Annotated in this window: 100 protein-coding genes (1 of these 100 running past the window's edge); 45 read left to right on the top strand and 55 right to left on the bottom strand. The window is 64.8% G+C overall.

Translation table 11 applies throughout. From position 1 onward, the window contains the following. Positions 1–348 precede the first annotated feature (348 nt). The 4 genes from GGD67_RS29820 (at position 349) to GGD67_RS29805 (ending at position 2,190) form a co-directional block, all read left to right on the top strand. Positions 349–846, top strand: a complete 498-nt coding sequence (locus GGD67_RS29820) for a YkgB family protein (protein ID WP_179737868.1) — start codon at positions 349–351, stop codon at positions 844–846. A gap of 492 nt (positions 847–1,338) precedes the next feature. Beyond that, entirely contained in the window at positions 1,339–1,521 is a 183-nt protein-coding gene (locus GGD67_RS29815) for a hypothetical protein (protein ID WP_179737866.1), read from the top strand. A 28-nt stretch (positions 1,522–1,549) separates the two neighbouring features. Further along, positions 1,550–1,810: a PepSY domain-containing protein gene (locus tag GGD67_RS29810; protein WP_092262643.1), complete on the top strand. Its 261-nt coding sequence runs from the start codon at positions 1,550–1,552 to the stop codon at positions 1,808–1,810. 218 nt (positions 1,811–2,028) lie between these two features. Continuing rightward, positions 2,029–2,190: a hypothetical protein gene (locus GGD67_RS29805; RefSeq protein ID WP_179737864.1), complete on the top strand. Its 162-nt coding sequence runs from the start codon at positions 2,029–2,031 to the stop codon at positions 2,188–2,190. A gap of 283 nt (positions 2,191–2,473) precedes the next feature. On the opposite strand, the gene GGD67_RS29800 is transcribed toward GGD67_RS29805, so the two are convergent. Next, positions 2,474–2,659 carry a hypothetical protein gene (locus tag GGD67_RS29800; protein WP_179737862.1) on the bottom strand — a complete coding sequence of 62 codons (186 nt, stop codon included), beginning with the start codon at positions 2,657–2,659 and terminating at the stop codon, positions 2,474–2,476. 393 nt (positions 2,660–3,052) lie between these two features. Then, entirely contained in the window at positions 3,053–3,253 is a 201-nt protein-coding gene (locus tag GGD67_RS29795; protein WP_179737860.1) for a hypothetical protein, read from the bottom strand. Positions 3,254–3,461: 208 nt separating this feature from the next. Here GGD67_RS29795 and GGD67_RS29790 point away from each other — a divergent pair, with 208 nt between their 5' ends. Beyond that, on the top strand, positions 3,462–3,626 hold the full coding sequence (locus GGD67_RS29790; RefSeq protein WP_246784331.1) for a helix-turn-helix domain-containing protein: 165 nt from the start codon (positions 3,462–3,464) through the stop codon (positions 3,624–3,626). A 20-nt stretch (positions 3,627–3,646) separates the two neighbouring features. Here GGD67_RS29790 and GGD67_RS29785 read toward each other — a convergent pair whose 3' ends face one another. Next, positions 3,647–5,029: a tyrosine-type recombinase/integrase gene (locus GGD67_RS29785; RefSeq protein WP_179737856.1), complete on the bottom strand. Its 1,383-nt coding sequence runs from the start codon at positions 5,027–5,029 to the stop codon at positions 3,647–3,649. Positions 5,030–5,322: 293 nt separating this feature from the next. On the opposite strand from GGD67_RS29785, the gene GGD67_RS29780 reads away from it, so the two are divergent. Next, on the top strand, positions 5,323–5,553 hold the full coding sequence (locus tag GGD67_RS29780) for a hypothetical protein (protein ID WP_177237518.1): 231 nt from the start codon (positions 5,323–5,325) through the stop codon (positions 5,551–5,553). Positions 5,554–5,591: 38 nt separating this feature from the next. Then, the gene (locus GGD67_RS29775; RefSeq protein ID WP_179737854.1) at positions 5,592–5,990 is read left to right on the top strand and encodes a hypothetical protein; all 399 of its coding nucleotides are present in this window, start codon (positions 5,592–5,594) and stop codon (positions 5,988–5,990) included. A 44-nt stretch (positions 5,991–6,034) separates the two neighbouring features. Here GGD67_RS29775 and GGD67_RS29770 read toward each other — a convergent pair whose 3' ends face one another. Next, positions 6,035–6,601, bottom strand: coding sequence for an SET domain-containing protein (locus GGD67_RS29770; protein ID WP_179737852.1), 567 nt, complete (start codon positions 6,599–6,601; stop codon positions 6,035–6,037). Between the two features lie 163 nt (positions 6,602–6,764). Here GGD67_RS29770 and GGD67_RS29765 point away from each other — a divergent pair, with 163 nt between their 5' ends. Continuing rightward, positions 6,765–7,370, top strand: coding sequence for a hypothetical protein (locus tag GGD67_RS29765; protein WP_179737887.1), 606 nt, complete (start codon positions 6,765–6,767; stop codon positions 7,368–7,370). A 23-nt stretch (positions 7,371–7,393) separates the two neighbouring features. Here GGD67_RS29765 and GGD67_RS29760 read toward each other — a convergent pair whose 3' ends face one another. Then, on the bottom strand, positions 7,394–8,122 hold the full coding sequence (locus GGD67_RS29760) for a TetR/AcrR family transcriptional regulator (protein WP_179737851.1): 729 nt from the start codon (positions 8,120–8,122) through the stop codon (positions 7,394–7,396). Positions 8,123–8,228: 106 nt separating this feature from the next. Here GGD67_RS29760 and GGD67_RS29755 point away from each other — a divergent pair, with 106 nt between their 5' ends. The 6 genes from GGD67_RS29755 to GGD67_RS29730 all read left to right on the top strand — a co-directional run bounded on the left by GGD67_RS29755 (position 8,229) and on the right by GGD67_RS29730 (position 12,537). Next, positions 8,229–9,626: a carotenoid oxygenase family protein gene (locus GGD67_RS29755; protein ID WP_179737849.1), complete on the top strand. Its 1,398-nt coding sequence runs from the start codon at positions 8,229–8,231 to the stop codon at positions 9,624–9,626. An 81-nt stretch (positions 9,627–9,707) separates the two neighbouring features. Further along, positions 9,708–9,980, top strand: coding sequence for a hypothetical protein (locus tag GGD67_RS29750; protein WP_018321880.1), 273 nt, complete (start codon positions 9,708–9,710; stop codon positions 9,978–9,980). Between the two features lie 76 nt (positions 9,981–10,056). Then, a complete protein-coding gene (locus GGD67_RS29745) occupies positions 10,057–10,632 on the top strand; it encodes a hypothetical protein (RefSeq protein ID WP_179737847.1) in 576 nt (191 codons plus the stop codon). A gap of 12 nt (positions 10,633–10,644) precedes the next feature. Then, positions 10,645–11,199 (top strand): inner membrane-spanning protein YciB, encoded by a 555-nt coding sequence (locus GGD67_RS29740; protein ID WP_179737845.1) that lies wholly within the window; start codon positions 10,645–10,647, stop codon positions 11,197–11,199. Between the two features lie 106 nt (positions 11,200–11,305). Next, on the top strand, positions 11,306–11,602 hold the full coding sequence (locus GGD67_RS29735) for a hypothetical protein (protein ID WP_018321877.1): 297 nt from the start codon (positions 11,306–11,308) through the stop codon (positions 11,600–11,602). Between the two features lie 14 nt (positions 11,603–11,616). Next, positions 11,617–12,537 carry an SH3 domain-containing protein gene (locus GGD67_RS29730; RefSeq protein ID WP_179737843.1) on the top strand — a complete coding sequence of 307 codons (921 nt, stop codon included), beginning with the start codon at positions 11,617–11,619 and terminating at the stop codon, positions 12,535–12,537. A 180-nt stretch (positions 12,538–12,717) separates the two neighbouring features. Here the strand turns inward: GGD67_RS29730 and GGD67_RS29725 are convergent, their stop codons facing one another. Continuing rightward, positions 12,718–14,373, bottom strand: coding sequence for a fumarate hydratase (locus GGD67_RS29725; RefSeq protein WP_179737842.1), 1,656 nt, complete (start codon positions 14,371–14,373; stop codon positions 12,718–12,720). A 210-nt stretch (positions 14,374–14,583) separates the two neighbouring features. Here GGD67_RS29725 and GGD67_RS29720 point away from each other — a divergent pair, with 210 nt between their 5' ends. From GGD67_RS29720 to GGD67_RS29710, 3 genes are all read left to right on the top strand, one after another. Then, a complete protein-coding gene (locus GGD67_RS29720; RefSeq protein WP_028142782.1) occupies positions 14,584–15,057 on the top strand; it encodes a hypothetical protein in 474 nt (157 codons plus the stop codon). Positions 15,058–15,362: 305 nt separating this feature from the next. Next, positions 15,363–15,536, top strand: a complete 174-nt coding sequence (locus GGD67_RS29715) for a hypothetical protein (protein ID WP_018321873.1) — start codon at positions 15,363–15,365, stop codon at positions 15,534–15,536. Positions 15,537–15,652: 116 nt separating this feature from the next. After that, positions 15,653–16,327, top strand: a complete 675-nt coding sequence (locus GGD67_RS29710; RefSeq protein ID WP_179737840.1) for an isoprenylcysteine carboxylmethyltransferase family protein — start codon at positions 15,653–15,655, stop codon at positions 16,325–16,327. Positions 16,328–16,668: 341 nt separating this feature from the next. On the opposite strand, the gene GGD67_RS29705 is transcribed toward GGD67_RS29710, so the two are convergent. The 10 genes from GGD67_RS29705 to flgB all read right to left on the bottom strand — a co-directional run bounded on the left by GGD67_RS29705 (position 16,669) and on the right by flgB (position 25,917). Beyond that, positions 16,669–17,376, bottom strand: coding sequence for a glutathione S-transferase (locus tag GGD67_RS29705; protein ID WP_179737838.1), 708 nt, complete (start codon positions 17,374–17,376; stop codon positions 16,669–16,671). 203 nt (positions 17,377–17,579) lie between these two features. Beyond that, positions 17,580–18,263, bottom strand: coding sequence for a hypothetical protein (locus GGD67_RS29700; protein WP_018321870.1), 684 nt, complete (start codon positions 18,261–18,263; stop codon positions 17,580–17,582). Between the two features lie 144 nt (positions 18,264–18,407). Next, the gene (locus GGD67_RS29695; protein ID WP_018321869.1) at positions 18,408–19,415 is read right to left on the bottom strand and encodes a Tim44 domain-containing protein; all 1,008 of its coding nucleotides are present in this window, start codon (positions 19,413–19,415) and stop codon (positions 18,408–18,410) included. Positions 19,416–19,745: 330 nt separating this feature from the next. After that, the gene (gene cckA / locus GGD67_RS29690) at positions 19,746–22,325 is read right to left on the bottom strand and encodes a cell cycle histidine kinase CckA (protein ID WP_018321868.1); all 2,580 of its coding nucleotides are present in this window, start codon (positions 22,323–22,325) and stop codon (positions 19,746–19,748) included. A gap of 155 nt (positions 22,326–22,480) precedes the next feature. Beyond that, positions 22,481–23,560, bottom strand: a complete 1,080-nt coding sequence (flhB, locus tag GGD67_RS29685; protein ID WP_018321867.1) for a flagellar biosynthesis protein FlhB — start codon at positions 23,558–23,560, stop codon at positions 22,481–22,483. 4 nt (positions 23,561–23,564) lie between these two features. Beyond that, positions 23,565–24,341, bottom strand: a complete 777-nt coding sequence (gene fliR, locus GGD67_RS29680; protein WP_018321866.1) for a flagellar biosynthetic protein FliR — start codon at positions 24,339–24,341, stop codon at positions 23,565–23,567. A 17-nt stretch (positions 24,342–24,358) separates the two neighbouring features. Next, positions 24,359–24,622, bottom strand: coding sequence for a flagellar biosynthesis protein FliQ (fliQ, locus tag GGD67_RS29675; protein ID WP_018321865.1), 264 nt, complete (start codon positions 24,620–24,622; stop codon positions 24,359–24,361). A 99-nt stretch (positions 24,623–24,721) separates the two neighbouring features. Then, complete coding sequence (fliE, locus tag GGD67_RS29670; protein WP_018321864.1) at positions 24,722–25,030, bottom strand: flagellar hook-basal body complex protein FliE; 309 nt, start codon at positions 25,028–25,030, stop codon at positions 24,722–24,724. Between the two features lie 16 nt (positions 25,031–25,046). Further along, a complete protein-coding gene (gene flgC, locus GGD67_RS29665; protein WP_018321863.1) occupies positions 25,047–25,472 on the bottom strand; it encodes a flagellar basal body rod protein FlgC in 426 nt (141 codons plus the stop codon). A gap of 40 nt (positions 25,473–25,512) precedes the next feature. Then, on the bottom strand, positions 25,513–25,917 hold the full coding sequence (gene flgB / locus GGD67_RS29660) for a flagellar basal body rod protein FlgB (protein ID WP_018321862.1): 405 nt from the start codon (positions 25,915–25,917) through the stop codon (positions 25,513–25,515). Positions 25,918–26,269: 352 nt separating this feature from the next. On the opposite strand from flgB, the gene GGD67_RS29655 reads away from it, so the two are divergent. Together GGD67_RS29655 and fliP are read left to right on the top strand one after the other, a co-directional pair. Further along, positions 26,270–27,241, top strand: a complete 972-nt coding sequence (locus GGD67_RS29655; RefSeq protein ID WP_092262715.1) for a flagellar biosynthetic protein FliO — start codon at positions 26,270–26,272, stop codon at positions 27,239–27,241. Further along, the gene (fliP, locus tag GGD67_RS29650; RefSeq protein WP_028142765.1) at positions 27,238–27,996 is read left to right on the top strand and encodes a flagellar type III secretion system pore protein FliP; all 759 of its coding nucleotides are present in this window, start codon (positions 27,238–27,240) and stop codon (positions 27,994–27,996) included. Before GGD67_RS29655 ends, fliP begins: the two co-directional genes overlap by 4 nt. Before the next feature lie 38 nt (positions 27,997–28,034). Here the strand turns inward: fliP and GGD67_RS29645 are convergent, their stop codons facing one another. The 3 genes from GGD67_RS29645 to GGD67_RS29635 form a co-directional block, all read right to left on the bottom strand. Beyond that, positions 28,035–31,757 (bottom strand): tetratricopeptide repeat protein, encoded by a 3,723-nt coding sequence (locus GGD67_RS29645; RefSeq protein WP_179737836.1) that lies wholly within the window; start codon positions 31,755–31,757, stop codon positions 28,035–28,037. Positions 31,758–31,938: 181 nt separating this feature from the next. After that, a complete protein-coding gene (locus GGD67_RS29640; RefSeq protein ID WP_210286689.1) occupies positions 31,939–32,829 on the bottom strand; it encodes a tetratricopeptide repeat protein in 891 nt (296 codons plus the stop codon). 104 nt (positions 32,830–32,933) lie between these two features. Then, complete coding sequence (locus GGD67_RS29635) at positions 32,934–33,560, bottom strand: FecR family protein (protein WP_312009933.1); 627 nt, start codon at positions 33,558–33,560, stop codon at positions 32,934–32,936. Positions 33,561–33,959: 399 nt separating this feature from the next. On the opposite strand from GGD67_RS29635, the gene GGD67_RS29630 reads away from it, so the two are divergent. Continuing rightward, the gene (locus GGD67_RS29630; RefSeq protein ID WP_246790878.1) at positions 33,960–38,102 is read left to right on the top strand and encodes a VCBS domain-containing protein; all 4,143 of its coding nucleotides are present in this window, start codon (positions 33,960–33,962) and stop codon (positions 38,100–38,102) included. Between the two features lie 22 nt (positions 38,103–38,124). Here GGD67_RS29630 and GGD67_RS29625 read toward each other — a convergent pair whose 3' ends face one another. From GGD67_RS29625 to fliL, 5 genes are all read right to left on the bottom strand, one after another. Further along, positions 38,125–38,322 carry a hypothetical protein gene (locus tag GGD67_RS29625; RefSeq protein WP_179737832.1) on the bottom strand — a complete coding sequence of 66 codons (198 nt, stop codon included), beginning with the start codon at positions 38,320–38,322 and terminating at the stop codon, positions 38,125–38,127. Positions 38,323–38,917: 595 nt separating this feature from the next. Further along, positions 38,918–39,682: a MotE family protein gene (locus tag GGD67_RS29620; RefSeq protein WP_018321854.1), complete on the bottom strand. Its 765-nt coding sequence runs from the start codon at positions 39,680–39,682 to the stop codon at positions 38,918–38,920. Positions 39,683–39,691: 9 nt separating this feature from the next. Next, positions 39,692–40,129, bottom strand: coding sequence for a DUF6468 domain-containing protein (locus tag GGD67_RS29615; RefSeq protein WP_018321853.1), 438 nt, complete (start codon positions 40,127–40,129; stop codon positions 39,692–39,694). Further along, on the bottom strand, positions 40,126–41,328 hold the full coding sequence (gene fliM / locus GGD67_RS29610) for a flagellar motor switch protein FliM (RefSeq protein ID WP_018321852.1): 1,203 nt from the start codon (positions 41,326–41,328) through the stop codon (positions 40,126–40,128). Before fliM ends, GGD67_RS29615 begins: the two co-directional genes overlap by 4 nt. Positions 41,329–41,358: 30 nt before the next feature. Continuing rightward, positions 41,359–41,859, bottom strand: coding sequence for a flagellar basal body-associated protein FliL (fliL, locus tag GGD67_RS29605; RefSeq protein ID WP_018321851.1), 501 nt, complete (start codon positions 41,857–41,859; stop codon positions 41,359–41,361). 377 nt (positions 41,860–42,236) lie between these two features. Here fliL and flgF point away from each other — a divergent pair, with 377 nt between their 5' ends. The 4 genes from flgF to flgH are packed head-to-tail and all read left to right on the top strand — an operon-like array spanning position 42,237 to position 45,733. After that, positions 42,237–43,001, top strand: a complete 765-nt coding sequence (gene flgF / locus GGD67_RS29600) for a flagellar basal-body rod protein FlgF (RefSeq protein ID WP_179737830.1) — start codon at positions 42,237–42,239, stop codon at positions 42,999–43,001. Between the two features lie 16 nt (positions 43,002–43,017). Further along, a complete protein-coding gene (flgG, locus tag GGD67_RS29595; protein WP_018321849.1) occupies positions 43,018–43,806 on the top strand; it encodes a flagellar basal-body rod protein FlgG in 789 nt (262 codons plus the stop codon). A gap of 22 nt (positions 43,807–43,828) precedes the next feature. Beyond that, the gene (flgA, locus tag GGD67_RS29590) at positions 43,829–44,962 is read left to right on the top strand and encodes a flagellar basal body P-ring formation chaperone FlgA (protein ID WP_179737883.1); all 1,134 of its coding nucleotides are present in this window, start codon (positions 43,829–43,831) and stop codon (positions 44,960–44,962) included. Between the two features lie 9 nt (positions 44,963–44,971). After that, positions 44,972–45,733 (top strand): flagellar basal body L-ring protein FlgH, encoded by a 762-nt coding sequence (flgH, locus tag GGD67_RS29585; RefSeq protein WP_179737828.1) that lies wholly within the window; start codon positions 44,972–44,974, stop codon positions 45,731–45,733. Positions 45,734–45,866: 133 nt separating this feature from the next. On the opposite strand, the gene GGD67_RS29580 is transcribed toward flgH, so the two are convergent. The 5 genes from GGD67_RS29580 to GGD67_RS29560 all read right to left on the bottom strand — a co-directional run bounded on the left by GGD67_RS29580 (position 45,867) and on the right by GGD67_RS29560 (position 51,015). Further along, on the bottom strand, positions 45,867–47,033 hold the full coding sequence (locus GGD67_RS29580) for a PcfJ domain-containing protein (protein ID WP_179737826.1): 1,167 nt from the start codon (positions 47,031–47,033) through the stop codon (positions 45,867–45,869). 506 nt (positions 47,034–47,539) lie between these two features. Next, on the bottom strand, positions 47,540–48,319 hold the full coding sequence (locus GGD67_RS29575; RefSeq protein ID WP_179737824.1) for a 2-keto-4-pentenoate hydratase: 780 nt from the start codon (positions 48,317–48,319) through the stop codon (positions 47,540–47,542). 441 nt (positions 48,320–48,760) lie between these two features. After that, complete coding sequence (locus GGD67_RS29570; RefSeq protein WP_179737813.1) at positions 48,761–49,561, bottom strand: phytanoyl-CoA dioxygenase family protein; 801 nt, start codon at positions 49,559–49,561, stop codon at positions 48,761–48,763. A 261-nt stretch (positions 49,562–49,822) separates the two neighbouring features. Further along, positions 49,823–50,188 carry an RNA polymerase-binding protein DksA gene (dksA, locus tag GGD67_RS29565; protein WP_008554760.1) on the bottom strand — a complete coding sequence of 122 codons (366 nt, stop codon included), beginning with the start codon at positions 50,186–50,188 and terminating at the stop codon, positions 49,823–49,825. A 215-nt stretch (positions 50,189–50,403) separates the two neighbouring features. Then, positions 50,404–51,015, bottom strand: coding sequence for an NAD(P)-dependent oxidoreductase (locus GGD67_RS29560; RefSeq protein ID WP_179737811.1), 612 nt, complete (start codon positions 51,013–51,015; stop codon positions 50,404–50,406). 149 nt (positions 51,016–51,164) lie between these two features. Here GGD67_RS29560 and GGD67_RS29555 point away from each other — a divergent pair, with 149 nt between their 5' ends. Further along, positions 51,165–51,536 carry a helix-turn-helix domain-containing protein gene (locus GGD67_RS29555; RefSeq protein WP_018321842.1) on the top strand — a complete coding sequence of 124 codons (372 nt, stop codon included), beginning with the start codon at positions 51,165–51,167 and terminating at the stop codon, positions 51,534–51,536. 181 nt (positions 51,537–51,717) lie between these two features. Here GGD67_RS29555 and GGD67_RS29550 read toward each other — a convergent pair whose 3' ends face one another. Further along, positions 51,718–52,131 (bottom strand): flagellar assembly protein FliX, encoded by a 414-nt coding sequence (locus GGD67_RS29550; protein WP_018321841.1) that lies wholly within the window; start codon positions 52,129–52,131, stop codon positions 51,718–51,720. A 284-nt stretch (positions 52,132–52,415) separates the two neighbouring features. On the opposite strand from GGD67_RS29550, the gene GGD67_RS29545 reads away from it, so the two are divergent. The 4 genes from GGD67_RS29545 (at position 52,416) to GGD67_RS29530 (ending at position 54,937) form a co-directional block, all read left to right on the top strand. Then, positions 52,416–53,540, top strand: a complete 1,125-nt coding sequence (locus tag GGD67_RS29545) for a flagellar basal body P-ring protein FlgI (protein WP_026202627.1) — start codon at positions 52,416–52,418, stop codon at positions 53,538–53,540. Further along, positions 53,540–53,908 carry a flagellar assembly peptidoglycan hydrolase FlgJ gene (flgJ, locus tag GGD67_RS29540; protein ID WP_179737809.1) on the top strand — a complete coding sequence of 123 codons (369 nt, stop codon included), beginning with the start codon at positions 53,540–53,542 and terminating at the stop codon, positions 53,906–53,908. Before GGD67_RS29545 ends, flgJ begins: the two co-directional genes overlap by 1 nt. Before the next feature lie 11 nt (positions 53,909–53,919). Beyond that, positions 53,920–54,414, top strand: a complete 495-nt coding sequence (locus tag GGD67_RS29535) for a hypothetical protein (RefSeq protein ID WP_179737807.1) — start codon at positions 53,920–53,922, stop codon at positions 54,412–54,414. A gap of 163 nt (positions 54,415–54,577) precedes the next feature. After that, positions 54,578–54,937, top strand: coding sequence for a hypothetical protein (locus GGD67_RS29530; RefSeq protein WP_018321837.1), 360 nt, complete (start codon positions 54,578–54,580; stop codon positions 54,935–54,937). A gap of 70 nt (positions 54,938–55,007) precedes the next feature. Here the strand turns inward: GGD67_RS29530 and flaF are convergent, their stop codons facing one another. The 5 genes from flaF to GGD67_RS29505 form a co-directional block, all read right to left on the bottom strand. After that, positions 55,008–55,376, bottom strand: coding sequence for a flagellar biosynthesis regulator FlaF (gene flaF, locus GGD67_RS29525; RefSeq protein ID WP_008554779.1), 369 nt, complete (start codon positions 55,374–55,376; stop codon positions 55,008–55,010). Between the two features lie 294 nt (positions 55,377–55,670). After that, positions 55,671–57,959, bottom strand: coding sequence for a DUF1522 domain-containing protein (locus GGD67_RS29520; protein WP_092262745.1), 2,289 nt, complete (start codon positions 57,957–57,959; stop codon positions 55,671–55,673). A gap of 219 nt (positions 57,960–58,178) precedes the next feature. After that, a complete protein-coding gene (locus GGD67_RS29515) occupies positions 58,179–60,467 on the bottom strand; it encodes a DUF1522 domain-containing protein (protein WP_179737805.1) in 2,289 nt (762 codons plus the stop codon). A gap of 328 nt (positions 60,468–60,795) precedes the next feature. Next, the gene (locus tag GGD67_RS29510) at positions 60,796–63,084 is read right to left on the bottom strand and encodes a DUF1522 domain-containing protein (protein WP_179737803.1); all 2,289 of its coding nucleotides are present in this window, start codon (positions 63,082–63,084) and stop codon (positions 60,796–60,798) included. 362 nt (positions 63,085–63,446) lie between these two features. Further along, on the bottom strand, positions 63,447–65,735 hold the full coding sequence (locus GGD67_RS29505) for a DUF1522 domain-containing protein (RefSeq protein WP_179737801.1): 2,289 nt from the start codon (positions 65,733–65,735) through the stop codon (positions 63,447–63,449). Between the two features lie 322 nt (positions 65,736–66,057). On the opposite strand from GGD67_RS29505, the gene flbT reads away from it, so the two are divergent. Further along, a complete protein-coding gene (flbT, locus tag GGD67_RS29500; RefSeq protein ID WP_028144338.1) occupies positions 66,058–66,495 on the top strand; it encodes a flagellar biosynthesis repressor FlbT in 438 nt (145 codons plus the stop codon). Between the two features lie 69 nt (positions 66,496–66,564). On the opposite strand, the gene GGD67_RS29495 is transcribed toward flbT, so the two are convergent. The 9 genes from GGD67_RS29495 to GGD67_RS29455 form a co-directional block, all read right to left on the bottom strand. After that, complete coding sequence (locus GGD67_RS29495; protein WP_179737799.1) at positions 66,565–68,064, bottom strand: aspartate aminotransferase family protein; 1,500 nt, start codon at positions 68,062–68,064, stop codon at positions 66,565–66,567. Further along, positions 68,061–69,314, bottom strand: coding sequence for a hypothetical protein (locus GGD67_RS29490; RefSeq protein WP_179737797.1), 1,254 nt, complete (start codon positions 69,312–69,314; stop codon positions 68,061–68,063). The genes GGD67_RS29495 and GGD67_RS29490 overlap by 4 nt, the downstream gene beginning before the upstream one ends. Position 69,315: 1 nt before the next feature. After that, positions 69,316–70,965 carry a hypothetical protein gene (locus GGD67_RS29485; protein WP_179737796.1) on the bottom strand — a complete coding sequence of 550 codons (1,650 nt, stop codon included), beginning with the start codon at positions 70,963–70,965 and terminating at the stop codon, positions 69,316–69,318. After that, positions 70,955–71,731, bottom strand: a complete 777-nt coding sequence (locus GGD67_RS29480; RefSeq protein ID WP_018317297.1) for a hypothetical protein — start codon at positions 71,729–71,731, stop codon at positions 70,955–70,957. Before GGD67_RS29480 ends, GGD67_RS29485 begins: the two co-directional genes overlap by 11 nt. A gap of 71 nt (positions 71,732–71,802) precedes the next feature. Further along, the gene (locus GGD67_RS29475) at positions 71,803–73,686 is read right to left on the bottom strand and encodes a flagellar protein (protein ID WP_179737795.1); all 1,884 of its coding nucleotides are present in this window, start codon (positions 73,684–73,686) and stop codon (positions 71,803–71,805) included. A gap of 21 nt (positions 73,687–73,707) precedes the next feature. After that, positions 73,708–75,591 carry a flagellar hook-associated protein FlgK gene (flgK, locus tag GGD67_RS29470; protein ID WP_018317299.1) on the bottom strand — a complete coding sequence of 628 codons (1,884 nt, stop codon included), beginning with the start codon at positions 75,589–75,591 and terminating at the stop codon, positions 73,708–73,710. 34 nt (positions 75,592–75,625) lie between these two features. After that, the gene (locus GGD67_RS29465; protein WP_179737793.1) at positions 75,626–77,881 is read right to left on the bottom strand and encodes a flagellar hook-basal body complex protein; all 2,256 of its coding nucleotides are present in this window, start codon (positions 77,879–77,881) and stop codon (positions 75,626–75,628) included. A gap of 289 nt (positions 77,882–78,170) precedes the next feature. After that, positions 78,171–78,683 (bottom strand): peptide-methionine (R)-S-oxide reductase MsrB, encoded by a 513-nt coding sequence (msrB, locus tag GGD67_RS29460; RefSeq protein ID WP_179737791.1) that lies wholly within the window; start codon positions 78,681–78,683, stop codon positions 78,171–78,173. 87 nt (positions 78,684–78,770) lie between these two features. Continuing rightward, on the bottom strand, positions 78,771–80,240 hold the full coding sequence (locus tag GGD67_RS29455; RefSeq protein WP_179737789.1) for an FAD-binding oxidoreductase: 1,470 nt from the start codon (positions 80,238–80,240) through the stop codon (positions 78,771–78,773). 190 nt (positions 80,241–80,430) lie between these two features. On the opposite strand from GGD67_RS29455, the gene GGD67_RS29450 reads away from it, so the two are divergent. Together GGD67_RS29450 and GGD67_RS29445 are read left to right on the top strand one after the other, a co-directional pair. Further along, positions 80,431–80,967: a histidine phosphatase family protein gene (locus tag GGD67_RS29450; RefSeq protein ID WP_179737787.1), complete on the top strand. Its 537-nt coding sequence runs from the start codon at positions 80,431–80,433 to the stop codon at positions 80,965–80,967. Positions 80,968–81,014: 47 nt separating this feature from the next. After that, positions 81,015–81,440, top strand: a complete 426-nt coding sequence (locus GGD67_RS29445) for a universal stress protein (RefSeq protein WP_026201824.1) — start codon at positions 81,015–81,017, stop codon at positions 81,438–81,440. A 1,096-nt stretch (positions 81,441–82,536) separates the two neighbouring features. On the opposite strand, the gene GGD67_RS29440 is transcribed toward GGD67_RS29445, so the two are convergent. After that, positions 82,537–82,773 (bottom strand): DUF1127 domain-containing protein, encoded by a 237-nt coding sequence (locus GGD67_RS29440; RefSeq protein ID WP_179737785.1) that lies wholly within the window; start codon positions 82,771–82,773, stop codon positions 82,537–82,539. A gap of 186 nt (positions 82,774–82,959) precedes the next feature. On the opposite strand from GGD67_RS29440, the gene GGD67_RS29435 reads away from it, so the two are divergent. Next, on the top strand, positions 82,960–84,303 hold the full coding sequence (locus GGD67_RS29435) for a PLP-dependent aminotransferase family protein (RefSeq protein ID WP_092261194.1): 1,344 nt from the start codon (positions 82,960–82,962) through the stop codon (positions 84,301–84,303). A gap of 21 nt (positions 84,304–84,324) precedes the next feature. Here the strand turns inward: GGD67_RS29435 and GGD67_RS29430 are convergent, their stop codons facing one another. Then, positions 84,325–84,912 (bottom strand): hypothetical protein, encoded by a 588-nt coding sequence (locus tag GGD67_RS29430; protein WP_179737784.1) that lies wholly within the window; start codon positions 84,910–84,912, stop codon positions 84,325–84,327. 79 nt (positions 84,913–84,991) lie between these two features. Here GGD67_RS29430 and GGD67_RS29425 point away from each other — a divergent pair, with 79 nt between their 5' ends. Next, positions 84,992–85,426: a hypothetical protein gene (locus GGD67_RS29425; protein ID WP_018317328.1), complete on the top strand. Its 435-nt coding sequence runs from the start codon at positions 84,992–84,994 to the stop codon at positions 85,424–85,426. Positions 85,427–85,488: 62 nt separating this feature from the next. On the opposite strand, the gene GGD67_RS29420 is transcribed toward GGD67_RS29425, so the two are convergent. From GGD67_RS29420 to GGD67_RS29410, 3 genes are all read right to left on the bottom strand, one after another. Beyond that, complete coding sequence (locus GGD67_RS29420; protein WP_179737782.1) at positions 85,489–87,888, bottom strand: EAL domain-containing protein; 2,400 nt, start codon at positions 87,886–87,888, stop codon at positions 85,489–85,491. Between the two features lie 112 nt (positions 87,889–88,000). Next, positions 88,001–89,410: an MFS transporter gene (locus GGD67_RS29415; protein WP_179737780.1), complete on the bottom strand. Its 1,410-nt coding sequence runs from the start codon at positions 89,408–89,410 to the stop codon at positions 88,001–88,003. A gap of 289 nt (positions 89,411–89,699) precedes the next feature. Further along, a complete protein-coding gene (locus tag GGD67_RS29410) occupies positions 89,700–90,206 on the bottom strand; it encodes a ferritin-like domain-containing protein (protein WP_026201827.1) in 507 nt (168 codons plus the stop codon). A gap of 427 nt (positions 90,207–90,633) precedes the next feature. On the opposite strand from GGD67_RS29410, the gene GGD67_RS29405 reads away from it, so the two are divergent. The 8 genes from GGD67_RS29405 to garD all read left to right on the top strand — a co-directional run bounded on the left by GGD67_RS29405 (position 90,634) and on the right by garD (position 102,110). Then, the gene (locus GGD67_RS29405) at positions 90,634–91,716 is read left to right on the top strand and encodes a YbhN family protein (RefSeq protein WP_018317331.1); all 1,083 of its coding nucleotides are present in this window, start codon (positions 90,634–90,636) and stop codon (positions 91,714–91,716) included. An 86-nt stretch (positions 91,717–91,802) separates the two neighbouring features. Continuing rightward, entirely contained in the window at positions 91,803–93,755 is a 1,953-nt protein-coding gene (locus GGD67_RS29400; RefSeq protein WP_018317332.1) for a hypothetical protein, read from the top strand. A 406-nt stretch (positions 93,756–94,161) separates the two neighbouring features. Next, positions 94,162–95,514 (top strand): MFS transporter, encoded by a 1,353-nt coding sequence (locus tag GGD67_RS29395; protein WP_018317333.1) that lies wholly within the window; start codon positions 94,162–94,164, stop codon positions 95,512–95,514. 124 nt (positions 95,515–95,638) lie between these two features. After that, positions 95,639–96,544 carry a LysR substrate-binding domain-containing protein gene (locus GGD67_RS29390; RefSeq protein WP_018317334.1) on the top strand — a complete coding sequence of 302 codons (906 nt, stop codon included), beginning with the start codon at positions 95,639–95,641 and terminating at the stop codon, positions 96,542–96,544. 129 nt (positions 96,545–96,673) lie between these two features. Next, a complete protein-coding gene (kdgD, locus tag GGD67_RS29385) occupies positions 96,674–97,618 on the top strand; it encodes a 5-dehydro-4-deoxyglucarate dehydratase (protein ID WP_179737778.1) in 945 nt (314 codons plus the stop codon). A 24-nt stretch (positions 97,619–97,642) separates the two neighbouring features. Then, positions 97,643–98,986 (top strand): glucarate dehydratase, encoded by a 1,344-nt coding sequence (gene gudD / locus GGD67_RS29380; RefSeq protein WP_179737776.1) that lies wholly within the window; start codon positions 97,643–97,645, stop codon positions 98,984–98,986. 21 nt (positions 98,987–99,007) lie between these two features. Further along, the gene (locus tag GGD67_RS29375) at positions 99,008–100,456 is read left to right on the top strand and encodes an aldehyde dehydrogenase family protein (protein WP_179737774.1); all 1,449 of its coding nucleotides are present in this window, start codon (positions 99,008–99,010) and stop codon (positions 100,454–100,456) included. 112 nt (positions 100,457–100,568) lie between these two features. Further along, on the top strand, positions 100,569–102,110 hold the full coding sequence (garD, locus tag GGD67_RS29370) for a galactarate dehydratase (RefSeq protein ID WP_179737772.1): 1,542 nt from the start codon (positions 100,569–100,571) through the stop codon (positions 102,108–102,110). Positions 102,111–102,125: 15 nt separating this feature from the next. On the opposite strand, the gene GGD67_RS29365 is transcribed toward garD, so the two are convergent. Both GGD67_RS29365 and GGD67_RS29360 read right to left on the bottom strand, forming a co-directional pair. Further along, entirely contained in the window at positions 102,126–102,866 is a 741-nt protein-coding gene (locus tag GGD67_RS29365) for a hypothetical protein (RefSeq protein ID WP_179737770.1), read from the bottom strand. A gap of 6 nt (positions 102,867–102,872) precedes the next feature. After that, positions 102,873–103,760: a MipA/OmpV family protein gene (locus tag GGD67_RS29360; RefSeq protein WP_179737768.1), complete on the bottom strand. Its 888-nt coding sequence runs from the start codon at positions 103,758–103,760 to the stop codon at positions 102,873–102,875. A gap of 349 nt (positions 103,761–104,109) precedes the next feature. Between GGD67_RS29360 and GGD67_RS29355 the strand changes: the two genes are divergently transcribed. Then, positions 104,110–104,790: a response regulator transcription factor gene (locus tag GGD67_RS29355; protein ID WP_018317340.1), complete on the top strand. Its 681-nt coding sequence runs from the start codon at positions 104,110–104,112 to the stop codon at positions 104,788–104,790. Continuing rightward, a complete protein-coding gene (locus GGD67_RS29350) occupies positions 104,787–106,151 on the top strand; it encodes a cell wall metabolism sensor histidine kinase WalK (RefSeq protein ID WP_179737766.1) in 1,365 nt (454 codons plus the stop codon). Before GGD67_RS29355 ends, GGD67_RS29350 begins: the two co-directional genes overlap by 4 nt. A gap of 16 nt (positions 106,152–106,167) precedes the next feature. On the opposite strand, the gene GGD67_RS29345 is transcribed toward GGD67_RS29350, so the two are convergent. Next, positions 106,168–106,332: a hypothetical protein gene (locus tag GGD67_RS29345; RefSeq protein ID WP_179737764.1), complete on the bottom strand. Its 165-nt coding sequence runs from the start codon at positions 106,330–106,332 to the stop codon at positions 106,168–106,170. Between the two features lie 13 nt (positions 106,333–106,345). Here GGD67_RS29345 and GGD67_RS29340 point away from each other — a divergent pair, with 13 nt between their 5' ends. After that, entirely contained in the window at positions 106,346–106,615 is a 270-nt protein-coding gene (locus tag GGD67_RS29340) for a hypothetical protein (RefSeq protein WP_179737762.1), read from the top strand. Between the two features lie 52 nt (positions 106,616–106,667). Here the strand turns inward: GGD67_RS29340 and GGD67_RS29335 are convergent, their stop codons facing one another. The 3 genes from GGD67_RS29335 to GGD67_RS29325 form a co-directional block, all read right to left on the bottom strand. Beyond that, complete coding sequence (locus tag GGD67_RS29335; protein WP_179737760.1) at positions 106,668–107,024, bottom strand: hypothetical protein; 357 nt, start codon at positions 107,022–107,024, stop codon at positions 106,668–106,670. A 271-nt stretch (positions 107,025–107,295) separates the two neighbouring features. Then, the gene (locus GGD67_RS29330) at positions 107,296–107,889 is read right to left on the bottom strand and encodes a DUF2147 domain-containing protein (RefSeq protein WP_179737758.1); all 594 of its coding nucleotides are present in this window, start codon (positions 107,887–107,889) and stop codon (positions 107,296–107,298) included. Positions 107,890–107,995: 106 nt separating this feature from the next. After that, positions 107,996–108,606 carry the 3' portion of an NAD(P)/FAD-dependent oxidoreductase gene (locus tag GGD67_RS29325; protein WP_179737757.1) on the bottom strand. 418 nt of this gene lie beyond the right edge of the window, so the window shows 611 of its 1,029 coding nt (coding positions 419–1,029); its start codon lies off the right edge, out of view — the gene reads right to left on this strand; the stop codon is at positions 107,996–107,998.

Genomic DNA, 108,606 nt, shown 5'->3' with positions numbered 1-108,606 from the left:
AGCGCTTCATTCCAGCCCCCCGCAAATCGTGCGGGAATCATATCGCGCGAATCACATCAAGCGCAGCGTTTTCACACAGCCAGGGTCACAAGCGGTCGTCGGGCGAGCGCGGCCCCACGTCTGCTCTACCGACGATAACGGACATCACGACGTGATTACCATGGTTCGGCTAAGGGCCAGAAGCGGTCCGCTCTACGGGTCGTGGCGTACTTCTATTCCCACCTGATCCGCACAAAATCGTGACCCTTCGTCGAACGACCCGCGCGTAACGAGCCAATCGAGCCTGCGTATTAGCCAGTAGCCTGTGACGAGGAAGATCACAGCGCGCTGATCGAATGCGAGGGATAGATGAAGGAAGCGTTCAATGTTGCCGAGACCGGTTCGGGACCATACAAGGTGCTGGCCCTCTTGCGATGGGTCATGGTGATCATCTTCGTTTCGTTTGGAATGCAGAAGTTTACACCTCAGTCAGCACAAGGTATCGCCGAATTCATCATCAACAGTCCTTTCATCTCCTGGCTATCCGTGCTCGGCTTGAGAGGTGAGGCTTATTTCCTTGGCGTAACGGAGTTTGTGATTGCGGCACTGCTCGTGGCAGGTGCGTTCAATCCAATGCTCTCGGCTGTTGGCTCGTTTTTTGGCATTGTTACGTTTGCCATCACGTGGTCATTCTTCTTCACGACACCCGGCGTGGTAACGTGGAGCCTGTCGTCCGATCCGATGGCTTGGAATTTGGCGGGCGAGTTCCTGTTCAAGGATATCGTCCTGTTGTGTGTCTGCATCGTGCTGTTTCTTGCATCGCTGCCCAGAGCGAGGATGTGGTTGAGCAGCAATCCGTCGCCGTAGGCGTCAGATGCGAGCTTGCGTCACAACGCGCCTATCGGTGAGCACAACAGGCTCGGCGAACACAGGAAACGCGAGTTCCGCTACGGGTCAAAGGCTGACCCTGGGCAACTCCACGATGCTATTCCACTCACCGCCCGGAAGCGGACAATGCATGGCCAGGGGGCTAATAGCTGACATCCAGACCGCGCCGGAACGGCTCAAGGGTCCTAGTCGCAGGTGGGCGTAATGCGAAACTCAACAACCTCCGGCAGGCCACGCAAATGACTAGCGAGTCGTTCGGCATTGCTGCTGTTGCGGCTTTTGATCGTCATCCGATACTCGGATTGCTGCCCGCCCTCGTCTTGCCAAAGCTGACAAAATGGCAGGCTACACCTCCGGAAAATAATCCCATTCCCATTCGGCCCGTCCTGGTGTTATGATTTCTGCGGTATCGTGCCATTGATCCCGGCCTCAACAAGCTTTCTCGAACTCCTGCGAGGGGCGGAGCGCGCGATGGTGAAGCAAGCCAAGTTTTTCCGGAAACAGGCAAAAACGGCTGAGCGTATGGCGCTGGCCTACTCTGATGCCGAACTCTCGCAGAACTTCCTAAATATGGCCAAGGCTTATCGCAGCCAAGCGGACGTGCTCAAGGCTAAGGAAAAGTCGAAAGCCAAGAAAAAATCGAACAAGAAGTGAGGCTCGGTAAGATAACAGGAGTTTTGTCATGAATAGAGCGGCTGCTATTTTCGCCATCACCCTTTCATTCGGTGCGGTGGATTTCGCGAGAGCCGATCAGCCGGGACCGGACTGGATGCCAGCTCAGGAAGTGATCGAGAAGGCTCTCAAGTCAGGCTATACGCAGGTGACCAAATTAGAAGCCGACGACGGCCGATGGGAAGGTGAAGGCGTCAAGAATGGCCAGAGAATGGAATTTCACGCCGATGCCAAGACCGGCGCGATCACGTCCGAAAAACTGGATGACTAGGCCGTGTACTCGGCCGCCGCCTGATGTAAGCAGCAATCTTCCAATGTCGCTGAAGGCCACAAGCCGCCCTCGGCAGCTCGCATCGCCAATATCGGCTCAACTCTCGAAAGCGGACAGTGCGAGACCAAGAGCGAAAGTCAGCTAAGGGCTAGAAGCGGACCAATCAGGCCTTCACCGAAAGGGGAGCAAAAACGACATGTTCACTCCCTCTGTGCCGCATGTTCAGTTTCGTCAAGCCAGCGGACAACGGCCGCAGCATCGTCCTTGCTCGGTACCAGCCAATCGACCGCAAGCAGGCAACCTTCGAGGACAATGAAGGCAGCCAGGCCGCCGAGCCAACCGAAGAAGACGATGGAAAAGGTTGCATTGTGCTCTCCTGAAAGGTTCCGAAGCCTAGCCTCAAAGGGCGCTAACCGTCCACTCCCCTCCGGGGATCGATCGTGCTACACACCGCCGATGTCAGAAGCTGAAAATAATCACCCAGAATCTGAAAAGAATGTCCCAGAACCAAAGTGCGCTAAGTGCCGGACCATCCCTACGCTAGTCCAAACGGTCCTCGATCCTAGTAAGGGCCGGTCCGTTCGCCTGTTTAGCTGCAGTTGTGGAGAGCGCGTGTGGGACGATTAGAGTGTCACTCTCCACCCGGCCCGACTTCTCGGACTGTCAGTTCGGGGCGCTAGTGACGCCGCGCTTGTGAAGTTCAATCATTCTCCTGGCGACAAGTTCACAAACGGGATCGTTACGATCTATCAGGCCGAGCTTCCTCAAGGCATGATTGAAGGCCAGTTGAAGAATGGGTTGTTGCTTGGGAGTGAAATTGGTGTTCGCGATCAGACGCAAGATCGGCATAACCGTGCTCCACTGGCTGTCGGAGGTCCGATTAGCCGTCGTTCAGTTGGTCCACTTGGGATCGTCCTCGTGCTCGAGGGCTTCCGCCAGTCTGGTCCAGTCGTCAGCGAGGTCCAGCCACGCAGCTTCATCAAAGTCGCTTCGGGCGTACCTAGCGTTTGAGCGGCAATCTTTCGCTCTCTTGCGGCATCTTTCGATCAGCTCTTTCCGCACAGCGGCAGCGCTTAAGTCGGCGGCTTGAGGCCGGGCGAATTGAGCCGCTCGGTCACGTGCGCGGCGGTTACGTCCTGGCGGGCCTTCCGCAGCACGCTATCGCGCTCGGGACCAGGGGCAAGCGTTGCCGCCACCTTGCGCAGCTCGGTTGCTTCTTCAGCAAGGCACTCTTCGAGGGGGTCACACCAATAGATGACGCAAAAAGCCAGTCACCGGAAAATGATCCATCTCTTCTTCTCCTATTCTCACTGGCTCACAATGAGGCTCGGCTCCTTCAGTTACCTCATAATGCTCGAAGCTTTCTTTACTTTCACTAGAATGACGAGCCAACGCTGTGATTGCATGAATTGACGCAGAGCCTTCTTCCGTTGGATTCGTCATCTCTTGCGATCGCGAACCTGGCTGTCGAAACCAAGTTCACAGAGGCGGATGACAGGCGCGCTGCTCCAAAGCACGATGACGGCTTGCTTTTGCGCGAACCGCGATGTCGGTCCCGACTTGGGCGGCGGACAAGGATGAACAGTCGAACACGAGGAAGGTTTCAATGACAACGACAGACGGGCCCCCTCAGAAAAGGACTCTAATTCCGTTGAAGAAGGCGTTGGAGCGCGGCGGTTTCGGTCGGACCAAGGCCTACGAGCTAATCAAGAAGGGAAAAATCATCGCCTACAAAATGGAGGGCCAGACCATGGTTGATGCCGCTTCGATCGACGCCTATCATATGAGCCTCCCTCGCATCGAGCCGAGCGGATGAAGAGATGCGCTCTAACCTAGCTAGTTCGCCAACCTTTCATGGGTTACCTCGATCGGTACAATCTTTTTTGGATCAGCAAAGCTGTCGATCCGGTCCGCCCAATGCTGCATCAGCTTGGTGCGTGAACCGATCAATGCCAGCGGTCCATGCCGTTTGTAAGTCGCCTTTACAGAGTCGCTTTCGAGATGCGCCAACTGTAGTTCGATGACATCGCTGTCCCACGCCTTGGCTTCATTGACCTCCTCATGATGGCAAAGGGTCGAGAACGTGGTGCGGAAGCCATGGGCGCAATGTTCGGTCTTGGTGTCGATGCCGAGCGTTCGCAGCCGATGACAGAGCGTTCTGCTGGACAGCGGTGTGTCTTTGGCACAAGCGAAAACGTAGCGCCGACTGCCGGTGATCTGCTGCACGCGCTGTAGGATCGTGAAGGCTTGCCGCGACAGCGGCACGACATGGTCCCATCCGGTTTTCATCTTTGCCGCCGGGATGGTCCAGCGCTTGGCATCCCAATCGATTTCGGTCCATTCCATGTCGTTGATCATGCCGGGTCGAGGGACCGTCAACGCATTGACCCGGAGGGCATCACCGACCACATCGCCAAATCTGGTCTTCTCCCAAGGCGGCATGATTAGCCTGAAGAGACGAACCACATCCTGCGGCTCAGTGACGCCAGGGCGTGGTGTCGAGACGTGGACACTGAGTTGCTTCTTGCAGGCACGGAACGGATTGTAGCCGTCGCCTTCGAGGTCGGCGTAGTCGCAGACTTGCTCACCGATACTGTGGACCCGGTCACGGGTCTCTAACCTACCCTCAGCCTGCATCGCCCGAAAGAAGGCAAGCACGTCAGGACGCTTGATGTCCGGCCGGTAGAGCTTGCCGAAACGATCCTTCAGGTAGCCGGCCCATCTTTCGAGTAGCGCGATGGTTTCGGGACTGCGCACGGTGACAAGCCTGCCACGTTTGATCTTCTCGGTTTTCTTCTCGGCAAGCCATTCGTCGATCCACGCGCCGAATGGGCGTTCAGCTGCCTGGCGATGCCGTTCGAATTGCTTTTCGATTGAGGGATCGACCGGCCTGTCTTGTGCGAGCAGGGCCTTTGCGGTGTCACGTTTCTGGCGGGCTGTGGCGAGCGAGACGGTGCCATCGTTGCCGTTTCCGTAAGACCCGATGGAGTAGGTCTTCTGCCTGCCGTGAAAGCGATAGGCCATCCGCCAGAGCTTGGAGCCGGCCTTGCCCGGCCTGTTCGGGTCTGGCGTGATCAAGAGATAGAGACCGCCGCCAGTCACGTCCGAAATCTTGGTGGCTCTCCACGCGCCGTTCTCAAACTTCGGTCGGGCGACGCGGCAGTCGACATCGGTCCTGATCTGTTCGGGAGCGGCGTGCTCCTCCTTGTTGCGTGCCATCTGCTTTGGATTTCCTTTTATTCGGAATATCGAAAGTTGCCAAGAACGTTTGTTCTTCCGGTACCAACAGATACCAACAAAAGTGCCAACAAATCGGATGACTAGGAGCGTATGAGAACAAACAGTGACGAACACCGATGTACGTAGAAGCATTTGTTTTTCAAGGGATTTTGTGCACCTCGCGAATAGCGTCGAACAATTTAGAACCGTCTTGAATAGGCGCCTTTCTTACCCACGAGGTAATCGAATTGGCCCGCGGGCCGGCGCATCTTCAGTGGCGACAGGAGATGACCATGATCGCGCTGCTGCTCTACCGGACCGTCGCAGACCACCTTGTTCCCTGGGCCACGGCCTTCGCAACGCGGATGCTGGCGCGCAGCCTCAACATGCCGGAGCCGCTGGTGCATTCGACCGGCGACTACGTGCTCGCGCAGGTTACAGCCTTCGAGCACGGCGTCGGCAGGAGCCTTTGTCCGTTCCGCATCGCCCGCCTGCTCCGCGCCTGGTGGCGCGCATGGCACTGAGTTTCACCCCGAGCCCACCCCAACCATGGAGACCTCTGATGATCGACGCTTCCACCTTCCTGCGCCGCGCCCTGTTGGCCGACGCCATCTTCAGCGGCGTTGCCGCCCTCGGCTTCACTTTCGGCGCGAGCGCGTTCGCTGCTCTGTTCAACCTGCCCGAAGTGCTGCTGCGCGAGACCGGCCTGTTCCTGATCGCCTACGCCGCGCTGGTCGGCTGGCTGACATCACGGGCCTCGGTGGCGAAGGCGCTCGTGCTGCTGGTCGTGATCGGCAATGCGGCCTGGACCGTCGGCAGCATTGCGCTGCTGCTCTCCGGCGCGGTGTCGCCGAATCTTGCCGGCGCGCTCATGGTCGTCGCGCAGGCGATCGCCACCGGCGTGTTCGCCGAGCTGCAATATGTGGGATTGCGGAGAAGTGCGAGCGTTGTGGCGGCTTGAGGCCCGGGCTTGGCCGCGCATCAGTCGCGGCCATCGCGCCTCGGCTACGCCTTGGCGCGGCCGACCTTGCCGGCAAAGTGCTTGCCGTTCAGCTTCTTCTTTTTCACGGACGCGGTTTTGGCGCCCCCCTTCTGCGCCTTGCGCTCCGTGCGCGCCTTCACCTTGGCGCGCTCGGCCCGCGCCTCGGCGCGCAGCTTCTTGCGTTTCTTCTCGCAAGACTCGCACTTGCAACCGATCGGCTTCAGATAGGCTTTGAAATAGTCGGTGCCGTAATCGTAATTGATCTCGTCGCCCGGCTCGATGTTCTTGATGGCGCGGATGAAGACCTTGCGCTCGCGCGGCCGGACGTCGGACTCGGCGTTGGGCCGGCAGGAGTGGTTGATGTAGCGGGCGAGGTTCTTGCGCACCGAACCGTCGATGGTCCAGCGGCCATTGAGCTCGAACAGGTACTTATTCTCGATGTCGTCCTGCTCGGGGATCCGCGAATCTAGGATCGGTCCGAAATAGCGGATGATCCGGGTGCCCTTCTTGATCGGCTTGGTGGCGAAGAGGCCGAGCCCGGTCTTGGAGCGGCCGACGCGATAGGGTTTTTGCGAGGAGATGGCTGGCATGATCAAGTAAAGGAGGACGCGAACGAGGCTGGAAGAGCCCAAGCGAAGCCGCTCTTCTAGAACGATTCCGCGCCGCTGTCAGGTCTATCGCACACCTGTTTGAACCTTGCCCACAATGAAGACGTCTGATGCTACGGAGTTCCCTGCGCTCGAGGCCCTCATGATGAACCGCATCACCTGCATCGGCCTGGCCGTCGTGATGATCTGCATCGGCCTGAACAGCGCCGCCGCCCAATCCGTGGGCAGCACATACACCTCGACCGCGCCCAAGGATTGCCGCAAGATCGGCAAGCCCAGCGAGCTCGACGGCAGCACGACGCGCATCTGTCCGGGCAAGGACGGCCTCCTGGTGCTGATTGCCGAGGACGATCTTCGCGAAATCGTCTCGGTCGGCCGCAATCGCAGGGCTGCGGCCGAGGAACCGGCGGCCAAGGTCTGGTTCGCCCCGTTCAATTCGTCGGAGACCACGATCGAATGGCGTACCATGGGCGCAAAGCCGTTTGCGATCATCCAGCGCTGGCACATCGCCGATAACGCCGATCCCGACAAGCAGGGCCGGCCCAACACCAAGGCCATGCTGGTCGTGACCCGGCTGCCGCCGAGCCCGGTCTGTCACGTCGCCTATGTCGATGCGATCGCCAATCCCGCCGCCAACGAGCTTGCGCGCAAGGCTGCGGACGATTTCGCCCGCGGCTTTGCCTGCGGCAAGGACGAGGTGAAGATCATCGGCACGCGCGGCCGCGCCGTCGAGCTGGCGACGATGCGCTAGAGCGTTTTCGGGCTCAACAGTCTTTACACGGGAAGTTTCGTGCTGATGGGCGCCGTCAGCATCGCCTCCAGCAGGCGTTCGGCCGTCGTCCCCTCGGGCAGCCGCCCGAGGATGTCCTCGAGCCGTCCATCGAGCAGCAACATGGTGAAACCGTGCACCATCGACCAGGCGCGCGCGATCGCGGCGCCCTGGTTCAGCGTCAGCGCGTCTTCGCTGATCTGCTCCTGCCGCATCATGCCGATGGCGTTGGCAAGGCCCGCGAAGGAGGCTTCGGCGGCCTCGTGCAGCGAGGGTCTCGAATAATCCAGCCGCTCGGTGCGGAACATGATGCCGTACATGCCGGGATGCGCCTGCGCATAGGCGACATAGGCCTTCGGCCGCGCCAGCGCGCGCGCGAGCGGCGTGGTGGCGGCGTCGGACGACGAGGCCATCGCGGCGTTGAACTGGCGGAAGCCCACGGCCGCGAGTTCGCTGAGCAGGCCGGTGAGATCGCCGAAATGATGGGTCGGCGCGGCATGCGAGACGCCCGCCTCGCGCGCCACCGCGCGCAATGTGAGACCGGCGAGCCCGTCGCGTTCCAGCACCCGTTCGGCGGCCTTGAGCAGCGCCTCGCGCAGGGCGCCGTGATGGTACGGCGACTCGGTCTTCGCGCTCGCCGCGCCGCGCCTTGGGCGCGATGCCGCAGTCGACGTTGTCTTGCTGGGGGCACGCGCGCTTCGCGCCGTTTCGCTCTTGGTATCGGTCTTGGCCATTTGCAAGCTATATGACGCAATATTGACAGTGTAAAGATTTCGCTTGACCGATGCGGCAATCGGCGCTATCTGATCTTTACGATGTAAAGATAGGGAGGGATACGCCGTGCAGCACGACGCCGTCGCCGAGCGCCGCAACAATATCGCGCCGATCCCGTTTGAAGCGGACGCGCCATTCCTGAAGATCATCGGCGAATTGCCGCGCGAGCTGAACGGCGTGCTCTACCGCAACGGTCCCAATCCGCAGTTCGATTCCCCCGGCGCGCATTGGTTCGTCGGCGACGGCATGCTGCACGCCTTCCATCTCCAGAACGGCCGCGCCAGCTATCGCAACCGCTGGGTCCGCACGCCGAAATGGCTCGCCGAGCACGATGCCGGCCGCGCTTTGTTCGGCGGCTTCGGCCGCAAGCTGCCGGACGCGCCGGCTGATCTCACCGATGGCGGCGTCGCCAACACCAACATCATCTTCCATGCCGGCAAGCTGCTGGCGCTGGAAGAAGCGCATCTGCCGACCGAGATCGAGCCGGGCACGCTGGCGACGCGCGGCTATCACAACTACCAGGGCCGCGTCGCCGGCAGCTTCACGGCGCACCCGAAGATCGATCCGGTGACCGGCGAGCTCGTGTTCTTCGGCTACAACGCGGCGGGGCCACTGACGCCTGCCCTCTCCTACGGCTCGATCGATGCCGCCGGCAAGGCGACGCGCTTCGAGCGGTTCGAGGCGCCCTATGCCAGCATGGTGCACGACTTCATCGTCACCGCGAACCATGTGCTGTTTCCGATCCTGCCGATCACAGGCAGCATGGAGCGCGCGATGCGCGGGCAGCCGCCCTATGCCTGGGAGCCGGACAAGGGCGCCTATGTCGGCGTGATGAAGCGGAGCGGCGCGGCAAAGGACATCGTCTGGTTTCGCGGTGAAGCCTGCTACGTCTTCCACATCATGAACGCGTGGGAGGATGATAACCGCATCATCGCCGACGTCATGCAGTTCGAGGAAGCGCCGTTGTTTCCGCATCCCGACGGCCGGCCGACCGATCCGGAGAAGTCGCGCGCCCGGCACTGCCGCTGGACCTTCGATCTCTCGGGGAATACCGATCGCTTCCAGCAGACCTATCTCGACGATCTCACCGGCGAATTCCCGCGCATCGACGACCGCCACGCCGGGTTGAAAAATCGCCACGGCTGGTACGCCTGCGCCAATCCGCGCCAGCCGATGTTCGGCGCGCTCTCCGGCGTCGTCCATGTCGACGGCAACGGAAGGCGTCTCGGCCATTATCTGCTGCCCGCCGGCGACACCATCTCCGAGCCGGTGTTCGTCGAGCGATCGAAGGATGCGGCTGAGGGCGATGGCTGGCTGCTGGCGGTGGTCTGGCGGGCGCGGGAAAACCGCAGCGACCTCGCCGTGTTCAATGCCACCGATGTCGAAGCGGGTCCCGTCGCGCTGGTGCAGCTCGGCCACCGCGTGCCCGACGGCTTTCACGGCAATTGGGTGGGAGCGCAGTAACTCCCCGCCCTTCTGGGGCGCGCCACTTTGCGCGCGCCCGGAGCCACAGCCGGACGTGTCACCAAAGAGGCCCGTATCCAGATGCCCTCAATCACCGCAGACTTCCTCGCCATCCTCGCCCTGGTCTGCGTCGCGCTCACATTCGAAGTGATCCATCTGCGGCGGAGCGGCCAAGTCATCTTCAACGGCGTCATCTTCAACGGCGGCATCCTGCTCGCCCTCGGCCTCGCGATCGCCTGCGCGCTCCCCATTCTGTCGCGCCTGCCCTGGGCGGAATTGGCCGACGAGGCGTCCGACCAGGCCGTTGCAGCCCTTCATCTTTTGGAGGTTGCCTACGTCATTTTGACACTGTAAAGATTCCCCTTGACCCGACCTCGCCTCTGAACTATTGATCTTTACACCGTAAAGATCGGCCTGACCGAGATAGGCAATGGCGATTTTCCTGATCCTTGCGCCCTACGGCGCTTACAGCCTCCTGATGCTGGTGACGTCGGCCGCGATGAGCGTGTTCGTTGCCTCCGCGATCTGCCTCGGCACCGTCGCAATCGATGTGGCGCGCGGGCGCTCGGTGAAGACCCTGGCCGCAGGCTCGGCGATCGTGTTCGCCGCAATCGGCCTCTACCTCGTGCTGCTCGACCCGCAGCTCGGAACGCTCGGCGTCAAGCTGTGGGTCGATATCGGCATCTTCGTCATCTCGCTCGGCTCGCTGCTGGTCCGCCGTCCCTTCACGTTGCAATATGCGCTTGAAGCAGTGCCGGCCGAGACCGCGGCGATGCCCGGCTTTCTCTATGCCAATTACGTCATCACCGGCGCCTGGACCGTGGCCGCGCTGTTGATGGCGGCTGGCAATCTCGTGCTGCTCTACGTCCCCGGCCTGCCGCTCTGGTCGAGCCTTGCAGTCGCCTTCGCCGCCCGCAACAGCGCCATTTACTTCACAAAATGGTATCCCGAGTATCGCCAGATCAAGTACGGTACGCCTGCCCGCGCATTGCCCAACGCCCACTGAACAGGATTGACGATGAAGGACGTATTCGCCCGCCTCGGCTCCGATCTCTTCTCCGCCATCCTCTTCCTCGTCATTTATCTCATCACCGACAACGTCATCCTGGCGACGTCGGTGGCGATCGCCGGCGCGATCGCGCAGGTGATCCACGCCCGCATCAAGGGCCAGCAACTCAACTACATGACGTATGCGAGTCTCGCGCTCGTCGTCGGACTGGGCGGGATCACTCTGCTGACCAATGATCCCCGCTTCATGATGGCAAAGCCTTCGATTGCGCATTTCGCCATCGGCGCGATCATGCTCAAGCGCGGCTGGATGCTGCGCTACATGCCGCCGATCGTCGTCGAGACCGTTCCGGAATATGTGACGGCTGCGGGCTATGCCTGGGCGCTGCTGATGTTCGTGATCGGCGTCGGCATGATCGTGGTCGCTTCCACGGGCGATCTGAAGCTGTGGGCCTTCTATCTCACGGTGGTGGCCGGCGGCGCCAAGATCCTCGCCTTTGCCGTGCAGTATGTCGTTCTAAGGCTCATCGTCACCAGCCGCCGGCGCGCTGCAGCCCGCGCTTAAATGCCCTATCGCAGGGTTAGGCAGGAGCTGCGAGTTGGGTTATAGGCTCGCTTAAGGACTGGCCGCGGATCGTCGCGGTCCGCCGGGATTTGTTCGGGAGACGGGAATGGCCGTAGACGGCAACTGGAATCTGACCATGACGACGCCGATGGGCGAGCGCCAGACCACGCTGAGCCTGAAGGCCGCCGGCGGCACGCTCACCGGCACGCAGCAGGCGGAAGGTAATACCACCGAAATTTTCGACGGCACCGTCTCCGGCGACAACGTCTCCTGGAAGGTCTCGATCGACAAACCGATGCCGCTCACGCTCGAATTCACCGGGACCGTCTCCGGCGACAGCATCAACGGCGAGATGGGCATCGGCCCGATGGGCAGCTTCCCGTTCACCGGCGCCCGCGCCTAAGGCCGCGCAACATCATGCGCGTGCTTCGTCTCATCGCGGCGACGATGCTGTGCGTCGCGACACAAGCGGCGCGCGCGGATGACACCGAACCGGCGTGGCGCGCAAGCGCGCTCGCCCTGCTCCCGGCAGGCTATGTCGCCGGCGCCGCTTATCGAACCGATGGCTCGATGGGATATCTCGCGGTCTATCCGGCGACGTCGAACGATCCGAAAACACCGGCAAGTGTGTTCGCTGCGCGCCAGGCCCTCGTGGTCACGCTGACGCCGGATGCAACACGCGCCGTGTCAGCCGAGTTGAAGCCGCGCGCGGAGCCCGATCCCGACAATGACGAGACCGATTTCGCAAAGCTGCACGCCGATCTCGCCGCCGGACGTGCAAAGCTGCCCGAGGGCACCGAGCCCTGCAGTCTCGGCGCCTGGTCCGTCGACAAGGACCCTGCTGGCCTCAACGTGCGCGCCGAGCCGTCAGCGACGGCTCGCGTGCTCGGCACGTTGCCGCCGCCCTACCGCTTGAAGTTAGGCGGCGCCGAGAACACGCCCGACGGCGGCTGGCTCACCGAATTCCGTATCATCGGCTTCAAGAACGGCTGGTTTCTGATCGAAGGCGCCAAGCCGCCGGGCAAGGACTACGAGGACGACAAGAAATATCCGCGGAGCGCGCCCAAACCCTATACCGGGCGCGGCTGGGTCGCCTCCAACAAGGTCGGCGCGAGCTACGCCAACGGCTATACGCGCGCGGGCGGGCTGTTCCAGGCTCCCTTCGTCGATGCGAAATGGATGCCGGCCCAGCGCGAGCTCGGCGGCCCGATCGATGGTGACGGCGGCCCGAAGCGCCTGTTCGCCTGCAGCGGCTTCTGGGGTCTGATCGAGAGCCATGACGGCGTCCGCGGCTGGTGGCGCGCGCTGTGCTCCAATCAGGTAACGAACTGCAGTTAGTGAAATAGAGCGACCAAGCACCGCTCTCGTGTCCCGGACGCGGTGCAGCGCATAGCGCTGCTCCGCAGAGCCGGGACCCATCTTTCGCCGATGGACGCCGGATCAGCAGCGCATCACGTTAGCGCGTCGAACACGCGCTAACGCGCTTATGGTGCTGCGCAGCGTCCGGGGAACGCGGCCTCAGCCCAAATTCAATTCCTTGAAGAAGTCGTTGCCCTTGTCGTCGATGATGATGAACGCCGGGAAGTCGACGACTTCGATGCGCCAGATCGCTTCCATGCCGAGCTCGGGATATTCGAGCACCTCGACCTTCTTGATGCAGTGCTCGGCAAGGTTCGCCGCGGCGCCGCCGATCGAGCCGAGATAGAACCCGCCGTATTTCTTACAGGCCTCACGCACGGCCGGCGCGCGGTTGCCCTTGGCCACCATCACCATCGAGCCGCCGGCGGCCTGGAACTGGTCGACGAAGGAATCCATGCGGCCGGCGGTGGTCGGACCGAACGCGCCGGAGGCGTAGCCCTCGGGCGTCTTGGCCGGGCCGGCGTAGTAGACCGGATGGTTCTTGAAATAATCCGGCAGCGGCTCGCCCTTCTCCAGCCGCTCGCGCAGCTTGGCGTGGGCGCTATCGCGCGCCACGATCATGGTACCGGTCATCGAGACCCGGGTCTTGATCGGATACTTCGAGAACGTCGCCAGAATGTCCTTCATCGGCTGGTTGAGGTCGATCTTGACGACCTCGCCGCCGAGCGCCTGCTCGACCTGCGGCAAATATTGCGCCGGGTTGTGCTCGAGCTCCTCGAGATAGACGCCGTCCCTGGTGATCTTGCCGAGCACCTGTCGATCGGCCGAGCAGGACACGCCGAGCCCGATCGGGAGCGATGCGCCGTGACGCGGCATGCGGATCACACGGACGTCGTGGCAGAAGTACTTGCCGCCGAACTGCGCGCCGACGCCGAGGCTCTGCGTCATCTTGTGGATTTCCTTCTCCATCTCGACGTCGCGGAAGGCGTTGCCGTCGGGCGAGCCGTGGGTCGGCAGCGCATCGAGATAGCGCGCGGAGGCGAGCTTCACCGTCTTCATGCAGAGCTCGGCCGAGGTGCCGCCGATCACGATCGCAAGATGATAGGGCGGGCACGCCGCGGTGCCGAGGGTGAGGATCTTTTCCTTCAGGAAAGCCAGCAGCCGGTCCTTGGTCAGCACCGAGGGCGTCGCCTGGAACAGGAAGCTCTTGTTGGCGCTGCCGCCGCCCTTCGCCATGAACATGAACTTGTAGGCGTCATCGCCTTCGGCGTAGATCTCGCACTGCGCCGGCATGTTGTTGGCGGTATTCTTCTCCTCGTACATCGAGAGCGGCGCGACCTGCGAGTAGCGCAGATTGCGGCGCAGGTACGCATCGCGCGCGCCTTCCGACAGCGCCGCCTCGTCGTCGCCGTCAGTGATGACGTTGCAACCCTTTTTGCCCATGATGATCGCGGTGCCGGTGTCCTGGCACATCGGCAGCACGCCGCCCGCGGCGATGTTGGCGTTTTTCAAAAAGTCCAGCGCGACGAACTTGTCGTTCGGGCTGGCCTCGCCGTCCTCCAGGATCGCGCGGAGCTGCTTCAGATGGCCGGGGCGCAAATAATGGTTGATGTCGCCGAAAGCCGCCTCCGACAGCGCCCGCAGCGCCTCGCGCGACACCACCAGCATGTCCTTGCCCAGAACCTTCTCGACCCTGACGCCCTCGGCCGTGATCTTCTTGTAGGGCGTCTCGTCCTTGCCCAGCGGGAACAGCGGGGTGTGCTTGTAGGGCGGAACGGGCTTTGACGGGTCGGGAAAGGCGGTCGGAGCGTTCATGGGCGAATCTCGGGGTTTGGGGCCACGCGCGGGCCCTCGCGTAGAAGCGTTCTAAGCCCATTTTGGACGGAAAAGGAAGGGACCGATACGCATGAGAGCGCGCGGCCAGGGCTCGGGAAGGCATTGGCGCAGCACGTGGAAATGCCCGTTCCCACCCTTGCACTTCGCGCCCGACGACGCTTGAATGCGCGCCCTAAGGGGCTTTTCATCATGACATTGAACTTGAACGTCCGCGGCGCGATCCTGGTCGCCGCCGCCATCACCGGCCTTGTGACCCTCATTTCGCCCGCACGCGCCGACCGCTGCGACGACAGCGCCAAGGAGCTGGCGAACCAGGTCGACCGCCTCAAGGTGAACTTTCGTGCTGCGAACACCGTCTACCTGACGCACCCGGCGGCCAAGGAGCTGTCCGTGGGTTGCCGCGGCGACAAATATTCCATTGAGCTCTATGCCAAGGGTGATCGCAAGCCGACGCCGGAATTCTATGCGCTGGTGGGATCGATGGCGGCGATCGTCTTCACCGTGACCAAGGACGACACCACGACGGGCGCGACACGCTGCCTGAAGCGGATGGGCCTGCTGCGCGGCGACAAGATCAGCATGCGCTATCGGCGACTCAACATGGAATGCACCCGCACCAAGAAGGACGCGTCCATCGCGATCACGCGCGGCAAGGACGAATAGAAGGGCTTCGCTCTTTCCGCGAAGTGATGACGCAACGCGTCGCAACGCTGCCGCTACAAGCTCCGTCGTTGCGAGCGCAGCGAGGCAATCCAGACTGTCTCCGCGGAAGGGCTCTGGATTGCTTCGTCGCAAGGGCTCCTCGCAATGACGGGAGAGGTTCGTCGCCTCCTTTGGCAGCGCGCGGATGAGACGCAAACACGGCCCTCCCGCCACACCAATCCTTCGCATTTTAACGATTGCCTTGAAGGAATTTTCGCTCCTCGCAGCGCAGGGTCAGTTGCTTCCATGTGTGTGAGGATTTGCGGATGAAGGTTTCCACCGTTGCGCCGCCGCCGATCGCGATCGTGGTTCCGAGCTACGACACGACCAAGCAGCAGGACGACCAGACCAAGACCAAGGACGCCGACCCCACCTACAAGCCGCAGCCGCCCGCGCCGCTGCCGCCGGGTCAGGGCACGCGCATCGATCAACTCGCCTGATCAGGTTTGCCTAGGCTGAAGCGCCCGATCCGGTCGATCGGGCCTTTCGTACGTCTGGCCCTATCTTTGCCGGATAGCAAAGCCAACATCGTGCGAGATTGCCGGGGGAGCCGCGCATGATCGCCAGACTGCTGCTGCAGAACACGATCACCACCGCCGCGATGGGCGCGCTGCTGTTCGCCTCCGCAGGGACGCTGCGCTGGCCCTCGGCCTGGGTGTTCCTCGCGACCTGCACCCTGCTCGGCCCGCTCTGCGGCTGGTGGCTCTACCGGATCGATCCGGCGCTGCTCGCCGAGCGGCTGCGGCCGGTGCTGCAGAAGGATCAGCCCGCCGCCGACAAATTGTTCATGAGCGTCTTCGTCGTCGCGATGCTGGCCTGGCTGGTGCTGATAGGCGTCGACCGGCGCCTTCAATCGTCTGACATGCCGGTCGCGCTTCAGGCGTTCGGCCTCGCGCTGTTTCTGGCCTCGACATTGTTCACGATGTGGGTGTTCCGCGAAAACTCGTTCGCTGCTCCCGTGGTCAAGCTGCAAGCCGAGCGCGCGCAACGCGTGATCTCGACCGGCCCCTACGCCCATGTGCGTCATCCCATGTATAGCGGCATGGTCCTGTTCTTCGCCGGCGTGCCGTTGCTGCTGGGCTCGTGGTGGGGACTGGTGATGGTCCCGATTCTGGTCCTCCTGTTCGCGATCCGCATCGGCATAGAGGAACGCACCTTGCGCGAGGGCCTGCCGGGCTATGACGATTACGCGGCGCGGGTGCGCTATCGCCTGATGCCGGGCGTTTGGTGAGCGCGCATCGCGCTGCCTCCTCCGAACGGCTGACGCCTGGGAATGCGGACTTCGCTAGACAGCGGCGGTACGCAACGCAACGAAAGACGCGACGATGTTCTGCAAGCCGCCCTGCCCCGACGAGCATGACCTCTCGCCTCTGCCCGATGATTCAGACGACCGCTCTGGGCCGCAGCGTCTACAGACGCCCACCGGCCACGACGCGTTCGGGCGATTGATCGCGCCCGAAGCGGCCGGTCCGGAACGGGGGCTGCCGCCAGCCTCCCTCCGGACCGGCTAAAGTTCTTCTTTTGACGCGTTTTCTTGACGCGAACCGGTCTTCCACTTCGCTCGAAAACGCTTTAGCCATCCAGTTCGCGATAGCGGCGGAAGATGCCCTGCTCGTTGAAGGGAATGCGGCGCTCGCTTGCCAGATAGGCCTTGATGTTCGGCCGCGCCGCGATGCGGTCGTGCAGGGCAACGAGGCCCGAAATGTCTGTCTCGAACGCCTTCATGCGCTTGGGAAAGGCATAGCGCAGCCCCGCGACGATCTGGAATAGCGAGAGATCGACATAGGTCAGCCGCCGGCCGGTGACATAGGCGCCGCCATTCTCGGTGAGAAGCTGCTCGAAATAGCCGAGATATTTCGGCACCCGCTCCTCCCAGAAATTGGCCGTGCGTTTCTTCGCCGGCGGCTTCTGGTCCTCGTAATAGAGCGAGGGTCCGAGCGGATGATGGGTGTCGTGGATCTCGACCACGAGGTCGGTGATGGTGAGCTGAAGCTGGTGCACCCAGAGCCTGCCGGCTTCCGTCTTCGGCGCGAGCGCATGGCGGGCGCCGAGATAGAGCAGGATATTGGCGGTCTGGCCGATGACGAGCTTGCCGGCTTTCAGGAACGGCGGCGCAAAGGGTGGCGTATCCTTGTGTGCGTCCATCATCTTCATCATCGCAGCCGTGCCGCGCGGCCCGCGCGCGACATCGACGTAAGCGGCCCCCGCCTCCTCCAGCGCCAACCGCACATATTCGCCGCGGCCCTGGATCTCGGGCCAGTAGTAGAGCTCGTATTTCATGAGAGAGGTCCGTGAGCGTGAACACGTACGGACCAATGTAGCATGTGGCTCGGAGTTCCGGCAGGGTGAGACGGAACGGCGCCACCAAACACTCCGTCATTGCGAGGAGCGAAGCGACGAAGCAATCCAGACCGCCTTCGCGGAAAGATTCTGGATTGCTTCGCTGCGCTCGCAATGACGGGTGGAGAGAGTTGCGTCCAAACTCAATTCGCAGCGAAGCAATACAGCAGGCCGTCGCCGCCGGTGCTCTTCAGATCGGCCTGCGAGCAGCCACCATCGGGACCGCGCGAGGGGTGCGAGCTGTTCCAGGACTTTGACGGTTCGTCGTCGCGCAGGCCGCGGCGATCGAAATGGCCGACCATCGCGGTGCCTTGCGTGCTCGACGTCCAGTTCTTGCAGGTGCGATCGTCCGGACCGGCAAACGCGGTGCCGTCTGGTTGCGATCCCGTGAGGACGTCGTGCCGGTTCGGCTGGTCACCCATACCGTTGATCCCCTCGCCCTTCTCGCTGAGCGCGGTCTGCTTGGTGAGGTTGTTGGCGGGGCCGTGCAGTTCGGCAACATCCTTGGCAATGACCGCGCCCTTGGCGTTCTGCCACGGTCCCTTGCCGATGCGATCGCGCGCGTTGACGGCCGGCTTGCCGTCGGCGGCCTGCGTCGAGAGATAGGCGCGCCAGGTCTTCGCACCGGCGCCGGCGGTCTGAGCGAGCCTCGCGCACTGCGCATCGGCTCCCTCCAGGCCGCCGAGATCGGCACCCTTGCCCGGGCCATTGGAGGTCACGAAGAACGTCATGTCGGCCGACTGTGCCTGCACGGCTGGCGCCGCAAGGCATGCAAGCGAGGCCGCAGCGAGCGCTGAAATCGTCACGGATCTCTTGATACGGATCATCTTGTCCTCCCGTTGTGTTTGTCGTTGGCCGCCTGATTTCAACCCGATGCGCCCCCACTTATTCCGATGCCGCGATGAAAGGGGTACAAAAGAAAAGGGCGCCGTGCGGGAAGCACGACGCCCTTGTCTTCAATCGCTTTGCAATCAGTTGGTCTGCTGGATCGCCGACAATTCCCAGCCGCTGCCGGGCCGTCGGGCAAAGGTCCAGACTTCGGTGACTTCGCCCGGCTGCTCGCTGCCGGCGACGACCGTGCCGCTGTTACGGTCGAGCGTCTTGTCGGTGAGCGCGAAGCGCAGCGCCACCGTGGCGTAGTCGGTCTCGCCTTCGCGCCAGGCTTCCGCGAGGTCGCCCTGCAGCAGCTTGACGCCAGTCACCTTGTTGACGACGTTGCGCGCGCGGTTCTGGGCGAGGTCCTGCTCGAAATAGGAGACCATCTCCGGCGTCGCGAGCGTGTGCAGCTTGGCCACGTCCTCGTTCGACCATGCGGTCTGGACATCGCCGAGCAGGCGCTCGAACGCCTCGTAATCGTCCGGCTTGATCTCAAGCGGCGCGTTATTGGCGTTCGCGCCGAAGCCGAAGCCGCCAAGACCACCACCGAGGCCGCCGCGCTGGTTCGGCTGCGGTCCGGAACCTGCGCCCGCATCGGCATTGGCATAGGCCGCCTGCGGCGTGTGACGGCGCTGCCACCAGGACATCGCCAGCCGCACCACCAGCACCACGAGGGCGATCTGGATGATCAGGCCCAGGATCGAGGACAGGCCGCCGAGGCCGCCGAACAGGCCGCCGCCGAACAGCATGCCGAGCAGGCCGGCGCCGAGGAAGCCAGCCGCGAGGCCGCCCATAAAGCCGCCGGCGCGGCCGAACAGGCCGCCGCGCGCGGGCGCGGAAGCAGCCGAGTTCATGCCTGCACCCGGCTGGGTGTAGGTGCGGTTGAACTGCGAGGTCGAGCCGGGCGCCGTCGTGGTCGGGGGCGGGGCCGAATAGGTGCGCGAGCCGCGCGAACCGGACGAGCCACCGCCGCCGACACGCGCGTCGGCAGACGAGATCGCCAGCGCAGTCGGCAGCGCAAGCGCCAGCACGACAGCGATCGTCTTGAAGAGACTGCGGGAGCGTAGCGAGAAATTCATGTGCGTTTCCCAAATCCCCGGCATGGGGACGTGCGCCTAAGATGGGCAGACTTCCCGAAAAGTGAAGCCGGTTTCGGAACCTATGGCTGCGGCCCTCAGTCGCGGGGATGTGGCAAAGCCCATATTTGGCGGGGGCTTGGCCGGGTGCTTCGGGGAACCGTGGTCGCGGGATACCGGCGGTTTTGGGCCGAGATTTCCGCTCTTTCCCCGTCATTGCGAGCGTAGCGAAGCAATCCAGACTGCCTCAGCGGAAAGAGTCTGGATTGCTTCGTCGCACCAGCGCAAAATTGCTCCGCAATTTTGTCGCGGGCACCTCGCAATGACGGAGGGGCGAACGGCGTGCGCCGCCTACCCTCACCCCTGCTTCGCCATCGTCTCCTTGACCGCCGCCACGAGCTGGCTGAGCGTGAACGGCTTCGGCAGGAAGTCGAACTGCTGGCCTTCGGGCAGGCTCTTCTCGAACGCATCCTCGGCATAGCCGGAGACGAAGATGAACTTGATGTCGGGGTTCTTCTCGCGCATCGCCTTGAGCAAGGTCGGGCCGTCCATTTCGGGCATGACGACGTCGGAGACGACGAGATCGATCGCGCCGCTCTGCTCCTCCAGCACTTCCATGGCCTCGACGCCGTTCTCGGCCTCGACCACGGTGTAGCCGCGCGAGCGCAATCCGCGTGCGTTCAGCGCGCGCAGGCCCTCTTCGTCCTCGACCAGCAGGATGGTGCCCTGCCCCGTGAGATCGGTGCGCGGCTTGGCCTCGGCCGCCGCGGCGTCCTTGCCGGCGCCGCTGGTCGCGCTGACTACAGCCGCCGGCTGCTCGACCTGCGCTTCAGGCTCGGCATGGTGACGCGGCAGAAAGATATGGAACGAGGTGCCCTGGCCCGGCTCCGAATCGACGTAGATGAAACCGCCGGTCTGCTTGACGATGCCGTAGACCGTGGAAAGGCCGAGACCGGTGCCTTTGCCGACTTCCTTGGTCGAGAAGAACGGCTCGAAAATCTTGTCGCGGATGTCGGCGGGAATGCCGGTGCCGGTATCGGCGACCTCGATCCGGACATAATCCGCGGCCGGCATGCCCTTGTAGGCGAGCTTGGCCGCTTGTTCCGCGGTGACGTTGGCGGTGCGGATGATCAGCTTGCCGCCGTCGGGCATGGCATCGCGCGCGTTCACAGCGAGGTTGACGATCACCTGCTCGAACTGGGAAACGTCGACCTTGACCGGCCAGAGGTCGCGGCCGTGGATGGTCTCGTGCTTGACCTTCTCGCCGATCAGGCGGCGCAGCAGCATGGCGAGATCGGACAGCGCATCGCCGAGATCGAGCACCTGCGGCCGCAGCGTCTGCCGCCGCGAGAACGCCAGCAACTGCCGCACCAGGGTCGCGGCCCGCGTGGCGTTCTGCTTGATCTGCATGATGTCCTGGAACGACGGGTCGGTCGGCTTGTGGGCGTTCAGCAGGAAGTCGTTCGCCATCATGATGGCGGAGAGCACGTTGTTGAAGTCGTGGGCGATGCCGCCGGCGAGTTGGCCGACCGTCTCCATCTTCTGCGACTGGTTGATCTGGTTCTCCAGCGCGCGCCGCTCGGTGGTCTCGAGCATGTGCACGATGGCGGCTTCCGCCTCGTTCTCGGCCGCATCGACCGGCGTGACGAAGAACTGGCCCCAGCGCTCCTTGGTCCCTTCCAGCGCCACCTCGACCGGGGCGATGTCGGCCTGGCCGTCGGCGGCCTGGTTGATGGCCGCGATCAGGAGGTGCCGGTCGCGCGAATTGACCGCGCGGAAGATCGACTTGGAGGCGCTGTCGAGCCCGAGCGCCTGGCCGAGCTTGGCGTAGCGCGCATTGGCGCGCACGACATTGCCGGCACGGTCGACGGTCGCGATCGCCATCGGCGTATGGTCGAAGAAGCGCATGAAGCGCACTTCGGCGGCGCGATCGGGATCGCTGCGCTCGTCGCGGGCGCGGCTGATGACGAGCGTGCGCGACGGCCCCGGCGCACCGTCGGCGCCGAAGGCGAGCTTGTGATAGAGCCGCACCGGCATGGTCTTGCCGGTGCGCATCCGCAGGTCGATGTCGAAGACCTCGGTCTTCACCTCGCCCGGCACCGCCACGATCGCGGTGAGGAGCGAGGCGCCATCGCCGGAGACGATGTCGGTCAGCTTCAGGCCGCCCGAGCCGATCTCGGCGAGGTCGTAGTCGAGCCAGTTCGCCAGCGTCGCGTTGACGTAAGCGAGCTCGCCGGCCGGATTGACCGAGAAGAAGCCGCACGGCGCGTGATCGAGATATTCGATGGCGTGCTGGAGCTCCTGGAACACGTCCTCCTGGCGCTCGCGGTCGCGGGTGATGTCGGCAATCGACCACACCGCGTATTTCGCCTCGCGCTTGCCGGTGCCGAGCGGGCGCACCCGCATGCGCAGCCAGCGGCCCTGGCTGCCGTCCTGGCCGGAGATGCGGACCTCTTCCTGCTGCCGTTTGCCTTCGCGCGCGGCCTTGAGCAGGCGGAACACGGCTTCGGAGACGTCGGGGTTGCCGATGAAGACACGCTCGACCGGGCGCACGTCTTGCGGACCGGTCGCGCCGGTTAGCGTCAGATAGGCGGCGTTGGAATAGACCACGTGGCCGCGCGCATCGGTCACGGCGAGGCCGTCGAACCCGTGATCGGCGATGCGGCCCACGACCGGGTCATCAAGACTGCGGTCGGCGAAACGGATGATCCCGGCGGCGAAGGCGAAAAGGTTGAACAAGCCGACCATCGCCAGCACGGCGAGGATGCCGAGGATATAGGGCTGCGCCTGCGCGCGCCCGAGCGTCATCAGCCCGACGGCGACGGCGACGAGGCCGGCGGCCACCAGCAGCACCAGCGCAATGCTGCCCGAGCGCGGCGACGGCTCGTGCGTCGCAACGGGCTCGCGGGTGAGGTCGTGGTCGGTCTCGGCGGTCATTCTCGAGCTGGCGCAGCCTGTCGGCAGAGAATCAACGCGCTACGGGGCGCGTGGGGTCCTCCCTGCCTGAATCGGACCCGCAGGCGCAAGGGCAGCGGGGGCGAAAGGTACGCTGATTCCCAGATTACGGCCATTTCAGGTACTTTTCGGGTGTCTTATCCTCGCCCGGCGCTGAATCCGCGCTTCAGCCGCATGACGTAGCCGATGACTTCGGCGACCGCATGGTAGTGCTCGGTCGGGATTTCCTGGTCGATCTCGACGGTGGCGTAGAGCGCGCGTGCCAGCGGCACGTTCTCCACGATCGGGATGTCGTGCTCGCGCGCGATCTCCCGGATCTTGAAGGCGAGATTGTCGACGCCCTTGGCGACGCAGATCGGAGCCGTCATGCCGCGCTCGTAGGACAGCGCCACCGAATAGTGGGTCGGGTTGGTGATGATCACCGCGGCCTTGGGAACCGCCGCCATCATGCGCTTCTTGGCGCGCTGCTGCCGCAACTGCCTGATCTTGCCCTTGATATGCGGATCGCCTTCGGACTGCTTGAACTCTTCCTTGATCTCCTGGAGCGACATCTTCTGCCGCTGGAACCAGCTTCTGTACTGGAAAAAATAGTCGGCGATGGCGACGATCGCGAGCGCGGCGACCACCGCACCGAGCAGATGGATCGTCATGCTGGTGCTGGCGCCGAGCATGGCGGCCGGATCGAGCCTGACCATCGCCTCCATGCGATGCCGCTCCGGCCACAGGATCATGGTCATGACCACGCCGAGCAGCACCAGCTTGCCGATGCCCTTGAGAAAATTGGCCGCCGCCTGCTTGCCGAAGATGCGCTGGAAGCCGGCGCCGGGCGAGATCTTGCTGAACTTCGGCGTCAGGGATTCGGTCGACCAGACCAGGCGGTGCTGCAGCATGTTGCCGGCAATCGCCGCCAGCATCAGCAAGAAGAGAGGCACGCCGATCGCCGCGAGCAGGGCGAACTCGATCTGCTGCATCAGCGCGAGCAGGGCCTTGCCGTCGGTCTTGATCATCCAGGAATTGGCGAGCAGGTTGCGCATCGGCGTCAGCAGCCCGCTGCCCACCGAGCCCGAAAAGGTCGAGACCACGAGCGTGCCGCCCGCCATCATGAACCAGGTGTTGATCTCCTGGCTCTTGGCGACGTCGCCGCGTTCGAGCGCGTCGTCCAGACGCTTTTGCGTCGGGTCTTCTGTTTGACTCTCCGGGTCCTTGTCTTCTGCCATCGATCTACCGTGACCTCAGCGGCATCAACTGGTGCATGACACCGATGAAGTAATCCAGATACGTCCCCATCATCGCCGTGAGCACCACGGCGAGCACCAGGAAGCCCGCGAAGATCGAGAGCGGCACACCGACGAAATAGACCTGCATCTGCGGCATCAGCCGCGCCAGCACGCCAAGGCCGATGTTGAAGACCAGGCCGAACACCAGAAACGGCCCCGAGAGCTGCAGGCCCAGGCGGAACGCGGCGGCGAAGGCGCGCGTCGCGAGCGAGGCCACATCGCCGCTTGATATGGTCTCACCCGGCGAGAAGATCGTGTAGCTGTCGTTCAGCGCCGCGATCACCAGATGATGGCTGTCGGTGGCGAACAGCAGCGTTACCCCGAGGATGGTCAGGAAGTTGCCGACCAGCACGCCCTGCTGGCCCTGCGTCGGGTCGACCGAGGTGACGAAACCGAGCCCCATCTGCTGCGCGATCACCGATCCCGCAACCTGGAGCGCCGAGAGCGTCACGCGCGCGGTCGCGCCCAGCACGATTCCGATCGCGATCTCATGCAGCATCAGGACCAGGAGCGGCGCGAGCGAACCCATGTCGACCTGGTAGGCGTTGCGATGCAGCGGCAGGATGATCAGCGTGAGCAGCAGTGCGATCGACAGCTTGATCCGCGTCGGAATATTGGTCTCGCCCAGCCCCGGCAACAGCATCACCATCGCACCGACCCGGGCGAAGGCGAGCATGAAGGAAGCGGCGAGCGCCGGCAGCAGCGAGACGTCGATGCGCATAATCGACGCATCTTGCCTCAGCCGCCGATGATTCGCGACGAGATCCGCAGCATGTGGGCGTGGAGCGCGTCGGCCATGAACGGCAGCGCCAGCAGCATCGTGGCAAAGATGGCGAGGATCTTCGGCACGTAGATCAGCGTCTGCTCCTGGATCTGCGTCAGCGCCTGGAACAGCGACACGATGACGCCGACCACCAGACCGACCACCATCAGGGGAGAGGACACGATCACGATCGTCCAGATCGCATCGCGCGCAACGTCGAGGGTCTCGGGTCCGGTCATTGCTTGTTACTCGCTATTGGTTGTCTGACGTGCCGGGAAATGCGAATGGCGAATCGGAGACGTCCCCATTCGCCATTCGCTACTCACCATTCGCCAAAATCAGATCGGCATCTTCATGATGTCTTCATAGGCCGCGATCACGCGGTCGCGGACCGAGACCAGGGTGGACACCGCGACGTCGGTGTCCGCCACCGCCGTCACCACGTCCATCACGTTGGCCTTGCCGGAGGCCATCGCCACGGTCTGCGCATCCGACTTGCGGCCGGACTCCATGACGCTGCCGACGGCGTCCTTCAGCATCGAGGCAAAGGATTGCCCGCCGGCCTCGGTGGCTTTGCCGGCACCGCTGTTCTCCAGCACCCGGGCGAGGTTGGCATAAGCGTTGGCCGCGATTGTCGGTGATGCCATGGCTCAATTGTCCTGTTCAGCTCTTGAGGATGTCGAGCGTGCGCTGGATCATCCGGCGCGTCGCACTGATGATGTTGAGATTGGCCTCGTAGGACCGCTGCGCGTCGCGCATGTCGGTCATCTCGACCACCGAGTTCACGTTGGGATATTTGACGTTGCCGCTGGCGTCCGCGACCGGATTGTTCGGCTCGTATTTGACGCGGAAGTTCGACTGGTCGGGCTTGATCCTGCCGAGGGTGACGACTTGCGCGTCGAGCGTGCGGTCGAGCGCGGAGGAGAAGGTCGGAACCTTGCGCCGGTAGGGATCGCCGCCGGCGGTCTGCGAGGTCGAATCCGCGTTCGCGATGTTTTCCGAGATCACCCGCATGCGGCCGGCTTGCGCCCGCAGACCGGAGGTCGCGATCGCCATCGAGCGGGCAAAGTCGCTGCTGTCATTGGCCATGATGCGCCTCCTCTAGCTGTTCTGTTCCCGGATCATGCGGCTAGCCCTTGCCGATCGCGGTCTTGAGCAGATGCAGGCTCTTCGAATAGAGCGAGGTCGCCGCCGCGTAGTCCATCTGGTTGCTGGCCGCCTTCATCATCTCCTCTTCGAGATTGACGGCGTTACCCGCGGGGCGGGTCTCGAACCCCGCGTTCCTGTTCTGGTCGAATCCGGAAGCAGCCCCCGACGGCGTCATGTGAGAACCGCTGGTGCGGGCGAGCGCGAGGGGGCCCATCGAGCCGGTGACCGCCCCGGACTTGTCGAGCTTCGGCTCGACCAGGTCGCGCGGCCGGAATTTGGGCGTGTCGGAATTGGAGACGTTCTCGGACAGGACGCGCTGGCGCTCCTGGTGCCACTGCATCTTGGTGCGAAGCGCCGACAGTACCGGGAGGTCGTTGATGGACATCGTCGCGGCTCCTTCCGCCTCTTGCGAACCTTGAGGTCCGCAACTAGGCAGAATTTGCCGCGTGTATGGTTAACAGCTGGTTAAGGACGCCCTCGCGGCGTGTCCCTGGGCGGGACACTATTTTGCGCCCCGTGATTCTACGCGTCCAAAAATGGCATTAACCCAACCATTTGGCGGCGCATGCACGGACCAAGAAGTCGTTTTGGATCGGACGATTCATAGGTTATTAAGAGTTGGGGACGGCAAAACTTGCCGTGGGACGTTAAGAGATCGCAGTTTGGGGCATCGTTAAGCCGGTGGTTGGCGCGTCTGACCATGGGCACGAGAACAGCGCCATTTGTCGGGGACAAGTATGCAAGGCAGCCCTATCACCTTCATCGTCGCGTTCATCGTCGTTCTGGCGTTGATCGGCGTCGCTGCCTGGCTGGTTCGCCGATTCGCCGGCAGCCGGGTCGGCGCCAACACCCAGCGCGGCAGGATGCCCAGGCTCGCGGTGATCGACGCTGCCGCGGTCGACGGTCGGCGCCGCCTGGTGCTGGTCCGGCGTGACAATGTCGAGCATCTCCTGATGATCGGTGGGCCCACCGATATCGTCGTCGAACCCAATATCGTTCGCGCCGCGCCCGGCCGCGACCAGCTTCCGCAGCGTCCGAACGCCGCGGAACCGCCGCGGCTCGCGCCCATGCCGGATACCAGCAGCTGGGCCGACGAAGCACCGCGGCCCGAACTGCTCGACCATCCCGAGCCGCAAATGCCCGAGCCGCCGCCGCGGCCCGCGCGCCCGTCCTTCGCCGACGAGGTGCGCCGGCCCGCTCCCGCGCTTGCCGAACGCCGCAGCGATCCCCTCGCCGGCTTCACGGCCGAGCCGATCGCGCCGCGCCCCGAGCGCGAACCGCGGCCCGAGCCGCTGCCGCCGCGCGTTCCGCGCAGCGAGCCGCCACTGATGCCGCGGCCGCCGCGCCAGAGTGAGCCGCCGAAGATGCCGCCGGTGCGCGCCGAGCGCGCACCTGCCCCGCCGCCTCCTCCGCCGGTGCCGCAGGCTCCGCCTGTTCCGCCGCCGGCTCCCGCCGCGTCCCCCTCCAGCGCCGAGCAGAATCTCGCCGAGATGGCGCAGCGGCTGGAGGCAGCCTTGCGTCGCCCGGCCGGCGAGACGGTCGCGCCTCCGGTTGCGCCCGAACCTCCTGCGCCGCCGCCCCGCGCCGCACGCAGCGAGCCGCCGGCACCACCGGCCCCGCCCGCAAAGCCGGCCACGGAAAAGACCAGCTTTGAAAATCTCGAAGACGAGATGGCCTCCCTGCTTGGCCGTCCGAAGCCGTCTTCGTGAGGCTGCCGTCCCTCCCGCGTAGAGTTGTTTTCCTTTCTGTCCTGATCGGCGCGGCATCGGCAGCGATGCCGGCGCATGCGCAGGACATCAGCATCAATCTCGGCGGCGGCGCTGGCGGCGGCGGCGTCACGGAGCGCGCGATCCAGCTGATCGCGCTGCTCACCGTGCTGTCGATCGCGCCGTCGATCCTGATCATGATGACGTCGTTCACGCGCATCGTGGTCGTGCTGTCGCTGCTGCGCACGGCGTTGGGCACGGCGACCGCGCCGCCGAACTCGGTGATCATCGCGCTGGCGATGTTCCTCACCTTCTTCGTGATGGGGCCGGTCCTGCAAAAATCCTACGATGACGGCATCCGCCCGCTCGTCGCCAACCAGATCGGCGTCGAGGACGCGCTGCAGCGCGCCTCCGTTCCCTTGCGCGGCTTCATGCAGAAGAACGTGCGCGAAAAGGACCTCAAGCTGTTCCTGGATCTCTCGGGCGAGGCACCGCCGGCCACCCCAGACGACCTCGCACTGCGCATCCTCGTCCCCGCCTTCATGATCTCCGAGCTGAAGCGCGCCTTCGAGATCGGCTTCCTGCTGTTCCTGCCCTTCCTGATCATCGACCTCGTCGTCGCCTCGGTGCTGATGTCGATGGGCATGATGATGCTGCCCCCGGCAACGATCTCGCTGCCGTTCAAGCTGATCTTCTTCGTGCTGGTCGACGGCTGGTCGCTGGTGGCCGGAAGCCTGGTGCAGAGTTACGGGGGGTGAGACGGAGTTGCGGGCCGCGCTTCGCGCGGGCAGCAGTCCTACCGCGTCATCTTGATCTGCCGCACGACGGGGATCGTCGGCAGCGAGCCGGTGTGGTCGGCTTGTTCCTTGGCCTGCGGTGAGCCAGGGGCGCGGGCGGTGGCGTCGGGGAAGCGCTGCTTCATCTCGCGCAGGAAGCCGTCGAGCGTGTCGACGCTGGCAGCCAACTTGGCGATCTCGGCGAATTCGGCGCTGGAGGCCGCGGCCGGCTTGCTGGCGATGTCGAAGGCGAGACGGTCGGCGCTCTCGCTCATCAGCGGCGCGTATTTCTCGCGGAAGCGCGACAGGCCGATCGAATCGTCGGCGAGCGCATAGCCGACGGCGGCGCGGATGATGTCGCTCTTCTCCACCGCGTTGAGCGGCTTGAAGTCGCGGAAGCGCTCGCCGTAATAAAGCTCGATCTGCTCGGCGGACTCGCGCCAGCGCCGCCCCGCCCAGAAGATGTCGGAACGCAGGCGCAGCACCTCGCGCCCGGAGACGTTGGAGACGATGTCGAGCGCGAGATCGTGGCGGCCGACGTCGCTCTGCGCGCGCGCTTCCAGCAGCAGGCGCTGCTGCCTGAGCTCGCCGGAGAGATCGCTGATGCGGCTCGCGCGCAGCGCGGTGATCGCCATGTCGGGCTTGCGGTTGGCGAGATAGATCATGGACAGGCGCGCGGCGACCTGGGCGCGCGCAGCACCTTCGAGGCGGTGATCGACCTGATATTGCAGCAGCTCGGCGGCCTGATCGAGCAGGTCGATCGAGGCGAGACGGTCGGCGAGACGGCGGATCAGCTCGTCGCCGCGCCGGCCGATCGGCGTCAGCTCACGGAATTCGTAGAACATCCCGAGCGCCTCGACCGGCGGCAGCTCGTCGCCCTTCGGTCCCAGGAAGATCTTGGTGAACAGGTCCGAGGCGAGATCCTGCGCCTGGCGCGAGGCTTCGGCGTTCGGCTGCAGCCTGGTCGCGGTGCGCGCCGCGGTGAGCGCGTCGCGATAGCGCCCGTTCTCGGCAAACATCTGCGACAGCATCTGCAGCGTCTTGACCTCGATCGCGTCGCCGCGCCAGGTCATGGACAGGGTCTCGAGCTCGCGCAGCGCGTCTTCCTTGCTGATCTCGTCGCGCTTCTGCCGCAGCGCGACCTCGAGCTGCTTGGCCTCGGCCGCAGCCGGCCGATCGGCCGAGGCGGCCGCGAACTTGTAGTCGTCGAGCGCGTCCTTGTCGTGGCCGAGCGCCTCGGCGAGCCGGCCGCGCAGCACGGCGAAGCCGGGTGCGGCCTCGGGCGAGACGCCGACCACCTCGAGCTCGCTGCGGCGCTTGGAGGCGCCGGCATAGTCCTTGACCTCGAGCGAGGCGCGCATCGCGTCCATCGTCACGATGCGCTGGATGTCGAGCGGCAGCGAGGCGATGGCGAATTCGACGTTCTTGAATTTTTCGCGCGCATCGGCCCATTTGCCCTGGCGCGCATAGGCGAGCGCCTTCCAGAGCTGGGAATCGTGGCTGTTGCCGATCACGGGATTGGCGAGATCCTTCAGGCCCTGCGCCGGCCGGCCGATCAGGATGCTCGCGATCGCATGCATGATCAGCGCACCGCTCTCCTCCTTGTTCAGCGGATCGCTCAGCATCAGCTCGGTCACGGCCTTGGCCTCGTGATACATCGCGCGCGACATGTAGAACTGCGCGAGATCGAGCCGCGGCAGGGAACGCAGCGCCGGTTCGACGTTGGAGATCGCCGTGATCAGGTCGCTCTGACGCGTCATGAAGTTGTCCGACTGACCCTTGCGCCAGCCTTCGGGGCTGAAGATCGGGCGCACTGCGGTCGGCGCCCGCTCGGCGGAGATGTCGACCGGCGACAGCGTCAGCCCGCCCTTCTTGCCGAGGATCACCTTGTCGGCGCCGACCTCGACGCCGACCTCGTCGGAGTTCGGCCGGATCGCGATGCCGTGCGCGGATTCCAGCAGCGAGAGATCGACGAGGTCCTGCCGCTTGATGAAGCCGCGCACCGGCCGCTGCGCGGTGACGACATAGAGCGCGTCGCCGGCGTCGGGGTCGGTGAATCTGTGCAGCAGGCCCGGATTGGCGAAGGGGATTGCGATGTTGGCGAGCGCGGGGTCGGTGATGTTGCGCGACATCATCAGCGGAAGCGGCGTCGACTGGATCTTGTCGGCGAGCGTCAGGAGCCAGTTGGTCTCCTTGCCGACCTCCTCGCTCGCCAGCGAGTAGACCAGCGGGCGGGTGAGACGGATACGCACCGCCTGCCCCTTGTCGAGCGGGATGCGGCCGACTTCGCCGATCATCGCCCCGCCCCTGGCGCGGATCGCCTCGACGTCGATCGGCTTCGGCGTATCGAACACCAGCCATACCGTGTCGCCGCGGCGGAACGCCGCCGCAGGTGTTGCGACCTGAATCGGGAACGTCACGCGCAAGCCGTCGCTGTCGCGGCGCGCATCGACGCTGGCGACAGTGGGCTGCGGCGCGGCCGGCGCCTCGGCGGGCGCAGCCTTGGCGGCTTCCTTCGCGGCCTCTTTCGGCGCTTCGGCAGGCACCGGCCTGGCCGGCGCGGCCGCAGCCTCGGAAACCGCCGGCGCGGGCTTCGCAGCTTCCTTCGCCATTTCCTTGGGCGCTTCCGGAGCGTGCACAGCCTCAGTGGCGGCAGCCGGCGCCGGTTTCGGCGCTTCAGCGGGCGGCATCGCGGCGGGCGCTTCCGGCCTCACCTCGGGCTTGACGTCGATTTTGGCGTCGCGCGCGATCGTCTCGGAGGTCGGCGGCGCGATCTCGCGATGGGCTTCCTTCGGCTTCTCGGCCGCGGGCTTGTCGGGCGCGGGCGACGGTCCGTGACCGGCAGGCTTCATCTGCGCGATCGCCGCCTCGGGCGTCGCGGCGGTCTTGCCCTTGTCGGGCTGGAAAGAGACGTCGACGACGTAGTTCTTCTCGTCGCGGAACGAATGCACGTCGGAATCGCCGATCAGCGCGATCTCGACATTGGTCTGATCGATGTCGGCCTTCTGCTTGATCGAGGCGACGTTCGGCGGCGCCGCGACGACCGCGTCCGCCAGATCGAAATTGAGGTTGGCGTTGAAGGCAAGCGTGAGCTTCTGCTCGTTGAGCACGGAGGACACGCCGACGCCGTCGGGCATCTCGAACACGAAGCGCACGAAGGTCGGCTGCACCGAGGCCCGCACGCGGATCTGCGGACGCTTCTTGGTCTCGGCCGCGGCGCGCTGGGCACGCAGCGCGCGCTCGGCGACGCGGGCGCGCTCGGCGAGCTCCTTGACCACGTCCATCGGCAGGCTCGGCGGCGGTCCCTTCCAGCCCTCCGGCAACAGGTCGACGAAGGTGCGCTCGCCGGCATTCATGGTGTTGACGGTGACGCGCCGCGCCAGCGACAGGCGGATGGCGCCGCCATCAGGATCGCGGCGCGCGGAGTTGACGTAATCGGGCGCGCCTTCGGGAACGCGGTCGACGGGAACGTCAACCGCGCGGTCGAAGCGGATGATGAGGATGGAGCCTGCCGTCGTCACCTCGGAGGGGACGTCCTCGCCGAGCTTGATGACGAGACGGGCAAAGCCGCCGCCGGCCGAAAAGCTCGCCTCGCCCCTGATCGGATCGGCCGCCCGGGCAGGCGCACCGAGACCGATCAGCAGGCAGGCCGCCAGCGCGCCCGCCCTTCGGACATGACGCGACAGCCCCGGCGCCAAGGCGCGGGCTCGCGACACAAATCCAGCGGCAGCCTTTCGCGCCATTGGCGGCATTTCTTCCGGTTCGGCGGTCCATGCCGGCATCAAGGCCGGCCCATGCCGTCGACTGTAGGTCCCGCCAATTAAGGACTTGTTAATGCTATATCTTGATTTGCTTTGGAGGCAGCACGCCGTGCCGCATCGAGCGTGGGCGGATCCGCCGGGTCTGAATTTGAGACGCCGATGGTTAAGGCTTTGTTAACACCTGCAAGACGGTGCTGTCGCGGTCGGCCGGCACCCCATAGCGGACAAAGGCTTCGTCGATTCCAGCGTCGATTTTTCTGGCCGCCGAGATATCGCTTTGGCCACCAACTGCGTCGCCGAGCTTGAATCTGGCAATCCCTCGGCCGTAGAGCGCGCTCGCAAGCTTGGGCGCCAACCGCAGCGCTGAGTTGTAGTCGTCCACCGCCGCGGAGAATTGCCCCATTTTCAGATTAATGAGAGCGCGCGAGTCGTATGTTGCCGCGCTGTTTGCTCCCGATCGAAGCGCGATATCGCAATCCTCCAGCGCAGCCTGCAGAGCGCCAAGGACGGCTCGGGTCCAACAGCGTCCGCTCCGCGCCGCCTCCAGCTTCGGATCAAGGCGAATTGCCTCGTCATAGTCCCGCGCTGCGCGGTCGTACGCGTTCCCCTGCAGGAAGGCCGTCGCACGGTTGGCAAAAGCCGCGCCATAGTTCGGGTTGAGCTTGAGCGCCTCCTCAAAGGCGCCGATCGCCAGATCGCGCGCCCCCGTTCTCAGATAGGCCACGCCGAGGTTGTTGAACGCTTTCGCATAAGTCGGGTCAAGCCTGGTCGCTTCGACGAAATCCTTGATCGCGCGTTCGTAGTCGGCTTTGGCGCTATAGGCATTTCCCCTGTTGTTGTAGGCGATAACGAAGCCGTTCACGGCTCCCTCGCCCGCATCGATAAACGCCGTGCAGCCATCGATCCGAGCTTCGGGTGATACGCGGTCTGAGCCGTTACACAGTTCAACATTCTTGAGGGAGCTGGCCTTCTTCTGTGCCCAGCCCGACGAACTGAACAGCCCAAGGACAAGAATGAGCATCACGGCCTTGATGAAACTGGCTCTTGCGGTCATTTCCACACCAAGTGTCCGACACCGACGGCGAACGAAGCGCCAATCCTGATCTCAGTGCCGGCCGGCACTGCGGCGTCACGGCGGCTTCGGGCCAAGCAAGTTTCTCAGCACCCCCGACAGATGTTGAGCCTCCGATTGAGGCTTCGATCGGGCTCCGGCGCCGCGGATGTCGACGGCTTCTTCAAGAGCTTGCTCTTGCCCTCTTCGATCAGGGTCGAAATTTTGACTGACCCATCGTCCGAAATCTCGACATGCGGGGTCGTGCCTCGAATCCCCAGCGTGGCGACGGGAGTATCGACCTTCATGTCGCCGGTCTTTGCGACCCCGCCCGCAACAAAAGTGAACGTTCCCTTGGCGAGATTGAACAGAGTCGCATTGGACTTGCCGGCCGGCTCATACACATAATGATCCAGCACCATACGGGCGTTGCTCGATAGATTGAACGAGCTGCCGTCGGTAAAGTTGATGCCGACGCGGCCGTCGGCGCCGGTGTACACCACGTCACCAAGATATACGGGATCACCCGTGTTGGTGCGGCCAGGGTCACTCGACACATTCGCCTGAACAATCACTGCGCCCGCATGTTCGATCGTGACCGAGCCTGAGACCACCACCACCTTCCCAATCGGTTTCGGCGATGAGGCCGCGACGGCGGGCTTGGCGGAATCGCTCTGCGCTTGAGCCGCGCTCGGCGAGAAATTGGCAAGCGCCAAAACAAGACCAATCGCCAAAGCAGCTATCGTAGGTCTGCACATGATCCCCCCTTTCTGAGAAGATCTTGTCGCTATCGGTGGCCCATTTCTTGAACCGCGTAGCGCAGCCACAGCAAATATAATTGTTGTTTAATTCTATTAACCAGCCTAATTTATCTCCGGCGCTACGCAAGCGCCACAAATTAAATGCGTTCCGGTTTGTCAATTTAATCACATTGGCGGGAGGGGGCACGGCGGGAATGGCGGTACGCGTCGCCGTCCCCCCGCGCAATGCGTCTCTCTCGATCAGACTTGATTATTTCGGCGGGCAAGCCTTCGGGCTGCCAGCGCCCAGGAAATTTTGTCCCTTGGCGAGGGCCCGAGCAGGATTATGGCAGCACGCCGAGCCTGAATCGATCACCCAGGCGAGGTCGAGCCATGTTAGTTGCATCCGGCATCCACGCTGATAACGGGGCCACCATGGCCCTGCCCGTCGAGCTCATCGGCCACGTTCATACTGCGGTCGGTTGCTGTGCGCTTACGCGAGCGAGCGGTGTCGCTACACAGGCGGTAGCTGGTGCGCCTATCTACCGGGGCGACGTGCTGGAAACCGATGCCGACGGGCGGATCACAATTGGCTTCATCGACGGTACTTTTTTCAACATCGCCTGCGGCACTCATGTTGTGCTGAGCGAGTTCGTCTTCGACGTCGAAGGCATGCCATCTGCAGCCTTGTTCGACGTGACCCGAGGGAGCTTCGGTTTCGTACCGGGCCGGCTGGCGGAAACCGGAGCGCTCCGGCTGAATACGCCCATTGCAGGCATTCGCGCCCGGGGCCACGCGGGCGGTTTCGGGATGCTGACACTTGCAGCATTGACTTTCTCGGCCGCGCAGAATGCCGAGGCCGCGGATCCGGATGTCACATTCCTGGATGACGACTCCATTACCTACAAGGACCTTGCGCACGGCGCATTTGAGCTCGTGACCAAGGAGCGGGTCCCGCGACACATCATCGTCGAAGATCCCGGCGAGACGATCGTCATCAAGAAGGTGGGATCCACCATCAGCGTCAATCAGGTTGCGAATACGGCGGCTCGCATGGAGGAATTGCGCGCCGCCCAACAGGATGTGCTCGCCAATCTAGGAGAACAAGGGCCCCGTGGCTCGAGCACGCCTTTCTTCGTCAAACCCCAGCCACTGCAGCCGATCAATTTCATTCAGCCGGATGCGCCCACTCTGCAGATCTTGCCGACCACGTTGCCACCCATCACTTTCGCGCTGGTGGACCCTGTACCGCCGACTCTCAGCACCGGGGCTGGGCCAATCGAGCTCGATACGGTCGTGTTTGACACATTCACGGCGACGACGGGAACCTTCAGTGCCAGTAGCACCAGCGGCGGTGGCAATCTGACCTTCGGCATCGTCGGGGCCAGCGCCGGCAGTACGGTTCTGGATGGAGTGACGTACGATCTGTCGAAGACAAGTTCCTACGGGATTCTCTACGTCAACAGCACGAGCGGCGCTTATACGTTCGTGCCCGACAATGCCGCAATCAACGCGCTGAAGGCGCCTACGACCGACGGTTTCGTTATCACCGTCTCCGATGGACTCACGTCCGTCACCCAGACCTTCACGATCACCATCAACGGTGTCAACGACGCCGCAAACATCTCCGGCACCACGACCGGTTCGATCATCGAGGCTGGCGGCATCGCCAATGGAACGCCCGGCACGCCGATTGCGACCGGCACCCTTTCCGATACCGACGTCGACGATCCGCCCAATACGTTCACGACCGTAAGCTCGCCAACATCGAGCACCGGTGGCTACGGCACCTTCACGATGACGGCCGCCGGCGTGTGGACCTACACCTTGGACAATGCCAACCGCGCAGTGCAGGCACTCAATGCCGGCGAGACGCTGACCGACAGCTTTACGGTGACCTCGATCGGAGGCACCCCACAGGTGGTGACGATCACCATCCAGGGGACCAGTGACGCGGCGATCATCTCCGGTGAGACGACCGGTGCAGTTATCGAAGCCGGCGGCACCGCCAATGCAAACCCCGGCACACCCATCGCAACCGGCACGCTCACCGACGTCGACGTCGACACCACCGCAAACGCCTTTACGCCCGTCAGCTTGCCCAAGGCAAGCGAGGCGGGCTACGGCACCTTCACCATGACGGCAGCGGGCGTGTGGACCTATACGCTCGACAACGCCAACGGGGCAGTGCAGGCGCTCAATTCAGGCGAGACGCTGACCGACAGTTTTGCGGTGACCACGCTGGACGGAACCGCTCAGGTGGTAACGGTCACCATCCATGGCACCAACGATGCTGCCGTCATTTCCGGCATGACGACCGGCTCGGTGACCGAGGCTGGAGGCCTTGCCAACGCGACGCCCGGCACTCCGAGCGCAACCGGCACGCTGCTTGCGGCTGACGTCGACAATCCATCCAATACATTCACGGCAGTGACCTCGCCGAAGGCAAGCATCAGCGGTTTCGGCACCTTTACGATAACCGCCGCCGGCGTGTGGACCTACACGCTCGACAACGCCAGCGGCGCGGTGCAGGCGCTCAATGTCGGCGGCACGCTCACCGACAGCTTCACTGTCACGACCCTCGACGGTACGCCGCAGGTGGTGACGATCACCATTCAGGGCAGCAACGATGCCGCCCTCATTTCCGGCACCACGACCGGCTCAGTGACGGAGGCGGGAACTTTCTCACCCGGCGTTCCCATCGCGACCGGCACGCTCACCGATACGGACGTCGACAACGCTCCGAACACGTTCACCGCAGTCTCTTCGCCGGCTGGGAGTGACGGCGGATACGGCACCTTCACGATGACCGCAGCCGGCGTATGGACTTACACCCTCGATAACAACAACACCGTGGTTCAGGCGCTCGATGTCGGCGACACCTTGACGGACACCTTCTCGATAACTGCCATCGACGGTACGTCACAGACGGTGACCGTCGCCATTCATGGCGCCAGCGACGCAGACCCGAACGATTTTGATAATTTGGCCACCGGATCTGCCGTGATCTCCGATCCCCCCAACGTGTATGGAACGCCGGGCAGCGAAACCATTGCCGGCGGCGGCGACACAGGTCAGATCATCTACGCGGGAGCCGGCAGCGATACCGTCAACGGGACTGGTAAAGCCGACGTTCTCTACAGCGGATCAGGCAATGACACGATCAAAGGCAATGATGGGGATGACACCATCTACGGCGGCTCGGGCAGCGATACCATCAACGGCAACAACGGCGCCGACACCATAACCGGTGGATTTGGTGCGGACCAGCTCACCGGCAGCAATGGGAACGACCGTTTCGCTTACTTGTTCGTAGCCGATTCCAACGCAAGCCAGTTCGACACCATCACCGACTTTGCATCGGGAGCGGACAAGATCGACTTGACCGCCATGGGCGCGCTTGGGTTCGCCATATTGGCATTGAGCTCAACCAGCACGGCCGTGCCGGCACATACGATCGCCTGGCTCTATGACAGTGCGGCGAATGAAACGATCGTGTACGTCAATTCAACGGACCAGACCCTGCACGTCGGCGATTCCAGTCTGCTCGAAATCCATTTGCAGGGCATCGCCACCATCGACGCGTCGGACTTCATCACGGCGCCGGCAGCGGCACCTGCGACGGCGGTTGCCGGCGATCTGCTCGACCTCATCGCAACCTCGCAGGGTGACGCGGCCGCCGTGATGACGATCACTTCCGAAGGCTTGTCCGACTCCGGCAGCGCCGACGGCACGCTTCTCGCTGCAGAGAGTTCGACCATCCAATCGACCGAGGCGACCTACAGCCTCGATTCGAACTGGGACCAGATCGGACAGGCCGAATATTCCAGCTTGTCCAGTTCAGACGAAACGCAAACGCTCGCGACCGAAACGCTCCGCAGCGACACGGCAGCTCCCTCAGCCAGCGGACTGCCTTTGATCGTGCAGCACGTGATCCCACTCACCGAGGCCAGCTTTGTCTTCAACAACCCGACCGGGTTCAAAAATGGCGCGGTTGCCGCAAGCGGCCAGATGCCTGACGTCGCCATACTGAATTTTGCCCACGACGCTGCCGGACAGCACGCCGGTAGCGGGCTTGCGCTCGGACACGATGCAGGGAATGACGGCGTCGCGTCATCAAGAGGCGCCGCCCAGGCGGCTCATGCCCATGGGCATACCAGCGGTGAAACGGCAGACACGACGTTCAACCCAATCCTGCTGAACCCAAGCCTCCTGAAGTCATCGACCGGCGGCGCCAACCATTCGCTCTCAAGCGGGGCGGACCAGCACAACCCCTCCCTGGAAGCGTCTGGATCAAAGCCTGCCAATCCGCTTCAGCTCGGCGACTCGTTTCGGTTCAGGGATGACGCGTCGCAAGGCTCACTGCACGGCGCAGTGTTGGATCATCTCTCAGACTTCGTCGGTCATCACGAGCACGCTGGGGAATTCCATGGATCCGAGCCGGCATTCATGCCTGAAGCATCGCCGTCCGATGTTGATTCACCTTTCCCGGCAGGTGCCGTTCACGGCCATGTGTCGCACGATCTGATCGTGTGACGGCCTCAAGCCGATTGCGGCTTCAATGTTGCTTGCCGGCGCCTTCCGGCGCCGAGGAGCTCTCTCCGTCGAGAGAAGATTCATCATCGTTGCCGTCGTCGCCTTCTGGCGGCTCTGCATGCTGATGGCTGAGGGCGGATGTCCACGCCGATGTCATCGCCGCGATGAGCAGCCGGTTGAGGGCCTCGATGACGCGTTCTGCTGCGGACGAGTAGTTCATGGCCTCCTCCTGCGCTGCCGATTGCGACTAGCCAAAGCGTAGGACCGGGCCTTGAGCGCCACTGTACGCCACTTCACACCTGCGCGCGTCAACTCATCGCAGTCTCAGAAGATGCCGCCAGCTTCGACTGCATCCGCCACGGGAGCTTGATCTGCCGCATTGAGGAGTTGCTGAGCGCGCCCACTCACAACCTTCGGGGCGTTGCAGTTCGCGCGCGACTCTGACTCAGATGTGACCTCGGCGATGCGAATCGCATTGGTTAGCTTTGGGGGTAATCAATGAGCGGAGAAGCCGGTTGCATTGTGTGTAGCAGGGCAAGAGCGGTCGTAGCGATCGTTCCGATCGCCAGAGGATATGCGCTGAAAATATACGAGTGCTCCTGTTGCCATAGCACCCTGCAGCTCGTGACTCGCGTCACGAAGGCAGCGCTGATCAAGCAGCAGGCCGATACTCTTCCTCAGGTGGAGAAGCAGTTGCGTCCGCCTGTTCGCAGGGTGCAACAGGTCTTCGCGAGCTAGGCGCCGCAAGGCCTCTCGCGGGGCGCCAGCCGAACGACAACGCGCCGGCTCGCGAAAGCGCCGTTCGCCTCGCGCCCTCAATTCGGCTTTTGCGTCGGCTTGCCGTCGATCTTGGGCAGCTCCGCCGCCGAGGCCGACTGATCGCCGCCGCCATTGGCACGGCGGGCCATCTCGACCGTCAGCTTCTCGGCGGCCTCCGGCGACATCAGTCCCATGATGTCCGACATCTTTCGCGGCGCGATCGCCGAGGCGATCTCGATCAGCACGCCCATCTCGAGCCGGTCGAACACCCGTGCGGCGTCCTTGGGCTTCATGCCCTCGTACATGGTCACGAGGCCCTTCATGCGCTGGGCTTCGGCGGCCTTCTGCTCGGCCTGCGTCGCGGAGATGCGGGTTTCCACCGCCTTCATCTCCTCGACCTTGCCTTCGATGCGCTTCTCGGCCGACTTCAACAGGCTCTCGCGAATGTCGATCTCGCGCTGGCGGGCCTCGATCTCCTGGCGGCGCGCCTGCAACCGCTCGAGGATCGCGCGCTCGGAGGCCGAGACCTGCGGCTGGGCTTCGTCGACCTTGACCACGGTGCCTTCCGGCTTGGTCTCGGGCGCGGCGGGCTTGGGCGCCTCCTTCGGCGCGCCATGGGTCGAGCCGGTGATGATCTCCGGCTCCTCGCGGCCGGTCGGGAAGTTCAGATTCTCCTGCGCCCAGGATTTCTTGGCCTGGTTCGGCTTGTAGTCGAACACATAGCCGCCATTGATCACGAGGCCCGCCACCTTCAGCGTGGCGAGGCCTGCGACGGCAACCAGGACGACCGGGATGACGCGGATGTTACGAAAGGACTTCATACCCTGACTTCATGCGGCAAGGCCATTGGATCGTCGGCGCTCGGAGAAGGCTTCGGCCGCAGCCGCCACCGCCTTCGCCGTCGACGGCTTGGCTGCGGGCGCAACGACCGTTTCCGGAGGGCGCGCCGCGATCGCGATCTTGGACAGCCGCCGCACCACGTTGTCGGCCTCGCCGAGCTGCTTGTAGAGCTGGTCCGACATCTGCGTCGCCGCGGCGAGCTGGCTGCCGAGATTCTCGTTGACGTCGCGCACCGCCAGCTTCAGCCCGCCGATCGCGCGCTCGGCGATCTCGGTCGCGGTGATCAGCTCGCCGATCACCGCCTTCAGCGAGTGCTCGTCCGCCTTCAGCCGAGTCAGCCGCTTGTTGAGCATGACGCAATAAACGATCGTCAGCATCAGCAGGATAGCCACCAGCGTCTCGATCGCCATTCCCAGGGAGTGGTTCATGGGGCCTCCATCATCTTGTTCTGCTCGTCCACCTTCTCGAACATCGCAAGTGTCGTACTTGGCTTGCGCAAGGGTTTCGTCACGCGGATGGCGACGCGGTCGCCGACCCGGCCCATCCGCCCCTCGGTCAGGGTGACGTCGCCGCAGCGCACGGTGACGTTGGCGTCGGCGCGCATGTCCAGCGGCAGGGTGTCGCCGACCTTGAGCCGCATCAGCTGCTTGAGCGGGATGTCGGCCTCGTAGAGCACGGCATCGACGGCGATCTCGGCCTGGACGATCTCGGTGGCGAAATGGCCTTCCCAGACCGGGTCGCGGCCGAACTTTTCGCCCATGAACATCTGGAGCAGGACGCCCCGGATTGGCTCGATGGTGGCATAGGGCAGCAGCAGCTCGATGTTGCCGCCGCGGTCCTCCATGTCGATGCGCAGGCGCACCAGGATCGCGGCATTGGCGGGCCGGCTGATCGCGGCGAAACGCGGGTTGGTCTCGAGCCGGTCGATCGTGAAGGTCACCGGCGACAGCGGCCGGAACGCCTGCTCTGCGTCGGCCAGCACCACCTCGACCAGCCGCTTGACCAGCTCGGTCTCGATCGTGGTGTAGGGCCGGCCCTCGATGCGGAGCTGGCTGGTGCCGCGGCGGCCGCCGAGCAGCACGTCGATCATCGAATAGATCAGGTTGGAATCGACCGTCGCCATGCCGAAGTTTTCCCACTCCTCGGCCTTGAAGACGGTGAGGACGGCGGGCAGCGGGATCGAGTTCATGTAGTCGCCGAAGCGCACCGAGGTGATGCGGTCGAGCGAGACTTCGACGTTGTCGGAGGTGAAATTGCGCAAGGATGTCGTCATCAGCCGCACCAGGCGGTCGAAGACGATTTCGAGCATCGGCAGACGCTCGTAGGAGACCATCGCCGAATCGATGATCGCGCGGATGCCGGAATGGTCGTCGAGGGTGACGTCGCCGACGGTGAAGCCGAGGAGATTGTCGATCTCCTCCTGCGACAGCACCCGCTCGCCGGAATTCTTGCCGCTGCCGAGATCGCGGCTGCCGTCCTCGACCATGGCCGCCCATTGCAGGGCCATGGTCTCCGACAGCTCGTTCTCGGCCGCAGCCTTCGCGGCCTCGGCGGGATCCTCGGAATCGAGCGACGCCTCCCATTGGGCGGCAATCGCATCCTGGTCCATTTGCTCGTTGCCGGCCATGACGCTAGCCCATCACCTTCCGCAGCGTCCTCACTGGATCACGACTTCCTTGAACAGCACCGCGCTGACCTGGACCGGGGCGACCGCCGCGTTGACGCGCTTGGTCAGCTCCTCCTTGAGGCGGAAGATGCCGGCGGAACCGTTGAGGTCGGAGGGCCGCAGCTCGCGCACATAGGTCTGGAAGATGTCGGTGACGCGCGGCATCGTCGGCTTGATCGCCTCGATCTGCTTCTCTTCCTTCAGCTCCAGCACGATCTTCAGCCGCAGATATTGCACGCGCTCGCCGGGCGCACCGGCCAGGTTGACCATGATGTCGGGGACGTCGACGAAGGACGGCGGCTTCGGCGGAGGCGCGGCCTCGGCATGATGCTCGTCGTCGCCGTGCCGGAAGAAGAAGAACCAGGTCGCAGCGCCGCCGCCGAGAACGGCGAGCAGGCCCACGGCCATGATGATGAGCTTGAGCTTGTTCTTCGGCGGAGCGGCTTCCGCGCCTTCGGCAGCTGCGCCGCCTTCCGCTTCATTCTCTGCCATGGTCGCCGCGCCCGGATCTCTCAAAGGGGTCGAAAGAGCGAAGCCTTAAGACAAGGACGCGATACAAATGCCCCGGCGCAATGCGCTCCTCTTCATGGCAAACGCTACGGTAATAATGGTTAACGGAATCTTTCAATTGGGCCTCCACTAGGAAAAATCTGCCGGGCAGACATGGCTAACAGAACCTTTCTGCCGCCCTCCTGCGCCCCTTCGAAATCAGCAAGCCACTGAAATTACGAAGTTTTCCAGGTTGGCACGGCTTTCGCTGAGAAAGGGCCGAGACCCGACGGTTTGGGAGAACCCGACGGTCTCGTTCACGGGGTCCGCCAAGGCGCTTGGGAGAGCGAAATGGCAGATCCGCTCAGGGGAGATTTCCGATGCAGAACGCGCTTCTGATCGGCTTGTCACGGCAGATGACGTTGGAACGGCAGATGGATGTCATCGCCAACAACGTCGCCAATGCCAACACCAACGGCTTCAAGGCCGACCATTCGCTGTTCGAGGAGTACCTCAACTCGAACGCGCGTGAGGACAATTTCATCGGCGCGGACCGCCGTGTCTCCTATGTGCAGGACCGCGGCACCTATCGCGACGTCGGCCAGGGGCCGATGGAGCCGACCAACAACCCGCTCGACATGGCGATCGACGGCAACGCCTATTTCGCGGTGCAGGCCAATGGCGGCGAGATGTTCACCCGCGACGGCAAGTTCTCGCTCAACTCGACCGGCCAGCTTGTCACCCCCGACGGCAATCTGGTGCTCGGCACCGGCGGCCCGATCACCTTCCAGCCGACCGATCACGACATCAACGTCGCGCCCGACGGCACCATCACGGTGCTCGAGGGCACCGCCAAGACCGACTCGATCCGCGGCAAGATCCGCATGGCCTCGTTCGACGATCCGACCAAGCTGACCAAGCTCGGCGCCAATCTCTATGCCGCCGGCTCCGCCACCCTGCAGCCCGACGCCAAATCCAGCAGCGTGCGCCAGGGCTATGTCGAGAAGTCGAACGTGAATTCGGTCGGCGAGATGACCCGCATGGTCGAAGTCATGCGCAGCTACACCGCCATCGCCAATCTGCTCCAGCAGCAGAGCGACCTCCACAAATCGGCGATCGAGAAGCTCGCCGACGTTCCGGCCTGATTGAGGGAGAACTGACATGCAGGCGCTTCACACCGCAGCGACCGGAATGGCGGCACAGGAACTCAACGTTCAGGTGATCTCCAACAACATCGCCAACCTGCGCACCACCGGCTTCAAGAAGCAGACCGCGGCGTTCCAGGACCTGATCTACGAGCACGTCCGCCGCGTCGGCGCGCAGGCCTCGGACCAGGGCACCATCCTGCCCGTCGGCGTCGACATCGGCGGCGGCGTCAAGACCGTCGGCACGCCGCGCAGCATGACGCAGGGCACGCTGTCGCAGACCGGCAACGATCTCGACCTCGCGATGTCCGGCGAGGGCTTCTTCAAGATCCTGATGCCCGACGGCACCTACCAGTACACCCGCGACGGCACCTTCCAGATGGACAATCAGGGCCGCGTCGTCACCGCCCAGGGCAACCCGGTGCAGCCGAGCATCACGATCCCGAACAACGCCTCCGGCATCAGCGTGAGCGAGCAGGGCCAGGTCTCGGTGACGCTGCCGGGCTCGTCGACTTCTACGATCGTCGGCCAGATCGGCGTGACCCGCTTCATCAACAAGGCGGGCCTGCAGCCGGTCGGCAGCAACCAGTTCACCGAGACCCCGTCGTCCGGCCCGCCGCAGGACGGCACCGCGAACTCCGAGGGCTACGGCAAGATCACCCAGGGCAGCCTCGAGCAGGCCAATGTCGACGTCGTCTCGGAGATGAGCGACCTGATCGCCGCCCAGCGCGCCTACGAGATGAACGCCAAGGTGATCAGCGCCGCCGACCAGATGATGCAATCGACCACGGCGCTGTTCCGCTGAGGCCAAGACTGAAGCAATGATGATGATCCGCACCACCCTCGCCACCATCTCCGCCCTGCTCGCGCTGGCCCTGCCGGCAGCGGCCGCGGACGACTTCATCGCCTCGCCGACGCTGCGCGCGAGCGTCACCGTGACCTCGGACGTGGTGCGGGTCGGCGATCTCATCGACAATGCCGGTTCGGCCGCGCTGATCCCGGTCTACCGCTCGCCCGATCTCGGCACCACCGGCACGCTGACGGTCGCGCAGGTGCTGTCGGTGCTCCGCGCAAAGCAGGTGATCGGCGTGATGACCGGCGACCTCAAGGAGGTCCAGGTCACCCGCCTCGCCCGCACGCTGGCGAACAAGGATCTCGAAACCGCCGTCGCCTCGGCGCTCGAGCGCCGCTTCGGCCTCGGGGACGCTGCCAACATCACCGTCACCTTTGACCGCGGCGTCGCCGAGATGCGGCTGGATGCCTCCAACTCCGGCACGCTGCAGCCGGTCGCAACCCGCTACGACGCCCGCAGCGGCCGTTTCGACATCGCTTTCGAGATTGCCAACGACAACAATCCGGCCGCGACCAAGCTGCGCTTCACCGGGACCGCGATCGAGACGGTGGAAGTGGCCGTGCTGACGCGCGACATCGAGCGTCTCGATCTCTTGAAGTCCTCCGACGTCACGCTGGAACGCCGGCCGAAGGCCGAGGTCACCGGCGAGCCCGCCTCGCGCGACCGCAGCGTCGGCATGCAACTGCGCCGGCCGATGCGGGCGGGCACCCCGCTCCGTGCCGCCGACATCGTCAAGCCCGACTTCGTGGTGCGCGATCAGAACGTCACCATCATCTACCAGGTGCCCGGCCTCTATCTCACCTCGCGCGGCAAGGCGATCGAGAGCGGCGCCGAGGGCGACACCGTCAGCGTGCTCAATGTGCAATCCAAGCGGACGCTGATCGGCGTCGTCACCGGCCGCGGCCAGGTGACGATCCAGGGCGCGAGCCAGTCGGCACCGATGGCGCCCGCGGTCGAGCAGACTTCCTCGCTCAAGCGCGATGAGGCGCCCGCCCCCGTCGACACCGCAGCCCTCGTCCGGAACCTAGTGCAGGCCCCCGCCTCGCCGGCCCAGATCGCACAAGCCCAGATCCCGCAAGCTCGCGTCTCGCAAGCTCAAGCCAAGTAAGAGTTCGTCATGTCCGCTTTCAGTTCGACTTACCGTCTTCGTCGCATCGCGATCTCTGCGCTGCTGCTGGCCAGTTGCGCGCTGGGCGGTTGCTCCTCGATCGACCGCCTGTCGCAGATCGGTGAGCAGCCGAAATTGTCCGCGATCGACAATCCGACGGCGCAGCCGGGCTACAAGCCGGTGCAGATGCCGATGCCGAAGCCGGAAGTCGCCTCCTACAATCCGAACTCGCTGTGGCGCAACGGCAGCCGCGCCTTCTTCAAGGACCAGCGCGCCCGCCAGGTCGGCGACCTCCTCACGGTGACCGTCAACTTCACCGACAAGGCCAACATCGCCAACGAGACCCAGCGCAGCCGCACCAACTCGGAAAACTCTCAGGTCACCGACTTCCTCGGCGCGAAGACGATCACGCAGGCCAACAAGATCCTGCCCGGCAGCCTCCTCACCGCCGGCTCCACCGCCTCCAGCGACGGCAAGGGCTCGGTCAACCGCACGGAAGCCTTGCAGACCAACGTCGCCGCGGTCGTCACCCAGGTGCTGCCGAACGGCAATCTCGTGGTCGAAGGCAAGCAGGAGATCCGCGTCAATTACGAGATCCGCGAGCTCGTGGTCGCCGGCATCGTCCGCCCCGAAGACATCCAGAGCGACAACACCATCGATTCCAGCAAGATCGCGCAGGCCCGCATCGCCTATGGCGGCCGCGGCCAGATCACGGACGTGCAGCAGCCGCGCTACGGCCAGCAGGTCATGGACGTGCTGCTGCCCTTCTAACCTCTTCAAGAGCTCCCACATCGTGTTCGCGAACTTAAGGCGCGAACGACGATGTACGACGCGGCCCTCGCTAGCTCCCCTGGCGAGGGCCGCATGTATTTTGCCTGCGCCGCGAAAGCGGCGCAGGCAACTCTCACAGCAGCATGATCCCGCGTGCTTGCGCCCACCGCTCCAGGATCTTGCTCTCCTCCGCGAGCGGCGGACGGTTTGCAAACCCGCGAACCTGAACCGCCCGGGAACGGGAATCCAGCTCGATGGTCAGCAGCCGCTGGACGTCGCCCGAGGCACGGCGACGGAGCGACCAGATCGACGCCTGCCCGGCAATGCACTTTGTCGCGTAAGAGGCAACGCAGTGGCGCATACCCCGCGTCTCGGCCACGAGATCGGCTGCGGTCCGCAACTGGACCACAACATACTCTTCACGCTTGGCCCGGTCCTTGGACGACCTGGTCCATGACCAGTCCGCAATCGCTGCACCGAGCCAACGCTCCTCGATCTGCTCGGGCCTTGCTGCCAGCCCTCGCGCACGGTTTCGCGCCGCCTCGGCGCGACGGCGTGCGGCCTCGATACGAGCGATCGCATCGAGATCGCGATGCCATTCGCGCATCTGCCGACCAAGCGAGATCAGTGAACGCCCCTTGAGGGTGTACTCCGGATCACGCCGGTGGCAATCGGCGAGGTAATCGTGGAAGTCATCCATGTCCTCGACCGTGGTGGGATGCGCGCAGAAGAAGCGCACCACCTCGCGCCAGAAGCGATTCTGAGCGCGCGGCGTCTGCGTGATCCTGGTGCGTGCGATCCGCATCGCAATGGCGGGATCGTTCGCATAGGATCGCGCGATCGCCTGCCAGATCGCAGCCTCGAAGCCAACGCTCCCCAACGGATTGAGGAACGCATGGACCTCCTTGCGAGACAGCCATTCGGCCGCACCGGCAGTGTAGAGCGAACCGCCGCCGGCCGCCGCGATATACCAGCGCTTGCGCAAATGAAGCTCGCCGGCGCCCAGTCCCGCGCCGTCGATCCAGATCTGCTCCAGATGTTCTGCGACAGGATAGCGCGCGAAGAGATAGCGAGCCGCGGCAAGACGAAGACGCGCGGCATCGCGAGTCTTCATCCGCGGCTTCCAGGCCTCGGCATCGCGCACGATGTCGGCCTCGAAGCCACGCCTGGCCTCGTAGATCGCGGTCTCGAAATCTGGTGGAGGACGCGTCCGCTGCGACACATGCCGCAGCGACAGCTCGTAGGCTTCAACCCGCGCGCGCTCGGCCTCCCGCCGGCGCTGAATCAATGAATGTGCCATTGTCGTTCAACATGATTGGATGACTGTCGGCCGGACGCAGTGGGAGCGTCGGCACGGAGCGTGTCGATCGCCACAGACTGTTCACGGCTGGTCTCCTCATTGTTGAACGCGCAGGTTGAATGGGACGGGGCTCATAGACCCGATCGCCGGCGGGCGCAAGATATCTCTGTCGGATGGAGACAGAAACTGCACATCACCAGAGAGGCTCGCGACATTTTGGCAACGCTGTCGCCGCACGCGGTCTTTGCCAGCGGCTCGTCCGCCGAAGCTCAAAGAGCGAAGGCGGAAGCGAAGCAATCCAGAATTGCTCCGGCGAGGGGTTCTGGATTGCTTCGCTTCGCTCGCAATGACGTGGATGAGGGTACAGCATTCAAGCCACCCCTCTGTCATCGTCCGCGAAGGTGGACGATCCAGTACTCCGAGATATTCGTGATTGTACTGGTGCAGCGCGGCGTACTGGATTCCCCGCCCTCGCGGGGAATGACTACGGGGACTACCGGTGCCCCTCAGGTAAACTTCACGTCCACCGCTCCCAGCCCGTCCAGTTCCATCCGCACCTTGTCGCCGGCCTTCAGCCACAGCGTCTTGACCAGGCTGCCCGTCAGCACGAGCTGTCCCGCGTGAAGACCCTTGCCTTCGGCGGCGAGATGATTGGCGAGCCAGGCGAGCGCGTTGTGCGGATGACCGAGCACGTCGGCGCCGGTGCCGTGGCTGACCTCCTCCCCGTTGAGGATGGCGCGGCCCTTGACCGCCTTCAGGTCCGGCACCGACGAGCGCGGAACCGCCGGGGCGAGCACGCAGCCGGCGGCGAAGAAGTCGTCGGCGATCAGCGTCGGGGCGCCCATCGCCTCCCACTTCACGTAGCGGTCATCGACGATCTCGATGGCGGGATGATAGGCCTCGACCGCCTCGCCGACCCATTCGGCCGTGAACGGCGCCTCGCCGGCGGCAAGGTCGCGCTTCAGCCGCACCGCAATCTCGCATTCGACCCCGACCCGGACATAATTGGAGGCGGCGAGCTTGGCGCCGGTGTCGTGCACGCCCTTCTGGAACACGCCGCCGCCGCAGGGATGTGGGATGCCGATGTAGTCCTGCATCACCTGGCTGGTGCAGCCGATCTTGTAGCCGACCAGCGGCCCGAGATGCGGCAGCAGCAGATCGTGCACCGCACGCTGGACCTGGTAGCCCTCGGCCTCATCAATGGGGGGACGCTCCAGCGCCGCGAGCGGCGCATGATTGCGACGCGCCAGCGCGATCGCCTTTGCGGCTTCGAGAATCTTATCCATCGGCGCCGCCTCCCACGCTACGCAACATTGCCGCTCAGTTCAGCATCCCCGTCCGCGCCTGACAAGCGCTGGTCGGCGCTCAGCCGGGCCGAATACGGGGGGCTCCCGCCGCTTAAGGAAATATTGAGCTGGTCCGGTCTTTATGGAGCCACGCGCCAGGCCCACCCGCCCCGCGCGGAACGAGACCCTGATTGCAGCGATGCGTGAAGCCGCTGCGCCGCCGTCTCAAGATGCCGGTCGATCTCCTTGATGCGACTCGCAAAACTTCCCGCACCTGAAGTGAAGGCTTTTTCTCATGCTAACTCACGTGAGCATGCAGGATTCGACTCTAGCCCATTGATCGCGATTCATTTTTCGCGATTCCGGCAATTGGCATCGGACGACAGCGGCGCTGTGGCGCAGGAACCCGCCACAACGCCGCGTGCAATGCCATCGCTTCCGTCAAATGCGTCCAAGCGCGAGGCGGATGGCGACCTCGACCGGCGAGTAATCGCCCTCGCTGCGCTCCAGCCGGTACGGTTCGGCGAGATGCAGCGGTGGTTGCGCCAGGAAGCGCGGTCGCGTTCCCCGATGCTTCTGCGCGGCATGAACCAGGAAGGGATGACAGAGATAGACCGTGCCGGCCGCACCGGTCGCGAGCGCCACCGGACAATCGGACCCCATCTGCTCCAGCATCATGTGCGCCCGCCCCGCATCGCCGGCTGGCGCCAGGTAGCGCGCCATCGGCCGATGCGAGCCGACCCGGATCCGCGTCGGCGCATCGTCGTCACCGACATCGGAGAACAGGAACAGCAACAGCAGCGCCCGCCCCCGCGAGGTGATGTTGACGCGCCAGGCCGAGAAATCCTGCGTCTCGTTCGGGTTGCTGGCCTCGCCGGGAAAGCTGAGATCGACATGCCAGCCGTCGTCGCCCGGATCGTCCGGGTGCGGAAAACGCACCGGAAAGGTGCCGACGTCGCGTCGCGGCCGCCACCGCCCCTGCCCGACGATCTGGTCGAAGGCGGCATGGAGCACGGCGGTGTTGATGGCATCCCCGAACGGCGGGCCGCCATAATAGGGCAGCCGCACCACGGGCCGGGTCCAGCTCGCGGGGTCGTGCTCGCTGCATGGCAGATCGCGCCAGATGATGGCGCGGGCGGCCTCGGCGAGCTCACTTGGGAAAGCATTGTCGATCCGGACAAAGCCGTCGCGGATGAATTGGGCTATTTGCGCGTCGTCCAACGCGCGCGGATTGGCAGTCATGATGATCTCTCAATTGCTCGCCAGCCCTCATCGTCCGCTCGCTGCGGAACCGGCTGGCTCAATCGGTTGGGAAGCCGCAAGTCGAACTCGCGGGACGCAATGCCTCCGCGACGGAGGCGCCTGCGCTCAGCCCAGGAAGAAGACCGATGCGATGTTGAGAGTGCAAATCATCATGGCGGCGCGAATCTACGCGCCGTACCAGCGGCGTTCAAGCGACGCCGTGAGCCAAAAACAAAAGAGCCGCACGCGGCGGCTCGGGCTCTATTCGTCGCGATAGACCTTCTCGCGCTTCTCGTGGCGCTCCTGCGCCTCCACCGAGAGCGTCGCGATGGGCCGGGCCTCGAGCCGCTTCAACGAGATCGGCTCGCCGGTGTCCTCGCAATACCCGTAGGTGTTGTCCTCGATACGCTGGAGCGCGGCGTCGATCTTGGCGATCAGCTTGCGCTGGCGGTCGCGGGCACGGAGCTCGATGGCACGGTCGGTTTCGGACGATGCCCGATCGGCGAGATCGGGGTGGTTCACGTTCTCCTCCTGCAGGGCTTGCAGAGTGAGCTTGGACTCTTTGAGGATCTCATCCTTCCAGGCGAGGAGCTTCAAACGGAAGTACTCCTTCTGCCGGTCGTTCATGAAAGGCTCTTTTTCGGTCGGTCGGTAGTTTTTCAACTTTTCCAAGGGCGGCCTATCTGTCTAATCAACGACTCGCAACGGAAACAGGGTCCGTTGAGCCGGGCCTTATATAGTGGCCTCCTGTGACAGACAATATTTCCCTGAAGCCCCGGCTGGCGCCCCCAAGCCCTTGCACAGGAAGGTTTATCCTGGAGGGCCTGGGGACCGCCGAAAGCCTAGTAACCGACCGTGAAACGCTGCCGCGGATGGGCTGGCCGCTCGATCTCATCGGCGAGCGCAATGGCGTAGTCGGCGAAGGTGATCCAGCTTTTTCCGTTCGCATCTGCGAGAAGCTGATCGGTGCCGAGGCGGAACTTGGCCGTGCGTTCCCCTTCGACGAACAGGGCCGACGGCGAAATGAAGGTCCAGTTCAAATCCTTTTCCTGCCGCAAGAGGTCGAGGAAGGCCGAGCCTGCCTCCGCTTCCGCCTTATATTGGGCCGGGAAATTGGGAGTCGTGACCAGTTTCACGCCCGGCGCGACCTTGAGGCTGCCGGCGCCGCCGACGACGAGGTAACGACCAACCCCGGCGTCCTTCGCCGCACCGATCAACTTCCGCGCGTCGCTGGCCAGGAAGTGCACGGAACTCACGGCGACGTCGTGCCCAGCCCACAGCTTGGCAAGACCCGCCTGGTCGAGCACGTCCCCCTTGGTCGGCGTGACGTTCGGCAGGGCCGCGATCTTCTCGGGGTTCCGGGCGATGGCCGTGACGGCATGGCCGCGGCGGGACAGTTCCTTGGTGATCTCCGACCCGGCCCGACCCGAGGCGCCGGCAACTGCGATTTTCATGGAAGGCTCCTTTGCTTCTATGGTAACTAGCAGTGACTAGATATCGCAAAGAATGCTGGTGTTAAGAGCGCACTTTGTGCTTACCTGATTACGCAAGGGTAACCGCCACGCGTGGCGCAAGCGACGAACATGGATTCCGAGGACCGACGATGAAACCCGACGTCTATGCAGCGAACTGCCCCACGCGCCAGATCCTTGATCGCATCGGCGACAAATGGGCGGTGCTGATCCTGCTGCTGCTGCGCGAGGAGCCGATGCGCTTCAATCATTTGCGCCGCACGATCGAAGGCATTTCGCAGAAGATGCTGAGCCAGGTTCTCAAATCGCTCGAACGCGACGGGCTGATCAAGCGCCATGCCATCGCGACCGTGCCGGTCACGGTGGAATATTCGATCACGCAGCTCGGGCTGACGCTCGCCGGCGCAGTCGATCCGCTGCGCGATTGGGCCGAGCAGAATCTGAAAGACGTTCTCGCCGCCCAGCGCCGCTACGACGCGCAGCAGAAGGAGGAAGCGGCGTAAGGGGTGCGGCGAAGATGCAATAGCAGTCCCGTCATCCTGAGGCGCGAGGCATGGGACGCAACGCGTCCCATGGGGAGCCTCGAAGGATGCACGGCCGAGATGCTTCAGCGGGGCCGTCGCCCTTCGAGGCTTGCCCTGCAATTGCATTGCAGGGCGCGCACCTCAGGGTGACGGATGACGATTAAGCCCGTCCGGCCTTGGCGAGTTCAACCTCGACGCGCAGCTCGATCTCGGAGAGCACTGCATCGAGACCGGGATCGCCCGAGGACGATTTCAGGTTCGCCGCGGCATCGCGCAGGCGCATCACGGTCGAGGCGTCGAGATTGCCGGCCAAGAGGCCCATCTTGAGATCGTCGAGCACGTCGAGCGCGGTCCTGCCGCGGGTGACCGAGCGCTTGCGGCGCTCGACCGGATCCTCCTCGACGCCTTGCAGCGCGAGCAGCCCGTCGATGTTGGTGGCGGCCTTCGGTGCGGCAGCGCTCCGGGTCTCCTGCGCCGACGAGGTGTCGGGCAACACGAAAGTGCCGGAGCCGGTCCGCCTGGCCTGGTTGGCCGGCGTTCCAAGCGTCGTGCCGTTCGGTCCGTAGATGCGCATCGGAGGGAATCCGGGTGATCGATGCGGTCACCTTCGCCGTCTTATGGTTAACGGCGCGTAAACGGCCCGGCAAAATCTGCCGACGGGCGGCAGTTTCGCTCCTCAGGGACAACACTCGCTGACACCGGTCGAAACAGATTTATTCAACCTATTCAGCGGCCTATCCCTTCCGCCCCGGGTTGGCACAGCCCTCGCAAGGACAGCGCCGGACCAGCTCGTCATGGGAGTGTCGTGCAGGTCCTTCCGATTTGAGGAGCCCTTTGAGGATCCTTGGGGAGCAGAGGATGCCAAGCGTTCGTTGGGTGAGGATTGTTGGGGTGGCCTGCGCCGCGCTGTCGGCGCTGGTGCTGTCGCTCGCGCCGGCGGCTGCGACCTCGCGCATCAAGGACCTCGCCAATATCGAAGGCGTGCGGCAGAACCAGCTCATCGGTTACGGTCTTGTCGTCGGCCTTAACGGCACCGGCGACACGCTCAACAACATCCCCTTCACCAAGCAATCGCTGCAGGCGATGCTCGAGCGCATGGGCGTCAACATCCGCGGCGCCACCATCCGCACCGGCAACGTCGCAGCCGTGATGGTGACCGGCAATCTGCCGGCCTTCGCCACCCAGGGCACGCGCATGGACGTCACCGTCTCCGCGCTCGGCGATGCCAAGAACCTCCAGGGCGGCACCCTGCTCGTCACCCCCCTGTTAGGTGCCGACGGCAATGTCTACGCGGTGGCGCAGGGCTCGCTCGCGATCTCCGGATTCCAGGCCGAGGGCGAGGCGGCCAAGATCGTGCGCGGCGTTCCGACCGTGGGACGCATCGCCAACGGCGCCATCATCGAGCGCGAGATCGAGTTCGCGCTCAATCGGCTGCCGAACGTGCGCCTGGCGCTGCGCAACGCCGACTTCACCACGGCCAAACGGATCGCGGCCGCGGTCAACGACTATCTCGGCGTCAAGACCGCCGAACCGATCGATCCCTCCACGGTCCAGCTTTCGGTCCCGCCCGAGTTCAAGGGCAACGTCGTCGCCTTTCTCACCGAGATCGAGCAACTCCAGGTCGACCCGGATCTTGCCGCCAAGATCATCATCGACGAACGCAGCGGCATCATCGTGATGGGGCGCGACGTCCGCGTCGCCACCGTCGCGGTGGCGCAGGGCAACCTCACCGTCACCATCTCCGAGAGCCCACAGGTGAGTCAGCCCAACCCACTGTCGCGCGGCCGCACGGTGGTCGCGCCGCGCAGCAGCGTCACCGTCACCGAGGACGGCAAGAAGCTGGCCGTCGTCAAGGACGGCGTCTCGCTGCAGCAGCTCGTCGACGGCCTCAACGGTCTCGGCATCGGTCCGCGCGACATGATCAGCATCCTCCAGGCAATCAAGGCCGCCGGTGCGATCGAAGCCGACATCGAGGTGATGTGATGCAGCCAAGCGCGATCAACACCCCTCGCCTCGCCACCTCGTCGGCCTTCTCGGTCGAGAGCCGCAACGGACGACCCGATTTCGAGCTCGCCGCCGCCCTACAAAAGGTCTCGCCGAAGCAGCAGGCCAGGGCGCAGAAGACCGCCACCGACTTCGAGGCGATGTTCCTCAACAGCATGTTCTCGCAGATGACATCGGGCCTGAAAGGCGAAGGCCCGTTCGGCGACACGCCCGGCACCGGCGTGTGGCGCTCGATGCTGACCGAGCAATATTCCAAGAACTTCGCCAAGGCCGGCGGCGTCGGCATCGCCACCGAAGTCTACCGCACCCTCATCATGCAGCAGGCGAAAACGATCCGCACGGCATAAGGTCAAACGAGATGAACCATTTCAACGCCTCACGTCAGCCGATGCAACAGCGCCCGAACACCGCGCCCGGCAGCGCCGAGGCGCGCAAGCTCGCCGAAGGCCTGATGGACGCGATGAGCGCGCTGCTCGGACTGATCGAGCGCGAGACCGAGCTCGTTCGTGCCGGCAAGGTCCGCGAGGCGATGACGCTCGAGAGCAAGAAGCAGGAGCTGTCGCGAAACTATGTCGGCGCCGTCAGCCAGTTGAAGGCGAACCAGGCGCAGCTTGCGAAATCCGCGCCGGAGCTGCTCTCGACGCTGCACCGCCACCACGATGCGTTCCGCGCGATGCTCCAGGTCAATCTCACCGTGCTCGCGACCGCGCACGCGGTCTCCGAAAGCGTCGTGCGCGGCGTCAATGCCGAGCTCCAGAAGCGCAACGTGCCGAACACCTATACGGCCGCTGGTCGCCGCGCAGCTCCAGGTCCGCGCCACATCACGCCATTGGCGGTCAGCCGCTCGCTCTGAGCTGAGCGCCACAAGAACAAGCGACAATTTTACGAAAAACCGCGCGGCGAAATCGTCGCGCGGTTAGTCACGTTTCCTTACCGGGTCTTCAGTCCTGGTGTTCCATGGTTGCGTTATTAGAGGGGTTGGGATTTGACTCACATTAGGCAACCAGGAGGCTGCCATGAGTACAGATTTCAGCATCAGGCCGGTGGGGATCCCGGCCCCCGTGCAGATCGTCACGACGTCCAATGCGGCGGCGAACGAGGCTGTGCAGACTGATCTTCCGGTGCGCCAGACGGTCGCCGCGGCGGATACGGGCGCGCCCGTGCGCAACGATCTGCCGAACCACGAGAACGTCTCGCGCCAGGTCGTGTTCGACCAGGCGGCCGCATCCTTCGTCTTCCAGGTCGTCAACGAGAGGACCGACGCGGTGGTCAACCAGTTCCCCGACGAAGCGATGCTGCGCCGGCGGGCCTATTTCCATGCAATGGATATGAAGTCCGAGCCCTCGCGTCCGCTCAGCACCGACGTCAGCGCCTGACGATCGCGTATTGAGCTGGCCGAGGCAATCGCTGGCAAATGCTCGCGATGCCGACCATCACGTGTCCTCGTCACGGCCGTCCGGACAGGCCCGCAGCGATATTGCGGTTGATCTCGATCAGCGGACGGAAGTGATCGAACTGCGGGCTCATCTGCAGCGCGGCGGTCTGGCTCAGCACGAACACGCTGATGTTGGCGATCTTCTGCCGGACGTCGATCGGCTGCGGATTGTTGTCGCGCATCGCCTCGCTCAGGAAGATGGTCCAGAGCTTGCGGTTGAACATCAGGGCCTGCATGGTCTGCTCGCTGAGCGGATCAGCGTTGTTCACCGCATCCTGGAGCTTGTTCGCGGCCTTGAGCAGGGTCTGCGCCTCGATGTCGCGAGGAGATGCGGTGGTTGTTGCAACACGCGCATAAGCCGAGGCAGCGGAATTCGACATCAATCACACCCTGGAGGTTACCTAGCGCGTTGGACGCGCTTAAGGATTTCTTTCCCAACCCTAGGCAGCACCGCTTAAGATTTGCTTACGTGTTGTGCTTGGAAGCCCTCCGGATAATTACGGGTCACGGAGCTCTTCGTCGGCGCAACGCTAGATCCACGCACGCACGATGTAAATTCGCTTCGCGTGATGCGTGTCGATCTCAGCTAATCTTGTCTTAGCGATCTCCCTCAAAAGAACGGCGGAGCGTTAGCCCCGCCGCGATATATCGTGTGGCGATCTTGCGCCTCGAAATTAGCGGAGCAGCTGCAACACGCTCTGCTGCGACTGGTTGGCCAGCGACAGTGCGGACACCGCGATCGACTGGCGGGTCGACAGCGCCTGGCTGTTGGCCGCTTCCTCGTTGGTATCGGCGAGCGTCAGGTTGGACGAGCCGGTCTGCAGCACGTTGATCAGGTTCTTGGAGAAGTCCTGGCGCACCTGCACGATCGAGAGGTTCGAACCGAGCGAGGAGCCTTCCGAGCGCAGTCTGCTCGAGGCGGCATTCAGGCTGGCCAGCACCTTGTTGGTGGCGCCGTTGTCGATGAAGTCCGTGCCGGGAACGAGATTGCTGAGGCCGAGGCCGGCCGCGTTGAACACGACGCCGTTGATGCCGAGCGTGGAGCTGCCGGTTTCGTTGAAGACCAGCTTCAGCGTGTCGCCGTTGAGCAGGTTGATGCCGTTGAAGGACGAGTCCTGCGACGTCGTATCGATCTGCGCCAGGATGTTGTTGAACTGGCTGACCAGGCTCGAACGCGCCGTCTGCGCGACGGGATCCTGAACCGGCGGCTGTGCAGTGGTAAAGGCGAGCACGCCGGTGAGCGTACCACCGACCGCGCCGCCCGCCGCCGTCGAACCAAGGGTCGAGGAGGCGTATTCGTTGACGGTGGTGACCGTCAGCACGCCGTTGGCGTCGATCGTCGCCGTCAGGTGGTTGGCCTGAAGCTGCACATTGAGCTGATCGAGCGTCTTGACGGTGCCGTTGGTGCCGTCGCCGAAGGTGACGTTCACCGGCGTGCCGCCGTTGAAGGAGGAGAAGGTCAGGGTCTTGCCGCTGACACCGCCAACACCGGAGGTTCGCGCCGCGGTAAAGGCGGTCGCCGTTCCCGTGTTGCCGCTGAGGCCGAACGCGCTGAGGGCGTTGCCGGTGCCGGTGATCGAAAGATCGGAGTTGATGCCGGTGGAGAGCGCAAGCTGACCGCTGCTGTTGACGGACGACGGGATCTGGCCCGCAGTGGTCGACAGGGTCGCCGCGCCGTTAAAGAGGCTCGCGGTCTTGACGCCGGTGGCAAGGTCGACCGCGTTGAGCAGGTCGGTCAACGTCGCGCTCTGGAGATAGACCGTCGAGTTGCCGTTGCCGTCGGTGACGATGTTGCCGCTGACGCCACCCGAGGTGACGCTCGCCGCCGATTGCGGCGTCTGCGCGTTCTTGAACGTGATGGTGTGACCATCGATGTTCAGCGTCGAGCCGTCCTGAACGAGAGAGCCGAGCGAGCCGGCGGTTGTCGACCGGTTCGCGGTCACGCTTGCATTGCCTGCGCCGGTCGCCGCGGTCAGACCGAGCTTGTTGAGGAAGTCGGCCTTGCCCGTCACGCTCAGATCGGCGCCGGTCGAGCTCTTCAGCGTGACCTGGCCGCCGGTGATGGACGATGCGACTTGAAGCGTGCCGACGGGACCCGCCGAACCGCTGACCGCGATGGTCGCCGCACCCGCACTGATTGTAGCTGTCTTGACGCCGCTGGCGAGGTCGATCGCGGTGAGGACGTCGTTGATGGTCGCCGCGGGCGCCGCCGCCGTTCCCTCGTAGACGATCGAATTGCCGTTGCCGTCGGTGGCGATGTGCCCGCTGGCGTCGAGGCCCCAGCCGGTCGGCTGCGTGGCCGGAGCGACGCCGGTGCGGAAGGTGATGGACTTGCCGTTCACCGTGATGGTGTCGCCATCCGCGGGCGCGGCGCCGAAGGTGGTGGAAGCGGTGGTGCCGACCAGCGTGGCGGTGCCGCTGAGCACGGTGGTGCCGTCGGCCGCGGTCGCCGCAAATCCGACCAATGTGCCGGCGCTCGAGCCCAGCGAGGCGCCAAGTGCGGCGGTTCCGGTGACCGGGGTCGTGCCACCGGCAGCACCGGTATATAGCACGTTGCTCTTGGCGGTCGCGCTTGCATAGGAGGTCGTCCCGCGCAAGTCGGCCGGCGTCGCACCGGGAATGGTGGTGGAGACGTTCGACTTGGTGGAATAACCGACCGTGGTCTGCAGCGCCTGGTTGGCGATCGATTTCGCGCTGTCGATCAGCTTCTGCAGCGAGGTGATGCCGGTGTTTGCGGCTTGCAGCACCTGGACACCATTATTGATGCCATCGAGCAGGTTGCTGATGTCGCTCGCCCGGTTGTCCAACCCCTGCGCCGTGAAGAAGTTGGTGGGATTGTCGAGCGCGGTATTGACCTTCTTGCCGGTCGACAGCCGCTCCTGCGTCGTGGCCAGCAAGTCGGCCGTCGACTGCAGCGACAACAGGTTCTGGCGAACGGACGCCGAGAGAACGATGTTGGACATTGGCGAGTCTTCCTCTTGAACCGGATACGAATCGGCCGCGCGGTCTCGAAAGCGGGCTTTTGTCCAGTTTTAGGAGGTGTCCTTTAAAGTATGGTTAACGCCGGTTTAATCGATAGGGTTAACCGCCGGTGAACGCCCCTGCCCGCCGCCGGACGCAAAAAAGAGCGGCGGGGCAAATGACCCCGCCGCTCTGGTTTGTTTAGTGATTTCAGCTGCTTATTAGCGGAGCAGCTGGAGCACGCTCTGCTGCGAGGTGTTGGCCAGCGACAGCGCGGAGACCGCGATGGACTGGCGGGTCGACAGCGCCTGGCTGTTGGCCGCCTCGACGTTGGTGTCGGCCAGGGTCAGGTTGGACGAGCCGGTCTGCAGCACGTTGATCAGGTTCTTGTTGAAGTCCTGACGGATCTGCACGACCGAGAGGTTCGAACCGAGGCTCGAGGCTTCCGAGCGCAGCGTGCTCGACGCGGCGTTCAGGTTGGTCAGCACCCGGTTGGCCGCGGCGTTGTCGATGAAGTCGACGCCGACGGTCAGGGCAGCAAGACCAAGACCCTTGGAGTTGTAGGTCACGCCGGTGATGTTCAGGCTCGACTTGCCGGTCTCGTCGAACACCAGCTTGAGCTGGTCGCCGTTCAAGAGGTTGACGCCGTTGAACGAGGAGTCCTGCGAGGTCGTGTCGATCTGGTTCAGGATGTTGTTGTACTGAGACACCAGATTGGCACGCGCCGTCTGGGCAACGCCATCCTGGACGGGGTTGGAGGCCGTCGAGAAGGTCAGCGCCGAGGTGAGCGTTCCGCCGATCGCGCCGCCGGCAGCCGTCGAGCCGAGCGTCGAGGACGCGTAGTCGTTGGACGCGGTGATGGTCAGCAGGCCGTTGGCGTCGATCGTCGCAGACAGGTTGTTGGCCTGCAGCTTGGTGTTGAGCTGGTCGAGCGTCTTGACGGTGCCGTTGGTGCCGTCGCCGAAGGTGACGTTGACCGCCGTGCCGCCGTTGAAGGAGGAGAAGGTCAAGGTCTTGCCGGCGATGCCGCCGATGCCGGAGGTGCGGGCCGCGGTGAAAGCGGTCGCGTTGCCGGTATTGCCGGCCAGGCCGAACACGTTCAGCGCATTGCCGGTGCCGGTGATCGAGAGGTCGGCGTTGACGCCGGTCGAGATCTTGAGCTGACCGGACGTATTGATCGTCGAATTCGACTGACCGGTGGCGGTCCCAAGCGTCGCGGTGCCGTTGGCGTTGATCGTCGCGGTCTGCACGCCGGTGGCAAGGTCGATCGCCTTCAAGACGTCGTTGACCGTGCCGGCCTGCAGGTAGACCGTCGAGTTGCCGTTGCCGTCGGTGACGACGTTGCCGCTGACACCGAAGCCGCTCGGAACGCTCGGAGCCCCGGTCGAGCCCGGAACCGGCGCGTTCTTGAAGGTGATGACGTGACCATCGACGTTCAGCGTCGAGCCGTCCGCGATCTCCGCACCCAGCGAGGCCGCGCTCGTGGTCCGGTTGACGTTCACGGTGGCATTGCCTGCACCTGTTGAGGTCGTCAGGGCGAGGGCCTTGAGCAGGTCGGCCTTGCCGGTGACGCTCAGATCCGCGCCTGTCGAACTCCTCAGCGTGACGGCGCCGCCGGCAACGGTCGAGGCGGTCTGGCCGACACTCGTGGCGATCGTCGCAGCACCCGCGCTGATGGCAACTGTCTTGACGCCGCTGGCCAGATCGATCGCGCTCAACAGATCGTCGACGGTCGCAAGCGTCGCAGGCGTGCCGGTGCTACCGAGATAGACGGTGGTATTGCCGCTGCCGTCGGTGACGAGATGGCCGCTGACGCCCGAACCGGCGGGAACACCGGTCGCCGCCGGCGCGACGCCGGCGCGGAAGGTGATGGTCTTGCCGTTCACGGTCAGGGTGTCGCCGTCGGCGGGCTGGGCGTTGCCGGCCAGGCCGCTGGCGCTCGTGCCGTTGGTGGCGATCAGGGTGATGGTGCCTTCCAGGGTCGTGGTACCGCCGGCGCCGGTCGTTGCGCCAGTGCTCGCGAAGACGCCGATGCTGGCGCCGAGCGTCGTGGTGCCGGTCGCCGCCGTGGTGCCGCCCGCCGCGCCGCTATAGAGCACGTTGCTGGAGGCGGTGGCGCTGGCGAAGCTCGTCGTGCCGCGGAGGTCGGCCGCGGTCGCACCGGAGATGGTGGTCGAGACGTTCGACTTGGTGGAGTAACCGACCGTGGTCTGCAGCGCCTGGTTGGCGATCGACTTGGCGCTGTCGATCAGCTTCTGCAGAGAGGTCAGGCCGGTATTGGCAGCCTGCAGCACCTGCACGCCGTTGGCGATGCTGTCGAGCAGGTTGTTGATGTCGCTGGCGCGGTTGTCGAGCGACTGTGCCGTGAAGAAGTTGGTGGGATTGTCCAGGGCCGAGTTGACGCTCTTGCCGGTCGACAGACGGTTCTGTGTGGTGGCGAGGAGGTCGGCGGTGGACTGGAGAGAGAGGAGGTTCTGGCGAACCGACGCAGAGAGAACAATACCTGACATGACTCTTACCCTTCTGGCTTACGCGTCTTCGTTCGATCGCTTCGGATCGAGTGACGGGGCCAGCGTGCCGCGACATGGCTAACAAAGGGTGAAACGAACATCGCCTGCATAAGCGCCGGTTCACCATAAGCGCGCGCAAGGTGCGCGAGGGCACGGCAATCAAGCTGAAATCGTTGGTGTTTTTCCGCGCTTACGCTCCATTAACCATAACCGCTGGTTACTTTTTCGGGTGCCGCCTGCCCTCTCGAAGTCTCCAGGCGGTCGGCAAAAAGAAGGCGGCGGGGCCGAAGCCCCGCCGCCGGATCTTGCTTGCGATGTCGTCCGCGATTTAGCGGAGCAGCTGCAGCACGCTCTGCTGCGACTGGTTGGCCAGCGACAGCGCGGAGACCGCGATCGACTGACGGGTCGACAGCGCCTGGCTGTTGGCCGCCTCGACGTTGGTGTCGGCCAGGGTCAGGTTGGACGAGCCGGTCTGCAGCACGTTGATCAGGTTCTTGTTGAAGTCCTGACGAACCTGCACGATCGTCAGGTTCGAACCGAGGCTCGAAGCTTCCGAGCGCAGCGTGCTCGAGGCGGCGTTCAGGTTGGTCAGCACCTTGTTGGTGGCGGCGTTGTCGATGAAGTCGACGCCGCCGGTCAGCGCAGCAAGGCCGAGACCCTTGGAGTTGTAGGTCACGCCGGTGATGCTGAGGTTCGACTTGCCGGTCTCGTCGAACACCAGCTTGAGCTGGTCGCCGTTCAACAGGTTGACGCCGTTGAACGAGGAGTCCTGCGCCGTCGAGTCGATCTGGTTCAGGATGTTGTTGTACTGAGACACCAGGTTCGCACGCGAGGTCTGGGCAACCGTATCCTGGACGGGGGTGGAAGCCGTCGAGAACGTCAGTGCCGATGTCAGCGTACCGCCGATCGCACCACCCGCCGCCGTCGATCCGATGGTCGAGGACGCATAGTCGTTGGTGGTCGAGACCGTCAGCAGGCCGTTGGCGTCGATCGTCGCCGTCAGGTTGTTGGCCTGAAGCTTGGTGTTGAGCTGATCGAGCGTCTTGACCGTGCCGTTGGTGCCGTCGCCGAAGGTGACGTTGACCGCCGTGCCGCCGTTGAAGGAGGAGAAGGTCAAGGTCTTGCCCGTGAGGCCGCCAACGCCGGAGGTACGAGCCGCGGTGAAGGCGGTCGAGGTCCCCGTGTTACCAGCGAAGCCGAGCACGTTCAACGCATTGCCGGTGCCGGTGATCGACAGATCGGCGTTGACGCCGGTCGAGATCTTGAGCTGGCCGGAGGCGTTGATCGACGAGTTGGTCTGGCCGGTGGCGGTCGCAAGCGTCGCGGTGCCGTTGGCGTTGATCGTCGCGGTCTGCACGCCGGTGGCAAGGTCGATCGCCTTCAAGACATCGTTGACCGTGCCGGCCTGCAGGTAGACCGTCGAGTTGCCGTTGCCGTCGGTGAGGACGTTGCCGCTCGCACCAAAACCGCTCGGAACGCTCGGAGCACCGGTCGAGCCCGGGATCGGCGCGTTCTTGAAGGTGATGACGTGACCGTCGACGTTCAGCGTCGAGCCGTCCGCGATCTCCGCCCCCAGCGAGGCCGAGCTCGTGGTCCGGTTGACGTTGACCGTGGCGTTGCCGCCGCCCACGGCCGTCGTCAGGGCGAGGGCCTTGAGCAGGTCGGCCTTGCCGGTGACGCTCAGATCCGCACCAGTCGAGCTCCTCAGCGTGACGGCGCCGCCGGCAACGGTCGAGGCGGTCTGGCCGACGCTCGTGGCGAGCGTCGCAGCACCCGAGCTGATGGCAACTGTCTTCACGCCGCTGGCGAGATCGATCGCGCTCAACAGATCGTCGACGGTCGCAAGCGTCGCAGGCGTGCCGGTGCTACCGAGATAGACGGTGGTATTGCCGCTGCCGTCGGTGACGAGATGGCCGCTGACGCCCGAACCGGAGGGGACACCGGTCGCCGCCGGCGCGACGCCGCTGCGGAAGGTGATGGTCTTGCCGTTCACGGTCAGGGTGTCGCCGTCGGCGGGCTGGGCGTTGCCGGCCAGGCCGCTGGCGCTCGTGCCGTTGGTGGCGATCAGGGTGATGGTACCTTCCAGGGTCGTGGTACCGCCGGCGCCGGTCGTTGCGCCAGTGCTCGCGAAGACGCCGATGCTGGCGCCGAGCGTCGTGGTGCCGGTCGCCGCCGTGGTGCCGCCCGCCGCGCCGCTATAGAGCACGTTGCTGGATGCGGTGGCGCTCGCGAACGAGGTCGTGCCGCGCAAGTCGGCCGCGGTCGCACCGGAGATGGTGGTCGAGACGTTCGACTTGGTGGAGTAACCCACCGTGGTCTGCAGCGCCTGGTTGGCGATCGACTTGGCGCTGTCGATCAACTTCTGCAGCGAGGTGATGCCGGTGTTGGCAGCCTGCAGCACCTGCACGCCGTTGGCGATGCCGTCGAGCAGGTTGTTGATGTCGCTGGCGCGATTGTCGAGCGACTGTGCGGTGAAGAAGTTGGTGGGATTATCCAGAGCCGAGTTGACGCTCTTGCCGGTCGACAGACGGCTCTGTGTGGTGGCGAGAAGATCAGCGGTGGACTGGAGGGAGAGGAGGTTCTGGCGAACCGACGAAGAGAGGACGATACCGGACATTGAGTGTTACCCTTCTGGTACGCAACGCAACAAACAAACTTCGATTAGGATTAATCGATGCCGGGACGGTGAACGCAGACGGCTAACAAAGCATGAAGCGTGTCGCACCAGTCCTTGCGCGGATTCACCATACGCGCGTTCGGAGCCTGATCCGCTCCCCCCATATCGTCATGATAGGATGACGCTTTTTGGTGCAGCGACGAGCCATTTGCCACTTGTCAACCATAACTCAGAGTGAGCAATTGGCTGCATTCGAATGCATCATTCCCGGTTCGTTATGCGGCACCTGATGCCGGCGCCAAAAAGAAAGCGGCGGGGCCGAAGCCCCGCCGCCGGATCTTGCTTGCGATGTCGTCCGCGACTTAGCGGAGCAGCTGCAGCACGCTCTGCTGCGACTGGTTGGCCAGCGACAGCGCGGAGACCGCGATCGACTGGCGGGTCGACAGCGCCTGGCTGTTGGCCGCTTCGGTGTTGGTGTCGGCCAGGGTCAGGTTGGACGAACCGGTCTGCAGCACGTTGATCAGGCTCTTGTTGAAGTCCTGACGAACCTGCACCACCGAGAGGTTCGAACCGAGGCTCGAGGCTTCCGAGCGCAGCGTGCTCGACGCCGCGTTCAGGTTCGCCAGCACCTTGTTGGTCGCGGAGTTGTCGATGAAGTCGACGCCGCTGGTCAGGGCAGCGAGGCCCAGACCCTTGGAGTTGTAGGTCACGCCGGTGATGCTCAGGTTCGACTTGCCGGTCTCGTCGAACACCAGCTTGAGCTGGTCGCCGTTCAACAGGTTGACGCCGTTGAACGAGGAGTCCTGCGCGGTCGTGTCGATCTGGTTCAGGATGTTGTTGTACTGAGAGACCAGGTTGGCACGCGAGGTCTGGGCAACGGTGTCCTGGACGGGGCTGGAAGCCGTCGAGAACGTCAGTGACGAGGTCAGCGTGCCGCCGATCGCACCACCTGCGGCGCTCGAACCAATGGTCGAGGACGCGTAGTCGTTGGTGGTGGAGACCGTCAGCAGGCCGTTGGCGTCGATCGTCGCCGTCAGGTTGTTGGCCTGCAGCTTGGTGTTGAGCTGATCGAGCGTCTTGACCGTGCCGTTGGTGCCGTCGCCGAAGGTGACGTCAACCGCCGTGCCGCCGTTGAAGGAGGAGAAGGTCAAGGTCTTGCCGCTGATGCCGCCGATGCCGGAGGTACGAGCCGCGGTGAACGCGGTCGAGGTGCCGGTGTTGCCGGCAAGACCAAGCACGTTCAACGCGTTGCCGGTGCCGGTGATCGACAGATCGGCATTGACGCCGGTCGAGAGCTTCAGCGCGCCGGAAGCGTTGATCGACGAGTTGGTCTGGCCGGTGGCGGTCGCAAGGGTCGCGGTGCCGTTGGCATTGATCGTCGCGGTCTGCACGCCGGTGGCAAGGTCGATCGCCTTCAGCACGTCGTTGACCGTGCCGGCCTGCAGGTAGACCGTCGAGTTGCCGTTGCCGTCGGTGAGGACGTTGCCGCTCGCACCATAACCGCTCGGAACGCTCGGAGCACCGGTCGAGCCCGGGACCGGCGCGTTCTTGAAGGTGATGACGTGGCCGTCGACGTTCAGCGTCGAACCGTCCGCGATGGTCGCACCGAGCGAGGCCGAGCTCGTGGTCCGGTTGACGTTGACCGTGGCGTTGCCGCCGCCCACGGACGTCGTCAGGGCGAGGGCCTTGAGCAGGTCGGCCTTGCCGGTGACGCTCAGATCCGCGCCTGTCGAGCTCCTCAGCGTGACGGCGCCGCCGGCAACGGTCGAGGCGGTCTGGCCGACGCTCGTGGCGATCGTCGCAGCACCCGAGCTGATGGCAACTGTCTTGACGCCGCTGGCGAGATCGATCGCGCTCAACAGATCGTCGACGGTCGCAAGCGTCGCAGGCGTGCCGGTGCTACCGAGATAGACGGTGGTATTGCCGCTGCCGTCGGTGACGAGATGGCCGCTGACGCCCGAACCGGAGGGGACACCGCTCGCCGCCGGCGCGACGCCGGCGCGGAAGGTGATGGTCTTGCCGTTCACGGTCAGGGTGTCGCCGTCGGCGGGCTGGGCGTTGCCGGCCAGGCCGCTGGCGCTCGTGCCGTTGGTGGCGATCAGGGTGATGGTGCCTTCCAGGGTCGTGGTACCGCCGGCGCCGGTCGTTGCGCCAGTGCTCGCGAAGACGCCGATGCTGGCGCCGAGCGTCGTGGTGCCGGTCGCCGCCGTGGTGCCGCCCGCCGCGCCGCTATAGAGCACGTTGCTGGATGCGGTGGCGCTCGCGAACGAGGTCGTGCCGCGCAGGTCGGCGGCCGTCGCACCGGAGATGGTGGCGGAGACGTTCGACTTGGTGGAGTAACCGACCGTGGTCTGCAGCGCCTGGTTGGCGATCGACTTGGCGCTGTCGATCAGCTTCTGCAGCGAGGTGATGCCGGTGTTGGCAGCCTGCAGCACCTGCACGCCGTTGGCGATGCCGTCGAGCAGGTTGTTGATGTCGCTGGCGCGATTGTCGAGCGACTGGGCGGTGAAGAAGTTGGTGGGATTGTCCAGGGCCGAATTGACGCTCTTGCCGGTCGACAGACGGTTCTGCGTGGTGGCGAGAAGATCAGCAGTGGACTGGAGGGAGAGGAGGTTCTGGCGAACCGACGCGGAGAGGACGATGCCTGACATAACTCTGTTACCTTTCTGGTAAACGACGCAACTGTTACTCGTCTGCTTGGATCGAGAGTGACCCAGCGACCGGCGGACCGTGGCGCCGAGACCTCTAACGAAACATGAAATGAAATCCGTGCCTTTGCCGGGTTTCGCGTGATTCGGCCGGGGACGCCGCGCAAGATCGCCGCGCAGCCGCAAGGGTACGACCTTGAAAATATTGCGGTTTCCCGCGTGAACGGCTGGAATTTACAGCTCGTTAACTAATTCCGAGCGAGAATCACGTCTTAATAGGCCGCAACGAGCGCTCGGTTACGAAAGCGTTGATGGAGAACAGGCAATGGCCCTCAAGGTCGAGCTCAGACCGCACGAACGCATCATCGTCGGCAACTGCGTGATTACCAACACGGACCAGCGTGCGCGCCTCCTGATCGACGGCGACAACGTGCCGATCCTGCGCGAGCGCGACATCCTCACGCCGGAGACCGCGGATTCGCCGGCGAAGCTCGTCTATCTGGCGGTCCAGCTCATGTACATCTCGCCGGATCCGCAGAGCCAGCACGGCACCTATTTCAACCTGGTGCGCGATATCGTCACCGCGGTGCCGAGCGCCTGGCCGATCATCGAGGGCATCAACAACAACATCCTGAACGGCGACCTCTACCGGGCGCTGAAGGATGCCCGCAAGCTGATCGCCTATGAAGAGAAGCTGCGGAGCCAATTCGAGGCCACCCATCCCCAGACGGAAGCGGCCAAGGACGTGAGCTCCGCCGCCTGACCATCGACGCAAACGACAACGGCCCCGGATCGTCTCCGGGGCCGTTGTCGTTTCAGCCATGCACCAGTGCTATTGCGCCGCGAGCGGCGGTGCCTCGACCTCGATCATTCCGTCGGCGAACCGCCGGCTGCCGAACTCCAGCACGGCCGCGACCAGCGCGTCGATATCCGCCTCCTCGGTGCGGTGATTGACGATCGCAGCGCGGATCGCAAACCTGCCGTCCAGCGTCGTGCTCGAGGGAGCTGCTATTCCGGACTCCTGGATGTCGGCGACAATCTCGCGATTGACCGCATCATCGGCACGATAGCGGAAGCAGACGATGTTGAGGTTGACCGGCGCAAGCAATTCCAGCCGCGGTTCGGCCAGTACGCGGGCCTCCAGATATTTTGCCAGCGCGCAGCTTCTCGTGATCGTCGCACCGAGCCGATCGGTACCAAATGTCTTCAGCGTGAACCACGTCTTCAGCGCACGGAAGCCGCGCGACAGATCGGGACCGAGATCGCAGGGCCAGACCGCGCCCGCCGCAAGCCCCCTCGCCTCGCGGCGCAAATAGGCCGCGGGCTGTGCGAAGGCCTGCCGATGCTGCTCGCCATCGCGCACCAGGAGGAAGCCGGCGTCGTAAGGCACTTGCCCCCATTTGTGGAAGTCGAGCGCAATGGAATCTGCGAGCTCAATGCCGCCGAGCAGCGGCGCGAGCTCGGGCGAGAAGATCGCGAGCGCACCGAAAGCACCATCGACGTGAAACCAGATGCCCTCCTCGCGGCACAGCTCTGCGATCGCCTTGAGGTCGTCGATCGCACCAATGTCGACAGTGCCGGCAGACGCCACGACCAGGAACGGCTTGAAGCCGACCTCGCGATCAACAGTGATTTGCGCACGCAGCGCGGCTACGTCGATGCGATGATCGGCATCGACGCCGATCTTGCGCAGCGCATCGGTGCCGAGCCCGACGATGTCCATCGCCCTGGAGACGCAGCCATGCGCGGCCTGCGACGTATAGGCCGTCAGCGCCGCACCGTCATTGCCGATGCCGTATTGCCGCGCCAGCGTGCCGAGTGCAGCCGTCCGCGCCACCAGCACCGCCATCAGATTGGCCATCGACGTGCCCGTGACGAAGATGCCGCTCGCACTGTCCGGGAACGCGAACAGGCGGCGCATCCAGTCGACGATCTGGCGCTCGACCTCGATCGGCATGTGGTCGCGTCCGCCGAGATTGGCGTTGAGGCCGGCCGCGAGCATGTCCGCGACCATGCCGACCGCGGTGCCGCCGCCATGCACCCAGCCCATGAAGCCGGGATGGACGTTGCCGGTCGCATACGGCGCGACGTGCTCGGCGAATTCGCGATAGACCTCGGCGAGGTCGCTCGCCTCGCGCGGCACGTCGGCCCTGAAGGCCGCGCGGGTCGCATCGGGAATCGGCTGCCAGACCGGGCGCGCCCGGACGTTGGCGATGCCGTCGATCGCATCGTCGAGCATGCGATGGGCGAGCGCGCGAAATTCGCTCCAGTCCTGCGGGTCGAGCGAGGCGTGCGCGACGGAGCTTTGCCCGCTGCGGATGATCTCGTTCATGCTGCACTCCCCTCGCCTGCTCTTGCATACCGCGACAACATCGCCGAGAACGCCGCAAAGATCTTGCGCATCTGTGGCGGCTTGTAGGGAAACACGGCCGGCGAATCCATGTTGTGCACGACGGCGGTGTTGTCGGCCTCGAACACCAGGAGCTCGCCGTCCTGGTTCTCGGCGCAATCGACGATGAAATAATCGAGGCCGACACGCCTGCTCATCTCCTTGAGCGCGCGTCCGTGGCGCGCGGCGAAGGCGTGATCGAAGTCGCGCATGAAGATCGCTTCCTCTGCCCGCTTCTCCTCGCTGAACGCCATGTAGGCGTTGAGATACCAGATGTCCCAGCGGTCGGCGATCGCCATGTGGCAGGCGTAAGGTTTGCCGTCGACCATCGCGAGACGATATTTGCGGTAGAGCCCGTCGCGGTTCACATAGTCGACGAAGCGCGCGACGAAAAAATCCTGCTCATCACGCTCGGCAAGATAGGCTGCGAGCGCGGCCGCATCGTTGAGCTTGGCGAGTCCGACGCCTGCATGCGAGCCGCGCGGCCGCGCGATCATCGGAAAGCGCAATTCACCCGCGATGTCCCGGCAGGCGATCTGCCCTCGCGAAAGATCTGACAATTGCGCGCGCGTCGCGTGAATGGTCGCGGGAATATCGAGACCCGGCACGCCGGCCAGCAGCCGATGCAGCTTGTCGCGATCGAGGTTGCCGATGCGATCGGGACGATTGAGCAGCGGCCGCGGCCAGTGCGGCGCGGCCTGCTCGATCGAGGCGAGCGCCTCGCGGCATTCCTCGGAATCGGAGGCGACCACGATGGCGACGTCGTGCTCGGGCAAGTTCTCCGGCAGACCGACGCCCTTGACAACGTAGAGTGTCAACAGCTCGATGTCGGAGCCTTCGAGCAGGAAATCGATCGGCGTGTTGCCGCCCATGTCGATGTCGGCTGCAAGCGCGAGCACGCGCAAGCCCGGCTTCGGAGCAGCGCTCGGCGTTCGAAACAATTGGTGGAAGCTCAGCACTTCCGACTGGATCGCAAGCCCCTGATCCTTGTCGCCGAGAAGCTGGGTGATCAACGACAGATCCAGCCCTTCGCCCGCCAGTGCGGTCCCCGCCGCGATCCGCGCCAGCAGCTGGTCGCGCAACGGATGCAGGTCGACACCTTCGAAGGCCTGGCGCGTCAGCTGCGAAAAGCCGATGCGATCGGCGTAGTTCGCCGCGGTCATGCGAAGCGGCGCGGAAACCGGATGCTGCATCTCACACCTCGAACGCGGAGTTTACCGGCGCGGCCGCGACCGCGCCACGGTCAAGCAGCAGCTCGATCTTTACCAGGACATGGGCGATGCGATCGAGAATTTGCTGCACGTTGCGTTGCGCCTGCGCGATGTCGGGCGACCAGGCCTCGGTCACGAGCCGTGCGCCGACGCAGAGGCGCAGCACGGCCTGCGGTGCCTCGTCCTGCCGCTCCAGCCGGACCGGCTGGCCGATCAGGCAGCGCTGCACGGCGACCTGCCGGTCCGCCGCACTGCCGCCGATCGCCTCGTTCATGTCGCGCGCCAATGCCCGATGAACGGCGGCGGTCTCGGCGATCGAGACCGGCTTGCCGTCGCGCAGCAGGATGAATGGAAAGATCGTGGTTTGTGCAAATTCCTCATCATCCGCGCCGGCAGTCCCGATCGCGGATGGAACGGGGCGAAGCGACGGCGACAGCGCGATCATGCTGTCGATGCCGGCGGCGAGCTCGGCGAGTATCTCCGCGCGGAAAGCCCCGGGCACCGTGTAGTAGCGGCCGATCTCGGCCAGCGCCGCTTCCCAGCGCAACCATTGACCGAAATTCGGACGGCGCTCGAAGCGCGAACGCAGCGCCGTCCAGGCCACCGGCCAATCGCAACGGCCGGCATAGTCGAAGATACCAGGCGCGATCCCCTCGACCCGGTCGAGCGACCGCGAGAGGCCCTTCGGCACCAGCACCGCGCCGCTGAAGGCAGGTCCACCGAAGAATTTCGAGCCCGTCATCAGCACCATATAGCCGCGGTCGAGATAAAAGCGCAGCCGGCGGCGACCGAGCCGGGCCTGGCAGGCGTCGACGACGATCTGGACCTTGCGCGGCCAGCGCCGCGCGATCTCGTCGAGACAGGCCGCGCTCGGTGCGCGCCAGCCGAGCTTGGATGCATCCATGATCTGGAGCAGCACGGGCGCGCCCTGCGCGATCGTGGCCTCGACCGCACGCAGCACCGCGGCATCCGTGTCCGCGCGCATCGCAATCCCGGGCTCGGTCGCGAGCAGCGGCAATGCGAGACTGGCGCCGGCGAGCCCCGCAACCGCACCGTCCTTGCGAACCGCAAGGCCGCTCGCCGTCATGGAGCTGAAATGGTGCCCGCGGGCGGTGTGGGTCGTCCCGCTTCCGGTCTGGTCGGCGCCGACCACGACCGTCACCGGCGGCGCCCCGAGCACCGCGCGCGCCAGGAACAGGGCATGGAGCTGGGAGTCGGTGCCGGAGGGCGAGAACACGACGTCGACACGCGGCGAGAGCTGGAGATGGCCGCGCAGCTCGTCCCGCATGTCCTCGCAGCGCGCATCGAAGGCGATCTCGACCTCGTCGAACAGGCACTTGTGCATCAGCTCTTCGCGCGCCAGCGCGGCACGGTCGTAAGCCACTTGCGAGATCGTCGATGCGGTCGAGGAGGCGAAATTCCAGATCTCCGGCTCCGGCGAAGCCGCGCAGCCATAGCCATTGACGCGATCCCTGGCGTCGAGCGCCAGCCGCGGATCGCCGCCGGAAACCAGCAGCGTGTCCAGTGGCGTGAAGAGATCGCGCAGGCGATAACGCGAGCCGCCGTCGGGGGCGCGCTCCTGACCTGACAGACGGGATGCGCCGGCGCTCATCCCGGAAGGCTCACGCCGCATCGGCCGCAGCCGCCGGCGCGAATTGCGAGGCAATATCGCCGTGGAACACCGACGGCCCGACGTGATCGAGCGAGCTCTGGATGTCGGCCCAGATCTCGCCGCCGATATCGGTCCAGCGCTTGCAGAAGGCGAAGTCCTCGGACAGATACGTGCCGGTCGCCGGATCGATCATGCATTCGAACAGCGCAAACCGGTTCTGGCTTGCCGCCAGCGTGTCATGCGAATGCTCACGGAAGAACTGCAACGCCGCATAGTCCGGATGGCGGCACATCGCCTCCAGCGCCTGGCGCCGGATCATCAGGAAGCCGGTGCCGGCATAGCGCACCCGGGTGAAACCGTTGACCACGACGATGCGGTCGGGATCCTCGATCTCGAGCACGTAGTCGAGCGAGGCGGCCGGCACGTCGGTGCGGCCCGACTGGATCGCCCGCGCGGCCTTGTCCCAATTGACCCGCTTGATCGGATAGCAGCCGGCGACGACATCCGCGCCGCATTCGATCAGCCGAAACACCTGCTCCGGCTTGAAGCCGATATCGGCGTCGATGAACAGGAAATGCGTCGCCCTGGGATCGTCCAAGAACATCGCGACCAGATTGGCCCGCGCGCGGGTGATCAGCGCATCGCCGTCGCGCAGCAGCACCTTGAGCTCGAGATTGGACATGCCGTGCACGGCGCGCTGGAGCGCGAAGATCGAGCTCGCATAGATGCTCGACACCTGCCCGCCGAAGCACGGCGTTGCCACCACCAGTTGCATCCTGTCCGACATCGGCAGCTCCGCCCCGCTCCAATCCTCACCAAGAGGTAAAGAGGCATGGTTAACGGCGCCTTAACGCATCCTTACAGGAACTTGACGAGCGAGAGCTGCGCCAGGTTCGAGGTCACCTGATAGGACGCCTGCAGCGCGTTCTGCAGCGCCAGCAGCTGGCTCGCGACCTCGTCCGGCGAGGCCGATTCCGCCTGGTCGATGATGGTCTGGAGCTGCGCCTTGGCCTGGGTCTGGCGCGTGCTCGCGTCCTTCATCGTGTTCTGGGCCATCGCGATGTCGGTCTGGATGTCCTCGATGCGCTGCTGGCCGGGCTGCTGGGTCAGCGCCTGGGTCGTGCGCAGGCTCAGCGCAGCGACCTGCCCGCCCGAATACTGCCCGGTCGGCGAGGTCGAGAAGGTCCCGAACACCGCGATCGCCTGCAACTGCCGGCGGATCGCGTCCTCGTTCGCCTGGGCGCCGTACTGCACCGTGACGGAATCGTCGACGCGCGCCATCGCGGTCGAGCGCGCCGAGCCGGGCCCGTCATTGCCAAGATACCATTCCACGGTGGTGGCCGAGCCGTTGACCAGCGTCGTCGCCGAGCTCGCGGGCGAGGATCCGACCCGCAGCGGCGGCTGGGTGGCGGTCACGGGCGTCGCGCTGAAACCGAGCGAGCCTAGCGCGCCGGTATTCGAGCTCGTGATGTTCAGGCTCGCCGCATCGTCGGTGTTGATCGTGATCGAACCGCCATGGACCGTCGAGGGCTTCGACGTCCCCGTGATCTGGTCGATCTTGCCGAGCAGATTCTGGATGCTGTCGGTGACGTTGAGCTGGTTGCCGGTCGCGCCCGAACTGACGAAGGTCAGCGTGGTGCCGTTGACGGTGATGGTGTCGCCGGCGACGAAGCCCGGCGAGATCGAATCCGAGGGGCTCGCCCCGGACAGCGCGGTCGCGCCGGTCACGGGCGCCGGCGGCGCCGCCTGGTTGTTGACGGGCGTGCCGATCGCCGAGCTTGCGGTGTTGAAGAAATTGTCGCCGGCGACGATCGCGGATGCCGCCACCAGCGAGGTGTTGGCGAGCTTCGTGATCGCGGTGTTCAGCGCGGCGTTGAGGTTGTTCGCGGTGTTGGTCGGGTTGACGGGGGTGCTGGCGTCGATCGCGAAGCTGCCGAGCGGCGTTGGCGTCGCCGTCGACGCGGTCAGATCGATCTGCTCGGTCGAGCCGTCCGGCAGCGTGAACTGCACGCTCAGCTTGTCGCCATTGTTCGGGTTGACGCCGTTGAGATCGACCGAGAACGACACCGGCGAGCCACTCGGGCCGGTGATGGTCGCGCCCGTCAGGGTCGAGGATACCGCCTTGAGCTTGAGCCCGAACGGCGATCCGGCGGCGTCTTCCGACACCTGGATCGAGCTCGGCGTCGGCTGCGTCTGCACCAGGCGGCCCATGCCGTTGGCGCCGAGGTCGGCGGCCTGGCGCTCCGCCATCACGGTCTTGAACCCCGCCTGCGTCGTGGTGCCGTTGATGATGTCGCCGGCATCCGCAACCGACTGCGTATTGACTGCGGTTCCGGAGAACAGATAGCGGTTGCCCGTCTGCGTGTTGAGCACGCCGACCATCGAGCCGAACTGGGCGGCGGCGGTGTTCTGCGCGATGGTCTGGCCGTTGACGTTGAGATCCTGCGCGGTGTTGGCCGCGCCGGTCTGCACCGTGCTGCGGATCTTGGTCAGCGACTGCAACGCCGTGTTGGCGAGGTTGATGCTGACATTGACGTTGGTGATCGTGTCGGTATAGGCGGCGATGTTGGAGAGCTGCGCGCGCCCGGCGATCGCAAAGCCCTCGTTGGTGCCCATCCCGGAATAGTTCTGCGACAGCTTGCCGGTCGAGAGCTGCGTCGACAGGTCGGTGAGCTGCTGATTGATGTTGCGGATCTGCGAGCCGAGAATCGACGAAGAGTAGTTGATGCTGCTGATCGACATGTTTCAGAGCCCTGTTACTTGTTACACTTGAGCCTGGAGCAACGTATTCATCATGCTCTGCACCACCGACATGACGTGGGCGTTGGCGGCATAGGCATTCTGGAGCTGGATCAGGTTCGACATCTCCGAGTCCAGATTGACCTTGGAGGTCGAGTCGAACTTGGCCTGGAGCGTCGAGACCACGACGCTCTGGCCCTGCTGCAGCTGGGTGGCCTGGGTCGCGGAATTGGCCTGGACGCTCAGGAACTGCTGCAGATAATTCGAGACGCTGCCGGTGAAGGGCTGGCTCGCCGAGCCGAGGCCGCTCGCTGGCGAATAGGAGAACACCGCCGAGGTGAGCTGCGAGTAGAGATAGTCCGAACGCGCGGTGTCACCCGAAGGCGTCACCGGCGAGGTGTTGTACACCGACATCCGGGTCGGGTCGGAGACCAGCTGCGTGTTCACGGCGATGCGTCCGGCAAGGCCGGTCATCTGCGAGCCCGAGGCGGTGATCGCGCCGGTGTAGAGCGCCTGTCCGCCGTCGGTGAACAGCGGCAGTTGCGGATTGCCCGAGGTCAGCGACGAGATCGTCTTGGTGATCGAGGACGAATTGACCTTGGCGAGGCCGCTGTTGTCGTCCGTGATCCGCAGCGTCGTGGCGGTCGCCGGCGACGGCGCGGCGGAGAACGTCAAATGCGAGGTGGAGAGCGCCGTGTTGAGTGCCGAGGCGATCGCGCCCATGCCGCCAGAGAAGTTCACGCCGATCTGCATCGGGTTGGCGTTGGCCGCGTTCTGCAGCGGCAGCGCCGCCGGGTCGGTGACGTTGACAAGGGTGACCTGGCGCTTCGTGTTGGTCGCCGTGTCGGTGTAGGTGAAGGTGGCGGTGTTGCCCGGCAGCGCACCGGCAAGGTCGATGTCGAAGCCGGCCGGCGGGCCCGACACCGTGGTGCCGGCGGTGGTCTTGTCCGACAGCGCGCTCGACATCGTGGCAGCGAGCTGGTCGATCTGGTTCTGCGCCTGCACCAGCGTCTCGTCGCGCAGCTTCAGATCGGCCGCGATCTGGCCCGAGGAGACCACGTTGTTGGCGACGACGTCGACCTTCGAGCCGTTCGGCAGCACGATGTTGAGCGCGCCGACGCCGGACTTGGCCGGATCGATGTTGTAGAGCGAGGTCGCCGACAGCGCGCCGGCGGAAGCAAAGGTGAATTGCGAGGCGAGCCCGGCGCCGACGAGCTGGATGCCCGTCGTGGTGTAGATGTTGGCCTGGTTCGAACCGTCGGTGGTGACGCGCACGTCGACATATTTCGACAGCGTGTTGATGGCCTGGTCGCGCTGGTCCATCAGCGTCGCGGCCGAGGGGTCGTTGGCCGACAGGCCCTGCAGCTTGGTGTTGATGTCGGCGATCTGCTGCATAGCGACGTTGGCCGCTTGCGCCGAATTGCCGAGATCCTGCTCGACGTTGGAGCGCAGCGACTGGATGCCCTTGGTGGTGACGTTGAGCTGCGTGGCCAGCGCCTGCGCCGCGCCGAGCGCAACGGTTTGCGCCGATGAGGCGCCCGAGCTGGTCGACAGCGCTTGCAGCGCCGTGGTGAACTTGTTCAGCGCGGTTTCGAGCGTGCCGCTGTTGCCGGGCGTGCCATAGACATTCTGAAGCTGCTTCAGGATGTTGGCCATCTGATTGGCGTAGCCGCTGCCGCCGGTCTCGGTGCGCAGCTGATTCAGCACATAGGTGTCGAGCTCCCGGCTGACGCCGGTGGTCATCGCCGTCGAGCCGAAATCGCCGGTGGTGACCTCGATCTGGTTCGGGGTCTGGACGACGTAACCCGGCGTCTGCGCATTGGCGACGTTCGAGGAGACGATCGAGAGCGCGGCCTGGTTGGCACGCAGACCGCTCATCGCACTGGCGAGGGCTGAACTCAAACCCATGTTACTTGCCGCCTTTGGTTACGTTACGCGCCGATCAGCGCAACACGTTCAAGAGGTCCTGCACCATCGAATTCGCGGTCGTGATCACCTTGGTGTTGGCCGAATAGGCCTGCTGGGTCACGATCAGCTTGGTGAATTCGTCGGCGATGTCGGTGTTGGATCCCTCCAGCGAGGAGCCGCTGATGGTGCCTGAAGCGCCGTCGATGGCATCACCCGACTGCTCGGTCGCGGCATAGGCGCCGCCGTCCATCGCCTTCAGATAGTTGGTGCCGTTGAAGTGCGAGAGCTGAACCTGAGCGAGGTTGAGGTTCTGGCCGTTGGAGAAGGTGCCGACCACGATGCCGTTGTTGTTGACGGCAACCGAGCGAAGCTGACCGGCGGCATAGCCGTTCTGCGTGATGGTGTTGATGGTCACCGCGCCGCTGGTGCTGGCATATTGCGTCAGTCCGCCCGAGGAGATGTTGAAGGCGACCGAGCCGAGCGACTGACCGCTGACGCTGACGTTGTTGATGGTGATGCCCGAGCCGCTCGGCGAGGTCAGCGAGCCGTCGCTGGCAAAGGTGAAAGTCTGGCCGGTATTGACCCAGCCGACGGTCGTGCCGGTCGCGTTCGGATCGGTCTGGTAGAACAGGTTCCAGCTATCCGAATGACCCGCACCCAGCGAGGCGCTGTCGGTCTTGGCCCAACGCAATTGCAGGTTCACCGGCGTGCCGGCGGCGTTGTAGGCGGTCACCGCGCCGCCGCTGATCGATTCCTTGGTGAAGGTCGCGATGTCATTGCCGATCACACCGCCGGTGCCAGCGGTGCCACCGCCGTCGCGGTTCTTGGTGATGGTCGATGTGAAGCCGAGCGCCGAGAAGGCAGCGCTGTTGGAGCTGGACACCGAGAGGTTGGAGACGGTGCCGGTGTTCAGCGTGATGACGCCGCCGCTGCTGACCGTCGATCCCGAGGCGCCGGAGAGCGCGTCAATCTTGCCGAGCAGAGTCGTGACGTTGTCGGTGGTGAGGATCTGACTGGCGCTGGGAACCGTAGGCGGCGAGACGAAGGTCAGTGTCTGGCCGTTGACGGTGATGGTATCGCCGGCGGCGAAGCCGGACGAGAGCACCTGGGCGCCACCGGCGGTTGCGCTGCCGCTCAGCACCGTTGCCCCCGAGATCGCGGGTGAGGACAGTACGTTGCCGCCGCGGGTCACGCTGCTGATGCCGAGCGCGGTGGCGGCGGTGCCGCTGCCGACCGCCACATCGGTGCCGGTGCCGGTGGAGATCACGATGTTGCCGCTCGCGGAGAGCGAGGCCGTGACGCCGGCGCCGCCCGCGGTCTGGATTCCGTTCAGGATGTCCGCGACCGTCGCCGTCGTGCCCGCGCCGAGACCGATCGTGGTGTTGTTGCCGACGGTCGAGACCGTCGTGCCGCCGTTGAACGTGATGGTGTTGCCATTGATGGTCAGGGTCTGGCCGCTCAAGGCGGTGAGGATGCTGGAGGCGAGATGCGTGCCGACCGTGTTGTCGAGCGATGTGGTGGTCGAGGCCACCGCCGCCGAATTGTTCTGCAGTGCGACCGTGCCCGTGCCCGACGTCGACGAATAGGCCGAACGGATGTTGCCGGTTGCAGCCGCGCCGGACACCATTGCGTTGGCATAGGGCGCGGGAGGTGTGCCGACCGGCAGCGGGTTGGCGGCGAAATCGGACGGGTTCAGCCCGCCGGCCGCCAGCAGCGTGCCGCTCGACGCGGTCGTTTTCGCCACCGTGTTCGGCTGGGTCGGCAGGTTCGCAGCGTACTGGATCGAGGTGGTCGCCTGCGCCGGAATGAAGTTGTTCTGGAATTGCAGCACGTTGGCCACGCTGCCGGTCGGGTTACCGGTCTTCGGATCGACCGTGACGCCCATCAGGTAATAACCGGCGCCGTTGACCAGATTGCCGTTGGCATTGAGCTGGAAGTCGCCGCGCCGCGTGTAGTAGGTGACCCCGGTGAAGACAGGCACGTTGTCGACGACGCCGCTGGCCTTCTGGATCGAGAAGAAGCCGTCGCCGGTGATCGCCATGTTGGTGGCGACTGTGGAGCCCGAGATCGTGCCCTGCGTGGTGATGGTGGCCTTGGCGTTGGCCGTCACGCCGCCCGCGACCTGCTTGCTCGGGACCGAGGAGTCGGGGATGAGATCGACGAAGCTGGTGCCGATGCCCTTGTAACCGGTGGTGGATGAGTTCGCGATGTTGCCGGAGATGTTCTGCAGCGCGTAGGACTGCGCCTGCAGGCCACCCACCGAGGTGTTCATTGCATCGAAGATACCCATAACTTTGTCTCCAAATCCGATCTCGGCGGCGGGTCGACATGGCCGCAGTCGGAGGAGACAGTCGCAAGGGCTATGCCAATGCAGGTATTCTCAGGAAATCAATGACTTAATGAAAAAGCCCCGGCCTGACGACCGGGGCACATTTGCCGGGACCGGCAACAATTGCCGGGACACATCGTCGTTCCGGGGCGATGCGAAGCATCGAGCCCTAGTGCGCATTGCGCACCTGAGAACCTCGAGATTCCGGACTCGATGCTCACGCATCGCTCCGGAATGATCCCCGCGAAACCTACGTCGCCGAGGCCGCCGCCGGATGGAACACCAGCCCGAAACCGTCGATGCAATAGCGCAATCCGGTCGGCTTCGGACCGTCGTCGAAGACGTGGCCGAGATGGCCGCCGCAGCGCCGGCAATGCACCTCGGTGCGCACCATGCCGTAGGCGCGGTCCTCGGTCTTGCCGACATTGCCCTCGATCGGCTGGTAGAAGCTCGGCCAACCGGTGCCGCTCTCGAACTTGGTCTCGGAGGCGAACAGCGGCAGGTCGCAGCCGGCGCAGGCGAAGATGCCTTTGCGGTGCTCCTTCAGCAGCGGGCTCGAGCCGGGCCGCTCGGTGCCATGGTTGCGCAGGATCTCATATTGCTGCGGCGTGAGCTGGGCGCGCCATTCAGCCTCCGTCTTCGTGATCTCGAACTTTTCCGCGGCTTTCTCGCCAGCCTCGGCGGGCGTTCCTCTCAGCCAGCGGAAGGCCCCGAGGCCGAACAGGCCGGCGGCAGTCGTCAACAGGATGCGTCGATCAAACATCTCATTCTCCGTGCGCGGGCAATCCACGCCCTGAGATACGGGCTTCTGTCGGCCGAAGTTACACGTCCGGGCGGAATTTCTCTCAACTTATTGGGAGGCGGCGCCATCATGCGAGGCCGGTTCCACGGCATGCTCGGCCTCCCGGACCGCGCGTTTCGGCGGCGGGGCCGGTCGCGGCCTGACGCCGGGCGCTGGGCGGCGCGGACCGGTGCCGGCGGCCCGATTGGCTTCGGCAAGGCGCGCCTCGCGCTCCCTGTCCTTGACCCTGGCGCGTTCGCGGTAGCGGGCGAGCGAGCCCGCGGCGGCAGAACTCGCCCTGCCCCAGATCCCGACCAGCTGGCCCGCGACCCGCCCCGTGGCGCCGCCCGCCCAGACCAGCTCGAACGGCGAGAACAGCTTCCAGCGCTCATCGCCCCACAGGATGCTGCGCGCGATCATCTGCCCGGCCATGGCCGAAATGTTCATGCCCTGGCGGCCGAACCCGCTCGCCACCCAGAGGCCTTTGCGCAATTGGCCGATCTGCGGCATGCCGTGCACGGTCTGGCCGGTGGCGCCGCCGAACATTTCGCTGATCTCGACATTGCCGAGCTCCGGAAAGATCGTGCGGATCCGCCGCCTGACGCTGCCTGCAAAGCGCTGCGGACGCGCGGCCCAGGTGGTCTCCGGGCTCTCCCACATCAGCCGGTCGCCATCGACGATGCGGAAATGGTCGACCCCGTCGGAATCCATCACCGCTCCCTTGAAGGCAATGACCTCGTGCACGCGCTCGCCGAGCGGCGCGGTGATGCCGGCGTAGCGCCAGACCGGCAGCAGCGTCTCTGACAGCCGCCGCAGGGGCGTGCCGAGATGGATGTTGCCCGCGAGCACGATGTGGGTGGCGCGCAGCCGCGCCGACGGCGTGACGATGCGCTTGCGGATGCCGGAATGATCGATGCTGACGACCGGCGTGTCCTCGAAGATGCGGGCGCCGGCCCGCCGCGCCAGCGCCGCAAGGCCATGCACATATTTGCGGCCGTCGACCTGAAACGCTTTGGGATAATACACGCCGTGGAAATAGCGATCGGTCTTGAGCACCTCGCGGACGCGATCGACCTGCCAGCCCTCGACCTCGGTGTCGAAATCCTCGTTCAGCATCTGCAACCGGCTGATCAGACGGTCGCCGGCATCGACGTTGGAGACCTCGAGCACGCCGTTGCTCGGGGCAATCCCCGGCATGTTCTCTTCCGTGGCGTTGGCCCGGACGAACTCGGCCCCCTCCTTCGACAGCGTCCACAATTCACGCGCGTCCTCAAAGCCGATGCGCTCGATCAGGTCGGTGAGCGGCAGCGCAAAGCCAGGCATCACGGTGCCGAGCTGGTTGCCGGAGGCGTTCCAGCCGATATGACGGCCCTCGAGCACCGCGACACTGGCCCCCAACCGGGCTGCCTCCAGCGCGATGGAGAGCCCGGCAAGCCCGGCACCGATGACGCAGATGTCGGCGTCGAGATCGAACGACAGCCGCACACGGTCGCGAAAGCCGGCTTCTTCCTGGGACACGCTTGTGAAAGTCTCGCTCATGTCGTTTTCTTAGAGCATGATCCGGAAAAGTGTGCAGCGGTTTTCCGAACAGATCATGCTCGAAATAACAACCTTAAGCACGATGACGATTCGTTCTAGTCTCATCGCGCTTTACACCTGCCAGGCGCTTGTCACCTTGTCCCCGCCCGCGTCTGTACATTATCCGCGACCGTAACGATTCGAGAATGCCATGCGCCGTTTGATGCTGCTGCGTCACGCCAAGACCGAGACCGACGCGCCGAGCGGCCGTGACCAGGACCGACGGCTCGATGATCGCGGCCACAAGGATGCCGCCCGGATGGGCGACTGGATCGCTGCCCATCCGCCCTTCCCCGAGACCGTGCTGGTGTCGCACGCCGTCCGGGCCCGGCAGACCTGGGACATCGCCTGGGAGGCGATGAAGGACCGCGTCCCGACGCCGCAGGTCGAGATCCTGCCGGAACTCTACGGCGCCGATCCCGCGCAGATCCTGGACTCCATTCGCACCGCAACCGCCCCGGCCAACCCGAAGCGATTGCTGCTGGTCGCCCACAATCCCGGCATGCACGAGGCCGCCTTGATGCTGATGGGCGGCGGCGATCATGATGGCGCCAGGGCGCTCAGCCACAATCTGCCCACCGCGGGGCTTGCGATCTTCGACTTTGACGTCAAGGATTGGGGTGACGTGGCCTACCGCCGCGGCAAGCTGGTGCTGTTCACCAGCCCCAAGCTGCTTCGATCGGGATGATCGCGACGGCCGGGAAAACGTGCTGACTGGAAGATTTGGAGGCGCAGATGTTCAAGTCCATCCTCGTGCCCATCGACCTCGCCGACACCGACCTCGCCAAGCCGGCGATCGCGACCGCCGCAACGCTGTCGCAGACCTGGAGCGGCCAGGTGCGCCTGCTCAACGTGCTGCCGATGACGCCTGTGATGCTGGCCGAATACGTGCCGGCCGATTTCGACGAGCAGCAGCGCCAGACCTCGGAAGAAGCCCTCGCCATCGTCGCGCGCGAATCCGGCATCGAGGCTTCCCGCATCTCCAGCGTGGTACGCCAGGGCGGCATCTATCACGAGATCCTGGAGGAAGCCGTGCACATGAAGGCCGATCTGATCGTGATGACCTCGCACCGGCCGGCGATGCGCACCTATTTCCTCGGCTCCAACGCGGGGCATGTGGTGCGCTACGCGAAGTGCTCGGTGCTGGTGGTGAGGCATTAAGGATCGTCATAGCCCGGTCTCGTAGGGTGGGTTAGCCGTGCGGCCTGCGCGAAGCGCTGACCGCTCGGCGTAACCCACCACTTTAATATCCGCGGCGGCAGAGAGGTGGGTTACGCTTGGGGACTGCGCTTCGCGCAGCCCGCGGCTAAACCCACCCTACTCGTCTACAATCCCTTGCGTTTCTACAATCCCTTGCGTTGCCCGACGGGCAAAACACCCAACTGGTCGGTCAATCCGCGCCGTCGAAAATATTCCACTTTACCGAAATTCGGAAATGACGTATGTGTCGCGACAACCCGGCCCAAGGAAGAGGGGCGTATCGCGATCGTCACGAACGCGGGCCGGGCGGCGGTGGACGCAGATGACATCGGCGCGAAGAGCAATCGCAGGGCGGAGAGCCGTGAGCGAAGGCATCGCGCACACGACCGGTGTGATTCTAGCGTACGGCAAAATCGTGTGGTCCTGACGCCCGGGGTCTGTGCGTCAAGTGTTGCGGTGATGGGTGTCGTCCAACCGGACGCATCCCTCAGCCATCCGCAAGGCGACGGGGGCAATAGTGCAACGCTCCCCGGGGAGAGCACGACATAAGCCGTAAAACCACTGCGCAGGGAAGGCCGGGATGTCCTGGCTACACCTGTATGCCGCTGTGCAGCTTCTTGTTACGCAGGTTTCGCACAGTGGACCTCGGGTGCCAGCGGGCTCCCGGTCTTCCCTGCGCCCTCTTTCAATCGAGGGTGAAGCGATGAAGCACAGCTCGGGCGAGATCAGCCGCGAGGATGCGAAGCTGTGTCTGCGGTTTGAGCTACGTGCTACGATCTCGATCTCGTAGGGTGGGCAAAGCGCAGCGTGCCCACGCCCTGTGGCTCATGGAAGGAGATCGTGGGCACGGCGCTATGCGCCTTTGCCCACCCTACGACACCCTGCGATCCCATGTCAGTCATTCCACCACCGCTCTCGTGCCCCGGACGCGGCGCAGCGCCTCTTCGGCGGTGCGCTGCAGAGCCGGGGCCCATGTATCAGCGACTGCGCGGCTTCCTGGGTCCCGGCTCTGCGCAGCAACGCTTGCGCGTTGCGGCGCGTCCGGGACACGAGAGGCTTACAGATACCGCGCCAGCTCGGCCTTGACCTGCCCGTAGACGGCGTCCTCGATCTGGCTGCGCGTGATCCCGATGTCGCGCAGGGCACGGTCATCGAGCTCGTTCAAGGTCTTGACCGCGGAGCGGCGCTCGAGGCGGTTGAACAGCGCATAGGCGCCTTGGGCGAGCGTTGCAAAAAATCCGCCCGTCGAGGATGGGCGTAAACTCCGCCCTGCAGTTTGCGAGATCGTGGTCATGTTTCTTCTCCGGCCTGGTGTCCCGCGCGGCGAAGCAGGTGCCGTTGGCGCCGACGCATTCAGCGCCTGCACCTCATTTGCCGTCGGATTGCTCTCGCTCTCCTCGGCTCAATCGTGGAACTTGATGGAACTTAAATGCTCCAGTACACTGCTCGGAGCAAGTAAAACATTGCTCTCGGTGCAATAATGTCCAAGTTCGAGTACGTGAAGCTTGCCGATGCCATTGCCTCGGATATCTCTAACGGCACGTTAAGGCCCGGCGATCGGCTGCCGCCGCAGCGCAATTTTGCCTATGACCGCGGCATTGCGGTCTCGACCGCGAGCCGGGTTTATACGGAGTTGCTCCGCCGCGGGCTCGTCGTCGGCGAGGTCGGCCGCGGCACCTTCATCTCCGGCGACATCAGGCGCGAGGTCGAGGCGTTGAGCGAGCCGCGCGATGCGCGGATCGATTTCGAGGTCAATTATCCGCTATTGCCGCAGCAATGGGCGATGATCGCCAAGAGCCTCGCAGGGCTGGAGCGCGTCGACGCGCTCGAATCCGCGCTGCGCGTCTCGACCAGCACCGGCACCAAGAGCGCGCGCAATGCTGCCGCCGCCTATCTCGCGCGCAAGGATTTCGCGCCGCAGGCCGAGCAGATCGTCTTCACCGCCAACGGCAAGCAATCGCTCGCAGCCGCGCTCGCGGCGCTGGTGCCCACCGGCGGCCGCTGCGGCGTCGAGGCGCTGACCTATCCTTACGTCAAGAGCATCGCGGCGCGGCTCGGCATCACGCTGGTCCCGATTCCCATGGACGAATTCGGCGTACGTCCCGATGCGATCCAGAAGGCGCATCGCGAAGCGCACCTGTCGGCGCTGTATCTGCAGCCGATCATCCAGAACCCGCTCGGCGTCACCATGAACGCGACGCGACGCGCCGACATCATGCGCGTCGCCGAGAAGCTCGACCTCACCATCATCGAGGACGCCGTCTACGGCTTCCTCGCCGACGACACGCCGCTCGCCGCGCTCGGGCCGGACCGCTGCATCGTCCTCGACAGCCTGTCCAAAAAGGTCGCGCCGGGCCTTGCGCTCGGCATCCTCGTGGCGCCGCCGCACTTGCGCGAAAGCGTGATGAGCGCGGTCCGCACCGGCGGCTGGATCGCCTCGGGCCATGCGCTGGCGGCCGGCCAGCGGCTGATGGCTGACGGCACCGTCGCGGAATTGACGCGGCTGAAACGCATCGATGCGGCGCGCCGGCAGCAGACCGCGGCAAGGCTGCTGGCCGGCTACCAGCACGCCGCCGATCCGCGCTCCTACCATCTCTGGCTGACGCTGCCGTCGCACTGGCGCTCGCAGACCTTCGTCGCGGCCGCGGCCCGGCGCGGCATCGCGCTGACGCCCTCCTCCACCTTCGCGATCGCCCACGGCCATGCACCGAACGCGGTGCGCCTCGCCCTCGCCCCGCCCACCTTCGAGCAGCTCGATTCCGGCCTGCGCACGATCGTCTCGCTGCTCGGCACCAAGGAGGAGGATTTCGACTCGACTGAGTAGCGATTGGTCGTAGCTCTCGGTCTAGGGCAGCAAGGCCTTCGGCACCTGATCGAAGCGATAGCTCTGCGGCTGGTTGCGCCGGACGAAGCCGCCGACCTGCCAGGCGAACAGCGCGGCAAAGCCGAGGATGAAAAGCGCGCCGGCGAACTCGCCGCTCACGAGGGCGCGGATCAACAGGCCCGCCATCGCCACCGTCAGCACCGCCAGGAATGCCAGCACCGCGGCATAGGCGGTGCGGCCGAGCCCTGCCGTCAGCACCGCGCGGCTGCCCGCCTTCGCCATCCGCGCGTGCAGCGCGAGGATGAACGCGCGAAAGCCGTTGTCCTGCGGTGCCATCAGCGCCGCGGTCTGCCAGCTCGTCGACAGGATCGCGATGCGGCGGCCGCTGTTGTGAGTGACATCGGCGCGAAAGCGGTGCTGCTGCATCGACACCGGGCGGAATGACAGCCGGATCGCGCTGATCTCGTCGTAAGGCCACAGCGAGGTGCGGCCGCCGATGTGCCAGGATAGCCCCTGCTCCGTCAGCTCGAAGCGATGCGCCGAGCCGATCAGCGACGCCTTGTAGGCATAGCTCGTGACCGGCGTGGCCTCAGCTTCCGACCCCTGCATCCCCTCAATCAATCCTGTCCGCCCCATCCCGGCCGCGATCCGCTTGCGCGATCGCCCTCGCCCATCCTACAAGCGAGGCATGGCTGAGACGACCTTTTTTCCGCGCCGGCTGATTCTCGGCGCCGCCGTGATATCAGGCGTGCTGCTCGCGCTCGCGGTGCACATGCTGGGCGCGCGCTATGGGCTCGACCTCGGCGGTCTCTGGCGCTCCGACACGCATGAGTTCATCCCGGCGGGCGCGGCGATCGCGTGGTGGCTGATCGCGACCGTCGGCTTCTCCGGCGGCTATTTCACCGCAACGTTGATGCAGAGCGCCGTCTCCGGCCAGATCCCGCAACGGATGCGGCAGTTCCTGATCGCGGTCGGCGTGCTGCTGCTCGCGGGTGCCGGCCAGGTGGCCTCGGCGCCGAGCCCGATTCCGACCGTCGCGGGCGTGCTGGCCGGGCTCGCGGCGCTTTGCCTCGGCGCCGTCATGGCATTTTGCGGCGCCCATTTCGCATTGCGCCGAGGCTAGAGCATGATCCGGAAAAGTGCGAAGCGGTTTTCCGAATAGATCATGCTCAAACAATAGGGTCCTCAAGCCGAGGCCAGCAGCCGCGGGCGATTGAGCATCACCGCCACGTCGGAGGCGGGCCGCGGCTTGCTGAACAGATAGCCCTGCGCCTGGGTGCAGCCCTCGCGCCTGAGCAGCTCGAGCTGCGTGTCGTTCTCGACGCCTTCCGCGGTGGTGACGATGCCGAGGCTGCGGCCGAGCCCGGTCACGGCGCGGATGATCGCCATGGAATCCTCGCGCGTCGCCAGCTCAGACACGAAGGAGCGGTCGATCTTGATCTTGTCGAACGGAAAGCTGCGCAGATAGCTCAGCGACGAATAGCCGGTGCCGAAATCGTCGAGCGAGATGCGCACGCCCATGGCGCGCAGCTCATGCAGCGTGGTCAGCGTCGCCTCGCTGTTCTGCAGCAGCACGGATTCGGTGATCTCGAGCTCGAGACGGCGCGCGTCGAGTCCCGAGGCGGCGAGCGCCGCGATCACGGATGCGATCAGGTTCGGATTCTTGAACTGCACCGGCGACAGGTTGACGGCGAGGTCGACATCATCAGGCCAGCTCGCCGCATCGATGCAGGCCGAGCGCAGCACGAATTCGCCGAGCTGGACGATCAGTCCGGTCTCCTCGGCCAGCGGGATGAAGTCGATGGGAGCGATCAGGCCGCGTTGCGGATGGTTCCAGCGCAGCAGCGCCTCGAAGGCGACGACGCGGCCGCTGGCGACGTCGCGGATCGGCTGGTAATACACCTCGAACTCGTCGCGCTGCACCGCCGCGCGCAGGTCCATTTCCAAGAGGCGCCGCGCCTGCGCGCGCGCGTCCATGCCGGTCTCGAAGAAGCGATAGGTGCCGCGGCCGTCCGCCTTGGCGCGGTAGAGCGCGAGGTCGGCGTTCTTCAACAATTCGCTCGGATCGCTGCCGTCCTGCGGCGACAGCGAGATGCCGATCGAGACGCCGATCACGATCTGATGGTCGTCGATCTCGTAGGGCGCCGAGATGACCTCGACGAGGCGGCCCGCAAGCGATCTCGCAGCGGTTTCCTCGGACCGACCGATCTGGACCACGGCGAACTCGTCGCCGCCCAGTCGCGCCACCGTGTCGCTCTCGCCGACGGCGGCCGTCAGCCTGCGGCCGACCTCCTTCAGCAACGCATCGCCGATGGGATGACCGAGCGAGTCGTTGATGTCCTTGAAGTGATCGAGATCGAGACAAAGCACCGCGAGCTGATCGCCCGACCTGGTGCGCCGCAGTCCCTGCTCGAGCTGTTCGTGGAACAGCACGCGGTTCGGCAGGCTGGTCAGCGCGTCATGGCGCGCCATGTGCGAGATCTTGGCCTGCGCCTCGAGCCATTCGGTGATGTCCTCGAAGGTCGCGACCCAGCCGCCGCCCTGCATCGGCTGGTTGACCACCCGGATGGAGCGGCCGAACCGGCTGACGATGTCGGTCGTGGTGCGCCCCTCGCGCGCGTCGGCGACGAGGCGGGCGAAGAATTGATCCGCATCGCCCTGCCACTGGCCCTTGGCCTGCTCCTCCCTGAGCACGTCGACCAGCAGGCGGCCGGTCAGCGCGATGTCGGTGCGACGGAGCATGGCGGCATAGCGCTCGTTGAACAGCATGATCTTGCCGTCTGCATCGAACATGCACAGACCCTGCGACATGTTCTCGAGCGCCGTATCCAGCACCATTTGCTGGGCGCCCAGTTCGCCCTTGGCGCGGCGGTCGAGCAGCGCAGCCACCAGCGCGATCGCGATGATCGCGACCGCGGCGCTGGCCGTGAGGAAGGACAGCGAGGCCGGCGGGATCGACAGGCCGCCGATCGCGAGCGTCGGATCAGGCGTCAGCAGCACCGCACCCATGGCGGTGAAATGATGCGCGACGATGGCGACGGTCAGCAGGACCGTCGCGGTCAGCGCATGGAAGAGGTCGTCGCGCCGCGCGGCCACGAACAGTGCAAGTGCCGCAAAGACGATTCCTGATAGCACCGAAACGGCGACCGTGCTTCCGATCCAATTGACCCGCGCCGGCATCTCCAGCGCCGCCATGCCGGTGTAATGCATCGCCGCGACCCCGGTGCCGACGATGGCACCGCCGAGGACGATCCACACCGCCCGCGAGGACGATACGGCGATGCTCAGCCCCACGAAGGTCACGGAGATCGCAAAGATCAACGACAGGATCGTCACCGGGATGTTGTAGGCGCCGGCGCCGCCCGGCCCGTAGGCGAGCATCGCGATGAAATGCGTCGCCCAGATGCCGCAGCCGCTGACGGCTGCGTCGAGACCGAGCCAGGCCAGGCGTCCGACACCGTTGGTCGCGCGCGCCCGGTGGAACAGGCTGATCGCCGCCGCGCTGGCGAGCAGACACACCGCGCCGCCTAGCGCGACGAGCCGCCAATCGTGCTCTTCGGTGAGACAGTAGAGAACTTGATACATCGCGGGCCCCTATGGACCCGCAGTTGAACCAACAGAGGTGGACAGGTGGTAACTGGCTACGCGCCTGTTGCGGCAATGGTGAACGGAAGATGTGCCCATTCGCTCGGATTGTTCATCCTCGCGCCGGCGCACCCAGGCCGATCGCGATGGCAGCGAGCAGCAGGACGGATGCGGACACGACCAGCGACAGATGCAGCCCCGCCATGAACGCCCCCTCGGCGGCCACCAGCGAACCGAACAGCGCGACGCCGAGGACGCTGCCGGTCTGCCGCGTCGCGTTCAGGACGCCGGCCGCGATGCCGGAGCGCGCCTTGTCGACACTGCCCAGCAAGGTCGAGGTCAGCGGCGGAACCAGCAGCCCAAGTCCGCCGCTGATCGCGATCATCTGCGCGCAGATCATCCAATAGCTCGTATCAGCCGCGATCCACAGCAAACCGAGACAGCCGAGCGCCGACACGCTGGCACCGACCACGATGGTCGGGCACGGGCCGATGCGCTCGGCGAGGTGCGGCGCCAGCAGATTGACCGGCAGCACCGCCGCCATCATCGGCACGAAGGCGAGCCCGGTCCACCACGCCGACAGCCCATTGATCCGCTGGAAGTACAGGCTGAGCACGAAGATGAGGCCGTAGATCGCGATATTGACGAGCAGGCCGACGAGCGAGGTCAGCGCGAACAGCCTCTGGCCGAACAGCGACAGCGGCAGCATCGGCTGCGCCGCGCGGCTCTCGCGCCAGATGAAGAGCGCGGCGAGACCTGCGCCACCGACAAAGGCTGCAATCACCGCCGGATGATCCCACCCGAGCGCACCGCCTTCGATGATCGCGCCCGCCAGCGCCCCCAATGCGCCGATCGCTGCAAGCTGGCCGGGCAGATCGATCTCGCGCGAGCGGGCCTGCGTGGTTTCGCTGGCGTAGCGCCAGCTCAGCCACAGGCCGGCGAGCCCAATCGGCAGATTGACCAGGAAGATCGCACGCCAGCCGACCAGCGTGATCAGCGCGCCGCCGACAAAGGGGCCCGCGGTGAGCGCAAGGCTCGCGCCGGCAGCCCAGACCGCGACGGCACGGCCGCGCGCTCGCTCGTCCGGATAGGCATGATTGAGCAGCGCGAGGGAATTCGGCACCAGGATCGCCGCCGCCAGCCCCTGCACCAGCCGCGCTGCGATCAGCACGGCGGCATTGGGCGACAGCGCGCAGGCGAGCGAAGCCGCGGTGAAGATGGCGAACCCCGCCATGAAGACGCGCTTGGCGCCGATGCGGTCGCCCAGCGCGCCTGCCGTCAGGATGAAGGCGGCAAACGCGATGGTGTAGGCGCTGACCACCCATTGCAGTTCGGCGACACCGCCGCCGAGCGTCCTGCCCATCGCATCGAGCGCGGTGTTGACGATGGTGACGTCGAGCTGCACCACGCCGTAGCCAAGGCTCATCGCGGCCAGCGTGAGCGAGGTCGCAAGAGGCGAACCGGCGCGCGACGCGCTGGTCCTGTCCTGAAAGATTTCATGCTTGATGGTGGTGGCTCGCATGCTGCACCTCGATTGCAGCCCCATGCGATATATACGCTCTCATTGCGCAGTCATATTTCGATAATGGACGAAGGATGGATGCTGCGGGCACTCGCCTTACAAGCGGTGTCGTGCCCGGCGCATGCGGGGATTCCAGTACGCCGCGGCTTCTCCGTATCCCATTATTGTCTCTGGAATACTGGATCGCCTGCCCCTGTGCGCAATCGCGCACTAGGCGGGCGATGACGGAGCATATGTGGCGAGCGCGCCGCACGGATAGCCGCGCGGCGCGCCCATCGCTTTACCTTCATCAGCTCGCCGCGCGCAGATTGACCTTGCTCTCGGCGAGCGTGGTCAGCTTTTTGTCGGTCGCCTTCTCCTCCTCAAGCGTCTTGGCGAGCACGGTCGCGCAGTCATTGCGGCCGAGCTGCTTGGCCCAGGCGATCAAGCTGCCGTAGCGTACGATCTCGTAATGTTCGGCGGCCTGCGCCGCATTGATCAGGGCGGCATCGAGCACCGCCTTGTCGGCGACCTCGCTGGCGGTCTCGTCGGCCTCCTCGATGATGCCGTCGATCGCCGGACAATCGACCGCCTTCACGGGGACGCCGTGCATCTTGAACACTTCTTCGAGCCGCGCGACGTGCTGCTTGGTTTCTTCAAGGTGCGTCAAAAAGCCCTGCTTCAGCTGCGGATCGGTGGCCTTACTGGCCATCTTCGGCAGCGCCTTGGTCAGCTGCTGCTCGGCGTAATAGATGTCCTGGAGCTGGTGCACGAACAGGTCGTTCATGGTCTTGATGTCTTTTGTGAACAGTCCCATCGTTCCGTCCTCTTCGGTTTTGTGGAACACGAAGGCAGCGGCTTGCACGAAAAGCCGCTTATTCCGCCATGTTCGGTTGCTGATGGAGCCCAACGGACACGCGGCATCGACGTTCCAAAAAGACCCGGATGGCTTGCGCTGGAACAATGCGAACGGCAGCGGCATCTGAAATGGTGTCGGCATAGGAAACGCGCGGGCCGAGCCGGTTTCACGACTCATATGCTTAACGCGCCGCAGATGTGAACCGCGTATGACAAAAGTGACCGGCCCGACGCAGAACCAATTGTTGTCAAGGGCTGCACAAGCCGGTGTTTTTGCCTTAAATGAGCTGGATCATGCCCCGCGATCGATGCCTGCTTTTGGCCGTGATCGTACCCGACTGGCCAATGTCTGGCCTGGTCGGTCTTGCCCCCCGCCGGGAGGATGAATGCACGGACTGCTGCCCGCGCTGCAACGCGGCTTCAAGAGATGGATCGGCTGGCGACGGCTCGGAGTAGCCGCGAGCGTCTTCATCATCGCCTTCGCGATCACCTCGCTGGTGCGAACCCTCAAGGGCATCGATACCGGGGTCATCCTGACCGCGTTAACCGAGATTCCCCGCGGGAGCATCGGGCTGGCGGCGATCTGCGTGTTCTTTGCGTTCTGTACGCTGACCTTCTACGATTTTTTTGCACTGCGAACGATCGGCAAGAAGCACGTGCCGTACCGCATTGCGGCGCTCTCCAGCTTCACGTCCTATTCGATCGGCCACAACATTGGCGCCACGGTCTTCACCGGCGGCGCGATCCGCTTCCGGATCTATTCGGACTACGGGCTGAACGCGATCGACGTCGCCAAGATCTGCTTCCTGTCGGGCCTGACCTTCTGGCTCGGTAACATCTTCGTGCTCTCGATCGGCATGGCGATCCATCCGGATGCGGCGTCCTCGATGGATCAGCTCCCCTCCTCGATCAATCGGCTGATCGCGCTCGGCGGCCTCGCCTCGATCGGTGCCTATCTGGTCTGGCTCTGCATGGGCGAGAAGCGGCGCGAGCTCGGCCAGAAGGGCTGGAAGGTGGTGCTGCCGTCGGCGCCGCTGACGCTGGTCCAGATCCTGATCGGGGTGGTCGATCTCGGCTTCTGCGCCACAGCGATGTACCTGCTGATGCCGGCCAATCCGCCGATCGACTTCATGTCGCTGGCGGTGGTGTTCATCCTGGCGACGCTGCTCGGCTTCGCCAGCCATGCCCCCGGCTCGATCGGCGTGTTCGATGCCGCCATGCTGCTGGCGCTGCCCGAATTCGGCCGCGAGCAACTTCTGGCGACGCTGCTGGTGTTCCGCCTTCTCTATTTCGTGATCCCGTTCGGCCTTGCCATCTCGATCATGGGCACGCGCGAGCTCTGGATGAACGTGGTCGAGCCCTGGCAGGAGCGGCGGCGGCTGGCGGAGGCCTGTGCGCAGGCCAATCTGCCCAAGCAGGTGACGCCGATGGAGCGCGAGCGGATACTGCGCCAGGCCAACAAGCGGTAGGCCACGATCTGGACCCGGCGGGGTTGCGGGCGGCGGAGCAATGCTCTCTTATTTCCGCCTCAACTTTGCCGTTGAAGACGCGGGCCATGATCCCTGTATTCCTTCGTACCCTTTCCGCAGGCGCCCTGTTGCTTGCCGGGATTCTGACGGCCATGCCGCCCGAGCGCGCTAGCGCTCAGGACACCGGCGCCCTGCAGATCAATTGGGAGGTGCGTAACCGCTTCCGGCTGTTCCGCGAGGAGCGCGACTTCCTGCTCCATGTCGAGAACGCCCGCAACCGCAGCATCCTGGCCGCCGAGCAATCGCTGGAGCTCCAGAGCGAGGGCCGCGGCTGGGCCCGCAACATGGTCAACCGGCTCTGCATCGACCTCCAGGGCCGGGTCAACCAGCCCTGCACCCGCGACAACACCAAGGAAAACTACCTCACCCCGATCGATCACCCCGTCACCGTCCGCCTCGTTGGCGCGGTGCCGGTCGGCGCCACCTGCGCCTGGTCGTTCGACGACGGCGACGGGCCACAACAATCGACCTTCGACTGCGCCGAGCCGATCAATTTGCGCGTCCGCTACGGCAAGCAGACGGTCGCGACCGTCGACGTCTCCTCCGGCTCCGATCCGACCCAGCGCGTCCAGACCGAGATCCAGGTCCGCGACATCTTCGTCGCCGGCCTCGGGGACAGCATCGCCTCCGGCGAAGGCAATCCGGACCGGCCGCTGGCGCTGTCGGACGAAGGGTTTTGCTTCCGCTCCTATCTGGGCACCGCCGGCGCGCAGTACTACCGGCCGAGCCGCCACGGCTTCAAAGGCGGCCGCGCCTGCGAGGCGCCGGACACGCTGGCCAACTGGCAGCGCTACAGCGCGCTCTGGTTCAACTCGCCCTGCCACCGCTCGCTCTACAGCTACCAGACGCGCACCGCCCTCGCACTCGCGGTGCGCTACACCCACATCGCAGTGACCTACCTGCCGCTCGCCTGCACCGGTGCCAGCATCGGCGATGGGCTGCTCGGCTCGCAGCGCGCCCGCGAATGCCCGCCCGGCAAGACCGGTGTCTGCAACACCAGCGTGAACGCGCAAGTCGCCGAATTGCGCGAGGCGCTCACCGCGGCGAAGAAACGCCAGCCCGACCGCACGCTCGACCTCGTGCTGCTCTCTGTCGGCGCCAACGACGTCTATTTCTCCGGTCTCGTTGCCGACGTGATCGTCGAGACCGCGACCGAGCGCGCGCTGTTCCGCCGCTCCGGCGTGATGGCGAGCGTCGACGATTCCCGCGATGCGTTGGCGCGCGAACTGCCGCAGAATTTCGTCAAGCTTCGCGAGGCGCTCAAGCCGCTGGTCGGCGGCGACCTCTCGCATGTCGTCTATGTCTCCTACGCCAACCCCGCGCTCGCCGACGGCGGCGTGCCCTGCCGCGGCGGCCGGGCCGGCTTCGACATCCATCCGGCCTTCAACGCCGATCCGCAGCGTCTTGCCCGCGTCTCGACCTTCGTCGACACCGAGTTCTTGCCGCAGCTGAAGGGGCTCGCCACCTGCACCCGCGGCGCGCTGTGCCGCGATCCCGAAGCCGACCGCATGACCTTCGTCGATGCGCATCAGGCGGCGTTCGCCGATCACGGCTTCTGCGCCCATTCCGGCAATGACCCCGAATTCGACCGCAGCTGCTTTGCCGAGAACGGCCAGAGCTTCAATCCAGACATCGTGAGCGCGGCGAGCCAGCCGATGCTGTGCGGCCGCGGCGCCTCGGAATACCGCGCCTATTTGCCCCGCGCGCGCTGGATCCGTGACGCCAATGACAGCTATTTTGCCGCGATGACCTATCCGCAAGGATTGCCGGCGGCGAGCCAGCCGACCGACATTCACGACGCCACCTGGGGCGTGCTCTCCGCCGTTTATGGCGGCGCGGTGCATCCGAGCGCGGAAGGGCATGCGGCGATGGCGGATGCGGCGCTGCCGGCCGCGAGCGCCGTGCTCGGGCTCGATGCCGTGCCGCCGGGCGTCACGCGCGGATTTCTGCCGCAGCTGTTGCCGAGCGCAAAGCAGTAGCGCGCGCAAAGACCCATTTTACGAGCGGTAGCCCGGATGAGCGCAGCGACATCTGGGGCCACTCTCCCCGCATATCGCTTCGCTCATGCGGGCTACGCGCAACGTCCTCGCACTCGCTGTCGTCGTTCGGCTTGACCGGGCGATCCAGTACGCCGCGACGGCAGTCTTGAATCGAGGCTGCAGCGTACTGGATTCCCCGCATTCGCGCGGAATGACAGCGGAGTGCTTGGTGCTCGCACGTCGCCATCGCTCGCACATTCACTCCGCGCCAGCATCGTTCCCCGCTACCTGCCGTTTCATCAATCCAAAAACGGTATCGATCGATACCCCCTTGAGCTTGGACACTTTGCCGCGCGCGCCTCTAGGAGTCGGATCGAGGAAACATTTCGACTTGAGGAGGCGCCTGATGAGCGCAGTGGTGTCCGCAGCGGACGTGAGAAGGTCTCGCGTCAGGCTGTTCATCGTGACCATGTTGTTCCTGGTCACCACCGTCAATTATGCCGACCGCGCCACGCTGTCGATCGCAGGCCCCGCGCTGTCCAAGGAGCTGCATCTCGATCCCGTCGCCATGGGCTGGATCTTCTCGGCATTCGGCTGGTCCTATGTCGCGGCGCAGGTCCCGGGCGGCTGGCTGCTCGACCGCTATGGCTCGCGCCTCGTCTATGCCTTCAGCATCATCGTCTGGTCGCTGTTCACGCTGATGCAGGGCTGGGTTGGCTTCCTCAGCGCCGGCACGGCTGTTGTCGTGCTGTTCGCGCTCCGCCTCCTTGTCGGCGTCGCGGAAGCGCCCTCCTTCCCCGCCAACGCCCGCATCGTCGCGGCGTGGTTTCCGGGCAACGAGCGCGGCACCGCGTCGGCCTTCTTCAACTCGGGACAGTATTTCGCCACCGTGATCTTCGCGCCGCTGATGGGCTGGATCGCGCATGCCTATGGCTGGCGCTTCGTGTTCTTCGTGATGGGCGCGCTCGGCATCGTCATGGGCTTCGTCTGGCTCAAGACCATTTACGGCCCGAAGGAGCATCCTTCGATCAACGATGCCGAGTTCGACTACATCAAGGAAGGCGGCGCGCTGGTCGATCTCGACGCGCCCAAGAACGATCAGCTGCGCGAGCGTGCGCAAGAGGCCGGCTCCGGCTGGGACCACATCCGCCAGCTGCTCTCCAACCGCATGATGCTCGGCGTCTATCTCGGCCAGTATTGCATCAACACGCTGACCTATTTCTTCCTGACCTGGTTCCCGGTCTACCTGGTCAAGGAGCGCGGCCTGTCGATCCTGCAAGCCGGCTTCGTCGCGACGCTGCCGGCGCTGTGCGGCTTCATCGGCGGCGTGCTCGGCGGCATCATTTCCGATGCGATCCTGCGCCGGACCGGCTCGCTGACCATGGCGCGCAAGATCCCGATCGTCGGCGGCATGCTGCTGTCGATGTCGATCATCGCCTGCAACTATGTCGACGGACAGGCGCTGGTGGTCGGCTTCATGGCGCTCGCCTTCTTCGGCAAGGGCATCGGTGCGCTCGGCTGGGCGGTCGTCTCCGACACCTCGCCAAAGGAAGCCGGCGGCGTCTCCGGTGGCCTGTTCAACACCTTCGGCAATCTCTCCTCGATCACCACGCCGATCGTGATCGGCTACATCCTCGCCGCGACCGGCTCGTTCAACGGCGCGCTGGTGTTCGTGGGCCTCAACGCGCTGGTGGCGGCGTTCGCCTATCTCGTCATCGTCGGCAAGATCGAGCGGGTGACGCTCAAACGTTCCTCCTGAGGGCTCCCGATGGGAGCTTGACCAGGCAACTCAACGGCGGCCCAAAAAGCCGCCGTCTTTGTTTTGGGGATGATCGATGCTAGAAGTACCGGGGAAACGCCTTATCCATCTAAGGCATGTATCGATGTTCGACCTCAACCAGCTCCGCTGTTTCGTCACGGTGGCGGAGGAACTGCATTTCGGCCGCGCCGCGACGCGGCTGAACATGACCCAGCCGCCACTGTCCCGGCAGATCCAGGTGCTCGAGCACATCATCGATGCGCCGCTGCTTGAGCGCACCAGCCGCTCGGTGCGCCTGACGCCGGCCGGGCGTAGCTTCCTGCCGGAGGCGCGGCGCATCCTCAAGCTCGCCGAAAGCGCCTCGCAAGTCGCCCGCCGCATCGCGCTCGGCAAGACCGGCTCGCTGAAGATCGGCTTCACCGCGGCAGCGGCCTATGGCTTCCTGCCCGAACTGGTCGCGGCCTGCCGCGCCAAACTGCCCGAGGTGGATTTCTCGCTGAAGGAGATGGTGTCGGGCGACCAGTTCGAGGCGCTGACGTCGGGCCAGATCGACGCCGGCCTGCTCAGGCCGCCGATCGCGCGGCCCGAGCTCACCAGCCGCCGCGTCGTCGCCGAGCCGCTGCTCGCCGCGATCCCGAAGAAGCATCCGCTGGCGAATGCCGACAGCATCACCATCAAGGATTTCGACGACCAGCCCTTCGTGATGTATTCGCCCTATGAGAGCCGCTACTTCCACGATCTCCTGGTGGCGCTTTTCACTCGTGCCGACGTGCTGCCGCGCTACGTCCAGCATCTCAGCCAGATCCACTCGATCCTCGCCATGGTGCGCGCCGGCCTCGGCCTTGCCATCGTGCCGGCGGCGGCGGCCAGCCTGAAGATTTCCGACGTGCGCCTGCGCCCGCTGAAGCTGCGCACGCGCGTCCCCGTCGAGCTGTTCATGGTCTGGCGCCGCGACGACGAGAATCCGCTGCTGTCGGCGCTGGTCAAAATCGCCGGCGAACTGGCCTCTGCGGAGCCCGCGGAAGATTGATGCTGATTTCGCATCGGTCGATATAGGCTTTGGCTTGGACCCGCATCGAACGGTCTCCTAAACCACGGCGCATGGACGCGCAGCCTTCTGCTTGCGTCCTCCACAACACGCAATGAGGGAGCCGCGCCCATGAGCAAGATGACCCCGCAGGAAATGGCCCAGAAGATCGGATCTGGCCTCCTGTCTTTCCCCGTCACGCCCTTCAAGGCTGACTACTCCTTCGACGAGGCGACCTATCGCGCCAACATGGACTGGCTGTGCGGCTATGATGTCGCAGGCCTGTTCGCCGCCGGCGGCACCGGCGAATTCTTCTCGCTGACGCCGACCGAGGTCCCTGAAGTCGTCAAGGTCGCCGTCGACGAGACCAAGGGCCGCGTGCCCGTGCTCGCCGGCACCGGCTATGGCACCGCGATCGCCCGCGAGATCGCAATCGGCGCGGAGAAGGCCGGCGCGGACGGCCTGCTGCTGCTGCCGCCCTACCTCACCCACTCCGAGCAGGAGGGCCTTGCCGCCCATGTCGAGGCGGTCTGCGCCGCCGTGAAGATCGGCGTCATCGTCTACAACCGCGACAACGCGATCCTTCAGCCCGACACGCTCGCGCGGCTTGCCGAGCGCTGCCCGAACCTCGTCGGCTACAAGGACGGCATCGGCGACATCGAGCTGATGACCCGCGTCTATACCAAGCTCGGCGACCGTCTCACCTATGTCGGCGGCCTGCCGACCGCCGAGACCTTCGCGCTGCCCTATCTCGACATGGGCGTGACGACCTATTCCTCGGCCGTGTTCAATTTTGTGCCGGAATTCGCCACCAACTTCTACGCCGCGGTGCGCAAGCGTGACCACGCCACAATCCAGGCCGGGCTGAAGGACTTCATCCTGCCGCTGATCGCGATCCGCAACCGCAAGAAGGGCTATGCCGTCTCGATCATCAAGGCCGGCATGAAGGTGATCGGCCGCGACTCCGGCCCGGTCCGCCCGCCGCTCACCGACCTCACCGAGCGGGAGATCGCCGAAGTGACCGCGCTGGTGAAGAATCTGCCCGCCATCCGATCGACACAACAGGCGGCAGAATAGGACGACAACAGCGAGGAGCGTGCGATGGCCCTGACCGATATCTCTGGCGCACCTGTCGTCACGGCGATGCAGGTGATCCCGGTCGCGGGCCGCGACAGCATGCTCCTCAATCTGAGCGGCGCGCATGCGCCGTTCTTCACCCGCAACATCGTCATCCTCACCGACAATGCCGGCCACACCGGCGTCGGCGAGGTGCCGGGCGGGCAGAAGATCTGGCAGACGCTCCAGGATGCCCGCGATCTCGTGATCGGCAAGACCGTCGGCGCGCTCAACAACATCCTCGCCGACGTCCGCACCGCCTTCGCCGACCGCGACGCCGGCGGCCGCGGCAAGCAGACTTTCGATCTTCGCGTCATGATCCACGCGGTCACCGCGATCGAATCCGCCCTGCTTGATCTGCTTGGCCAGCATCTCAACTTGCCCGTCGCCGCGCTGCTCGGCGAAGGCCAGCAACGCAAGAGCGTCGAGACGCTCGGCTATCTCTTCTTCGTCGGCGATCGCCGCAAGTCCAGGCTCGACTACGTCAGCGGCGAAACCGGCAAGCCCGAATGGTTCGACCTTCGCCATCAGGAAGCGATGACGCCGGAGACCGTGGTGCGGCTCGCGGAAGCCACCCACGACCATTACGGCTTCGCCGACTTCAAGCTGAAAGGTGGCGTGCTGCGCGGCGAGCAGGAGATCGAGGCAGTCACCGCGATCGCAAAGCGTTTTCCGAACGCGCGCGTGACGCTCGATCCCAACGGCGCCTGGTCGCTCGACGAGGCGATCAGGCTCTGCAAGGACATGCACGGCATCCTCGCCTATGCCGAGGACCCCTGCGGCGCCGAGGCTGGCTTCTCCGGCCGCGAGATCATGGCCGAGTTCCGCCGCGCCACCGGCTTGCCGACCGCGACCAACATGATCGCCACCGACTGGCGGCAGCTCTCCCATGCGCTGCGCCTGGGCGCGGTGGACATTCCGCTGGCCGATCCCCATTTCTGGACCATGCAGGGCTCGGTGCGGGTGGCCCAGACCTGCCGTGACAACGGCCTGACCTGGGGCTCGCATTCCAACAACCATTTTGACATTTCGCTGGCCATGTTCACCCATGTCGGCGCCGCCGCCCCCGGCAAGGTCACCGCGATCGATACCCATTGGATCTGGCAGGACGGCCAGGCGCTCACCAGGGAGCCGCTCCGGATCAAGGGAGGCAAGATTGCCGTCCCGGACCGGCCGGGCCTGGGTATCGAAATCGACAGGGCCGCTATCGACGCGGCGCATGACCTCTACAAGCAGCATGGACTCGGTGCCCGCGATGACGCTATTGCCATGCAGGACCTGATCCCCGGCTGGACCTTTGACGACAAGCGTCCGTGCCTCGTGCGTTAAAATACTTCCTCGGAGGAAAAGATGACTGCGATCCTGAAGAACTTCATCGGCGGCGAATGGGTCGATGGCTCCGGCGTCACCAAGAACATCAACCCCTCCAACACCAACGACGTCGTCGGCGAATACGCCAAGGCCGACAAGGCCCAGACCGAGAAGGCGATCGCCGCCGCCAAGGCCGCCTTCCCCGCCTGGGCGCAGTCAACGCCGCAGGCACGCTTCGACGCGCTGAACAAGATTTCCCTCGAGATCCTCGCCCGCAAGGAAGAGCTCGGCCGCCTGCTCGCGCGCGAGGAAGGCAAGACGCTGCCTGAGGGCATCGGCGAGGTCGCGCGTGCCGGCCAGATCTTTGCGTTCTTCGCCGGCGAGGCGCTACGCCTGATCGGCGAAAAGGGCGCCTCGGTGCGTCCCGGCCTCGACGTCGAGCTCACCCGTGAGCCGGTCGGCGTCGTCGGCATGATCACGCCCTGGAATTTCCCGATCGCGATCCCGGCCTGGAAGATCGCGCCTGCGCTCTGCTACGGCAACGCCGTGGTGTTCAAGCCGGCCGAGCTGGTGCCGGGCTCGGGTCACGCGCTGGCCGAAATCATCACCCGCTCCGGCATTCCCGCCGGCGTGTTCAACCTCGTGGTTGGCTCCGGCTCCGTCGTCGGCCAGACCCTGCTCGACCACCCCGATGTGGCCGCGATCTCCTTCACCGGCTCGGTGCAAACCGGACGCAAGATCGCGCAGGCCTGCGTGCTCTCGAACCCGATGAAGAAGTTCCAGCTCGAGATGGGCGGCAAGAATCCGCTGGTCGTTCTCGACGACGCCGACCTCAAGACCGCCGTCGAAGTCGCCGTCAACGGCGCCTATTTCTCGACCGGCCAGCGCTGCACCGCCTCTTCCCGCCTGATCGTCACCGAAGGCATCCATGACCGCTTCGTCGCGGCGGTGGCCGAGCGCCTGAACGGGCTGTCGGTCGACGACGCGCTCAAGGCCGGCGTGCATATCGGCCCTGTCGTGGACCAGAGCCAGCTCGACCAGGACCTGCGCTACATCAAGATCGGCCAGGACGAGGGTGCCAAGCTGTCCTTCGGCGGCGAGCTGCTCAAGCGCGAGACGCCCGGCCACTACCTGCAGCCGGCGCTGTTCACCGAGGCCAACAACAACATGCGCATCGCGCGTGAGGAGATTTTTGGCCCGGTCGCCGCCGTCATCCGCGCCAAGAACTACGAGGAAGCGCTGGCGATCTCCAACGACACCGAGTTCGGCCTCGCTTCGGGCATCTGCACCACCAGCCTGAAATACGCCTCGCACTACAAGCGCAACAGCGAGTCCGGCATGGTGATGGTCAATCTGCCGACCGCCGGCGTCGACTATCACGTGCCGTTCGGCGGCCGGAAGGGCTCGAGCTACGGCGCCCGCGAGCAGGGCTCCTACGCGCGCGAGTTCTACACCACGGTGAAGACGGCTTATACGTTCCCGGGCTGATGCACGATTGTAGGGCGGGTTAGCAAAGCGTAACCCGCCTCCTATCTTCAGCATCGAAAGAAGTGGCGGGTTACGCCTTCGGCTAACCCGCCCTACAAGACGGAGTCCTCCCATGGACCAGGACGTCGCAGCGAAAGAGCAGCCCCGCTACATCAAGCTCAACGAGCGCGACAATGTCGCAATCGTGGTCAATGATTTCGGGCTTCCCGCCGGCTCCCGCTTTGCCAGCGGCCTGACGCTGCGCGCCTTCGTGCCGCAGGGGCACAAGACGGCGCTGGTCGACATCGCGCAAGATCAGCCGATCGTCCGGTATGGCGAGGTGATCGGCTACGCGCTCTCGCCGATCCTGGCCGGCGAATGGGTCGACGAGGCGCGCATTCGCATGCCGGATGCCCCCGACCTCGACAAGCTCGAAATCTCGACCGCCGTCCCCGCGCCGCTGCCGCCGCTCGAAGGCTTTACGTTCGAAGGTTATCGCAATCCGGACGGATCGGTCGGCACCAAGAACATCCTCGGCATCTCCTCCTCCGTGCAATGCGTCAAGGGCACGATGGAATACGCGGTGAAGCGCATCCGCGCCGAGCTGCTGCCGAAATATCCCAACGTCGACGACGTCGTGCCGCTGACGCACGCCTATGGCTGCGGCGTCGCGATCACCGCACCCGACGCGGTGGTACCGATCCGCACGCTGCAGAACATCGCGCTGAACCCGAATTTCGGCGGCGAGATCCTGGTCGTCGGCCTTGGCTGCGAGAAGCTCGCACCGGAGCGGCTGGTGCCGGAAGGCGTCGGCGATGCCATCGTGCGGATGCAGGACGAAGCCTTCGACGGTTTCGGTGCGATCGTCGACGCGATCATGGCCCAGGCGGAGGCGCGGCTGAAAATCCTCAACGCGCGCACCCGCGAGACCTGCCCGGCGTCCGATCTGGTGATCGGCCTGCAATGCGGCGGCAGCGACGCGTTCTCCGGCGTCACCGCCAATCCTGCCGTCGGCTTCGCCGCGGACCTCCTGGTGCGCGCCGGCGCCACCGTGATGTTCTCGGAAGTGACCGAGGTGCGCGATGCCATCCAGCTGCTCACCCGCCGTGCCATCAACGCGGACGTCGGCCGCGCGCTGGTGCGCGAGATGGCCTGGTACGATTCCTATCTCGCGCGCGGCGGTGCCGATCGCAGCGCCAACACCACGCCCGGCAACAAGAAGGGCGGCCTCGCCAACATTGTCGAGAAGTCACTCGGCTCGATCGTCAAGTCTGGATCAAGCGCCATCACCGGCGTGCTCTCGCCCGGCGAGAAGGCGACGCAGAAGGGCATGCTGTTCGCGGCAACCCCCGCCTCCGATTTCATCTGCGGCACGCTCCAGCTCGCCTCCGGCATGACGCTGCAGGTGTTCACCACCGGCCGCGGCACGCCCTACGGCCTTGCGGCCGCACCCGTGATCAAGGTCGCGACCCGCAGCGAGCTTGCCCGCCGCTGGAAAGACCTGATCGACTTCGACGCAGGCCGCATCGCCACCGGCGAGAAGACCATCGAGGAGACCGGCTGGGACCTGTTCCGTCTCATCCTCGACGTCGCCTCCGGCCGCACCAAGCCATGGTCGGACCGCTGGGGCATCCACAACGATCTGACGCTGTTCAACCCCGCGCCGGTGACCTGAGGCCGCCAGCCGGCTTCACTGACCACCGATCAGGTGCATGTCATCCAGCGTGACAGGCAGGCTGCGCGTGATGAGATCCGCAATCGCCGCGCGCAGCCGTTCGCTCGAAGCCGGACCGTCAATTGTCCCGTCGATCGGCCCGCTGGGGCCTGCGATCCTCAGGGTCCCGGTGTTGTCGAGCGGCGCGGCCGCCCGCTTTTCGATCACATCGAACGTCTTGCCGTCGATGACGCGGACCTCGTACAGCGCGTGGATCAGGCCGTAGTCCGCAAGCAGCGTCCGGTATTCGGCGAGCCCGACACCCTCGACGTTGCGGCCGTTGCCGAGTTTCGATCTCGCGCGGGTAATGACGATGTACGCATCGAGTCCCTGGGGCGTGACATCGGTGCGAACCAGCTCCTTGAACGGATCGCTCCGCAGCAGATTGACGGGCGTAACCGCCGAATCCCGGATCGCGGCGAACGCGGCGCGGGTGTAGTTGACGGCCTGAACGCGATAGCGTGCGCCCAGCAGCCTGGTCGCCTGCTGGACGATCAGCTCGTCCAGTCCCCATGCACTGATTGAGGCGCTTTGCCCGGTGGAGCCGAGCTTGGTAAGGCCTGCCTGTGAAAGGCTCATCTCCTCGCCGATGGCGGAGACGATGCCGACCGTCTTGATCGCCTGGAGCCGGCTCGCGCGGGTCTCGAACGCCGCGGCGGCGCCGAGGGCGACGCAAGCGGCTGCGAGGCCAATCCATAGAAAAGCAATGCGTCGCATGCCGGCTCATCGAATCCTGAAATCGAACGAATAGGACGCGCCGAGGCCGACGGTGGTCTGGTTCGACGACCCCCGCAGCTTCACCAGCGGACTGTCCGCGGCGTCGCCGAGCAGCTTCTCGTATTCGACATAGGCATGGACCTCCCACTGCGGATTGATGCGATAGGAGACCTGGCTGCCGAACCCGACCGAATGCGCGCCGCCTTTGGCGTTGTATGTCGGCAATCCCGACGCCAGCGCCTGCGCGCCATCGACGCCGAAATACGGCGCGGTCGCGTTGGTGCTTTTCCAGGTGAAGCGCGGGCCGGCCGAGATCGTCAGCCTTTGAATCAGCGGCACGATGACGTCGGCGGAGATGTCGGCGACGGTGCCGGTATGGCCACCCATGCCCTGGCGCAATTCGCTGCGCAGGCGGAGCCAGTCGACCGGATAATATTCGACGAAGCCGCCGAGCTCGTAGGAGGCCTTGACGTCGCCAAGGCCCGTCAGCTCGGCATATTTGTCGGCCTTGCGCGAGGTGACGTATTTGAACGCAGGCCCTGCGCGAAAATTGCCGACGTCGAGCAGCGCGATGCTGGCGCTGTCGCGCGGGCCCCGAAACTGGTCGATCGATCCGGCGCGGCGGATGGAGAAGATCGGGATCGGCATGAGCTTGCCGTTCTTCGATCCGACGAAATCCGGTGTGTACTCACCACCGATGCCGACCATGACCGTCCAATTGCCGGAGGGCGAAGGCAGCATCGGCAGCTCGAACGGCGGCGCCGGCAGCGTGAACGCGGTCTGCGCCGATGCGGATTGAGGGATCGCCATGATCGCGCCGAGTGCGGCGAGCAAGGTGGTCGTGAGCCGCACATTCACCGTGAGGCGAAGAGCGGCGTCGTCAAAATGCTTCATTACAGGGCCCCGGACCGGCCTTCCTGGCCTGGTCGACTCGTGTGGTTGGAGCTCCAGCATGTGGTCCGGCAAAATTGCCCCAAGATTGCAAGGCGACAACCACCGCCCCAAGATGCTCCCGGCGCGCACGAAGCGGCGCCATCGAACCAACATTGCCCGAACATTGCCGGGAGGCATTCACGCGCCCAAACTTTGGCCGGCACTGCCGGTCACCCCACTCGCATTTGCCTTTTATTCGCCAAGCTCGCTGCCTTTATGGGAACCCTGCGCAGGAGCCGAAACGCCAGACTTCGGCCAGGGAGCGTCACGCTCGGGGATTTGTTGCCCAGCAGAGTCAAGGACGACCCGCGTGCGTTCCCTCGTAATCGAAGACGAACCGCAGATCGGCGCCTATGTCAGCCGCCTGCTCGGGCAATTGCACGGAATCGTCGACCTCGTTGGCTCGATTGCCGATGCCCGCCAGGCGCTCGACAATTTCAAATATGATCTCGCCATCATCGACCGCATGCTGCCCGACGGCGATGCGCTCCAGGTGGTCACGGCCCTGAGCCAATCCCCGGACCGGCCCGCGATTATCATGCTGACGTCCAAGGACGCCAAGGAAGACGTCGTCGAGGGTCTCAACGGCGGCGCAGACGACTATCTCGGAAAGCCGTTCGAGCCGCAGGAATTGATCGCGCGCGTGCGGGCGGTGCTGCGCCGGCCCCGGCTGCTCGCTCCCTCGGTATTGTCGCTCGGCAACGTCGAGCTGCATCTCGGCAGCAACGAGGCGGTGGTTGCCGACACCAGGATCCTGCTGCGGCGGCGCGAGGCACTGATCCTGGGAGCGCTGTTGATGCGGCGCGACCGCGTCATCACCCGCGCCGCACTGATCGAGGAGATCTACGGCTTCGACGACGAGATCGAATCCAACACGCTCGAAGCGCAGGTCTCGCGCCTAAGGAAGAAATTGCTCGAGCTCGGCGGCGACGTCGAGATCCGCAGCATGCGGGGCATCGGCTACATCCTGCGGCTGGCAACGCCGCGATGAGGTCGATCGCCCAGACGTTTGCGTTTTCGCTCGGCATCGCCGCGACGACGATCTTCCTGATCATGGTCGCGATCTTCGTCTCGAGGTACCCGATGGAGGAACGCGAGTTCAGAGCGTGCCGGGTCGTGGCCGCCGTTCTCGATCGCGCCACTGTTATCGATGGGCAGAACCTGACGGTGCGCCCCTCTCCCGGGCTCGAAGAGCTGAAGGCGGACAGTCCAAACCTCTGGTACGTCGTCTCCGTGGGCAATCTTGTCAGCGAGTACGGCAGCGAGCACCGGCCACAGCTACCCTTCGCCTTTCCCTATCGCGGGCCTGTCGGCTTGTCCGTCTTCAGCACACCCGACCAGAACAGCACGTTCTGTCTCGCGGTTGCGCAACGGGGCGGCTTGCGGCTCACGACGATGGTCGGCGAGCCTCAGGTCCGCTTCGGCCGGCTCGCAAGAAGCTTCCTCGCCCGCAGCTTCTTTTCGATCCTCGTGGTAGCGCTGGCCTTTGCGGCCACCGTCGCGATCGGGTCGGCGCTTGCTGCGCGTTTCGTCTCACGCGGCATCGCGCGGGTCGCGCGTCGCGCCCTCGCGATCGATCCATCGGCCCCGCAGGGCCTGATCTCGTTGTCCGAGGTCCCGCGCGAGCTGAAGCCGCTGGTCGAGGCGCTAAACCGCGCCTTCGGCGAGATCGATGCCTATATCAGGATGCAACGCCGCTTCCTCGGCAATGCCGCCCATCAGCTCCGCACGCCGCTGACGCTGCTGCGCGCGAAGGTCGAGGACGTACCCGAGCCTGCCCTAAAGGCCGAACTGGTGCGCGATATCAGGCGCCTGACGTCGCTGGTCTCCGCGATGCTCGATCTGGCGCGGCTGCAAAACCATGCGATCGAAAAACGGCCGATCGATCTCGCCCAGATCACGCTGGACGTGCTCGCCGATTTCGGCCCCTCGGCACTGGACGCCGGCATCGAGCTCGCGCTGGAACAGGCAGAGAAAGGTCCGCTCCTGGTGCAGGGCGTGGACGCCGCGATTCGCAGCGCGCTCGCCAATCTCGTCGGCAACGCGCTCATCCACGCCCGTGGCGCACGACGCATCGTCGCCACGCTCGGCCGCGACGGCATCTCGATTGACGACGACGGCGCAGGCCTGCCGGACGGCGTGGAGCACGGGCTGACCGAGCCGTTTCAGACCGGCAACACTGCCGGCGATGGCGCGGGCCTCGGCCTGTCGATCGTCCGCGAGATCATGGCCGCGCACGGTGGCGAGCTGGTCATCTCCTCCACGCCTGGCCGCGGCACGAGCATGAGCCTGCGTTTTCCCGTCGCCGCCGCACCGACCAGATCTCCGCATTTGGATCTGCAAGCGGGCTGACTGCGAGCTGCGCCGGTCAATCCGCGAAACCGTCCGGAAACACTGGCGCGAAAAACTTCTTTCTCGTTTCATCGTTGCGCATCAAGCAATCAATATGTTCGCCGACGGCCACGGGAATGTTCTCGCACAAGCGAACCTGTTCCGGCATCGAGACGACCAAACTTCCGATTGACATCTTCAACGGAGATTTTCCAATGCGTGTTCTCACAATGATTGCCGTCGCCAGCGCCGTGATTGCGAGCTCGACCGGTGCTTTCGCCAGCGAACTTCCGACTTACGAAGTGAAATCGTTGCCGATCTCGGCGACGCAGGTGCAGGTGCTCGGCGGCGCCGGCGTCGAGGAGCAGTCGGCCGCGCCCTCGATGATCGTCGCCGGCATGCCCGCCTCGCCGGCGCAGGTTTCGGTGCTGTCGCCGCGCGTCAAGCAGCTCGCGAGCGCAGGTTCGGGCAGCGAAGCGCGCTGAGCTTTCGCATCGCTTGCGGCGCCTGCATCCGATGCGGGCGCCGTCAGCGTTTTCAGGTCATGCTGCCCGGCATGAAGCAGCGCACGCGCGGATGGCCGTCGATATAGTGCTTCCACACCATGGTGCGGCCGATCTTGTTCGGCACGGTGATCACGGCACCGTCAGGCACCACGACCCATTCGTCGTCGATGCGGACGCGGAAGCGGCCGCGATCGGACTCCCAATCGACGTCGGCAATGACGTAACCGTCGGCGTCGGTGCAGCACTGGCCGAACTCGCTGTGCAGGCTTTCGAACCAGGGTTTTAGCGGCGAGTTGGCGTAGCGCCCGTCGTCGCGCGCCAGCGCCGAATTGGTGAGCAGAACCGTCAGCCCCAGCAGCAAGGCGGCACACTGTCTTGCAGGTCTCATGTCGTCTCCGCGGTCGAAGTGATCGCCGCGAGGCAAACGCTACCGTCTGCCCGCAGCACCGCGCACGGCAGGCATGGAGACGGCGACTCGCTCCCCAGCAGCTTTGCGGACAGCTATGCAAATCCGGCGCCAGCGCGCATTCCGGGGAACTACTGGAGCAGGCGGGGCACGCATTCGCCTTTCGGCGAACGTCGCCGCGAAGACCGTCTGCTCGTGCGGGGAATGACCGTGACCGGAAGCTACCGCCGATCAGCCAGCTCAGAGCTCGAGCCTACTGCTTGGGCGCCGGCGCCATCATCGTGCCGCCGCTCTTCTTCGTCGGTGCCGGCGGCTTAGTGGCCGCGGCTTGCGCAGGCAGATACTTCGCGACGATGGCAGGATCGACCTGGGCGATGTTGGTGTCAGGCAGGCGCGTCCAGGCCTCATCCTTGCCGAGCAGCGCGATGCCGAGATAGCCGCGCAGGGTCAGGGTCTGACCGTCGGGACTGACCTTCATGTTGGCCTTCCAGATCTGGCCGTCGCGCGGATTGAGCACGTTGCCGCCTTCGTACTTCAATCCGTCGCGCTTCATGTTGCGGACGAAGGAGATGCCGAGCACCGGCGCATTCTTGCGATCGTCGGTGCACTTGCTGCAGATCTCGTTCGGATCGTCGCCGGGCCGCGGGAAGGTCTTTGCGATCACGCCTTCGAAGATGCCGTTGTGGTCGATGAAGAGAAACCATCCGACCGTCTTGCCGTCCTCGACCTTCTGCCAGAGGCCCGCCGCCGTGGGCTCGGCGATTTGTGCCGCAGACGGCGTCACCGTCGCGAGCGACAATGCGAGCGCGAGGAAGGGAAGCAGCCGAGAGCTGGTAAAAATCCGCATTAGATCACCTTGTTATTCCACGACCGGAATGGCCGCAGACTACGGCGATTTCGCGAACGGTTCCAGCACCAGAAACATGGGGCATCCCCTCCCCACCCTGCCGCCGTCAGTTGACACCGAGCTTCTTTTGCAGGCTGGAGGACGAGGTCGTGTACTGGAACACGAGCCGCTTCTCCGGATAGACGTAGCGATGGGCTTTTTGCGACATCAGCGCGCCCTCATGGAAGCCGCACAGGATCAGCTTGATCTTGCCGGGATACGTATTGATGTCGCCGATCGCGAAGATGCCGGGAACATTGGTCTCGAACGCGGACGTCTCGACCGGCACCAGATTGTTCTCCAGCGCGATGCCCCAATTCGCGACCGGGCCGAGCTTCATGGTCAGCCCGAAGAACGGCAGCATGGTGTCGCAGGCAATGTCCGTGACGCTGTTGTCGTTGCCCTTGATGGTGGCGCCGGTGAGCAGGCCCTCTGCGCCGGAGAGCGCCGTGACCTGGCCGAGTCGGAGATCCATCTTGCCGCCGGCAACCAGCGCGCGCATCTGCTCGACGCTGTGGGGCGCGGCGCGAAACTCGTCGCGCCGGTGCAACAGCGTGATGCGCTTCGCAATCGGATGCAGATTGAGCGTCCAGTCGAGCGCGGAATCGCCGCCGCCGACGACCAGCACGTTCTTGTCGCGGAACGTCTCCATCTTGCGCACGGCGTAATGGACTGAAG

Source organism: Bradyrhizobium sp. IAR9, assembly GCF_013408065.1.
Lineage (GTDB): Bacteria > Pseudomonadota > Alphaproteobacteria > Rhizobiales > Xanthobacteraceae > Bradyrhizobium.
This window is presented reverse-complemented; position numbering and strand designations above follow the sequence as displayed.

Bases quoted from the DNA above. Each gene is read 5' to 3' on its own strand.
- GGD67_RS29820 (WP_179737868.1), top strand. From the start codon at position 349: ATGAAGGAAGCGTTCAATGTTGCCGAGACCGGTTCGGGACCATACAAG.
- GGD67_RS29815 (WP_179737866.1), top strand. From the start codon at position 1,339: ATGGTGAAGCAAGCCAAGTTTTTCCGGAAACAGGCAAAAACGGCTGAG.
- GGD67_RS29810 (WP_092262643.1), top strand. From the start codon at position 1,550: ATGAATAGAGCGGCTGCTATTTTCGCCATCACCCTTTCATTCGGTGCG.
- GGD67_RS29805 (WP_179737864.1), top strand. From the start codon at position 2,029: ATGTTCAGTTTCGTCAAGCCAGCGGACAACGGCCGCAGCATCGTCCTT.
- GGD67_RS29800 (WP_179737862.1), bottom strand. From the start codon at position 2,659: ATGCCGATCTTGCGTCTGATCGCGAACACCAATTTCACTCCCAAGCAA.
- GGD67_RS29795 (WP_179737860.1), bottom strand. From the start codon at position 3,253: ATGACGAATCCAACGGAAGAAGGCTCTGCGTCAATTCATGCAATCACA.
- GGD67_RS29785 (WP_179737856.1), bottom strand. From the start codon at position 5,029: ATGGCACGCAACAAGGAGGAGCACGCCGCTCCCGAACAGATCAGGACC.
- GGD67_RS29780 (WP_177237518.1), top strand. From the start codon at position 5,323: ATGATCGCGCTGCTGCTCTACCGGACCGTCGCAGACCACCTTGTTCCC.
- GGD67_RS29775 (WP_179737854.1), top strand. From the start codon at position 5,592: ATGATCGACGCTTCCACCTTCCTGCGCCGCGCCCTGTTGGCCGACGCC.
- GGD67_RS29770 (WP_179737852.1), bottom strand. From the start codon at position 6,601: ATGCCAGCCATCTCCTCGCAAAAACCCTATCGCGTCGGCCGCTCCAAG.
- GGD67_RS29765 (WP_179737887.1), top strand. From the start codon at position 6,765: ATGAACCGCATCACCTGCATCGGCCTGGCCGTCGTGATGATCTGCATC.
- GGD67_RS29760 (WP_179737851.1), bottom strand. From the start codon at position 8,122: ATGGCCAAGACCGATACCAAGAGCGAAACGGCGCGAAGCGCGCGTGCC.
- GGD67_RS29750 (WP_018321880.1), top strand. From the start codon at position 9,708: ATGCCCTCAATCACCGCAGACTTCCTCGCCATCCTCGCCCTGGTCTGC.
- GGD67_RS29745 (WP_179737847.1), top strand. From the start codon at position 10,057: ATGGCGATTTTCCTGATCCTTGCGCCCTACGGCGCTTACAGCCTCCTG.
- GGD67_RS29740 (WP_179737845.1), top strand. From the start codon at position 10,645: ATGAAGGACGTATTCGCCCGCCTCGGCTCCGATCTCTTCTCCGCCATC.
- GGD67_RS29735 (WP_018321877.1), top strand. From the start codon at position 11,306: ATGGCCGTAGACGGCAACTGGAATCTGACCATGACGACGCCGATGGGC.
- GGD67_RS29730 (WP_179737843.1), top strand. From the start codon at position 11,617: ATGCGCGTGCTTCGTCTCATCGCGGCGACGATGCTGTGCGTCGCGACA.
- GGD67_RS29725 (WP_179737842.1), bottom strand. From the start codon at position 14,373: ATGAACGCTCCGACCGCCTTTCCCGACCCGTCAAAGCCCGTTCCGCCC.
- GGD67_RS29720 (WP_028142782.1), top strand. From the start codon at position 14,584: ATGACATTGAACTTGAACGTCCGCGGCGCGATCCTGGTCGCCGCCGCC.
- GGD67_RS29715 (WP_018321873.1), top strand. From the start codon at position 15,363: ATGAAGGTTTCCACCGTTGCGCCGCCGCCGATCGCGATCGTGGTTCCG.
- GGD67_RS29710 (WP_179737840.1), top strand. From the start codon at position 15,653: ATGATCGCCAGACTGCTGCTGCAGAACACGATCACCACCGCCGCGATG.
- GGD67_RS29705 (WP_179737838.1), bottom strand. From the start codon at position 17,376: ATGAAATACGAGCTCTACTACTGGCCCGAGATCCAGGGCCGCGGCGAA.
- GGD67_RS29700 (WP_018321870.1), bottom strand. From the start codon at position 18,263: ATGATCCGTATCAAGAGATCCGTGACGATTTCAGCGCTCGCTGCGGCC.
- GGD67_RS29695 (WP_018321869.1), bottom strand. From the start codon at position 19,415: ATGCCGGGGATTTGGGAAACGCACATGAATTTCTCGCTACGCTCCCGC.
- cckA (WP_018321868.1), bottom strand. From the start codon at position 22,325: ATGACCGCCGAGACCGACCACGACCTCACCCGCGAGCCCGTTGCGACG.
- flhB (WP_018321867.1), bottom strand. From the start codon at position 23,560: ATGGCAGAAGACAAGGACCCGGAGAGTCAAACAGAAGACCCGACGCAA.
- fliR (WP_018321866.1), bottom strand. From the start codon at position 24,341: ATGCGCATCGACGTCTCGCTGCTGCCGGCGCTCGCCGCTTCCTTCATG.
- fliQ (WP_018321865.1), bottom strand. From the start codon at position 24,622: ATGACCGGACCCGAGACCCTCGACGTTGCGCGCGATGCGATCTGGACG.
- fliE (WP_018321864.1), bottom strand. From the start codon at position 25,030: ATGGCATCACCGACAATCGCGGCCAACGCTTATGCCAACCTCGCCCGG.
- flgC (WP_018321863.1), bottom strand. From the start codon at position 25,472: ATGGCCAATGACAGCAGCGACTTTGCCCGCTCGATGGCGATCGCGACC.
- flgB (WP_018321862.1), bottom strand. From the start codon at position 25,917: ATGTCCATCAACGACCTCCCGGTACTGTCGGCGCTTCGCACCAAGATG.
- GGD67_RS29655 (WP_092262715.1), top strand. From the start codon at position 26,270: ATGCAAGGCAGCCCTATCACCTTCATCGTCGCGTTCATCGTCGTTCTG.
- GGD67_RS29645 (WP_179737836.1), bottom strand. From the start codon at position 31,757: ATGGCGCGAAAGGCTGCCGCTGGATTTGTGTCGCGAGCCCGCGCCTTG.
- GGD67_RS29640 (WP_210286689.1), bottom strand. From the start codon at position 32,829: ATGACCGCAAGAGCCAGTTTCATCAAGGCCGTGATGCTCATTCTTGTC.
- GGD67_RS29630 (WP_246790878.1), top strand. From the start codon at position 33,960: ATGTTAGTTGCATCCGGCATCCACGCTGATAACGGGGCCACCATGGCC.
- GGD67_RS29625 (WP_179737832.1), bottom strand. From the start codon at position 38,322: ATGAACTACTCGTCCGCAGCAGAACGCGTCATCGAGGCCCTCAACCGG.
- GGD67_RS29620 (WP_018321854.1), bottom strand. From the start codon at position 39,682: ATGAAGTCCTTTCGTAACATCCGCGTCATCCCGGTCGTCCTGGTTGCC.
- GGD67_RS29615 (WP_018321853.1), bottom strand. From the start codon at position 40,129: ATGAACCACTCCCTGGGAATGGCGATCGAGACGCTGGTGGCTATCCTG.
- fliM (WP_018321852.1), bottom strand. From the start codon at position 41,328: ATGGCCGGCAACGAGCAAATGGACCAGGATGCGATTGCCGCCCAATGG.
- fliL (WP_018321851.1), bottom strand. From the start codon at position 41,859: ATGGCAGAGAATGAAGCGGAAGGCGGCGCAGCTGCCGAAGGCGCGGAA.
- flgF (WP_179737830.1), top strand. From the start codon at position 42,237: ATGCAGAACGCGCTTCTGATCGGCTTGTCACGGCAGATGACGTTGGAA.
- flgG (WP_018321849.1), top strand. From the start codon at position 43,018: ATGCAGGCGCTTCACACCGCAGCGACCGGAATGGCGGCACAGGAACTC.
- flgA (WP_179737883.1), top strand. From the start codon at position 43,829: ATGATCCGCACCACCCTCGCCACCATCTCCGCCCTGCTCGCGCTGGCC.
- flgH (WP_179737828.1), top strand. From the start codon at position 44,972: ATGTCCGCTTTCAGTTCGACTTACCGTCTTCGTCGCATCGCGATCTCT.
- GGD67_RS29580 (WP_179737826.1), bottom strand. From the start codon at position 47,033: ATGGCACATTCATTGATTCAGCGCCGGCGGGAGGCCGAGCGCGCGCGG.
- GGD67_RS29575 (WP_179737824.1), bottom strand. From the start codon at position 48,319: ATGGATAAGATTCTCGAAGCCGCAAAGGCGATCGCGCTGGCGCGTCGC.
- GGD67_RS29570 (WP_179737813.1), bottom strand. From the start codon at position 49,561: ATGACTGCCAATCCGCGCGCGTTGGACGACGCGCAAATAGCCCAATTC.
- dksA (WP_008554760.1), bottom strand. From the start codon at position 50,188: ATGAACGACCGGCAGAAGGAGTACTTCCGTTTGAAGCTCCTCGCCTGG.
- GGD67_RS29560 (WP_179737811.1), bottom strand. From the start codon at position 51,015: ATGAAAATCGCAGTTGCCGGCGCCTCGGGTCGGGCCGGGTCGGAGATC.
- GGD67_RS29555 (WP_018321842.1), top strand. From the start codon at position 51,165: ATGAAACCCGACGTCTATGCAGCGAACTGCCCCACGCGCCAGATCCTT.
- GGD67_RS29550 (WP_018321841.1), bottom strand. From the start codon at position 52,131: ATGCGCATCTACGGACCGAACGGCACGACGCTTGGAACGCCGGCCAAC.
- GGD67_RS29545 (WP_026202627.1), top strand. From the start codon at position 52,416: ATGCCAAGCGTTCGTTGGGTGAGGATTGTTGGGGTGGCCTGCGCCGCG.
- flgJ (WP_179737809.1), top strand. From the start codon at position 53,540: ATGCAGCCAAGCGCGATCAACACCCCTCGCCTCGCCACCTCGTCGGCC.
- GGD67_RS29535 (WP_179737807.1), top strand. From the start codon at position 53,920: ATGAACCATTTCAACGCCTCACGTCAGCCGATGCAACAGCGCCCGAAC.
- GGD67_RS29530 (WP_018321837.1), top strand. From the start codon at position 54,578: ATGAGTACAGATTTCAGCATCAGGCCGGTGGGGATCCCGGCCCCCGTG.
- flaF (WP_008554779.1), bottom strand. From the start codon at position 55,376: ATGTCGAATTCCGCTGCCTCGGCTTATGCGCGTGTTGCAACAACCACC.
- GGD67_RS29520 (WP_092262745.1), bottom strand. From the start codon at position 57,959: ATGTCCAACATCGTTCTCTCGGCGTCCGTTCGCCAGAACCTGTTGTCG.
- GGD67_RS29515 (WP_179737805.1), bottom strand. From the start codon at position 60,467: ATGTCAGGTATTGTTCTCTCTGCGTCGGTTCGCCAGAACCTCCTCTCT.
- GGD67_RS29510 (WP_179737803.1), bottom strand. From the start codon at position 63,084: ATGTCCGGTATCGTCCTCTCTTCGTCGGTTCGCCAGAACCTCCTCTCC.
- GGD67_RS29505 (WP_179737801.1), bottom strand. From the start codon at position 65,735: ATGTCAGGCATCGTCCTCTCCGCGTCGGTTCGCCAGAACCTCCTCTCC.
- flbT (WP_028144338.1), top strand. From the start codon at position 66,058: ATGGCCCTCAAGGTCGAGCTCAGACCGCACGAACGCATCATCGTCGGC.
- GGD67_RS29495 (WP_179737799.1), bottom strand. From the start codon at position 68,064: ATGAACGAGATCATCCGCAGCGGGCAAAGCTCCGTCGCGCACGCCTCG.
- GGD67_RS29490 (WP_179737797.1), bottom strand. From the start codon at position 69,314: ATGCAGCATCCGGTTTCCGCGCCGCTTCGCATGACCGCGGCGAACTAC.
- GGD67_RS29485 (WP_179737796.1), bottom strand. From the start codon at position 70,965: ATGCGGCGTGAGCCTTCCGGGATGAGCGCCGGCGCATCCCGTCTGTCA.
- GGD67_RS29480 (WP_018317297.1), bottom strand. From the start codon at position 71,731: ATGTCGGACAGGATGCAACTGGTGGTGGCAACGCCGTGCTTCGGCGGG.
- GGD67_RS29475 (WP_179737795.1), bottom strand. From the start codon at position 73,686: ATGTCGATCAGCAGCATCAACTACTCTTCGTCGATTCTCGGCTCGCAG.
- flgK (WP_018317299.1), bottom strand. From the start codon at position 75,591: ATGGGTTTGAGTTCAGCCCTCGCCAGTGCGATGAGCGGTCTGCGTGCC.
- GGD67_RS29465 (WP_179737793.1), bottom strand. From the start codon at position 77,881: ATGGGTATCTTCGATGCAATGAACACCTCGGTGGGTGGCCTGCAGGCG.
- msrB (WP_179737791.1), bottom strand. From the start codon at position 78,683: ATGTTTGATCGACGCATCCTGTTGACGACTGCCGCCGGCCTGTTCGGC.
- GGD67_RS29455 (WP_179737789.1), bottom strand. From the start codon at position 80,240: ATGAGCGAGACTTTCACAAGCGTGTCCCAGGAAGAAGCCGGCTTTCGC.
- GGD67_RS29450 (WP_179737787.1), top strand. From the start codon at position 80,431: ATGCGCCGTTTGATGCTGCTGCGTCACGCCAAGACCGAGACCGACGCG.
- GGD67_RS29445 (WP_026201824.1), top strand. From the start codon at position 81,015: ATGTTCAAGTCCATCCTCGTGCCCATCGACCTCGCCGACACCGACCTC.
- GGD67_RS29440 (WP_179737785.1), bottom strand. From the start codon at position 82,773: ATGACCACGATCTCGCAAACTGCAGGGCGGAGTTTACGCCCATCCTCG.
- GGD67_RS29435 (WP_092261194.1), top strand. From the start codon at position 82,960: ATGTCCAAGTTCGAGTACGTGAAGCTTGCCGATGCCATTGCCTCGGAT.
- GGD67_RS29430 (WP_179737784.1), bottom strand. From the start codon at position 84,912: ATGCAGGGGTCGGAAGCTGAGGCCACGCCGGTCACGAGCTATGCCTAC.
- GGD67_RS29425 (WP_018317328.1), top strand. From the start codon at position 84,992: ATGGCTGAGACGACCTTTTTTCCGCGCCGGCTGATTCTCGGCGCCGCC.
- GGD67_RS29420 (WP_179737782.1), bottom strand. From the start codon at position 87,888: ATGTATCAAGTTCTCTACTGTCTCACCGAAGAGCACGATTGGCGGCTC.
- GGD67_RS29415 (WP_179737780.1), bottom strand. From the start codon at position 89,410: ATGCGAGCCACCACCATCAAGCATGAAATCTTTCAGGACAGGACCAGC.
- GGD67_RS29410 (WP_026201827.1), bottom strand. From the start codon at position 90,206: ATGGGACTGTTCACAAAAGACATCAAGACCATGAACGACCTGTTCGTG.
- GGD67_RS29405 (WP_018317331.1), top strand. From the start codon at position 90,634: ATGCACGGACTGCTGCCCGCGCTGCAACGCGGCTTCAAGAGATGGATC.
- GGD67_RS29400 (WP_018317332.1), top strand. From the start codon at position 91,803: ATGATCCCTGTATTCCTTCGTACCCTTTCCGCAGGCGCCCTGTTGCTT.
- GGD67_RS29395 (WP_018317333.1), top strand. From the start codon at position 94,162: ATGAGCGCAGTGGTGTCCGCAGCGGACGTGAGAAGGTCTCGCGTCAGG.
- GGD67_RS29390 (WP_018317334.1), top strand. From the start codon at position 95,639: ATGTTCGACCTCAACCAGCTCCGCTGTTTCGTCACGGTGGCGGAGGAA.
- kdgD (WP_179737778.1), top strand. From the start codon at position 96,674: ATGAGCAAGATGACCCCGCAGGAAATGGCCCAGAAGATCGGATCTGGC.
- gudD (WP_179737776.1), top strand. From the start codon at position 97,643: ATGGCCCTGACCGATATCTCTGGCGCACCTGTCGTCACGGCGATGCAG.
- GGD67_RS29375 (WP_179737774.1), top strand. From the start codon at position 99,008: ATGACTGCGATCCTGAAGAACTTCATCGGCGGCGAATGGGTCGATGGC.
- garD (WP_179737772.1), top strand. From the start codon at position 100,569: ATGGACCAGGACGTCGCAGCGAAAGAGCAGCCCCGCTACATCAAGCTC.
- GGD67_RS29365 (WP_179737770.1), bottom strand. From the start codon at position 102,866: ATGCGACGCATTGCTTTTCTATGGATTGGCCTCGCAGCCGCTTGCGTC.
- GGD67_RS29360 (WP_179737768.1), bottom strand. From the start codon at position 103,760: ATGAAGCATTTTGACGACGCCGCTCTTCGCCTCACGGTGAATGTGCGG.
- GGD67_RS29350 (WP_179737766.1), top strand. From the start codon at position 104,787: ATGAGGTCGATCGCCCAGACGTTTGCGTTTTCGCTCGGCATCGCCGCG.
- GGD67_RS29340 (WP_179737762.1), top strand. From the start codon at position 106,346: ATGCGTGTTCTCACAATGATTGCCGTCGCCAGCGCCGTGATTGCGAGC.
- GGD67_RS29335 (WP_179737760.1), bottom strand. From the start codon at position 107,024: ATGAGACCTGCAAGACAGTGTGCCGCCTTGCTGCTGGGGCTGACGGTT.
- GGD67_RS29330 (WP_179737758.1), bottom strand. From the start codon at position 107,889: ATGCGGATTTTTACCAGCTCTCGGCTGCTTCCCTTCCTCGCGCTCGCA.